Below are 111,979 nucleotides of genomic sequence, written 5' to 3' on the forward strand. Positions count from 1 at the left end.
CGGAATGGACAACGACTGCTTTCATACTGCGTCCTCCACGAGGGTCAGGTCGCGTCCCTTGGTTTCGGGGGCGAAGAAGGTGGCCACAAAGGCGACGGCGGAGTAGAGGACCATCATTCCGGCAACCGGCCACCAGGAGTTGGTGAAGAGGGCCAGCAGGCCTGCGGCGATGATGGGGGCCAGGCCGCCGGAGAGTACGCCGCCGATTTCCTTGGCCATGGCCAGCTGGGTGTAGCGGTTGCGGGAGCCGAAGAGTTCGTTGACGTAGGCGGACTGGACCGAGAACATGCCCAGCACGGAGACGGACAGGCCGATGATCAGGGCCAGCGAAACCAGGAACGGATCGCGGGACTGCATCATTAGCAGGGCCGGGATGGCGAAGCACATCTGGAAGCCGGACAGGGCGCGGTACATGGTGCGGCGGCCCACCGCGTCGGAGAGCCAGCCGGCCAGCGGAACCGTGGCGAAGCCGAGGAACGAGCCGATCAGCAGCGCGAAGGTGCCCACGCTCTTGTCCATGCTCAGACCGGTGACGATGTAGCCGATGAGGAAGGTCTGGATCATGGCCGAGTTGCCGGATTCGCCGATCCGCAGAGCCATGGCCAGGAAGAAGGCCTTGCCTTTGCGCTTGGCTTTGGTGGTCGGTGCGGAGGCCTGTGCGGACTGCCCGACGGCGGTGCCGGACGTCGCGGCGAAGGCGGCGGCAGCAGCGGCGTCGGCGATTTCCTGCTCACGGGTGGCCTCGAAAACGGGGCTTTCCTTCAGGTTGCGGCGCATCCAGAGGGCGTACAGCGTGATGCCGATGCTGGCGATGAACGGCAGGCGCCAGCCCCAGCTCATGAGGGCTTCTTCGGGCAGGAGGGTCAGCAGGACCCACAGGCCGGCGGCCAGCAGCGTGCCGGAGTTGGTGCCGAGGCAGACGAAGGAGGCGATCAGGCCGCGCTTCTTCGGCGGGGAGTATTCGGCCAGCATAACCGAAGCCCCGGAGAGTTCAGCGCCGGCGCCGAAGCCCTGGGCGAGGCGCAGCAACACCAGGATGACCGGCGCAGCGATGCCGATCTGGGCGTAGCCGGGCAGGAAGCCGATGAGCATGGTGGACACGCCCATCATCATGATGGTGATGACCAGGACCTTCTTGCGGCCCACACGGTCACCCATGCGTCCGAAGAACCAGGCGCCGACCGGACGGGCCAGGAAGCCCACGCCATAGGTGATGAACGCGACCAGCAGGCCCACTACGGGGTCGAAATTGGGGAAAAAGATTTTGGGGAAGATGATGGCGGCTGCCAGCGAGTAAAGCTGGAAGTCCATGTATTCCATGGCCGTGCCGAGCCAGCCGGATACTGCTGTTTTGATCAGGTCTTTGGATGAGCGCTGGGTGGCGCCGATCTGGATTGTTGCCGTCATGAACCCCTCTGTTCTACGGGTCTGGCCGGATGCACAGCTTCAATGATGCGGCATGGCCAGACGTCTTTTCTTGTCCCCGCATTGGAACAACGACTGCCATTCAAGCACTGCCATACCAGTCTGTCAACAGATGACCCGGCTCTTACCCCGCGCCCCGGGCTGACGGTGCCCGGACTGGGCGGCACAGCTACTGTGGAAGCATGGCCGTCCCCGATACCACCCCGCGCATCTCCGCCCGGATGATGGCGTATGCGCAGATCCGTGAGCGCATCATCTCCGGCGAGAACGCTCCCGGGACGCTCCTCTCCGAGAACGAACTCGCGCACCACCTGGGCACCAGCCGCCAGCCCATCCGGGAAGCCCTGATGCTCATCGCGCAGGAAGGCCTGGTGGAAATCCGCCCGCAGAGCGGCACCTACGTGACCTACCTGGACCCGGACATCGTGGCCCAGGCCCAGTTCATCCGCGAGGCCATCGAAGTCGCCTCGCTGGCTGACTGCGCCCGCAACATCACCCCTGAAGCCGCGGCCGCACTCTACGAACTCCTGGACCGGCAGGACGCCTGCACCACGCGCGAGGAGTTCTACCCGCTGGACGAGGACTTCCACCGGACCCTGCTCGCCATCGCCGGCCATGAAACAGCCTGGGCCACCGTTTCCAATGCCAAGGGCCACCTGGACCGCGCCCGTTACCTGGGGCTCAGCGGCTACCGCGGCATCACGGAATACGCGGCCGATCACCGGCACGTACTGGACGCGATCCTCGCCGGCGACCTTTCGGCTGCGGAAGACGGCCTGCGCAGCCACCTGCGCTTCATCCTGGACGACGTCACGAGCATGCGCGCGGCACGGCCGGACCTGTTCTCCGCCCCTTCCGGGCCGGAGCGACGCACCGGCCGGCCGGCCCGGGTCTAAGTCCGGGACTTCGCGGGCGCGTCCTTTCCGCTCCCCCACTGCGACCGGCACGGCCCAACGCGGCCGCGCCCCATACGCGGGAGTAATGTTGTCTCATCATGACGAGCACGTTCCGCACCCTCACAGTCCCCCTGGATGGCAACGCATCTGACGGCGGACTGCCGCAGTTCCTGGTCCGGGACGACGTCCTCTGCTGGACCCGCCGCGAAGCCGGCCTGGTGGGCTTCGGCGAGATCGCCCGCTTCACGGCCACCGGCCCTGAGCGTTTCCTCGAGGCCGACATCTGGTGGCGCCACCAGGTCCTCGAAGCGGACATCACAGACTCCGTGGAGCTGCCCGGCACCGGCCCGGTGGCTTTCGGCTCCTTCGCATTCTCCAAGAAGTCCACCCATGTATCGCGGCTGATCGTGCCGGAAATCGTGGTGGGCGTCCGGGACGGCCAGTACTGGCTCACCCAGTTAACGTTCGACGACGGCGAACTCACCGAAGTGGGCGCACTCGCCGCGCTGGACGGCTGGCTGAGCGGTGGCAGCGTGGGTGAGCCCGGCGTCGTGGGTGAGTCCGGCGCTGCCGGGGACGGCACGTCCGTCGCACTCACGTCGAAGGAGGACGGCGCTGTCGTGCGTCCTTTGCCTTCCGCCGACGGGGCCACCCTGCACACCGGCTCGCTCAGCGAGGAAGACTGGATGGCCGCAGTGGCCGCGGGTGTGGAGGAGATCCGGACCGGTGCGCTGGAGAAACTGGTGCTGGCACGGGACATTGTGGCCACGGTGCCATCGGGCGTGAACGCCGCGCAGGTGTTGCGCGAGCTGGCCGTGCGGTACCGCGAATGCTGGACTTATGGCGTGGACGGGCTGGTGGGCGCCACCCCGGAAATGCTGATCCAGGTGGAGGGGCGCACAGCCCAGGCGCGCGTTCTGGCCGGGACGCTGGACCGCCGCGATGCGCACGGCGAGGCCGGGATTCCCATGGACTATGCCGAGCGGGTGCTCGCCGGGTCCGAGAAGCAGCGGCACGAGCACGAGATCGCGATCCAATCGCTGACGTCACAGCTGGCACCATTTTCCGAGGCCATGAACGCCCACGACGAGCCTTTCATTTTGGAACTGCCGAACGTGTGGCACCTCGCGTCGGACGTAAAGGCGGAGCTCGCCGAAGTGGAGGGCCATGTGCCCACGTGCCTCGCGCTGATCAATGCACTGCACCCCACCGCGGCGGTCTGCGGCACACCCACGCTGGTAGCCGGCGCCCTGATCCGCAAGCTTGAACACCTGGACCGCGGCCCGTACGCGGGACCGGTCGGCTGGCTGGATGCGGCCGGGAACGGCGAGTGGGGCATCGCCCTGCGCGGAGCCGTGATCGAAGATCCTCATACCGTGCGGTTATATGCCGGTTGCGGCATAGTTGACGGCTCCCAGCCGGAAGCCGAGCTGGCGGAAACCTGGGCGAAGTTCCGGCCGATGCTGGAGTCGCTGGGCTTCGGCGGCACCTAATCCACTGCCCAGCCTCCCAACTGACTCGCAGATAACGTAGCGAAATCGCGTTTGCACAGCGTTAACTGCGACCTAGTTGGGCGGGCATCTAAAATTCCAGACACTCACCGTCAAAAAACCCTTGCGCTTTGGGGTACAAAGTTATCCAATAGTGAAACAAAGTTTTCTGTGACGCACATCTCGTTTTCGGCGGTACGCTATTAGCCGCTTAGGAAAAAATCCCTCCTGCAACAAAAGGTAAGAATATGCTGATTTCCCGCAAGCCTTTGGGCACCTCCAAACTCAAGGCCATGACGGTCCTCGCCATTGGCGCCATCGCGCTTTCCGCCTGCACCAACGCGTCGCAGAATGCCACGCCCGGCAGCACATCAACGGATTCCGACAGCGCCAAAGCCAGCTTCGATCCGTCCACCATCACCAAAGATGATTCGCTGGCCGCCATGGTTCCGGCGGCAATCAAGTCCAAAGGGACACTGACCATCGGTTCGGACACCTCTTACGCCCCGGCGGAATTCCTCGGCCCGGACGGACAGACGCCGGTGGGTTACGACGTCGACATCGCCAAGGCAATCGGCGCCACCCTGGGCCTCAAGGTTCAGGTGCAGACGGCCGAATTCACGGGTATTCTTCCCGCCCTCGGCCCGAAGTACGATCTGGGCATCTCCTCCTTCACGATCAACCCTGAGCGGCTTGGGGCCGTAAACTTCGTCAGCTACTTCAATGCCGGAACTGCTTGGGCCGTCCAGAAGGGCAACCCCAAAAAGTTCTCCATGGATGACGTGTGCGGCAAGTCAATCGGCGTCCAGACCGGAACCGTCCAGGAAGATCCGGACCTGGCCGCCCGTAACAAGAAGTGCACCGACGCCGGCATGAAGGCCATCGATATCATCACGCTGAAGAACCAGACCGACGTCACCACCCGTCTGGTCAACGGCAGCATTGACGCCATGGCAGCGGACTCCCCCATCATTGGATACGCCCTTTCCCAGACGAACGGCCAGCTTGAACGGCTTGGCGCCGTTTACGACGCCGCGCCGCAGGGCATCGCCGTAGCTAAGGCGGATACGGCCTTGGCGGACGTAATCCAGAAGACGGTCACCAAACTGATCGCGGACGGGTCCTACAAGAAGATCCTGGACGGCTGGGGCAACGCGGACGGCGCCATCACCAAGTCCGAAGTCAACCCGGCCGTCTCCTGAACGTGACCGCAACCGACCAAATAGCAGGTCCCCTAATGGAACACCACCCTCCCGAAGCACCGGTACTGAATAAAGCAGTACCGGTGCGGCATCCTGGCCGCTGGATCAGCGCCATCATCATCCTTGGCGCCCTGGTCCTCTTCCTGCAGAGCCTGGTGACCAACCCGAACTTCCGCTGGGACATCGTCGGGACCTACATCCTGGACACCAAGGTAGTCCAAGGCGTCGGCTGGACCCTGCTACTGACCGTTGCGTCAATGGTCCTGGCCATTGTGCTGGCGATCCTGCTGGCGTTCATGCGCCAGTCGGACAACCCCGTGTTCCGCTGGTCCAGCTGGGCGTGGGTCTGGTTCTTCCGGGGCACGCCTGTGTACACCCAGCTGATCTTCTGGGGCCTGGTATCCGTCCTGTACCCGAAGATCAGCGCGGGAGTCCCCTTTGGACCCGAGTTATTCAGCCTGGACACCAGCACCGTGGTCACGGCACTCGCGGCCGCGATCCTGGGACTGGGCCTAAACGAATCGGCCTATCTGGCCGAAATCTTCCGGGCAGGTCTGAAGTCCGTTGACCGCGGCCAGATGGAAGCCGCAGAGGCCTTGGGCATGGGCAAAACCAAGATCATGTGGCGGATCATCCTGCCGCAGGCCATGCGCGTCATTGTTCCACCCACCGGCAACGAGACCATCGGCATGCTCAAGACCACATCCCTGGTCCTGGCCGTACCGTTCACGCTGGATCTCACGTTCGCCTCCAATACGCTGGCCAACCGGACCTACCTGCCTGTTCCGCTGCTGATCGTGGCGGCCATCTGGTACCTGGTGATCACCAGCCTGCTGATGGTTGGCCAGCACTTCATCGAGGCCTACTACGGCAAAGGTGTGGACAACCTGGCCCCCGCAGCAATCAACCCGGCGGCCGCCAAGGCAGCTGCCGCAGCGGCTCCGAGCGCCACCGCCGAGCCCGCCCTGCGGATGGACTTCCCCGAGGAGGACCCAAAATGACCATCACCGCCGAGAAACCGCTGGTGAAGATCGAGGGCCTGCACAAGTACTACGGTCACCACCATGTGCTGCGCGGCATCGATCTGACCGTCAACCAGGGTGAGGTGTCCGTGGTGATCGGGCCGTCCGGTTCGGGCAAGTCCACCATGCTGCGCTGCGTGAACCTGCTGGAGACCATCAGTGCCGGGCGCATCTCCGTGGGTGGCAACCTGATCGGCTACCGCGAGGTCAACGGCCGGCTCCACGACCTGAAAACGAAGGAAATCGCGGCCCAGCGCCGGGAAATCGGCATGGTTTTCCAGCGGTTCAACCTGTTTCCGCATAAGACGGCCCTGTATAACGTCATGGAAGCGCCCATGCAGGTCAGGGGCCAGTCTCGGGTTGCCGCCAGGAAGCGGGCCCTGGAACTCCTGGACCGAGTTGGTTTGGCGGACCGTGCCGACCACTACCCGTCGCAGCTTTCAGGTGGCCAGCAGCAGCGCGTGGCCATTGCCCGGGCTCTGGCCATGGACCCGGAACTGATGCTCTTCGACGAACCCACATCCGCCCTGGACCCCGAGCTCGTGGGCGACGTCCTGAACGTGATGAAGGACCTCGCCAAGTCCGGCATGACCATGATCGTGGTGACCCATGAAATCGGCTTTGCCCGCGAAGTGGGCGACCGCTTGACGTTCATGGACGGCGGCGTTGTGGTCGAATCGGGCGATCCCCGGGAAGTTCTGGCCAACCCGCAGCACGCCCGCACCAAGGAGTTCCTGAGCCGGGTCCTCTGATCCAATCAACCTCTGACTCGAGCAACGCGGGGTCACTTACGGCCCATTATGCAGTACATGATGGGCCGTAAGTGACCCCGCGTTGCTTCTTATAGGCCGACGGCGGCGGCCACGGCGGCCTTGATGCGGGCGTGCAGGGCGCGGAGGCCAACGCGGTCCGTGCGGACTTCGATGATGCTGCGCCCCTTCAGCGGTGCGGCCAGCGCCTCGGCGAGTCCCGCCGTCGTACTTACCGAGCAATGCCCGACGCCGTACGCTGCGGCGAGTGCCGCGATGTCCACGGTGTGGGGGGTGCCGAAGAGCCGTTCGACGGCGTCGGAGTAGCGTCCGGATTCACGCACGGCCCCGTGCTCCAGCAGATCGAAGATGGCACCGCCGGCGTCGTTCAGCACCACGATCCGCAGCCCGGGTTCGGATTCGCCCGAACCGAGGAGCAGGCCGCCGGCGTCGTGCAGGAAAGTGACGTCACCCAACAGCAGCGTGGTGTCCTGGCGGCCGCCGAGGGCAACACCGGTGGCGGTGGAGATGGTGCCGTCGATCCCGGCGAGGCCGCGGTTGGCGTACACCGTCGCGGCTGGCTCGGCGGCGGGCAGGCCGGCCAGGTCAACGTCGCGGATGCCGTTGGAGGAGCCCAGCATCAACTGGCCGCGGGCATGCTGCCAGACCAGGGCGCCCACCGAGGGTCCGGTGGCGGCGGGCTCGGCGGCCAGGACGCCGTCGAGTGCGTGCTGCGCTCCGGCCCCGGCCAGCAGCCAGGTATCGAGCCAGTCGGACGGGCCGCGGCCGGCGAAATCCGCGAGGTCGGCCAGGTTCTCCAGCGGAAGTTCCGTGCGCCGGCCCGGCTGGTACCAGGCCACAGGAAGTGGCTGGTAGAGCGCGGACGGCACGTCGGCCCGCTCCAGCAACGCAGCTACCGGGCGAGATAAGGTGGGCCGGCCGAACATCACCACCCGTTCGATGGGCTGTGCCGCGGACGGTCCGAAGTGTTCCAGCAGCAGCCGGTATGGGCCCACAGCGTTGGGGCCGAACCGGGCGTTGGAGGACGGCTCCGCGAGCAGCGGCAGGCCGTGTGAGCGGGCGAACGCCTCGGCGACGGGCCCGGCGTCGTGCCCTGCCAGCACAACGGTGCGCCGTTCCTCCAGCGAGGCCGGCGCGGGCGGGAGGTTCATGGTGAGCGGGTCGGTGCCGATCCGGAACCTGGAGTGCCCGGCCGCCGCCGCAAGTTCCTCTTCCGGTGCTGGGACCAGCGGGTCGCGGAACGCCAGGTTCAGCTGGACCGGCCCTGGCGCGAACTCGGAAAACGCACCCGTGGCCGCGGCCAGTGCCGTTTCCACGGCGCGCTGCGGGCTGCTGCCGGCCGGGACGTCGGCGGCGAAGCGCACGTGCTCGCCGAACAGGTCCAGCTGGATGGTGGTCTGATTGGCGCCGGTCCCCTGCATTTCCTCTGGCCGGTCCGCGGACACCACCACCAGCGGAACGGCCGCGTGGTTGGCCTCCATCACGGCGGGCATAAGATTCCCGACGGCGGTGCCTGAGGTAGTGAGGACGGCCGCCGGGGAGCCGGTGGACAGCGCCAGGCCCAGGGCCGTGAAGCCGGCGGAACGTTCGTCGATCCGGACCAGGAGGTCCACGCGGCCGGCCGTTTCTGCCTCCGCCAGGGCGTAGGCCATGGGGGCGGAGCGCGAACCGGGCGAGACCACCACGAACTGGACACCGCCGTCGATCAGAGCGTCGACGGCGATCCGCGCGGCGGCGAGGGAGTTCAGGGAAGTCACCGAACCAGTTTGCCATCCTGCGGACGCCAGTATGTCCCGGCTCTCCCGTCTACCACCCGTTGCTCTATCACTTACAGTCCCTAAAAGGCCGGCAAAGGGACCAAAAGTGATAGAGCAACGGAAAGGAATCAGCCGCGGAACACCTGGACTACCGCCGGACGGGGCGCACGCACCTGGCCGCGGGCCGGCGTCGTGCCTTCTGCAACGTAGTCCGGGAAGAAGGAGTGCTGGTCCGCGAACGAGCCGTCTTCACCCGGGTGCTGCACGGACACGAACACGTTCCGCTCCTCGTCGTGGACGATCGGTCCGCAGGTTTCCGCTTCCCTCGGCACGGCCAGGAACTGCTCCACCTTGCCGCGCTCGGCTCCTTCGAGGGTGACCTTGAAGAGGCCGTCGGCCTTGCCGATACCGGCAGGGGCACCGTCCGTGGAGATCCACAGGTTGCCAACGGAGTCGAACGCGAGGTTGTCCGGGCAGGAGATCGGCGAGACCTTGTCCACCGGGAAGCCGGAGAAGTAGGTCACGTCACCGGTGGCGGGATCGCCGCAGACCATCAGCAGGTTCCAGGTGAACGCGGTGCCGATCTGCCCGGGAGCCTCGGTGATTTCCACGATGTGGCCGTCGCGGTTGGCGTTGCGCGGGTTGATCTCCGTGGCGCCTTCCTTGCCAACCTTGCCGCGGTCCGAGTTGTTGGTGCAGGCCACATAGACCTTTCCCGTGAGGAGGCTCGGTTCCACATCCTCGCAGCGGTCCATTTTGGTGGGGCCCACCTTGTCGGCGGCGAGGCGGGTGTAGACCAGGACCTCTTCCAATGTCATGCCGGGCACGGCGGAGGCGCCGTCCACCACCAGGGGCAGCCATTCGCCGGTGCCGTCGAAGGAACCGTCGGCGGGCACGTTGCCGGCTCCGGTAATCTCCTCCAACGGTGAGTTGCCCGTGAACCTGGCGACGTAGAGGTTGCCCGCGGAGAGCAGCGTCATGTTGTGCGTTCGGTCGCCCTCCCGGTACTTCCCGGCCGAGACGAACTTGTACAGGTAGTCGAAGCGTTCGTCGTCGCCCATGTAGGCCACCACATGCCCTGAATCGGCCACGATCACGTTGGCGCCCTCGTGCTTGAAGCGGCCCAGCGAGGAGTGCTTCTTCGGGGTGGACGTGGGATCGAACGGGTCAACTTCCACGATCCAGCCGAAGCGGTTGGTTTCGTTTTCGTAGCCGGCGTTGCGGGTGTCGAAGCGGGGATCGTCCAGTTCCCACTTGCGGGCCGTGGATTTGGAAGAGAGGCCGTACCGCTTGTCAGAAACGGACGTGCCCGGGGAGACGAAGTAGCCGTTGAAGTTTTCCTCGCCGGAGAGGATGGTGCCCCACGGCGTAGTGCCGCCGGAGCAGTTGCCCAGGGTGCCCTTGATCTTGCGGCCGCTCGGGTCCGCGACGGTCCTGACCAGCGGGGAGCCGGCAACCGGACCGGTGAGTTCGTAGACCGTATTGTTCAGGTACCGGCGGTTCAGCGGCGCGCCCTTGACGTAGGTCCACGGTTTGGTGGTGTTCTTGCGCTCCAGCTCGACGACGCTCAGCCCGTGCGCTGCGGCACCCACCGCGCGGACGTCGGCGGCAGGCATGGTGGCCGGGAACATGATGTTCTCGTTCGTGTATTCGTGGTTGGCGAACAGCAGGCCACGGCGGCCCTTGCTGTTCGGGATCTCCAGGATGTCCGTGTAGTCGTTGTTGTAGCCGAACTGCTTCTCCTGCGCGGCGGCCGTCTGGTTGTTCAGATCGAAGTCCGGCGTGCCGTTGAAGATCGGGTCGCCCCAGCGGATCACGGGCTGCCAGGTGAAGCCTTCAGGCACCGTGAAAGCGTCGACGGCGGCGTCCACCGGAGCGATCGGCGTGAACTTCAGCTTCGACTTCGCGAAGCCCTCCTTGGCGGCGGGCGCCAGTCCGGGACCGCCGGCAACGGCCGGTTCCGCGGAGGTAATGGCGCTGCCGAGTACGACGGCGAGCGCACCGGCGGCGCCGAAGCCCAGGGCGGCGCGGCGGGACATGCTGGCGGACGCGATGTCGCGGAAATAGCTGTTGGCGCTGGTGTTGCAGACATCGCCGGAACAGGCGTTGTCGCACTTCAAGGCGCAGGTGACGGCACTGCGCTTGCCCTTGGTGTGGCCGAGCATGGGCAGCAGGGTGAACTTGCGGGCTGTCGTTTCAGACAAGGGGTGCCTCCAAATTTACGATCGGGTCCCGGCCACCCTGTCAGCCGGTTCCGACGCTCAGCCGTCCGCCGGGTGAAGTTCCGGTGAACCGGCGATTACCTGCAGAGATATGCGAGAGCGTTCGTAAAAAGCCCACGTTAAGTGAGAGAGCGTCAGGAAGCCAGGAGGGCGTGGACGCGGCCGAGTCGGGCCAGCCACCAGTCGCGGCGTTCGGCGGAAGCCGCAAACCGCTCCAGCAGCCCGGCGTCGGCGGTGACGTCGCGGAGGCGGATGGCGCCGTCGTCGGCCACTAACGGATCCAGCGTGATATCCGAGGCGAACAGCGACACCGTCCCCAGCCCGCACGCGTACGGCAGCTCGGGCAGGGCGGCCGCCAACCCCAGCCCGGCGCGGATCCCCACGGAGGTGTCCAGCGCAGAACTGACGACGGCGGGGAGGCCGGCCTGCGCCACGATGTCCAGCGCGCGCCGCACTCCCCCGAGCGGCGCGACCTTAACAACCAGCAGGTCCGCCGCGCCAGCCCGCGCCACGCGTAGGGGGTCGGATTCCTTGCGCACGCTTTCGTCGGCCGCGATCAGCACCGGCGTTCCGGCGGCGCGCAGCCGGCGGCGCACCTCGGCGAGCCCCTCGATGGTGGGCACGGGCTGCTCGGCATATTCAAGCCCGGCGGCGGCGAGCAGGGTGAGTGCCGCCACGGCGGTAGGCACGTCCCAGCCACCGTTGGCGTCGACGCGGATGGCGGCGTCGGGCAGGGCGGCACGGACGGCGGCGACCCGGGCGGCGTCGTCATCGAGTGTCTGCCCGCGTTCGGCCACCTTGATCTTGACGGCATCCACCCGGCCGAAGCGGGCCAAGACGTCGGGCACGCGGTCCGCGGAAACGGCGGGCACGGTGGCGTTGACGGGGATCACCGAACGGACGGGTGACGGAAAGCCGGCCCAGCCTGCCTCGATGCTGGCGGCTAGCCAGCGGGAAGCCTCGGCATCGGCGTATTCGGGGAACGGGCAAAACTCGCCCCAGCCGTGCGGGCCGCGCAGCAACAGGGTTTCGCGTTCCATGATGCCGCGGAACTTCACCCGCATGGGCAGGCTCACCACGTGCGCAGCAGCGAGCAGTTCGTCCAGGGCGGGGAAGGCGGCAGGCGGCAGGGCGGCATCAGCGGGCATGCCCTTCACTGTACAAGCGCGGCAAGGTCCGCGCTGGTCTCTGCAGCGTTAGCTGAACCCGGCTTCAGGCGGAGTGCAGGCATCTCTGCAAGATATGGGTGGTCTGCCGGGCGCAGCGAATGATCTCCCGGAGGCGGTCCGCTGCCAGCCGGGGCAGGACCCTGGCAGGCTCAGCATCGACGGTCTCTTCGCGAAGGGACCGTTCAAGGTCCATGGCAAGTCCGGCCAGGCGTTCCGCGCCCACCATCTGGCTGGAAGTCTTGAGGCTCAGGACCGCATCCATCGCGCCGGCCAGGTCACCGGTGGTAAGGGTCAGCCGCATTTTTTCAGTCCGGAGGGGCAGGTGCTCGATGAAGTTCTGCACGAACACCTTCCACACGCCGTCATCGTCATCGAGCTCGGTGCGCAGCCTGTCCAGCACTGCCGGATCCAGGAGGGGCAGGGCGTTGCCGTCGTCCGGCGCCATGACTGTCCTTCCTGCCCCAAGAAGCGGTATACCGATGGACGTCCCGTGAGTCCCCCACTCGAAGCTATTCGCACGTGGAGGCCGAAAGCATCAGTAGTCGGTACTCGACTTTCATCTGAGTGGCACTGGGTGCAGACGAGCTATCCGACCCTTATCGGCGGTTGTTACGCTTTGCGGTGTGATTCACCTAAAACAGGCGCCCTGTCTCGAAGTGCACGCGTGAGCGCCCCGGCACCGGTGGTCAACGCCCGGGCGTCAACCCTCCCCCTGTACGCGGCCGGGTTCGTCACAGCGTTCGGCGCCCACAGCATCGCCGCCGGCATGGGCGCGCAAAGCGAGAACATCGGCCTGACGCTGCTCAACCTGGGTATCCTGCTGGCCCTGTACGACGTTTCCGAGGTCTTCCTCAAGCCGGTCTTCGGCGCCCTGAGCGACCGGATCGGAACCAAACCCGTCATAGTCGGCGGCCTCCTGGCCTTCGCGGTGCTGTCGCTGATCGGCCTCTGGGCGGCGGATCCCCTGATGCTTGGACTGGCGCGGCTAGGGCAGGGCGCTGCGGCTTCGGCCTTCTCGCCGGCATCGTCCGCGATGGTTGCGCGGCTGGCGGCGGGTAAGAAAGCCGGGACCTACTTCGGCCGGTACGGTTCCTGGAAGAGCCTGGGCTACGTCATCGGCCCCCTGCTGGGTGCCGGACTGATCCTCGCGGGCGGGTTTGCCCTGCTGTTCGGGGCCCTCTCGGTGCTGGCGGCGGGCACCGCCGTGTGGGTGCTGGTGTCCGTTCCCCACCTGCCGCCGCTCCCCCGGCAGCGCTACACCGTTCTGGACCTTGGCCGCCAGGTCACGGAGCGGCGCTTCCTCGTGCCGACGCTGGTACTGGCGGCCTCGACGGGAGCGCTCGGCGCGGCGATCGGATTCATCCCCGCCCTCGCTACCCGGCACGGCCTTGGCCCGGTTGCCGGCACAGCCGCGGTCACTGTCCTGGCCATCACCTCGGTGCTCACCCAGCCCTGGATCGGCAGGATGCGCGACGCGCACCGCATCAGCGACAACAAAGGGACGACGGCGGGGCTCCTCCTTACCGCCGCGGGCGTCGCCCTCATCGCCCTCACCCCGGGTCCGGTCACGCTGTTCATTGCCGCGGCGGCCATTGGCGCGGGAGTCGGCCTGGCCACCCCGCTCGGGTTCGCGCATCTGGCCGACACCACGCCGCCGGAGCGCATGGGCCGGACCATGGGTTCGGCGGAGCTCGGCCGTGAACTCGGCGACGCCGGCGGGCCGCTGCTGGTGGGCGGCATCGCCACCCTCACCGCCCTGCCGTTCGGTCTCGGGGCCCTGGCACTGCTGGTCGCGGCGGCCAGCATCCCGCGCCTCCCGAACGTAGCTACCCCGGGTCCGGGCGCACCTCACACGCGTTAGGTAGACTGCTGGAAATACCGCACGCGGGATGAAACCCAGCATGAACCGCAAAGCGCGTCAGGTAGCTTATGGCGCTGACCTAACACGTGTCAAGTGTCACATCCGTGCTGCTGGCGCGCTCGCGGTCCGGCCTGCGGAGAATGCCCAAAAGTTACGCAATTCGGCCAGTCTGGGGCCACGAAACAGCCCTGCGGGTCCTCCCAGTTTTCTGTGACACCCTTAACCGATGACCATTCCACGCCAGGCACCACCGCGGACCCCTGCCCGCCCCACCCCGGGCTCCGGCTTTATGTTCGCGTTCGCCTGGCTCGCCTGCATTGTGGGCCTGATCGCCACCTACTACTACTTCGTCCAGACCAGCACGGGCCAGTTCATCGATGAATCCGCGCTGGTTGAGGCTGTGGACATCTACGGACCCGCGGGCAAGGCAGCCACCGAGTTCCTGGACTGGCTGCCCACCATCTCACTGGTGGTGGCCGCCGTCGTGGTCCTGTTTGTCACGGTGATCCGACGGCGGTGGTCGGCTGCCGGGATTGCAGTCACCGCGTGCATCGGGGCGAATATCGCCACGCAGGTCCTGAAGGAAGTACTGCCCGCGCGTCCGGACAAGGGCGTGGTGACGCTGGAGCTGAATTCCCTGCCGTCCGGGCACACCACGCTGGCGGCGTCGGCTGCGGCGGCGGTTTTCCTGATGGCCTCGCCGCGGTGGCGTCCGATGGCCGGGTTTGTGGGCGGCACGTTCGCCATCGCCTCCGGCGTCTCCACGCTGATCAACCAGTGGCACCGCCCGGCCGACGTCGTCGCAGCGTTCCTCCTGGTGGGCGCCTTTATGATCCCCGCAGGCTGGCTGATAATCCGGAATGGCGCGGCGTGGAACGTATGGGACGGCCTTGGCACGCACGTGGGTTCGGCCAAGATCTGGCTCACACTGCCGGTGGTGATCGGGCTCGTGTCGGCGGGGGTTGCCGTGTATTCGTTGGCCAAGATCGCCCCGGGTCCGCTCCAGGAGGACAGCACCACCAACTACTTCTGGGCCGGCATCTCACTCATTGTGATTGCCGGATACCTGGCCACCGTGGCCACCACGTCGCTGTTCGCCTACTCCGCACGACGGCGGGACTCGCCGAGGCGCTGACGGCACCACTGCGGCCGCACAGGCCTTCGCAGGCTGGTTGCCTAGCAATAGACCTTCTGGTTTTTGGATTCCACCTTCAGGGTGTAGTTAGCAGAGGCCTGTGTCTGGTCTGTGGTGTATGTGGCAGTGACGCGCACTGTCAGTAGGGTGGCCGCGCCGCCGTCCACCACGATCTGCGAGCTTCCAGCAAGGGTAATGGTGCCTGGCGTCGTGGTGGAGTTGATGGTAGTGGCCACGGAATAGGTGGGCCCATAGCTCCCGTCGGCCTGGAGCGCGGCGTAGGTCAGTGTGGCTGGCGCCGAGGGCACGGTGACGCTGAGGGTGGCTTCCTTCTGCGAGGAGGTGTTTGAGCAGGTGATGGAGGTGATAGCGGGCCCGGGCCAACTGCCGTTCGCCGTCACGGTCATCGTGGCGGCGGCTGACTGTTGCCACAGCGCCGCCGCGGGGCCGCCGCCCAGGCCAAGCAGAACTGTGAGGGCGAAGGCTCCAACGGCCAAGGCCGGCACCTGGAGGCTGCGGAGTTCACTCACGCCGCCGGCTCCGCCCCGGTGCCCCACTTACGCATTTTGCGCACTGCTTTGAAGACCACCGTGGCGCCGTACCCAATAAGGCCGGCTGCGGCCAGCCTGGTCCAGAGGTCGCGGTCCACATTGCCCAGGGCATTGGCGGCGAATCCCGCGTATGGAACCGCATAGAACAGCTTGCCGGTGACCTGTGGTGCGGTGACCGGTTCGGCATCGTTGGCACCGTTGTTGTCGCCCCTGGTCACGAGGGTTCTGTCCCCCGACTGGGTGGCGCCAAAGCCCACGATCCGGTGCGTTTCGACGTCGGGCCGGCCTGAGTACATCTGGAAGGTGATGACGTCCCCGTAGGAGAGTTCGTCGAAGGCCGCGGGCTTCATCACCAGGAACGTGCCGGGCGGGAACTTGGGCGCCATGGAGTTAGTCAGAACGGTGTAGGTCTGGGACCCTGTGGCCCGGGGAACCACAACCAGCACCAATGCGGCGAACACGGCGACCATCATGACCACCAGGTTCAGCACCCGCCAGGCCGCGGCCCAGAAAACACTGCCGGCAGGCTTGGAGCCTTCACTGCCGGCGGAGTCCAATCGGGTGGAGCCGAAGCCTGAACCGCGGCCGCCTGCGAAGTACAGATCAGCAGCCACTGGGCACCCCGCAGAGCTGGCGGGCGGTGATCGGAAGGGTGATGTTCACGGCTTGGCCTTTCACGGTGGACGGGGCGGTGGAACTGAGGCTGACCTGGAAACAGAACACGGTGTTCGTGGACTTGGGGACGGACGCTGACGTCAGCCCGGCTGGTGTCAGCGCCGTGTATCCGGTGGTTGTGGCGCATTGTGCGGTCGAGGTGACATTCTTGGCGCTGACCGTGAGGTACTGGGCCAGGACGCCGCTGCTGACGTTGGCGAGGGTTGCCTGGCCAACGGTGAGCGTCGCGTTGAAGGTTCCGCCGGCGTTGCTGCCGTTGGTGATTGCAACGTTGGCATAGACCGAGTTTCCTGGCGAGACTGTAGCGGTTTGCGTGAGGTTCAGGCTTCCTGCCTGTCCTCCGGCGAGGGTCATGTTGGTCACCTGCCCCGAGGGGCTCGCGGTGAGGGCGACATCAAACGAAGCAGCGGAGACGATTCCCGGGGCAGCGGTGGTGCCGGCGTTCCACAAGGCGTAGGTGCCTTGGACTGTCAGCAGTCCGAGCACCACCGCTGCTGCGATGAGTAAACCGGTTCGCAGCATCCGCGGGATCCGCATTGTTCCTCCTGGTCCTGATCCTAATCTTTCCAGCCTGGCGGTTGGCCGATTGGCCAACCGCCAATCTCCGACTAGGACAGGCCGGACTGCGTGACCTGCGTCAGCTGGAAGGCAACGCTGTTGAAGTTGTACGAAACACCCACGTCGGCGCGGCCGGCGGTCGTGGAGAGGAATTCAAAGGTGATGGTGGCTGTCACCGTCTGGGCGGAGCCGGTGGGCTTCAGCGGGTTTGCTACAGCCGTACCGCCGACCGTCAGCACCGGAGCGGAAACGGAGACATTGGCAGGGGTGAAGCCGTTGGTGGCGGTGATGCCGGTGGTGGCGACGTTGGCGGCCATCTTGTCTCCCACGAGGGTGACGGGCAGGTCCTGCGTGAAGGTGAGCTTGTCGCCCGGCACTACCTTGTAGGTGGCGATAGTGACCGCGTCACCGTTGCGGTCCTTCCAGGTGCCTGCGGTGGAGTTCACCAGATTCAGGTTGCCGGAAACGATGGTGCCCGGGGTGGTTGTGGCTTCTGCGTTCCAGTTGGCCAGTGTGCCGCCGCCGCCCAGCAGCAGAGCCCCGCCCAGTGCGATGGCTGCGGATCCGGTGATCAGTGTCATGTTCTTCATGGTGTGTTCCCTAAGGCTTTGCTTGCGTGGTCTTCTTGCTGAAAACAACAATGCATGTCCTAAATCAGGACTTCAGGGGGGAACCCGTCAAGGTTTACTCAAGAAAACAGCCATCTGAGTTTACTCAAGAAAACAGCCATCTGACCTGCGGTTTCGTCAAATCAACTGTAAATCAAAGTTAGTAATTCCGCCGGTGCTTCAGCCGCGGCAGCACAACTGCGAACACACCAGCCGCCGCGAACCCCAACAGCCCTGTCGCCGAGACACCCGCGCCCAGCGTAAAAAGCGCCGTCACTCCGGAGAGGAGGACGGGCCCGCCGGTGGAGCCTGCGTCGGCGATGAACCGCCACAGCCCCAGGAACTGGCCGCGGCCGCGGTCGGGCGAGAAATCGGCGCCGAGGGTCATGATCAGGCCGGAGCTGATGCCGTTGCCGAACCCGATCAGCAGTGAGGCCAGCAGCAGCCCGGCAAAGGACGCAGTCAAGGGAATGAGCAGCATGGCGATGCCCATGATGATGGTGGACGGGATGGCCACGAAGAGCCTGCCGCGGCGGTCCATCACCTTGCCGGCCGGGTAGAACACCAGCATGTCGATCGCCCCGGACAGCCCGTAGATCACCGAAGCCTGGGCCGGATCCAGGCCCAGGTGGTCCGCCCACAGCGGGATGACCACTTGGCGGGACGCGCGCAGCGCACTCAGCAGCAGGACCCCCACACCCAGCGTCAGGAAGACGCGGGAATGCGACACGGCCACATTCCGCAGCGTCGGCTCCGGACCCTTGTGGCCGCCGTCGGGCGCTGGGGGGACGACGAGATCCGGGATGGTGACCGCCAAGACGGCGGCCGCGGCCATGCCCACCACCCCCACCCAGTACGCTCCGGCGATCCCGGCGAACTGCATCACGCCGGCACCAAGGAACGGGCCGAGGAAGATGCCGATCCTGCTGACCCCGCCCAGCGTCGACAGCGCCCGCGCCCGGAACTGAACAGGCACGGCCTCGGTAAGGTACTTCTGCCGAGCCAGGCTGAAGACGCTTGCGGCCATTCCGACGACGATCATCGCCACTGCGAGCAGCCACAGTCCGCTGGGGATCAGGGAGGACATCGCAGCGGCCACGAGCGCCAGGGCGCCCACTGCGGCGGCTCCGACGATGGACCAGCGTTCGCCGAACTTGAGCGTGATGAGGGACGCGGGCAGGTTGAAGAACCAGGAACCGAGCCCGATCAGTGTGACGATCAGCGCGGAGACTGCCACTGAGGCACCGAGGTCGCGGGCCGAGAGGACCACCACCGGGAGGACCGCTCCTTCGCCGGTGCAGAACAGCAGCGCCGGGCCGAAGGCGGGTATGGTGATGCTTCGGAGGTTGAACGGCTGCGGGGTCCCTGGCGAAGTCATCAGATTTATCCTATGCCGCCGAAAATTCGCCAGCCTTCAGGGGGTCACAAGCGGCCCTGCGAGGACTAACGTTTGCCTTGTGGGGCGCTCCCGCCTGCCCCTCACCGCCAAGGAGGTCTCATGGGTGAAGTGTGGATCCGCACCATCAACAACGGATTGGTCCGGGCCGACAAAGTCACGGAAATCGCGTCCACCCGGGGGTCCCTGCATGAGGACCAGGGTTTTGCGCTGAAGGTCATCGTGGACGGCAAGGCCCACGTCGTCATTGACGACGGCGGTCTTCCGGGCACGCTTCCCGAACGGCTGGAGCACGCGCAGCATCTGGAGGATGCCCTGCTGTTCGCCCTAGACGAGGCCCGCGAAGCCGACGCATCCATGGTGGTCTTCTTCGATCCGGAGAGCGACCGCTGGACCCTCGCCGCGGCGGCGGAACTGGCCGGCGGTCTTCCCGCCGTCGGATAACCCCCGACGGCGGCCCTCCGCTAAAGGGTGAGCGGGTCAGGCTGCGACGTGGCTGAACTCGGTGGCCTTCGCGGTGACGCGCCTGGGTGCCAGGATGCTGAGCGTGCAGTGGGTCTGCTGCGGGTCAATCCTGGCGGGCAGGTGATGAGTCTCGGAGCAGGCCTGCAGCTGCCGCAGGGCTTCGGGGTCGACGCGGGCGTCCCGCACGTCCAATTCCAGATCGAGGTTGTGCTTTAAAGCGTTGGCGCGCTTCACCACAACGTAGAGGGCCTGGATGCTGTGGATGGTGACGTGGCCCTTGGCGAGAACCTGGGCCTTCGCGTGGTCGAGATCTACACGGACAAGAATGCTGAGCTTTTCGGACAAGATAATCAAGCCTTCCTTGCGTGGCTGCGACGCTGCAGCCGGGGAGGCCGCGACGCTGCGGCCAATGGCCGCGCCTCTGCAGCCTCATTCAGGGTAGGCAACGAATGTGATCTGCGCAACACCAGGTTTCATTGTGTCGGAGCCGCCCGCGTCTGGCCAGCCAAACCCGGGCCATGCTCCAGGGCTCCTGCAAAGTCGTTCAGGCGATGGTGATGCCGGCGAGTTGTAGGTCTTGGCGGGGGTAGTTGCGTGCGCCTCGGGTTGCCTTGGCGATGTTGGGCTCGCCGTGGAGTCCAGGGTAGGAATCGTCTCCGGCATCGGTGAGGCCGTTGACGCCATCGCCGGCATACACCAATGTTTCTCATCCTGATCTTTGGCGTCTTGCGGCTGCCAGTCTCCTAACCATTCCGGTAATGGCCGCTCCACCAATCACGGCCATAAATGCCCCGGTCGTGATCGTCCTGACAGGGTTATCCGCTCCGGCGACGGCACGAATTTCCGAAGCGCCTTCGTATGTACCGCCAACAGGAGTCATGGAGGTGACACCACCTGGTGAGGCAGCAGAAGTCGCACTTATTGGCGGGGTCACCATCGCTGTTGACGACGGCGTTTCCGAGGGTGTCGTTTCAGCTTCTTTAGTGACTTCGTCCGCCATAGCCTCAGGTGAAATCACTTCAGGTTTTGCCGCCGCTGGTTCCTGGGCCGCATTGCCAGCAGCAGGCACAAGCCGGGCGAAAGTGGCTGCAAGCTCCTGAGATGGAGCATCAGTCCGCACAGGCGCCTGTTGTGCAGGTGCTGCGTCCGGAGCCGTAACGGGAGCCTCAGGAGCGGGAAGTTCAGGAGTAGTTACAGCGGAGGCGGGCCCCGGGGCGCCTTCAGTTATAGCGAGAGTAGAAGCTGCCGATCCCTGGAGCCCACAATGTGTACCTACCCCAGCCCAGGCATCCCCTGGCTGGAGATTCGAGCAGGAGGGAGGAACAGGAGGCGTGCCGGGGATGAAGAGCAACCTGTTAGGCGTTCCACCTTTGTTGGCACTAATTACACCTGTTGTAGCGTTATTGATCATTGACTGGTGAACCTGTGCGGGAGACAGTGCGGGGTCTCGGGAGAGCATAATAGCCGCCGCACCAGAAACGTGAGGGGCAGCCATTGAAGTGCCGCTCAAAGTGTTGTAGCCGGTAGAAGAATCGTTCCAAGCCGATCTGACGGATACTCCCGGCGCTTGAATGTCCACACATGAACCGTAGTTGGACCATGATGCCTGAGCGTCATTGATGTCTGTCGCCGCAACGGTAATGGCAGCCGGAATTCGGGCAGGAGAGGAATTGCAGGCATCCGCACCGTCGTTACCTGCGGCTGCGACTACCGTGATGCCGTCATTTACCGCGCTCTGAACAGCCTGGTCAAAGGAGGAACTGGTGAAACCACCAATGCTGAGGTTCATAACTGCTGGCTGTCGAGTTCCAGCCGCTACCATCGCATTCGACCACTCGGACGGGAATGATAGCGGCCTTTTTGGCAACACCGTAGGTTGTTCCGGCGACTGTTCCGGCGACGTGCGTCCCGTGTCCGTTACAGTCATTGACCCCATTGCCATCACTGATGCCCGTCCAGCTGGCAGGAACCCTGCCGGTAAATTCGGAGTGCGACATGTAGAGCCCGGTGTCCACAACGTAGACATTTACCCCGGCGCCTTCATTACCCATAGCGAATTGGCCGTCTCTTCCAGTTCGTTGATCTATTCGATCAAGCCCCCAGATGGACGTGGAGCCGGTGATTGAGACAGGGGTGTCCAGTTCAACCGATGCTACGTTTACTGATTTCTTCAGTGTCTCTATCTCATCGGAGGTCGCTACAACCACTGAAGCTTTCATCGTATGAGAGAGCGTCTCTTTGACTTCGATCCCTCTCTCTTGGAGAGACTTGGACTCCGCTTCTGCATTCACATCGATGCCATAGTGCACAATGTATCGCTGTTCCCCTTCGGGTAGAGCAGAGGAGGACGGATGAGAAGAGGGGACCGGTAAGGGTGGGCTGTCAGTGACAGCATCGGCTTGAGCAGGGGTCAAAGACAGTGCTAACAACGCAAGGAAAACGGATGCCACGGCTTTAAGGGCACGGGGCGGACTGCCATCGCATCTGGCCTCCGCCATGCAGGCACGGGCCTCGTCGGCTGTTTTAGCGAAGCCGGGCGAATTCGGGTTGGACACGGGCTGCGGGACAAGGGGCACAGCCCCCAAGCTTAGGGGCTGTTCAGACAACATGGAAGCTCTCGACGAGACTCATCCATAGTGATCGCGACGGCCAGCAGCAACGGCGGCCTGCGCACCTCTTCCACGGCTGCAGCCATGGTGTGGAGCCCGACGGCGTCCGTCACCGGCAGCGCGTGCGTCGCCTCCTCAGCGACGCCGGCCACCGAAACCGGGACGCTGGACCGGGACTTCTGACGGATCCGGCGGTAGCCCCGAACAGTGCCACTGTTGTTGGTTCTAAAAGCCGAACAGTTGAGCTGCCAGCGAATATATCCCCCATAACCCAGCCGCTAACAGGATGCCCAGGTAGGCCAGGACCAGCCTCGTATCGCGGAGGTAGCAGTTTGACCTCGTCAGGCCCCTCCGTCGCGCTTTCCAATATCCTGCGAATCCGATTGCAGCGAACACGGCCAGCGCCACGGGACCGGCCGCCCAGCCGAGGAGGGCAATGGTGGCGAAGACGCAGAGCCGCAGCGGATCGAAAGTCGGCGGTGACTCCGGATCCGTTTCAGAATCAGGACTGTGTCCGTGTTGGCCTGCGACCTTCGAGCGCACGAGCTTGGACGGCGATGGCCCGGCTGCAATACGCCGCGCATCAGAAGCGGAACTCATCATTCCTCCCTGTCGCTGACTCGGACCTGGCGGACCGGAAGAAGTTCGCGGCCCGTGGCTCTGCTCATTCGTTGCCTGGCCAGGGCCGGCCAGGCCTGAACAGCACAAAACGGGGCGCACTGGTGATCGCCGGCGTCGCTCTTGGTTCCCACGTGGACGCAGCATTGCGTGAGCCGTTCCTCGATCATGGTCGAGATGTCCATGAAGGGCTTGACCATGATGCGGGTGATCCGTTCGGCGAGGAGCCGGCGCAGACGCTGTTGTTGGCCCGGGAGCTTGCCGGCAGCCAGTGTGGTGAGTGTGCCGATGCCGAGGTCGCACTGGGTGCAGATGTTCTTCCAAAGATCCATTGTCCGCGGGTGGGACAGCGAGGACTGCTCGCTTAACAGGTCCAGCAGGGAGGACTTCATGAGGGTGCGCAGCTCGAGCGGGATCGCGCTGTCTGCGATACGGTTGGCGATGCTGTCAGGATTAAGTTCCAGCCAGGCGAGCAGCTGATCGTGCCCGATGAGGGCTGTCAGCGAACGCCAGACCCCCGAGTCGTCCTTCAGCATGTAGCCCACGGACGCGCAGTGCGGATGTGAGCAGGGGAGTGCTGTCAGGTCGTGCCATGAGACCACACCTCCGGTCTGCTCCGCGAGCCGTTCGAGTACCCCCGTATGGGTCAGTCTGTCCAGGGGGTCGATGCCGTGGCCGCGCCCTGAACCGAACACTGGCTGAAGCGCAACCCCACCCACGAACGGGGTTTCCAAGGCCCTCATGACGACGGCGCCGACCTCACCATCGTTGACGCCGAGTGTCGCTGTCATCGTCAGGGTAGTGAAAACACCTGCCTCGGACAGGCGTGCGATGGCCATGTCTTTGAAGCGGGTCAGGTCTCCCCCGCGGTGGTGGATGGATGCTTCTTTGGACGGTCCGTCGTATTGGAGGTACACCTCCACGCGGTCCCGGTGCCTGGCCAGCAGTGCAAGCAGTTCATCGTCGGTGGCCATCAGCATCCCGTTGCTGTTCACCATGATCCGGACGATCGGCCGGGCGACGAGCTCATCCAGAAGTTCGGACAGATGGGGATACAGTGTGGGCTCGCCGCCGGAGAGCATCAGCACGTCCAGCCGCCCGTTTTCGCGGGCAAGCCGGGTGTCGATATTCGCGAGCACCTCGCTGAGCGGCGCCACTCCCTGCAGCTGGGGGCCGGAGGCGGTGAAGCAGGTGGGGCAGCGCAGGTTGCAGTGCTCGATGATGTCCTGCAGGAGGATGCACGTGTGCTGCGTCTGCATGGCGGGCAGCCCGTAGGCGTAAGCCTCCGGTACCTGGCGGTAATTGCCGGCCTGGTCCGGGATGTGTTGTTTGGTCGGCGCCTGCCACTTCTCCAGGTAGCGCAGAATCTCCGGAGACTCGTCGTACAAGGTGCTGACGAGGCCGTGGTCCGGGCAGCCGCGTTCGAGCCAGACCCGGCCATCGCGGATCAGTAGCGCACCGGAGAGGCGCCGCACCTGCGCGAGCGGGGGGTTTGTCTCGTGGCAGTGGGGACAGAATGCTGTGACGTATCGGTGGATGCGGTCCCCGCGCAGCGGCTGGCCGGGGCCGGGCAGCGCGTGCCGGGAAGTAAATGGGGACGGATTCATATCCGGCTACTCATCTGAGAGAGGGCCATGACGCAGATCCCACCGCCGAGCAGGATGAAGATCCCCAGTCCAATCAACAGCCCCGCACCCCAGCGGGAGGTGCGTGGCCGGATTGCCAGGGCACCGGCTATCGCCAGGTACGCGCCGATTGGAATGAAGACTGCAGGCCCGGCGAGGAAGGTCTTGTACCCTTCATCCGGAGCGATACCAGCTGTTGTCCCGAAATAGAGGGCATAAAGGGCAACAGTCCCCAGCAGGATGCCGAGCACCATGGAGCCGCGTCTTGGTTCAGGGGGCGGCTCCTCTTCTCGGGGCGGTGGCAGCGGGCTCCAGGCTTCTTCGGGGTTGTCATCGCTCATGCCACTCTTCCTTCCAACTCGGGGCGGAGTGGTTTCCCAAATACCCGCAGCATCCGCCAGAACAGCAGGGGGAGAATCACCAGAAGGAACCACTGGGGACGGCTCATCCCCAGCCAGAGCACCTCGTTGCCCCGGACGAACTCGACTCCGAACCGGAACAAGGCGTAGGAGGTCACGTAACAGATGAAGAGGTCGCCAGGACGCGGCAAGCGGTCACGAAAGTGCCACATCACGGCAAATGCTGCAAGGTGGAACACGATTTCATAGGCAAAGGATGGGTGGAGCCCTACCCCGGGCGGTCCGCCCAACATCGCAGCCTGCCCAGGCGTGAGCGATATCCCCCACGCACCCCCAGTCGGGGTGCCGGGCAGTTCCGTAAGGAGACAGCCCACCCGACCGATGACCAGCGCCAAGGCGACCGCGGGCGCAAGCAAATCCCCGGTGGACTCGCGGTAACCTGTCAGCCGTTTACCCAAATGGACGCCGAACCACGCGCCCACCAGGCCTGCGAGGATACTGCGGTCCCCGTTGCCCCACCAGTCCGCCAAGGAGACCTGCCGGGAAACATCCCACGTGAGTACCCTTGAACCGATGGCCCCGAAGGCGATAGCGAAACCGGCAATGGGCCACAGCCGTGGGTCGGACAGGCCGCGCCGGCGCTTCTCATAGGCGTAGAACAGCAGGGCTGCGAGGATTCCCAGCCCTAACAGGCTAGCGTGCACCAGCCCGTCTCCCGCGAGGGGAAGCCCGATCATGAGCAGAGTGTAGCAGTGACCATTCCTGTCCCCTCCGGTCCTACATCTGGACGTAGTGCCGCGGGGGTCAGCAGGTGCCGTCGGCCACCTGCGGGATGCGCCATAGGATTTGAGCATGGATATTGCCGTTCCAGGAGGTACCGGGGCCGTTGGCCAACATGTGGTGGCCATTGCCAGGGACCGCGGACATCGGGTGACAAGCCTGACCCGATCAGAAGGCGTGGACCTGCTCACCGGCCGCGGGCTCAACGAAGCCCTGCGCGGTGTGGACACCGTTATTGATGTCTCCGGGATCCAGACGCTCTCCACCAAAAAGGCCGTGGACTTTTTCGCCGCTGCCACCAGGAACCTGCTCGCGGCTGAGAAAACAGCCCAAGTACGGCACCATGTTGCGCTCTCGATCGTAGGCATCGACAGGGCTGGGTCGGGCCTGTACGCCGGGAAGCTCGCGCAGGAGGATGCCGTCCGGCACGGAGAAGTGCCGTGGACCATCCTGCGGTCCACCCAGTTTCACGAGTTTGTGCCGATGGCCATCCACGCGGCCTCGATTGGCCCGGTGGTCCTGGTTCCACAGATGATCACCCAGCCGGTCGCGGCGCGGGAAGTGGCTGAGGCGCTGGTGATCGCGGCAGAACAGGGTCCCCGCGGGCGGGTTGCTGATCTTGGCGGTCCCCGCCGGGAGCTGCTCGCGGATCTGGTCCGCGAATACCTGCGCAAATCCGGGCAGCGGAAGCTGGTGGTGAAGGTCCGGGCTCCCGGCGCCATGGGTCTGGCCATGCGCCGTGGTGATCTGGTCCCGGCGGCGGACGCCGCCGTCGGACGCCAGACGTTCCACGAGTGGCTGCAGGCCAGGCCTCCGGCCGACTAGTGGCGTTGCCTGTGGCGCATGACCGCCGCCGCGAGCCCCATGGTGCCCATCAGGGATCCGAGGATGATTGCCAGGCCTGTGAGGTATTCAAGAATGGTCATCGTTGACGCACCTTTCATATGGCTGATGCGTTGACGCTAGTTATTGATGCTCAGGATCAGCCAAAGATGGCAGGGTGTATTCCTGCAAGATTCCGCCCTGTGCCACCGGCCGGTGCTGACCGAAACCGGCCCGCACCATCCCTAGACTAGGAACGTGCCCCCACTGCCCGAGCCCTCATCCGATGCCACTCCGATACCGCGCGGCTGGCTGGCCCGCAAGCTCTTGCCGGGTGGTACCGAACCGGACCCCCGTTTCACCCTGGCCAACGAGCGCACGTTCCTGGCCTGGATCAGGACGTCGCTGGCGTTCCTGGCCGGCGGTATCGCGATCGAGGCGTTTGCGGGCGGGCTGTTCAGCGGACCCGTCCGGGAGGGGCTGTCCGTCCTGTTGCTTGTCCTTGGCATGCTGATCAGCGCGGGCGCCGCCGCCCGGTGGCTCTCGGTGGAGCGAAGCATGCGGGCCGGAACGCCGCTGCCGTTGCCGCTGCTGGTTCCGCTGCTGGCCCTCGGCGGAGCGGTAGCCGCTGGCCTCATCATTTTCCTGATCCTGGCGGGCTGACCAGTGTCCGTGCATACGGACCCGGGGCTCCAGCCCGAACGAACCGTCATGGCCTGGGGACGCACACTGCTGGCCCTGCTCACCGTCAGCTCCATTTTCCTGCGCTGGTTCTCCACTCACGGGCCGCTGGTTCTAGCCCTGGTAGCCGCGGCAGTGGTCACGGCCGGTGGCATCTTCGCCACCCAACGGATCCGGTACCGGCGAAGCTCCCGGGGCATCAACGCCGAAAATCTCCACGCCGATGCGGGCGGCGTCTTCGCCTTGTCCGCAGGAGTTGTCCTGCTCGGCGCCGTCAGCCTCATCGCTGCGCTGACGTTCTAGCCCGCCCACCAAAAGGAGGCGGGAACGGACCTACCGGTACCCGTCCACGATCGACGCCGCGATTTCCTTGTACGCCCGCCGTGTCTCCGGCTTCAGCACGTCCAGGGTGACCAGGTCGCCGTCGGCCACTCCCCTGTCGTGCGGGACGGCGATGAGCTGGCGGCAGATCCCGGCGAGGTGTTCCTCGATGGCGTCCTTGTCCACGCGGGAGGAGACCTCCTCCTTGTCCGTGATGACCACGATCGCGTTCCGGGCCAGGTCCTCGTAGCCGTGGCTCGCCAGCCAGTGCAGGGTACTGCGGGCACGCTTGGCCCCGCTCACCGCATACCCGGCTGCGATGATGATGTTGTCCGCCGACTGCAGGATCCCGCTCATGGCATTGTGGGTCACGCCCGTGCCGCAGTCGGTCAGGGCCACGGAGTAGTAGCTGGAGATCAGCTTGCGGATCCGCAGGTACTCGGCGGCCGTGAGCGAGTCCGAGACCTCCGGGTCCTGCTCCCCCGCGATCAGGTGCAGCCGGCCGGCGTGGTGCATGTACCGGGCCAGCGCGGTGAGGGAGTCAACACCTTCGATGTTCGCCAGCAGGTCCGTGATGGTCCGCGGGCTGGCCTGCTGGTAGATGCCTTCGCCCAGTGCGCGTTCCACGAGGTCGCCCGAGTCCGGGTTGGCGTCGATGGCGCAGGGCGGGTCGCCACGGAATTCGGCCAGCGTCAGGCCCACGCCCACCGTGGTGGAGGTCTTGCCGATGCCGCCCTTGAGGCTGAGCACCGCGGTGTTGAAACTGCCCTGCAGCTGACGGGAGATACGGCGGCCCAGTTCGTCTTCCTCGCGCTGCTTGGCGCCGGGCCCCAGGTTCCAGGCCCCGCCCGTTAGCGCGTAGAGGGCGCCGCGGACGCCGCCCACCGGCCGCGGTTTCTGTTCGCGCACAAACAGGCCCGGGGAGCTGATGAAGTCAGGCATGGGGCTCTCGGCGATGACGTCCGCCGCGGTGGGGCGGACGCGGCGGAAGGCGGGCGTCGGTGCTTCCTCAGGAACGTACGACGACGGCGGCGCGGCTTCGTCGCGGTCGTACGCCACTGCGGAGGTGCCTGAGTCCGGCTCGGCAGGCTGCCCGGCCTGCGGTACCTGTGGCTGCGCGGTCACGGGCGGCCGCGCGGGCCGGCGGGTGGGCGCAGGAACAGAGGTGTTGGGGGCAGAAGACGCGGGACTGGCTTGGTCGGCGGCGGCCGCCGCCTCGGCCCAGGAACTGCGGCGCGGTACGGGGGTGCCGGCGTCGGGGGTGTTGGAGAGATCTGGCGTGAGGGCTGGCATGGTTCCTGTCTGGGCATCCGAAAGGGCGCCGTCGGCGCGACGGAGGTCACGGCGTCGTCGGGGCGGTTGCGGTAGCCCTGCATCTGCGATGGGGCGTGCGTTCTGATCCGCCGGATCGGGCATGTCTGTCCCCCCAGGACTTTCGGCACAAGGTTCTGCGGCACGTTACGGACTGATTCAGTCTGTAAGTCTAGGCGCTGGGGCGGGATGGTGAGGTCAGCCGCGGGTGAGCGCGGCCATTACCACCGCGGCGGTGAGGACCAGAAGGACGGCAAGGATGGCGTAGGCCTGCCATTTGGGGCGGCCCTTATGCGGGTTAATATCGATATAGGGCATGGCTAGCTGCGGTTACTCCTCGTGGCGGTCACCCGCACTGCGCGTCGCTTCCGGCGCAGCACGTGGTACATCGCATAGAAAGGAATCAACAGCGTACCCAACAGCGCGCACAGCGCCAGGACATAGTCAATGAGAGCCACAACGGTCTCCGAACGTTAGAGTGATCCCCCATGCGATCAGAGGTCACGTTATCCGTTGGTCACGTTGATGACAAGTCACGTCATGTGTGCCGTTGTCCGCAGCTACACGTCACCGGTTGAGCGCAAGCACCACCACTGCCGGGGTCAGGGACCAGGCCAACATGCCCGCAACGGTCAGTGCGAGGCTGGGCGCACGACGATGGCCGTGCCGGTCTGGTTGATGACTGTGCCCGAGCTTGAGGCCGCGGTAGCGGTTTTCGTTCCGGTGGCGGACGTATCGATCAGCGAGAGGGAGTCGACCTCGATGGCCGCGTTCGACTTGGACGCAATGCTTGACGTGACGTCGCCTTCCTCAGCCATCCCCGACGGCGGTGTGAATGTCGTGGTCGCCGAGTTGGTGCCGTTCCTCGCGCCGTGTGCGGTCAACAACAACGCCCCCGACGTCACCGGCGTGATCGACGGCGCCCGGACAACCGGGTAGAGCACTCCACTGTTGGTGTCAGTGGTGGGCGTAACGTCCAGCGGCGTGGTGGCGTCTGCGCCCTGCACGGCAACCGTCGCCCAGGCATATCGGGAGGCGGGTTCAGGCACGCTCGGCGCTGTATCGCCGGACTGCATGACCCGATACCAGACCGCCTGGTGCGCCGAGGTGGATCCGGCGCTGGTGAAGTCGGCGACTGCCCGCGTCCATCCCGTGGGGTTCGTGGCGTTCGCTGCCCCAGACACGGTCACCTGCGAGAACAGGAAGACTACGTCGCCGGGCTGCCAACCTGCTGGCAGGGTGGCCGCGTAGGAGCCCGAAGCGGTCAGCTCGCCGGATCCGGTTGCCGTCGACCGGACAGAGGCCGGAGTAGGAGTCGGCGTCGGCGTAGGCGTAGGCGTAGGAGTAGGCGTCGGTGTCGGCGTCGGCGTCGGCGTCGGTGTCGGTGTCGGCGTCGGTGTCGGAGTAGGTGTCGGCGAAGGCGCCGGCCGGGTGAGCGTGAAACGGTCGGTGTAGGTCCCGCCCGAGGCGCCGACGAACTGACCGGTCAGGGTCGTGGCGGTCACCGACACGTTCAGGAAGCCGTACGTCGGGTTGTTGTTGCTGCCCATGAAGGTCTGGAAGTAGGGCGCCGTCGTCGTGTTGCTCTCGCTGTTGAGCGACTTCCCGCCCGAACCCACGGTGGCCAGGATCGTCCCGGTGCCGGCGGTGTACTGGGCAGTGGGGTTCGTGTCGGCGACACAGTCGGGGTTGAAGGTGCCGACGGGGATTGCCGTACAGGTGCCCCGGAGCGCGAGAGGGTAGCTGCGCGCGTACGCGTGGTCGTGTGCCTGCAGGTAAAGGTCCACCTTCTTCGCCACCAGCAAGTTCATCAGGTCAGGGCTGGCGGCGCAGGGGTAGTTGACCATCGACAGGCAGTACATGTGCATCCCGACGACGACGAACGGGATCCCGGCAGCCCGCCCCGCGTCAATCGCCGACGACACGAACTGGTAGCCCTGTGTGCCGGCCTGGTAGGACCAGTTCAGGGTCGTGCCGCTGAAGGTCAGCTTCGGGGAGACCATTATCACGCGGACCAGCGGGTTGCCGGCCGGGTAGTCCGTGTAGTACTGCTGGCCATAGGATCCTGCGACGCCGAGCCTGTCCGGCAGGCACGCCGCGAACCTCGACCACAGCCCGTCAGGTCCGTCGTCCTCGTGGTTCCCGGACAGGAGTTCGTAGGGCATCGTCCCGGCGTGCTGCGTAACGAACGAACACCAGGACGACTCCGGGGTGGTCGAGGAGTAGGACATGTCGCCGAGGTGGAACATCGCAGCGGTCCCCGCGTTGCGTGCTGTGTCGATCACCTTCCCCGCCGCCGTGGTGGCGGCGGTGTCGCCGGCGAAACCCAGGCTCACCGAGGATGCGGCAGTGGCCCGGGACTCCCGCGATGTGGCGAAAATGTAGGCGCCGGCGAGAACGAGTGCGCCGCCGAGCAGGACGGCCAGCGCCCGCCGCAGTGGGCGGCGCACGCGCCGGTGGCCGCTCATCGACAGCTCCATTCAGTCGCGCGGCGCAGCCCGTTGGCTGCCGCGGAGAACCCTAAAACAACGGTGGTCGCGCCCTGCCGTGACACTGCGGTGGCCGTCCCGGACACTCCGGCGAACTGGTTGTCCGAACCCGGTGGCAGGATCTGCGCGCTCTTGCCCACCCATATCACCGCCTGCGGTCGCGACGCGCGGAAGTTGGGCGTGCTGCCCGATCCGACAGCGATCCCAGCAACGCCTGCCAGCGCGTTCGAGGTGGGGCCGGCGGCCGCTGCGCCCAGGTCGGTGATGAGGCCGGAGGCGTCCCAGCCGACCGCGTGGGTTCCCTCGGGGACGGCACTCTGGCCGAGCGCATGCCCGTCGGAGTCGATCGCGAGCACCACACCGCCGCGCCCGGCGAGGGACGGCAGGGCCTTCGGGGTGCCGTCCGGCGCCCACAGGACCGGCGTTCCGCCCTCGGCGAGGGCCACCCCGCCGATCGTACCGTCAGAGCCGATCGAGAACGCATGACCGGCCTGCGCACCGGAGGGCAGCATGAGCTCGCGGGGTGCCGCGGTCACCGTGGACCAGACAGCGGGGCGCTCGTTGTCGTCGGCGCCCGGCCCGTCGGAGTGCTCCCCGTCGGCGACCAGCGCCCCGACGACGACGCCGCTGTCCGACACCATCGACGGGAGCGCGATGTCACCGGGGCCAACGGGGAGCAGGTGGTACTGACCGCCCTGCCACCACCAGCCCACCAGCATTTGAAGGGTGTCGTCATACCCCGTGCCGACGACGACTCCGGCCTGGTTCACCGAGGTGGGGACCGCGGTCTGGAGTGGGATTGCCAGCGGGGTCGGCCGACCTTGCCGCCAGAGCACCGGCGCGGATCCGCCCGTGGCAGTGTCGGCGATGCCGACCACCAGCCCGTTGCTGCTCGCCGCGATCACGTTGCTGCCGCGGCCACCCAGGCCGGCGAGCAGGCTCACCGTGCAGTTTGTGGCAGCGCGCATGTCACCCCCAGCAGCCGACGCCGCAACGGGCACCACTGCCACCACCACCAGGCCGCCCTCCAGCGCAAGAAGCGTCGCTGTCAGCAGTGCCTGAAGCCGCTTCGCCCGCGCCGTGCGTAAATGAGGGCCAGAAGTCGTACGGCCTGTGCCACGCCCGCCCGTGTGAAAAAATCCATTGTCTAGCAATGTTGCTCCCAGGAGTTGAACTCCATATTCACGGCAGCATCTGCAGCACAATTGACCATAGCCGCCCTGTGATCACCAGCCTAGGATTCAGGTCAAGCGGGTGTCACGAGTAACAGGTACCTACTTTGAAGCATGGGAAAAGCGCTGTAGTACTTGGGAGGTACTCACCTCTGGTACTTGGGGGTACTTAGGGAGTACTCACCTTCGGTCCTTGGGGTCCTCAGTCCTCGCCAAGTGCTGGGAGACCGCAGCAGGAGACTTGCCCACCACCTCAGCCAGGGCGCCAACCGCCATGTCATATGGACCTGCGTTCATTCGCGGTCCGGACCGCAGTTGCGCGTCGGACGTATTCTGTGACCTGGGAATTAGTGCAGCGGCCGGGTCTCCTGCAGCCGCTTGATGAACCAGCGCGACTGCTCGGGCCCGTACGGCAGGATGGGGATGGCCTTGGTGGCGTCCGTGGGGGTTTCGCGGATGGACTGCTGGGCCTGGCGGACGGCCGTGGTCATGGTGTTGGCCATGGTTTTGACGAACTGATCGCTGCAGGGCTGGCCGTGGCCGGGGACCAGGAACTCGTAGCGGTGGCGAAGGGCGGAGACGTGGCGCAGGCAGCCGGCCCATTCCTCCGGGTAGGAGTCCTCGAAGGACGGGTGCGCGCCCTGCTCCACGAGGTCGCCCACAAAGAGCGTGGTGGGGGAACCTACCAGGAGGTCGCCGTCGGTATGGCCGCGGCCCAGGTGGAACAGGGTTGCGGTCACCCCGCCCAGGTCCACCAGCACGGGCTGGTCCTTGACGATGGCGTTGGGCACCACCAGTTCCACGTTCTCGCCCTCGCCGGTGGACATCTCCGGCTCCAGTGTTCCTACGAACCGGCGCTGCAGGTCCCCGTGGTCGTCGATCTCCCGGGCGCAGTTTTCGTGTGCCCAGAACTCTGTGGCGCCGTCGGACGCGAACACGGCGTTGCCGAAGAAGTGGTCGTAGTGGGCGTGCGTGTTGACGACCACGAGCGGCAGGTCGGTCTTCTCCCGCACGGCGTCCAGGATTTCGTGCCCCTGCCGCGGCCCGCAGCCGGTGTCGATCACCATGGCACGTTCCGAGCCCACAATCAGGCCGGTGTTCAACAGTGATCCTTCGGTGACCAGCACGTAGTTGTCCGCGCCGACGTCGAGCCATTCTGACATTGTTTCTCCGTACCTCCGGAAAGCGACTGCGTTCTTCTTGGCCCCGATTCTACCCTCGGGCCCTTGGAGTTCCCGGGATGCGGGACGCGGTCGGGGCCGCATGTGGAGATCCACATTACTGGCCGATTTCCCACCTTAAATCCATCGACCTGCGTAACATTTCGCTATGCAGACAAAACAACACACGTGCTTCTGCGAGGAATGCGGCAGGATCACGAACCACGTGACCCACTATGTAAAGGCCGACGGCGGTGGCCGGCTGATCGCGACGGTGCAGTGCGCTGAGCATGCAGAGGAAGCCATCTGACGCGGAGGTGCACAACTCGCCGAGATCCCCGAAATGGTCCGCGGTTTGGCGGCCATGATCACGGGACGCCCCGAATCCGACTTCGACGTCGAGGTCACCTTCGACACGCCTGAAGTCGCAGCCCATCTCCGCGAAGCCCGTGAGCTTGCTGCCAGGTCCGACGAGCTGAAGGCGGCATCAGCCAAGGAACGCCACGAGGCGGCCATGGTCCTGAAGCGGCAGGGTGTCACCGTCCGCGACATCGGCGCGGTACTTGGCGTCTCACACCAGCGAGCGCAACAGCTCGTCACCCAATGACCGCGCTACGACCGTTCCGCTCCGGACCATCAGCTCGGTGTCCTCCGCGGGCACGGGGGTAACCTGAGGAACGTACGACGGCGGTGAGACGGCGGATCTCCGCGTCCAGTTCACGGGCGCTGAGTTTGTCCGCGCCGCCCCAACCACCCTCCCCTACTGCGCCCCGCGCCTGAAATGCCCCTCGATGAATCGCCCGTTTCTGGTGTGGGGATTTACCCAGACTTCACCGGGAAGCCCTGTCTGGCCGCCCGTCGCCAGGTCGATGATGGTCGGGCTGCTGTCGCGCACGCCGGTGGCGCGATCCCGATGCGCCCCCTCGAAAGCCTGCGCCATGAAGTCCAGCGCGTCAGGGCGAACGCCGGATGAACGGGCGTCCTCTCGCCAGTGAGAGACGGCCTCATCCACAATCCGGATTCGCTGGACTGCTTGATTCTGGGTCAGCCTGAAGTCGTCGGCATGTTTGATGAGCAGCCTGATGTCCCGGTCCCCGGCATCATCCTCTGGTGTGAGGCGTACGTCGGAGCGGCCGGCCCTTGATGGGTTCACGTCGAACGATGGTGCCAGGCGCCAGCCATTTCCGATATGGAGCAGGCCATGGTTGCGCATATGATCGTCTATGTTGTTGACCATCACCGTGAACACTGCCCGTGAAAAGAGCTCGGCAGCATCGGCGGAAGGGCTCGCAGAGATCGAAGCGACCCTCTTGGCGAGCGTGGCGTAGTCGGGGTGCTCGTGCTGGGCCAGCGCGAAGGCACTGCGAAAGCTCATGTAGGGAATGCGGTGTCCGGCCTTCCGGTCGAACCTCCGGGTGAGAAACACAGAGCGGCCCTCGGTGAGGGGGACCGCCGAGGACTCCTGGACCTGGATACCGGCACGGCGTTGCAGTCTGATCGCGGTCAGCTCCCAGGCAGAGACATCAGTGACATCGGATGTGCGGGGGAACTTGGCCAGGTGCATCTCGCCGTCTTCGTCGCGCACCCAGACTTTTGGCCGGGCGCCTCCGGGCGAGGAGCCGACGCCGATGAGTTCGCTGACGTCGTCGTCGATTTCGCCGTTCTCGGCAAACCGCTGGGCTGCATCGACAAGCATGGGGATCTCGTGGATCCCGGCCCGCCAGTGCTGCTGAGCGAGGAAGGTCCCGTCCTTGCGGAAGCGCAGGGCGCCTTGGCGCGTCGCGTCGTCAACGGCGAGCAGGAGCTCAATCTCCGACGGCGAAGCGAACCTAACGCCGTCGTCGCGGGCTTTCTTCCGCAGCCGTGCGTCGATGAGATCGCGGCCCCAGCTGTCAGGGGCGGCGTCGTCAAAGGCGAGGAAGGTGGTTCTGTGCGCGGCAGGCGTGTGCGGCCCACGCTGCAGGGGCAGGTCCGGAGAGATGGCGAAGGCATCGGCGTTCGCAAGCCACCCGTCGAGGTAGGTGAAGGTCATCGAGGGCTTCTGGAAACCAGGGCGTACGTCCACTGAGAAGTCACCTACATGGACTTCGTCCACCCACACTTCGTGGCTCATTGGGTCCTCCTGGCGCGCTGGCGGTCAAGGAGGTGCGCGCGCATGCGCCCCAGATCGGTACTCAGTGGATCGGACACCTCGGTGAGCCGCTCGGTCAGATTGAGCACTTCCATCAGGGCCAGGACACTTCCCAGCCTGACGCCAGTGTCGCCCCGTTCAATGCGGCGCAGCGTGGGCATGGAGAGATTGGCCCGGTCCGCGGCCAGCTCCTGGCTGAGGCCAAGCAGGATTCTCCATTGCTTCAGGTGCTCGCCCAGCAGCTCTGCGGTGTCGTTAACCAAGAAACGCTCCCTTCCACCCCAATGGTACTCCCATGTTGTGTTAGCTGCGCTAAAGGAACGTTTGAGTTTGTTTACCGACACGGCGGCACTCGAGCGCTGGCCTTCACGGCGTGAACGCAATGAGCCAAGGCTTGGCGGTAACCGTCTCGCCGCAGAGCCGCACACTGACAACACAGGAGGCAGCGGACCTTCTCGGAATCAGCCGGCCAACGCTCGTGAAGTTACTAAACGCCGACGATACATCAGTGGCCATTAACTCAGAAGACGAGATATGGACGAAACTCTCGCTGATCTTCGGGAAGCCCGGCGAGCAGTCGCGGCGCGCCGCCGTGCGGCTAAATCTGTTTGACATGATTGGGCTGTGTTTACCTCAGGGCGCGGGTGAGCCCCGCAACGATGCGGGTAGGAGTGCTGGTGGGCAGCTCCCGGGTTCTCCATGCCATCAGCAACAAACCGGAGGAACCCGGCAGCCGTTCCGCCGTCGCACACGCGGGGATCGAAGGTGAGCGTCAGTTCGGTGACCTGCGGACCGCAAGTTCCCCGTCCACCACCCACGGCTTGTCGATGATCCGGCCAACTCCGAGGATGGCCACCTCGGGGTGGTTGATGATGACCGCAGATCCGTCAACCCCAAAAACACCGTAGTTATTCAGGGTGAACGTGCCGCTGCCCAGCTGCTCCGGCGTCGCCTTGCCCTCGCGTACGACGGCGGTGAGCCGGCGGATCTCCGCGTCCAGTTCGCGGGCACTGAGTTTGTCCGCGTTGCGGATCGAGGGGACCATCAGTCCGCGGTCCGCCTGGGCCGCGAAACCCAGGTTGCTGCCGCGAAGCCCAAGATCTCCACCGGATTTTTAAACGCTTTTCACATTGTCCAGGCGTCGGAACCGAACTTCGTCCTGGCTCCAAGGGACAACGAGGCCAGGTAGCAAATGGGAATATGGGCAAATCCCCGAGCAGGGCGTATGATCATCAAAGAATTCATGCAGGAACCATGTGGGAGGAAACCGTGGACAGCACTGCCAAATTTGTGCCGGTCGGGGAAGTCAGCGCCGACGAACGCTCAAGGATCGCCGTCGGCAAGGCCGGGGTGCGCAGGGACGATCGCTACGCCGTTGCGGTAAACGACGACGGCGAAATCCTCTTAACCCCGCTCGTCTCCATCCCGAAACGGGAACTGCTGATCTGGGAGAACGCTCAAATCCGCGAGGCCGTCAGCCTCGGCCTCCTCCAGTCCGCTGCCAACGAGACCACGAGCCTGGGTGACTTCAGCCAGTACGCAGACGATCAGGACGACGAGTGACCGAACCATTCGATCTGCGCTTTACACGCGTAGCGGCAGAGCAGATGGAAGCATTGGCTGGTGATGGCCACGCGAAAAAGAAGCTGAAGAAGGTCCGCAGGGCACTTGGCCGGCTCCAAACCAATCCGTCCCATCCAGGACTGAATTCACACAAGTATTCATCCATGTCCGGTACTAACGGCGAAGAAGTTTGGGACTCATACGTGGAGAACAACACTCCTTCTGCATCGCGTATTTTCTGGCATTACGGCCCGGGAACCCGCGTGATCACCATTGTGACCATTACTCCCCATCCCTGAGTCGATGCTTCTTGAATCGTCACTCATATCGAGAGACGCCTCTGCGCTAAGTGAGTGCTGCGCCCGGAGATCCTCCAGGTCCACCAGGTCCTAAACAGGCCCCCAACCTGAAGGCGCCAGCCCCTAACCCCTAAGCCTGTCCCCCTCCTGGGGCAAAATCCCTTGCCACGTTTGTTGGTGAAGCCTAGGCTCGTCCTACCCACACCCTGGCAGCATGGTCTCAGCCGCCGGTTACTTCAATCAGCGCCATGGAGAGCCGTCATGAAATCAGATACCAAGCGATTCCTGGGCCAGATCCTCGCCTTCTGCCTTGCCGTTACCGGACTGATGGTTGCCTCGGCCCCGGCCGCGCAGGCGGCCACCACATACGGCTACCAGAGCATCGCCTATTCAGGGGTGGCCAACCCGCCAACCTCGGATAAGCCCCAGAGCAAGCTTTGGTTCAACGACGGTTCCTGGTGGGCGGACATGTGGACCACAGGAAGTGGATGGCACATCTTTCGCTTGGACCGCAGCACACACAAGTGGGTCGACACCGGCGTGCTGAACGACAGCCGGTCTAGCACACTCGCCGATACCCTCTGGGACGGCTCCCACCTTTACATCGCTTCCCACGTGGTGACGATAAGCAGCGATGGAACCACCAAAGCCTCGATTTCCGGCCAGCCTGCCAAGTTGTACCGCTACAGCTACACGGCCGGCAAATACACCCGCGATGCCGGATTCCCGACCACTATCACCAACAACAGCAGCGAATCGATGACCATCGACAGGGACTCCACCGGTGCCATCTGGGCCACCTGGACCCAGGTCGCCGGAAACTCCACCTCCGGATTCACGAATACCGTGTACGTCAATGCGTCCGCACCCGGCGGCACGAGCTGGCCAGCACCCTTTGTCCTTCCCGTGTCCAACCCGCGCCCTGCGCCCGACGATATTTCTGCTGTGGTTTCCTACGCAAAGAACAAGATCGGCGTGATGTGGAGCGACCAACGCACCGGAAGCATGTGGTGGGCAACCCGAACCGACGGCACCTCGCCAACGGCTACTTCGTCCTGGAATATGCAGCCGGCCATTCAGGGCAAAGGGCAGGCTGATGACCACCTGAACCTCAAGGCGCTTCTCGCGGACCCGTCCGGAAGGGTTTACGCAGCAGCCAAGACCAGCCTGGACACCACGTCCTCGGATAAGTCGCTGCCGCAGTTACAGCTGCTCGTTTTCAAACCCGGTACCGGCTCGTTCACCAAATCCACCATTGCTACGGTCGGCGACTGCGTCACGCGACCCCAGCTTCTTCTGGACACGCAGAATAACAAGGTTCATGTATTCCTCACCGCCCCGTCCGCGAGTGGCTGCGCCTACATCGGCGCGACGGGCAGCATCTACGAGAAGACGGCCTCAATGGACAGCCCGGTGTTCGGCACGGGCCGCGGAACGCCGGTGATCCAAGACGGCGCCTCGGACCACGTTAATGACGTCACCACTACAAAGCAGGCCGTGAACCGCTCGACCGGGATCGTGGTGATGGCTACGAACAGCGTCACCAAGCGCTACTGGTACTCCGACCGGCCGCTCTGAAGCCGCAGGGGTCCCTTTCACGGCAGCGCCAGCAGTGGTGCCCCCAACTGGGTAACAGCAGATTTCGTTTTGGAGGCTCATAACGACATCTGCTGTTACCTAGTGGGGTGGGTGTGGGGGGGGTCAGAGGTCCGCGAGCACCGACCCCGGGTTCTCGATCGCATCAGCCACGAACCGGAGGAATCCGGCTGCCGTGCCGCCGTCGCAGACACGGTGGTCGAACGTGAGCGTCAGCTCGGTGACCTTGCGGACCGCGAGTTCCCCGTTCACCACCCATGGCTTGTCCATGATGCGCCCCACGCCCAGGATGGCCACCTCGGGGTGGTTGATGATGGCAGCCGAGCCGTCCACGCCGAAGACGCCGTAGTTGTTCAGGGTGAAGGTGCCGCTGCCCAGTTGCTCCGGCATCGCTTTGCCTTCGCGTACGACGGCGGTGAGCCGGCGGATCTCCGCGTCCAGTTCGCGGGCACTGAGTTTGTCCGCGTTGCGAATCGAGGGGACCATCAGTCCGCGGTCCGTCTGGGCCGCGAAGCCCAGGTTGATGCCGGCGAAGCCAACGATCTCCTGGGAGCCGTCGGCAGCAGTTTCGAAGCGGGTGTTCAGGTCCGGGAATCGTTTTAACCCAGCAGTGACAAAACGCGCGATGAACGCCAGGAGTCCCGGCGTATTGTGCGGATCGGACTTCTTAAGGCCTGCCCGGAGTTCCACCAGCGCGGTGGCATCCACGTCCACCCAGACAGTGGCTTCGGGGATCTCCGAGCGGCTGCGCGACATGTTGGCGGCCACGGCTTTCCGGACACCTTTGACGGGCGTCCGGGAAGAGATGCCCAGCCCTGTGCGACTGTCGACAGCCCCCTGGGTTTCGACAGGCTCAACCACCGGGCTCGCCTCAACCACCGGGCTGCTGATCACGGCTTCAACGTCCTTGCGCATAATCAGCCCGCTGTCCCCCGACCCGTGAATGTTGCCCAGGTCCACGCCGTGTTCACGGGCCATACGCCGGACGAGCGGTGAAATGACGGCTCCGAGTTTCCCAGGGACCCTCGTGCGGAGCAGCAGCAGGTCATCGGCCGCCTTCTGGGCGTCAGGCTCAACCGTGGTCCGGGGAGCCCTGGTCCGCCGGGCAGTGCCACCGCCGCCGGGCGTCCCGTAGCCGATCAGTACGTTTCCGGACCCGGCCTTTTCCTCCTCGCGGTACGTCTCAGCGGCGGTCGACGCGGATGATGCCGCCCGGGGAGTGGCATCGGGCCTGTCTGAGCCGGACGGCATGCTGCTTGCAGCAATGCCGTCCGGCGAAGGGGCGGGGGCGGCATCATCTGCGGCGGAACCACCCCCCACCGGAAGCACCGAGATGAGCGGTTTGCCGACATCCAGCGTCTGGCCGGGCTCGCCGTGCAGCACCGTGACAGTGCCGGCGTACGGAGACGGGACTTCCACCATGGACTTGGCTGTCTCCACTTCGGCGATGGGCTGATCCACCCGGATCACATCGCCCACGGAAACGAGCCAGTTGACCAGTTCGGCTTCGGTCAGGCCTTCGCCGAGGTCGGGCAGCAGGAATACTTTCGTTTCACTCATGGTCAGTTCTCCCACTGGAGGTCGTCTACGGCGTCGAGGATGCGGTCCACGCCGGGCAGGTAGTAGTGCTCGAGCTTCGGCGCTGGGTACGGGACGTCAAATCCCGTCACGCGGCGGATGGGGGCGGCGAGGTAGTGGAAGCAGCGTTCCTGGACGCGCGCCACGATCTCGGAGGATACGGACGCGAAGCCGTGCGCTTCTGCGATCACCACGGCCCGGCCGGTCTTGCGGACGGACGCGCACACGGTCTCATCGTCAAAGGGAACAATGGAGCGGACGTCGATCACTTCCAGCGAGCGCCCCTCCTCCGCAGCAGCTGCGGCAGCCGCCAGCGCCGTGGGCACCGACGGTCCGTAGGCGATGAGCGTTGCGTCCGTCCCGGAACGGGCGACGGCGGCACGGCCTTCCGAGGACACCCCGGCTTTCGTGTTGGAAACGTGTTCCTCCCGCAGTCCCGAAAGGTCCACCAGGTCCTTGGACCAGTAGAGCTTCTTGGGCTCCATAAACATGACGGGATCGTCCGAATCGATGGCCTCCCGCAGCATCCGGTACGAGTCGGCCACTGTGGCGGGTGTGAAGACTTTCAGGCCGGCCGTGTGGGCGTAGTAGGACTCGGAGGAGTCGCAGTGGTGCTCCACTCCCCCGATGCCGCCGGCATAGGGAACCCGGATCACCATGGGAAGTTTCACGGTTCCCTTGGTGCGGTTGTGCATCTTGGCCACGTGGCTGACGATCTGCTGGAACGCCGGGTAGGCAAACGCGTCGAACTGCATCTCCACCACCGGCCGCATCCCGTTCATGGCCATCCCCACGGCCATGCCCACAATGCCGGACTCGGCCAGCGGCGTATCGAAGCAGCGCTGCTCCCCGAACGTCCTGGTGAGGCCGTCCGTGATGCGGAAAACCCCGCCCAGCAGGCCCACGTCCTCGCCGAAGACCAGGACGGACGGATCGGCGTGCATGGCATCCGCCAAGGCCGTGTTGAGGGCCTTAGCCATGGTGACGGCCTGCGGCCCGGAAGCTTCAGCCACAGAAGCGGCGGAAGCAGCCGCCCGGGCAGTTGCTGCGCTGACGTTGCCGTTCGCCTCGGACGAGGTGGTGATGGTCGGACTCATTTCGCCGCCTCCTGGCTTGACGCATCGCGGGCAAGTTCGTCGGCCAGCATGGCTGACTGCTCCTTCAGCTGTGGTGTGGGCACCGAGAACACGTGCCGGAAGAGTTCCTGCGGGTCCACCGGAACGTCCTCGCCCAGGCCGTCCCGCAACTGGGTGGCAACTGCTTCCGCTTTTTCCGAGATCCGCGCGGCGCCGTCGTCGTCCAGCAGTCCACGCCCGGTGAGGTAGGTCTTCATCCGGCTGATGGGATCCTTGGCCAGCCATTCGGCCACCTCGCTGTCCTGCCGGTAGCGGGTGGCATCATCGGCGTTGGTGTGCGCCTGCATCCGGTACGTGTGTGCCTCCACCAGGAGCGGCCCGGAACCTTCGCGGGCGAGCTTCACTGCCCGGTCAAGGACTGCGAGGAGGGCCACAACGTCGTTGCCGTCCACCCGTTCGCCGGCCATGCCGTAACCCACTGCCTTGTGGGCGAGCGATGGCGCCACGGACTGGTGCGCCAGCGGAACAGAGATGGCGTACTTGTTGTTCTGGACGAAGAAGACCACGGGCAGGTGGAAGACGGCGGCGAAGTTCAGGGCCTCGTGGAAGTCACCTTCGCTGGTGGCGCCGTCCCCGCACATTGCCAGGACCACGGTGTCCTCGCCGCGGAGCTTGGCCGCGTGCGCAACGCCCACGCCGTGCAGCAGCTGGGTGGTGAGCGGCGTGCACTGGATGCCCACCTTGTGCCGGGCCGGATCGTAGCCGCTGTGCCAGTCACCCCGGAAAATAGTCATGGTCTCCACGGGATCAACCCCCCGGGCCATGACCGCCACAGCGTCCCGGTAGGTGGGGAACAGCCAGTCGCCGTCGGAGAGGCAGAGTGCGGCTGCCACCTGGCAGGCTTCCTGACCGTGGCTGGACGGATACACGGCCATGCGTCCCTGGCGAACCAGCGCGGAGTTCTGGTCGTTGACGCGGCGGCCGACGACGAGCTGCTCGTAGGCAGCCAACAATTCGTCGTCGGAGGGCAACGGGTACTCGTGGCCGGGTTCGGTGCCCTGCTCGCCTTCTGCTTTGAGCCGCCCGTCCGGGTCCACCATCTGGATCTGGTGGCGGGCGGGCAGCATGTAGTCCTCCACCGTGATGCCGAACTTGCGCACCGCTTCGGATACTGCATCTTCAGCCGGCAAACGCTGGGCCTGGTCCTGGGCAGGGTGGTCCGCGGAGATCGTCATTGGTCCGTCCTTCTGTAGCCACTAGTCGGTTCCAGTATGTCCCTCAGAGAAGTTTCGTATCCAGTACCTGAGCGAATCGTGGAGAAGACAGGTGCATAAGGTCATTTTGAGAGACGAATCGCAACCAGCGGTGGCGCTGCAGCAGGGAGCCGTGGACGTATTGGCGCGCATATCGGTCCGGGCGGTGTCGGCATCGCCCAGGGATAAAAAATCGCCCCAGCCTTAATGGCGGAGGCGACAATTTCACTCGACTTGTTCGTCAGAGTTCACGGTCCACCCATCGGGCTGGTGGCAGCGACTTTTGCGGGCTTTCACCTGAATAACAAGCTCTGCGTCCACGGAGCGAGCGTATCGCTGGAGCGTGAACAGCGTCGGGTTGCCTCCGAGTCGCTCAAACTCGGAGACCGTCGACTGGGACGTTCCCATAATTTTGGCTAGTTGGCTCTGCTTTATTTTCAGGTGCTTCCGGCGCTCCACCAGCTGAAGGATGGTTTCCGTCAGCGTACGGGCATCCTCCTTCGCATGAACTACCGACGAGTCTTCAGCGTCAATGCCGAGCTCGTCAAAGAGTTTGCTCATTACCGTCTCCCTTCGCGGTCATCTAACTATCGGCTACAACCGATATTCGCGTCAATTCATTTCACGTTGTCCGGTGCGGCGGACGGCGGCTCGGCAGTGAGCGACGCGCTGGGAGTCGGCGGCGGCGTGGACTTGGGGAAGGTGCCCGCGCGTTGCCGCCAGCACGCCGGCGAGAATGATCGTGGCGACGACTCCGGCGAGGAGCAGGCCACCGCCGTCGAACCTCCGGCGGCAAGCCGGTGACCGGCTCGGGGGCAGCGCGGCCGGAGCCGCTCCCCCGCCCGGTATTTGGGGTTACCAACAATGGGGTCGAAGCGTATTATTTATGTATGACAAAAATACGGGAAACCATCGACGGCCTGCCGGTCACGGAAGAGATGATTCAGGCCTGGGCAAATGAAGCTGAGGCAGGCTATGAAGTCGAGAAGCTGCATCCTCCTCGGCGAGGCCGCCCGTCGTTGGGGCAAAGTCCCGGCGTGCAGCTGTCCGTGCGCCTGGAACCGGAGTTGGCGGAGCTATTGTCGCAGAGCGCTGCCGAAAGGCATATCAGTAAATCCGTTCTGATTCGCGACGCGGTTCGGCACTACTTGCACGCTTCGTGAAACGAACTGTCCACATTTCGGCCAGAAAACATGGAGTAAGTGAGGAAGACGCTCTACACGCAGTTGCTAACGGCATCCATGAAAGCTACCTCGACGATGGAAGCCCTGCACGCCGGCTCATCTTGGGCTTCGACATTCAAGGGACGCTGCTGGAGCTAGTCGTCTTACGGTTCGACAGCGGAAACGAAATGGTCATTCATGCCATGCCCGCCCGCAAGCAATACCTGAAGCTCCTGTCCGAACAGTGAGCGCTACGCCCCATGTGCCGCGCCCGGCGCAAAAGCTAATGCAGCGGCCGAGTCTCCTGCATGCTCCCCGAATTCAGCAGTCAGCCCGTCGGTGATGTGGAAATCCCCTCCCAGGCGGCCCACGTCCTCGCCGAAGACTAGGACGGACGGATCGGCCCGTCCGGGGTCCACCATCTGGATCTGACGACGGGCCCCAAGGGAAGTTTCGTATCCAGTACTTCGCGGAATCATGGAAGGTTCCGCCGGATGGACCTAGTCTGGAAGACGAATTGAAATGTGAGCTGGACAACGGACGGGAGCGGTGGACGAATTGGCACGACTTGAAGGAGAGTCCGGGGAGGTGCCCCTGGACGACGTTGATCGCCGGATCATCGCCGAACTCACCCGGGACGGGAGGATGTCCGTGACCCAGGTGGCTGAGAACGTCCACATCTCCCGGGCCCACGCGTACACCCGCATCGCCAGGCTGACCGGCGAAGGTGTACTGACCAAATTCACGGCCTTGGTGGACCCCATCAAGGCCGGACTGAAGTCCTCCGCCTACGTGACGCTCAAGGTGAGCCAGCACTCCTGGCGCGAACTGCGCGAGCAGCTCAAGGCCATTCCGGAGGTCCACCACGTCGCCCTCGTGGGCGGCGATTTCGATGTGATCCTGCTGGTGCGCGCCATCGACAACACCGACTTGCGACGGGTGATCTTCGACCAGCTGCAGGCCATGCCCGGCGTCCAGGACACGCAGACTTTTCTGGTGTTCGAGGATGTGGATACGCGGTAGTAGATGGTGTCCTAGAGGCATCGCCGCGTCCGCAGAAGGCGGCTCACTGAATCAGCGTGGCCCAGGACTCCAGGAACTTCTCAGCAAGATGGGCGTGGCCGGCGGTGTTCGGGTGCGCACCGTCAAAGTCGAATCCCGGGCTGTTGGCACCCGTGAACCAGCCGGCCTCGTAGGCGTCGATGAAGGGAGCACCGGCGGCTGCGGCCCCGGCGCGGACGGCACTGTTCACACGTTGCAGTTCCTCCGCTAGCGGCTGGGGGGCCGAGGGTCCAAGAACAATTGTCTGGACGCCGGGCCACAACCTGCGGGCCGTCTCGATTGTCTGCGCCGTGGCGGTTTGAATTTCATCGGGGCTGGTGATCAGGGCGTCGTTCTGGCCGCCTTGCAGGATGAGGACGTTGGGGACGAAGCGCGGATCCTCAGCGATTTCCCGCAACCGGACTTCGTACTCACGTGCCTGGTTGTCCTGCGGACCACCGCCCCACGCGAAGCCGGTTCCGCCTACGCCGTCGATGTTGGCGGGGTATCCGAGTGAGTCGGCAACAAGGTACGCCCACCCCTCGCCTGGCTGGTCCGCGCCCACACCGGCAGTGTACGAATCGCCAAGAATCAGGAGGACAGGCTGGGTGGGAAGCTGGATTTTCAGCTGTTGGACAGTGGCTGTGGGTGCCGGGGTCGCCATAGTCGGCGTGGCCGCCGGCGAGCTTGCCGGCATGGGGCTTACGGCATCGCCTGGACCACGCGGATTCGTCAGGGCGATACCCGCTACCCCGAACGCGGCTACGGCCAGCAGAAAAAGTGCACCGTATTTGATCCACTCCCGCCTGGTCATGCTGGGCTGCTACCGTTGCTCGTCACCCGGCACATCATACTGGCCCGAAATGGCCGACGGCGGCGGGCGGGCTAATTGCGACGGTCCGGTGTTCCGAGCAGCCGGGGCAGTCCGGACCAGCTACGTTCTCAGCTGTCCGCGATTCTGCGGTTCGACGGACTCTCCCTGCGTCGCCGAAGCGGAGCAGTCGTCACCACGGCCCACAAACTGGTGCGGGCAATTCATAAGTTCCAAGCCGTCCCCGGAAGTCACTCTGATTCGCATGGGATCCTGCGTTTTCCGTCCACTCCGCCATCGACGGGGGCTCTAGTCGTTTCAGATGATGGCGCCGGCGGCGACCCTGTGGGCACCACCCCTGGAAGCCGCCGGCACAATAAGTAAACCGAATGTGCCGTTGCCGTACACGAGTAGCCGGTACCCGATCTTTTCTCCACCACTACGGGCTCGGCGACCAAATCCCTTCCATCGCCCAAGTCAGGTGTCGTTAGCCGGGGTCAGATATCGGCCAGAACCGTGGCGGGCTTTTCGATGGCATCCGCAACGAACCGCAGGAATCCGGCTGCGGTGCCGCCGTCGCAGACACGGTGATCGAACGTGAGCGTCAGTTCGGTGACCTTGCGGACCGCGAGCTCGCCGTCCACCACCCACGGTTTGTCGATGATGCGTCCCACCCCGAGGATCGCCACCTCGGGGTGGTTGATGATGGCCGCGGAGCCATCCACGCCGAAGACACCGTAGTTGTTCAGCGTGAAGGTGCCGCTGCCCAGTTCCTCCGGCGTCGCTTTGCCCTCGCGTACGACGCCGGTGAGCCGGCGGATCTCCACGTCCAGTTCGCGGGCACTGAGTTTGTCCGCGTTGCGTACCGAGGGGACCATCAGTCCGCGGTCCGTCTGCGCCGCGAAGCCCAGGTTGATGCCGGCGAAGCCAACGATCTCCTGGGAGCCGTCGGCGGCAGTACTTCGCCGAATCATGGAAGGCACCGCCGGATGGACCTATTTTGGAAGACGAATTGAAATGTGATCCGGACAACGAGCGGGAGCGGTGGACGAATTGGCACGACTATCGGTCCGGCGGAGTGGGCATCCCCCAGGGATTAGAGATCGCCCCCGTCCTTTTGGCCGGGGGCGATAATTTCGTATGCCTTGTTCGTCGGAGTCCGTACGGATACCGGCATCCGCAGAGGCTAAGTTCGGCGCTCTCAATTGCAGACCGGGCCAATGATCCCTCAGCCATAAACTGCTCCGTGAACACCGCGCCTCTGAGACCAGATTGAAAAGGGTAAAACCGTCTTGGCCCCACGCCTGCCTCACGCGGAGCTGCCCGAACAAACAAACGACCGCTTTCGTGGCAGCCTCTTCAGCCGGTAAACGCTGGGCCTGGGCTGGCGCCTTTCCGAGGAGCTAGCGGCTAGAACTCCCCTTTCCCACAATCATTAGCAATGGCATAGACTGTGGAGGTCGTTAGGAGACGTCATCGCTGTCAAGGACCGCCGCACCAGAATGAAGCTTGGCCACGGGGCCGGCACCCTCAATGCATGGATCAGCTCTGCCCGTCCCTCGTTTTCTGAACAGGACCTGGTCTCAGCCCTGGTAGACATGACCCGCAGCACGACGGCAGCCGACCTGTCTGCACGCGACCGGGACTTCTGGGACAAGAACTCGGGAATCGCAGCCGACCATGCCGCCGTCGCTATCGCCTCCGCGGCGAACGCCGCCGCCCGGCTCGTTCTTGACGCTTCTGCCCTCACGGCCGCCGAGGTCGCCGAGCGCATGCGCATGTCCGCGTCCACCATCCGACACTACAAATCGGCACGGAAGCTCTACTCGTACCTGGTCAACGGCAAGTTAGCCTTCCCGCAATGGCAGTTTAACGATACGGGTGACAAGTCGATCCCCTCCTTGGAGGACGTTCTTGGTGCGTTGCCCGACGACCTGCACCCGCAGGCGGTGGCCGGGTTCTTCCTGACGCCCCAACCCGACCTGGTCCTGAACGGAATGCACGTCTCGGCCAAGTCATGGCTGGAGGCCGGCGGCAGCAAGAAGGTCGTCGTCGACCTTGCCGAGGGACTGGCGGCCGGCTACTGATGCCGGACCAGTACCCGCCGGACACGGCTACCCTGCGGGCTCTGGGGTACGAAGCAAAGACGATACCGGCTGGCTCCGTGCTGTGGCGGATCCACTTCACCGCCTCGTGGCATGTGGTGCCGTGGAACCGCCTGCGCACCTGGGGGCCCGTGCCGGGCTCACGCTGGGAACCTCACCCGCTGCCGCCAGGTGATGCCGCGCCGTTGGGTGCCGCCTACCTCGGTGAGGACGTGCTGACGTGCTTGGCGGAGGTATTCCAGCTGACCCGTTTCGTCGACGTCGACCGCGACGACCCTTACGTCACTGCGTTTAGTACCACGCGTGACCTGGTACTGGCCGACCTCACGGGAGACTGGCTGCTGCCGGCCGGCGGTTCGGCGCAGATCGCTTTCGGCGAGAGGGAGCGAACCCGAGCCTGGGCCCGTGCTATCCATGAGACGTGGCCGGACGTTGATGGCGTGTACTCCCTCTCGGCCATGGCCCTGAGCCGCAAGGTGGTGACACTGTGGACCGAGGACGCCATACCGGCCGCCCCAGAGTTCTCCTCACCCCTGAACGCGCCGGGCATCGTCTCCGATGTGATGGCAGCTGCTGCGAAGATCCGTTACACCAGCAACATCGTCCTCTGAACACGCCCACCACCACTAACCGTCCCTGAGGCAAGTTTCGTATCCAGCACTTCGCCGAATCGTGGAAGGTACCGCCGGTTGCACCTACTCTGGAAGACGAATTGAAATGTGATCCGGACAACGAGCGGGAGCGGTGGACGAATTGGCACGACTTGAAGGCGAGCCCGGCGAGGTGCCGCTGGACGACGTCGACCGCAGGATCATCGCCGAACTCACCCGGGACGGCAGGATGTCCGTGACGCAGGTGGCGCAGAACGTCCACATCTCCCGCGCCCACGCCTATACCCGGATCGCCAGGCTGACCGGCGAAGGGGTGCTGACCAAATTCACGGCCCTGGTGGACCCCATCAAGGCCGGACTGAAGTCCTCCGCCTACGTGACGCTCAAGGTGAGCCAGCACTCGTGGCGTGAGCTTCGCGAGCAGCTGCGCGCCATACCGGAGGTCCACCACATCGCCCTCGTGGGAGGCGACTTCGACGTGATCCTGCTGGTGCGCGCCATCGACAACACCGACCTCCGTCGGGTGATCTTCGACCAACTGCAGGCCATGCCGGGCGTCCAGGACACGCAGACTTTTCTGGTGTTTGAGGATGTGGATACGCGCTGATCACGGCCAACGGGCATGGCCGGGCCGGCAGAACGCGGCCCATCCGATCCCGCCACGCGAAGCCGCGCCCGTACCTGTACACCGAATTGAGAAAACATTTATTCTTTAAAAGTCTCGACTATATGAATTCTTCGGCGTAACTTTGCATCTGGAACAAGCGTCCGTGATCTGTATCACATCAGTGGGGCTCGGATTAGAGCAGGACTGGTGGGGCAGACTGAAAGGAGAAAGCCATGATTCTTAGGGAAATTTCGTTCGACCGGTTTATATTCACCTGCACTGGGTGCGACCATGCCTGGGGTGCCGACTATGACGTCCAGCATGTTGAGGACGGCCACGGACACGAACGGGACTACTTCTTTCGCAACGGACTGCACTGCACCGATCCCACCGGTCTCGGCGAAACGACGTGTCCCCACTGCGGCCGGACCGCGGTCATTGCCCACCACAGCGCCCGGCAGCCCGGTCCCCCTGCCACGGACGAGGCCCCTGAGGTGCCGGTCGAAACACCCGCCCCGGCTCCGGAGCTGCCGGCGGACATACCCGCCCCTGCCCGTAGCATCGATTGGGATACGGCGCCGCTGCTCTCAGGCACTCGGTAGGCCCTACCGGCTAGGGACACGGCTCCGACCGCGGCGAACACAGAGCCCCGGCTTCGCGTTGCCTTACCGCGTCCCGGCCGGCTCCAGTTCCCGGACGGGCTCCGGGGCGGAACGGACGACGTCGGGCTCCAGCCTTTTGGAGGCCCAGCGGCGGATGGGCCTCTCCACAAAGCGGAACGACAGGTAGGCCATCAGCACGGTCAGCGCCGCAGCCGCCGGGACGCGGAGCCAGAGTGACGGGACCAGCGGTATCAGCAGGAGATAGACGGGCAGGTGCCAGAGGTGAGGTGTGTCAAGGATGTGAGACAGTCGCGTAGTTTCTTTTTGGTCAGGCAGCCGCTGGAAGCGGTTGCGCGGTGGGTGTGAAAGCCGCCATTGCTGTGGCCGGCGGGAGGCCGTCATTGTTGCTGTGGGGCCGCCAGCGGTTGTAGAACACTTCGATGTACTTCATCACTCCGCGCCGGGCTTCCTGGCGGGTTGTGAAGCTGTGGTGGTGGTAGAACTCGTTTTTCAGGGATGAGAACGCCGACTCGGCCACTGCATTATCCCAGCACACCCCGGTGGCTCCCATGGACTGTCGGATGCCGTTACCGGTGCACCAGACACTCATTTCCCGGGATGTGTACTGCGTTCCGCGGTCGCTGTGAAAAATGGCACCAGGCTGCAGATGACCGCGGTCCCTGGCCATCTTCAGCGCCCCGGTAGTCAGAGAGGCACGCATGTGGTCAGCCATCGCCCAGCCGACGACCATGCGCGTGCACAGATCGATGACAGTAGCCAGATACAGCCAGCCCTCGCCGGTGCGCAAGTATGTGATGTCCCCGACCAGACGGGTTCCCGGGGCGGCGGAGGTGAAATCCCGCCCGATGAGGTCCGCGAAGACCTTGTCCGGATCCGAGGGAATCGTCGTGCGCTTGAACGCCCGCATCCGCTTCGCGGCCCAGCCGTTCTCCGCCATGATGACCGCCACCGTTCCCACCGACACCTCGATGCCAGCGGCGGCAAGTTTCGTATGGACCATGCGGTGCCCGAATATCCCGTCGGAAGAATCGAACATGACCTTTACGTGTTCTGTCAGCTCCCGGTGCCGGGCCGCCGTCGGGGACTCTTCCGCGGCCAGCCACCGGTAATACGAGGCCCTGGAAATGCCCAGCCGCCCGCACATCCATTGGATGGGGAACTGCGCGTTCTTCGCCTGAACAAGGCGGTAGAGATCCTCTACCGTTGTTCTCTGGCGAAGAACGCTGAAACTTTTTTTAGGAAGTCATTTTCCCTCTCGACTTCACGCAGCCGGGCTTCCAATGCCCTGTATTTCGCCGGATCCACCGGATCATCGGGTTTGCCCCCGCCCTCCGATTGGCCCTCATGATGCAGCCGCACCCAACGCTTCAGAGCGGTTACGGAAATCCCCAGCTCCGGCGCAACCGAAGCCGGCGAACGTCCCGAGGAAATCACCAGCGCAACGGCATCAGCTTTGAACTCATCGGAATAGGTTGGTCGAGCAGACATGGGCACAATCCTTTCAAACTGTGTCTCACATCAGTAGTACACCTCAAGGTAGGCGGCGTAGGACAGGTCGCGGCCGGGGTTTGCCAGCCAGGGGTGGCTCAGGACCCGTGAGGCCAGGCCAGCCGGCCGGAGGACGAGCGATCCGATCACCAGCCCGGCCAGGAGCGCCAACACCGCAGGGCCAAAGGTCCAGAAGACATCAAACCAGGCCCCGGGTGTGGTGGGTTCCTTGAGTACGAACACGGCGGCCACCAGGGCGAGTGCCGCGAACGGACCGCCGCGGCGCACACCGGCGTGCAGCGAGCCATGGAACCGGGAGCCCGGGCGGATGGAGGACAACACCAGGGCCAAAGCGCACCCCAAAAGCAGCTCGTCAGCCCGCGTGTCGGGGCCGTTGTAAATGCGGGCCAGCGATGCCCCGCCGGAGACCAGGACGAACCGCGAGACCAGGAACCCGGCCGCCAGGACGGCCGTGGCCCATGCAACCGTGCGGACCCGCCAGAAGCGCAGCATCAGCAGCAGGAGCACCGGCCAGATCAGGTAGAACTGCTCCTCGACAGCGAGCGTCCAGGTGGGGCTCAGCGCGCCGCCGCCGGTCGAGGAACCAAAGGCTCCGAAGTTGGACAGGTTCATCACGTAGCCGGCGGCCGGAATGGCGTCGGCTGCCTGACCGCCCCACCCGGACGACGGAAAGATCAGGCCGCCCGTAACAACAACAGCACAAAGAACCAGCAGCGCCGGCCAGAGCCGGGCGAGCCGCTTGGCGTAGAAGACGCGCAAGCGCAGCCGGCCCGTGGCCCGGTACTCCTTCATGATCAGCAAAGTGATAACAAAGCCACTAAGCGTAAAGAAGACGTCCACACCAATGGATCCGCCGGGGGCGAACCCGGTGACGGTGTGGAAGAGGAAGACTCCCGCTACCGCGACGGTGCGCAGGCCATCGAGTGCGTGCTGCCGCCCGGACAGCAGCCCGGATGCGGGCGCCGCCAGGCTTGCCGTTTCTGCCGGGGTTTCCCGGGTTACCAAAAAATTCACTAAGCAAGCATATATAACGTTTTGATAACCCCGCTGGGTGGAGGCTGGGCGCCAGCTGGATGCGATGGATCTTCGGGCCGGCGCCCAGCAGCAACTAAATATCAGCCAGTACCGACCCAGGCTTCTCAATCGCATCGGCAACGAACCGCAGGAATCCGGCTGCGGTGCCGCCGTCGCACACGCGATGATCGAACGTGAGCGTCAGTTCCGTGACCTTGCGGACCGCGAGTTCGCCGTCCACCACCCACGGCCTGTCGATGATGCGTCCCACCCCGAGGATTGCCACCTCGGGGTGGTTGATGATGGCGGCGGATCCGTCCACCCCGAAGACGCCGTAGTTGTTCAGCGTGAAGGTGCCGCTGCCCAGTTCCTCCGGCGTCGCTTTGCCCTCGCGTACGACGCCGGTGAGCCGGCGGATCTCCACGTCCAGTTCGCGGGCACTGAGTTTGTCCGCGTTGCGTACCGAGGGGACCATCAGTCCGCGGTCCGTCTGCGCCGCGAAGCCCAGGTTGATACCGGCGAAGCCAACAATCTCCTGGGCACCGTCGGCAGCAGTTTCGATGCGCGTGTTCAGGTCCGGGAATCGTTTTAACCCAGCAGTGACAAAACGCGCGATGAACGCCAGAAGTCCCGGCGTAGTGTGCGGATCGGACTTCTTCAAGCCCGCCCGGAGTTCCACCAGCGCGGTGGCATCAACATCCACCCAGACGGTGGCCTCGGGGATCTCCGCACGGCTGCGCGACATGTTGGCGGCCACGGCCTTCCGGACACCCTTGACGGGCGTCCGGGAGGAAATGCCAAGCCCTGTGCGGGAATCGGCATCCTCCTGGGTTTCGCTCACCACGCGCTCCGGCTCAACCACCGGAGTGCTGATGACCGCTTCAACGTCCCGTCGCAGGATCAGTCCGCTGTCGCCCGAGCCGTGAACGTTGCCCAGGTCCACGCCGTGTTCCCGGGCCATCCGCCGGACGAGCGGTGAAATGACGGCTCCCAGTTTCCCGGGGACCCTTGTGCGGAGCAGCAGCAGGTCATCGGCAGCCTTTTGGGCGTCAGGCTCAACCGCCGCCCGGGGGGCCCTGGTCCGCCGGGCAGTGCCACTGCCGCCGGGAGTCCCGTAGCCGATCAGCACATTCCCGGACCCGGCCTTCTCCTCCTCGCGGTAGGTTTCGACAGGCGAGGTCTCGACCGGCTCGGACAATGGACTTTCGTTGGTTGAGCCTGTCGAAACCACAGCACCAATCGGAGCCACCGAAATCAGCGGCTTGCCCACGTCCAGCGTCTGGCCGGGCTCGCCGTGGAGCACCATCACAGTGCCGGCGTACGGAGATGGGACTTCCACCATGGACTTTGCTGTCTCCACTTCGGCGATCGGCTGGTCCACGCGGATCTCATCGCCCACGGATACCAGCCAGTTGACCAGTTCGGCTTCCGTCAGGCCTTCGCCGAGGTCCGGAAGCATAAATACTTGCAGTTCTGCGGTCATGGTCAGTTCTCCCACTGGAGGTCGTCAACGGCGTCGAGGATGCGGTCCACGCCGGGCAGGTAGTAGTGCTCGAGCTTCGGGGCCGGGTACGGGACGTCAAATCCCGTCACGCGGCGGATGGGGGCGGCGAGGTAGTGGAAGCAGCGTTCCTGGACCCGCGCCACGATCTCGGAGGACACCGAAGCGAAGCCGTGCGCTTCGGCGATCACCACGGCCCGGCCGGTCTTCCGGACGGACGCGCACACGGTCTCATCGTCAAAGGGAACGATGGAGCGGACATCGATGACCTCCAGCGAGCGCCCCTCTTCCGCAGCGGCCGCGGCAGCCGCCAGTGCGGTGGGCACGGACGGTCCGTAGGCGATCAGCGTTGCGTCGGTGCCGGAACGGGCGACGGCGGCCCGGCCTTCCGAGGACGTGCCAGCCTCGACGTTAAGAAAGTGCTGCGCCCGGAGATCCTCGAGGTCCACCAGGTCCTTGGACCAGTAGAGCTTCTTGGGCTCCATAAACATCACGGGGTCATCCGAATCGATGGCCTCCCGCAGCATCCTGTACGAATCGGCAACAGTTGCCGGGGTGAACACCTTCAGGCCGGCGGTGTGGGCGTAGTAGGACTCGGAGGAGTCGCAGTGGTGCTCCACTCCCCCGATCCCGCCGGCATAGGGCACGCGGATCACCATGGGAAGTTTCACGGTTCCCTTGGTGCGGTTGTGCATCTTGGCCACGTGGCTGACGATCTGCTGGAACGCCGGATACGCAAACGCGTCGAACTGCATCTCCACCACCGGCCGCATCCCGTTCATGGCCATCCCCACGGCCATGCCCACAATGCCGGACTCGGCCAGCGGGGTGTCGAAGCAGCGCTGCTCCCCGAACGTCCTGGTGAGTCCGTCCGTGATGCGGAAAACCCCGCCCAGCAGGCCCACGTCCTCGCCGAAGACCAGGACGGACGGATCGGCGTGCATGGCATCCGCCAAGGCCGTGTTGAGGGCCTTAGCCATGGTGACGGCCTGCGGTCCGGAAGCTTCAGCCACAGAAGCGGCGGAAGCCGCAGCCCGGGCAGTTGCTGCGCTGACGTTGCCGTTCGCCTCGGACGATGTGGTGATGGTCGGACTCATTTCGCCGCCTCCTGGGTTGACGCTTCGCGGGCAAGTTCGTCGGCCAGCATGGCCGACTGCTCCTTCAGCTGTGGTGTGGGCACCGAGAACACGTGCCGGAAGAGTTCCTGGGGGTCCACCGGGACGTCCTCGCCCAGGCCGTCCCGCAACTGGGTGGCAACTGCTTCCGCCTTTTCCGCGATCCGTGCGGCGCCGTCGTCGTCCAGCAGTCCGCGCCCGGTGAGGTAGGTCTTCATCCGGCTGATGGGATCCTTGGCCAGCCACTCGGCAACTTCGCTGTCCTGGCGGTAGCGGGTGGCGTCGTCGGCGTTGGTGTGTGCCTGCATCCGGTAGGTGTGCGCCTCCACCATGAGCGGCCCGGAGCCTTCCCGCGCGAGCTTCACCGCGCGGTCCAGTACGGCGAGGAGGGCCACCACGTCGTTGCCGTCCACGCGTTCGCCGGCCATGCCGTAGCCCACGGCCTTGTGGGCGAGCGACGGCGCCACGGACTGGTGCGCCAGCGGAACAGAGATCGCGTACTTGTTGTTCTGGACGAAGAAGACCACAGGCAGGTGGAAGACGGCGGCGAAGTTCAGGGCCTCATGGAAGTCGCCTTCGCTGGTGGCGCCGTCCCCGCACATCGCCAGGACCACGGTGTCCTCGCCGCGGAGCTTGGCCGCGTGCGCTACGCCCACGCCGTGCAGCAGCTGGGTGGTGAGCGGCGTGCACTGGATGCCCACCTTGTGCCGGGCCGGATCGTAGCCGCTGTGCCAGTCACCCCGGAAGATGGTCATGGTCTCCACGGGATCAACTCCCCGGGCCATGACCGCCACGGCGTCCCGGTAGGTGGGGAACAGCCAGTCGCCGTCGGAGAGGCAGAGTGCGGCTGCCACCTGGCAGGCTTCCTGGCCATGGCTGGACGGGTACACGGCCATGCGGCCCTGGCGGACCAGGGCTGAGTTCTGGTCGTTGACGCGGCGGCCGACGACGAGCTGCTCGTAGGCGGCCATCAGTTCCTCATCGCCGGGCAACGGGTATTCGTGGCCGGGTTCGGTGCCCTGCTCGCTTTCGGCTTTGAGCCGTCCGTCCGGGTCCACCATCTGGATCTGGTGACGGGCGGGCAGCATGTAGTCCTCTACTGTGATGCCGAACTTGCGCACCGCCTCGGATACGGCATCTTCAGCCGGCAATCGCTGGGCCTGGTCCTGCGCAGAGTGGTCCGCGGAGATCGTCATTGGTCCGTCCTTCTATAGCCACTAGTCACCCCCAGTATCACCCCAAGGGAAGATTCGTATCCAGTACTTCGCAGAATCATGGAAGGTTCCGCCGGATGGACCTAGTCTGGAAGACGAATTGAAATGTGATCTGGACAACGAGCAGGAGCGGTGGACGAATTGGCACGACTTGAAGGAGAGTCCGGGGAGGTGCCCCTGGACGACGTTGATCGCCGGATCATCGCCGAACTCACCCGGGACGGGAGGATGTCCGTGACCCAGGTGGCTGAGAACGTCCACATCTCCCGGGCCCACGCGTACACCCGCATTGCGCGGCTGACTGGCGAAGGTGTACTGACCAAATTCACGGCCTTGGTGGACCCCATCAAGGCCGGACTGAAGTCCTCCGCCTACGTGACGCTCAAGGTGAGCCAACACTCCTGGCGCGAACTGCGCGAGCAGCTCAAGGCCATTCCGGAGGTCCACCACGTCGCCCTCGTGGGCGGCGATTTCGATGTGATCCTGCTGGTGCGCGCCATCGACAACACCGACTTGCGACGGGTGATCTTCGACCAGCTGCAGGCCATGCCCGGCGTCCAGGACACGCAGACTTTTCTGGTGTTCGAGGATGTTGATACGCGGTAGTAGATGGTGTCCTAGAGGCATCGCCGCGTCCGCAGAAGGCGGCTCACTCAATCAGCGTGGCCCAGGACTCCAGGAACTTCTCAGCAAGATGCGCGTGCCCGGCGGTGTTCGGGTGCGCACCGTCAAAGTCGAATTCCGGGCTGTTGGCACCCGTGAACCAGCCGGCCTCGTAGGCGTCGATGAACGGAGCACCGGCGGCTGCGGCCCCGGCGCGGACGCCGCTGTTCACACCTTGCACTTCCTCCGCTAACGGCTGGGGGGGCCGAGGGCCCAAGAACCACTACCTGGACGCCGGGCCAGAACCCGCGGGCCGCCTCGATGGTCTGCGCCGTGGCGGTTTGGATTTCATCAGGACTGGTGATCAGGGCGTCGTTCTGGCCGCCTTGCAGAATGAGGACGTTGGGGACGAAGCGCGGATCCGCAGCGATTTCCCGCAACCGGACGTCGTACTCAGGGGCCTGGTTGTCCTGCGGACCACCGCCCCACGCGAAGCCGGTTCCGCCCGCACCGTCGACGATGGTGGGGTATCCGAGCGAGTCGGCAACAACGTACGCCCACCCCTGGCCTGGCTGGTCCGCGCCCACACCGGCAGTGTACGAATCGCCAAGAATCAGGAGGACGGGCTGGGCGGGAAGCTGGATTTTCAGCTGTTGGCAACGATGACCTGGTGATCTTTATCAACGACGCCCTGCCCGTTGTAGCAGTAGTGGTAGGAACCGTCCGCGGTCTTCATGATCCTCGCGTCCGGGTCCGTGAAGTTCCGTTGGGCCGTGGGCTTGGGGACCGCCGCGGCCGCGGCGGCATCTCCCTTCCCGGAAACATCCTCATCATCGTCCCCGCGGGCGCGGGCCTTCTCCTCGGCTTCACGGCGTGCCTTCTGGGCGGCTTCGGCTTCGATGGAGGCCCTGGCGGTGGCCATCGCCTGGGCGCGCCGGGCCCGGTTGGCCAGCTCGGCGGGCAGTTCATCGCCGCGTTTGCCCGGCCCGAAACGGGCGTCCTCGGCCGCGTCCACGGTCTTCGCCTCCGCCATCAGGTCGCTGATCTCATCGGCCAACACCTTCTGCTTCTCCGTCAACCGGGCATAACTCATGGCCTTGTGCCGCGAGGCGTCGGCCCGGACCTTCGTCCCGTCCAGTGCCACATGGCCCAGCGAGACCATGCCCGCGGCCCGGCAGAGCTCCAGCGCCTGCAGGAACACATTGGCCAACGCCGCGAGGTGGCGTTCGCGGAACCGTCCGATCGACCGGAAATCCGGGGCCTGCTGGGCACACAACCAACGGAACGCGACCACATCCGTGCAGGCCCGCTCCAGTTCCCGCGAAGACCGCACCCCCACGCAATACCCGTACAGCAGGATCCGCAGCATCAGCCGCGGATCATACGGCGGCTGGCCCTTCGCCCTGGCGTAGGAAGCATAGAACTGGGTCAGATCCAGCTCCCCGTCGACGAGTTCGCCAATGAACCGGGCCAGATGGCCCTGGGGCAACCACTCCTCCAGCGACGGCGGGACCAGCATCACCGCATCGGGCTCGAACGCCTTGAAGCGTTTGTTGATCCCGCCGTTGGCATCCATCGGGACATCGGTGGGCTGCTCGACCCGCTCGACCAGAGACTCGTCGAACAAACCATCCTGCGCGGAAGAACCAGTAACCATGCCCACGATTCTCCCAGCCGCCCCTACCAGGACATGGTTATTCTGTCGGCGTTTTAAGAATTACGGCCTGTCATTTCTGACCCACGCACCTAGGGACCAGTATGATTCGTTAGGCCTTCTGAGCGGCCAGGGCCGTACTGAGCAAGGTGCCACAGCGGTCTACGCAAGCCGACAGGATCGGCTCCCTTTGCTTCGAGCATCTTGGAGCGGACAATTACGGCATCATTATTAGTCATCGGCTTGGCCACCTCGAACGCCACCCACGCCAGCAGGGCCACCGCCACATTCGAGGTTACAAGGTAGTTGTTCGCCAAGTTGGAGACCAGAACAACCGTCAGCACACCGAGCAGAGGGCTGTGGAGCTTCACGGCACGCACCGTTGTGACGAGCAGACCGAGTCCAATAATTGCCGCACCGACGTACCCAAGTTCCAACAGTAACTGAATGTAGCCGTTGTGAGCGTGGGCGCTAAAACCGAGGTACAGTGCCAAGTCAGGGCTACCTCCGATCCCATACCCAAAAGCTGGTTGGTCGGCAGCGAGGTCAAGCGCAATCTGCCAAATCGCTGAGCGCCCGCTTAGGGTCGGCGACCGGCCAAGGAGACCCAGGACATATGTCTGAATCGCGTCGATGCCACCCGAAATCCAAAGTAGGCCTGCGGCCACCAGCAAGAAGCAGATAATCGCTCGGAACCTCGGCATGCAGGCCCAGATGGTTGCGACCAGGCCGGCGCCCATGGCGAGCAGACCTGTGGCGGAGTCAGATATTACAGTCACCCCACCCATCAGGGCCGCTTGCACGAGATACCGAATAGATGATCTCTTTGTCAGCCAGAAGGACACCGCGAGGACAGTACCAACGCCCGATGCGAATCCCAGCTCGCTATTCCAGGCGAAAACACCGACAGCCATTTGCTCTATGACTCCATCTGGACGTCGCGCTGCAGCCCTGCCAATTGAGGGCGCCACCAGAATCAGAACGAGCGACACCACAGACGTCCAAAGCATGACGTTCAGAACGAGTTTTGAGGCTTTCTCGAGGCTATGGGTGGCGGCCAACAGAGCCCCGATCAGGACGACGCAGACCCATCCGGAGTAGGTCATGAAGGAGCTGGTCACGTTCGGCACCCATGCTAGCGAGATCAGCGCGAAGAAGAACATGGCGAGCCACCAGAACTCACGAGCCAGAAGCGGAAGAATTTTTGTGAGCAGGCCTAAGGAGAGCACAATCGCGATCGCACTGGTGGCATACCGCAGATCCGAATAGTTCAGGACTGTAGGCGAGTCGGAAATGAATCGGATTCCGGTGCCCGCAGCAGCGGCGATGCCTATCGTTAGGCCGAGACCTACGAACCGTGCTGAGTTGGTCCGAACATAGAGGCCGACCCCTACCGCAGCCACAATCACGAGGGCCAGGAGCGGCCACAGGACCGACAGGATCACGGCGCCAGCAACCACAATTAAACCGCCAACGTACCAGCCTGCCCCCTGAATATTCACACAGGTCAGGATACAGCCCAGGAGTGTCCGAAAGAGCTCTGAGCCAAAGGTCGTTACTTTTCCAGACGACGGAATTGGCAAAGCGCTGCGCGGTCGTGAACAGGCGTGCGCACAGACGATTCCGCGGTCCGCACCGCGCTCCCGAGCAGTGCGCCGGACGAGTCGCCCTACAAACAGCCGCCATCGGCCGGACGGAGATCAATGACCTACACACGTCCACGTCTGACCCCGCTCCCGTGAAGCACAGCTACGGTCCAAGCGAACGACCTTCAACTAGCTTCTAACGCCGGCGTGGTGGATGCCCAGACCTTTCCGGTCTTTGAGGACGTCGAGCCAGAGCGACGGGCAAGTATGACGCCGCGGATTGCAGACTACGAAGCTATTTCACGCCCCATTTCCAGCAGAAATCTCATTCCAGACACGCAAGGAGCTATGAACAACTCCAATTACATCGAAACATCCATCGACGGTAACATGGCAGACGAACAAGTATTCAGGAGTTGTCATAGGCGAAGTCACGCACGCCTGCCGGGGGGCCGAACTTTCCATACAGGTGCCAGTCCTTAGTGTCCTGCTCGACGGACCATCAGGAGTTCCTAGGTCGTCCCATCACGCCGGGTGTCATTGATACCGTACGAGCCGCCGTAGTGACCGCCAAGATAAAGCCAACTTTGAGTGTTCCATCAGACGCACGCCAACGCTCACCAAGCCTTGTTCGTGTTTCCGGACTCCAGCAGCTGCTCCAGAAATCACGTCGCCTGTCCGCGCACAAGAATTCCATTGAATAGAAAGGGTCCTAATGACCTCGCTCGATGCAGGGCGCCTAGATTACGTTGCCCTAACGGAACACATCCGAGTAGCCGACTCCGACCAATCGGGAATAGTCCGAGATGCAGCATTGGCGTACGTTGAAGCCCGCGATTCTGGGACCGCAACAATCGCCACAGCGCTCCATGTGGGTGGTCTAAATGCGATCAAGACAGCCTTCTTCCCCGAGGCCCTGCAGCGTGCCCGTCTCGTGTATGCAGATGGAGTTGCAGTTGTCTTACTCGCCAAGCTCGCGGGCGCAGCGAACATTCGGCGCGCCGCAACCACTGACATCGGCATCCCGGTAGTTGAGGCGATCGCCAAAATCGAAAATCGCCCAGCGCGTGTCGCCCTAGTCGGAGGTAGGGCTGACCTAGCAGAAATTGCCGGCGCAAAATTGGGGACCATGACGAACGTTGAGCTAGTGTTCGCGACAGATGGCTACAAGGATCACGTAGAGTGGCAAGCCGCAATTGCTGATCTAAGGAATAGCAACCCGGACATAATCCTGCTGGGCATCGGATCGCCTCAGGAATTGATATTTGCTGATCGTTATCTCGCAGACATGCCGCCCGCCCTGATAATGACCTGCGGTGGTTGGTTCGGATTTCTCGCAGGCGACGAACGCCGAGCACCCGCCCTGCTTCGCGCGACGGGATTCGAGTGGCTGGGTCGCCTCGCCCAAGATCCTCGCCGCTTGGCAGTTCGTTATGGCCTGGGGGCCTTTACCTTTGCCTCCATGGGCATCAAAATCGTCACGCGAAGAATGGGGATATGGCGATGATACACAGAGTAATTTTTGTGGTTGGCAATACAGTGCAGCAGGAAAATGCCGTCCAAGTTGCAAAGCATATGTCCAGCATTCATGTGTCATTTCTGAATCTCTGGACGGGAAAACTTCACGACAAAGCTTTCAGCTTCGATGGCCACTCTCCTAGTGTCTCAATCCGGAGGATTACCCAGATCCTCTTCCGGTCGCCCATCACGGCACAGGACATAACTGTCATTCCACAGGACGTCGGTCTCCTGCAACGACTACTGGTCCGCCGGGCAAAACGCGCCGGCAGCCTTACGGTCCTCATGCCTGACGGCGTGGCGGCCGCTGGTGCGAATACCAATGGTTCGAGGGCGCGACTTGCCCTTCGGACACTTGTCGACACGGCCGTGAAGTCCATGGGCTTGGTTGAAGGCAAGGCTGGGAGCATGGGGAGTTCCAAACCCCATATCGTAGCAAGCTGGGGTGCTGGCTGGGACTCCGCCTTCGCCGCTGGTGAAGCCACAGAGTTCCGTCATCTTGGCTGCCCACGCATGGACGCCTACGCATTTATTCCCCCGCCCACCGAATCAACAAACCTGCTTGTATGCAGTCAACCCCTCGGCATCCCATCCTGGTCACGGCCTTACGCGCGTGAATGGTACGCCTTCTTGGGCGAACTACTCGACCAACCGATTCCGAACTATCACATACGCGTCCGCCTCCATCCCGCCGAGCAAAACGATCCGGCAGTTCCGGAACGACTGCGAGCAGCCCACCTGAGGCAACCTCTAGTCACGGATATCGAATGGGCTTCTCAGGTTGCTTCGCCGTTTTCAACGGTACTAGTAGAAGCCCTCGCCGCAGACCGCCCATTTCTTGCTCTCGGGCGCGATAAGGCCTTTGAGGCTCAGGCGAATAGGACACCGTTCTTTGCAGACAAGCGCATAACGGTCGCTCCGTGGACCGCAAAGGGCGTTCAGAGTGCGCTTCATGAATTGCGTAATCCAGCGGGGCTCAGAGAGGACTACTTAAGTTTCATAGGGACCTCTGCTCGAATAACGGGTGAGCTATTCGAAACTTTGGCTGCCCAGCAATTGCAATTAAATGGCAAATAATAGGCGTTCAAACTTTGCTTTAGCAACTATTTCATTTGTCATCAGCCTAGCGGCTCAACGCGGCTTACCATTTTTTGCCCTTCCAATTGTTGCCAGGGCAACATCTCAATTCGAGTACGGCGCGGCAACTTTGGCAATTTCAATTGCTTCCGTCCTTAGCGTCATCATGACTCTTGGAATAAACGCTGCAATGCCCCGTCTTTATGCGCAAGAGGGCTCCACTGCAAAGTCAGCCTCTTGGGTCGCCTTAGCCTTAGTCCAAGTTGCGTTTGCAGTCGTTCTAGTTGTCGCCGTGGGCGGCGCCGCTACAGTGATTGGCCCAGCCTTCCTCGGCGCTGACACCCAAAATTTTGTGCTGCCAGCACTAATCCTGGCTTTTGCTTCCTCCATCCAGATGACCTATCAGGGGATATCGATCGCCCGCGGGGCCAGCTCTCGCCTTCTCATTGCCACGCTCTTGCAGCTGGCTGTTGGCCTTACGCTGGCTCAAATCCTATCAACGGCATTCGGTGGCGCGGGCTATATCTATGCTCTGGCCTTTTCATCGATATTGGCAACAAGCCTCCTAGCTGCATTCGCTCACCCCAAGCCAGATTGGCGAAAGATGGCAGTTCGGGCGGGACTGAAGTTATCGATGCCCTTCATCGGGCAGGGACTATCGACTTGGCTGTTGGCACTGTTTGACAGAATTGTGATTGGAGTGTTGCTAGGCGCCACCCAAGTTGGTGGCTACCAAGTGGCTTACATGGCTGGAAGCGTGCTCGGAATGGTTCTCGAAGGGTTCCAGGCCGCTTGGGGTCCGCGATACCATAAATCCCGATATACGCACAAGAAGTTGCTTCTCGCCCGATTACTGAATCCAAGCATTTGGCTTGCGGCAGTTATGATACTACTTCTGTGCAGTGCGGCGCCACTTCTTTTGCCTCTGATCGCACCTTCTTACGACGTTAGTTATGCACTCGTGACACTTGTGGCTCTGTCGTCCTTGCCACGTGGAATCTACTTCGTTTGCATTGCGGCGCTTCTCAACGAAGGACGATCCACATCAGTAATGACCTCGACACTAATCAGTGCAGTTTTTACCGTTGTCGCTGCACTCATGCTTATTCCTCAAGTCGGTGCAATCGGCGGCGGCGTCGTGACCTTGGCCGCATTCATAATACAGTCGCTAATTGTGCTACATCGTGCATTCAAATGGCCGCTTCGTCGGACGGTTGCACTTGTGGTCGGGCCAGTCCTAGGCCTAGGGGTCTTACTTGTGCTAGGTGGACAAATTGCTCAACTCCACCCAGCCATGAACCTAGTTCTTCCGATCTTACTGGTCATACCAACTGCCGTTGTGGGCTGGAAGTCCTTTAAGTCATTCGGATCCGTTCTGGCCGGCTGGCAAAAGGACGACGGCTAGGTGCATCCTGTCACCGCTATTCAAATTGTCCTGAGTCTATTTCCCTCTGCGTAGGCGATTAGGATAAGCCTGGAAAATCGCCGCTTCAAAGTTCCCCGAGAAATAGGTCCGCTTTCTATCTCGCAAAGGACTCCCAGTCCCAGGACTCTGGACGGTGAGCTATTGGGTGTGGGGTCAGGGGTTTTTGATTTCGTAGCGCAGGATGAGCCCGGTGCCGGGGTAGCGGGTTTGGGTTGTGGTGAGGTGCTGGCAGAGATCGCTGATTGCTGCCGTGGCCCGCGGCGTGGTGAGTGGGTCCAGCCGGATCGTGAGGTAGCCGGGGGTGGTGGTGTCGATGTCGCCGCTGCCGGTGAGAGCCTGGCGTGCCAGTGTGTGGGCTTCTTCGGCGGCGCGGGCGTAGCCGGTGTTGGTCAGGATTTCCCGGGCGAGGGTGGTGGCGGTGTTGAATGCGGCCATCCTGATCGCGTGGGTGATGAGTTTGGTCTCGGTGTCGAGGACTTGTTGGCCGGGTGAGAGTTCTCCAACGGGACTCTGACGGGGATCTTCTGGTGGGCAGCTTCTGCCTGGCCCAGGGCGGTTTCCGCGTCCCAGAGGGGTGCGGTGACCTGGTTGTGCATGGCGTTGGTGATGGTGACTTCGTTGGTGCCTGGGGCTGGTGTGCGCAGCGCGAGCATGGCGGCGTCTGTTCGGGCCAGGACCTGGTCGTAGTGGGCGCGGGCGGCGACGACCTTTTGGTAGGCCTTTTTCTTGTCCGGGTTCGGTACTGACCTTTCGGGGTCATCATCGGTGGAGGGGTAGGCGTCGTGGGAGTCCAGGTCGAAATGGATGCGGGCGTAGCGGAAGTAGTTTTCCTGCCGCCAGCGGGAGCCCATCCGGTAGATCACTTCACCGGCGGGCATCCCCTGATCGGTGGTGAGGATGTGGATCTGCCGGGTTGTCCCGCCCCGGGCCGGGACGATGCGGCTGATCTGTCGCATCCGGAACGCTTCCCCGGTGGCGGCCATGGCCAGGTCAACGGCCGTGTCCGCCGCGTTCCAGGTCCTGGGTTCCCCGTGGGCGTCAACATGGGCGACCTCGGTGAAGCGGTTCTCGGGGATGTCCGTTGTGGTGCCTTTGCGCCAGGTCAGGACGTCGAAGCCGGCCTCGTCCATGTGCTTGAAGAGCGACGGTGACCAGCCTCCCCGGTCAAAACGGCTCTTCAAGGTTCCCGGGGAAATAGGTTCGTGTTGTAGTCAGCAAAGGACTCGTGGTCCTGCTGGGATGAGTGTTACTACGCATTCAACCTGAACAGGAACCACGAGCCTTGATAGAGCCTACTTGGGCTGGCCATGATGCTGCCAGCATGATCTTCAACCTGCATGATTATCGTGTCTTGGCTACTGCCGTGCTCCCTGACGGGGTTCGTCATGTCACCGTGGAGTCCACCTTCCCGCCGGGCTGCCCGAGCTGCGGGGTCATCGCTTCCCGGGTCAAGGAACGCCGCTGCCAGAAGCTCCGCGACATCCCGGTTGCCGGCTCCGTAGTGCTCCTCTGGGACCAGGGCTCCTGACACAGGAGGATGCTGGGGAGTGACTTCCGCGTGGTTCCGCTGATCTTGTCTGCGGGCTGGCTGTTAATTTTTCCCTGTTTGCGATAAAATCTAGACAAGATAATTGATCGTGATGAGCGGGGTGGGAAGATGGGTGCGATGACTGCTCAGCTGCCTCTTCCTGCCTCGATGGACGCCGGAGCCGTCCCGATAGGCGCCGCCGCGTCGCTGGTCGAAGACGAGGAAGGCGGCCGGGTTTTCGTCCATGGCGAGCTCTCCTACGGTTGGGATGCCGGGGATTCGGTGTCCCGTCGGTTCGCGGCGGCGAAACTGGCGGACATCAAAGCCGGTTCGGTCGCCGAGGTAGCTGCCGTGTTCGGAGTGGATCCGGGCACGTTATGGCGGTGGCGCCAGGACCCAGGACTCTGGACGTAGCGATTTAGTTTTTGAGTGACGTTTCTTTGTTTTTGATTTCGAATCGTAGGATCCGGTCCGTGCCCGGGTAACGGGTTTCGGTGGTGGTGAGGTGGGTGCAGAGCTCGCTGATCGCGGTGGTTGCCCGTTGGGTGGGGAGCGGATCGAGACGGATGGTGAGGTAGCCGTCGATGCGGGGGTCGATGTCGCCGCTGCCGGTGAGGGCCTGCCGGATCAGGGCGTGGCCTTCGTCCTCGCCGCGGGCGTAGCGGGTGTTGGTCCGGATTTCGCGGGCCAGGGTGGACGCGGTGTTGAACGCGGCCATCCGGATGGCGTGGGTGAGTTGTTTCGTCTCGGTTTCCAGGACCTGCTGGCCGGCGGCGATCTCGCCGAGGGGTACCCGGGCGGGGATGTCCCGGTGCGCTGCCTGCGCGGTCTCGAGAGCGGTTTCAGCGCTGAGCAGGTCCGCGGTGATCTTGTTGTGGATGGTGTTGGTGATCAGGATTGTGGTGGTTCCGGGCGGCGGGGTGCGGGCGGCGAGCATCGCGGCGTCGGTCTCGGCCAGGGTTTTCTCGTACCGGGTCCTGGCGGCGAGGACCTGCTGGTAGGCGAGGCGTTTGGCCGGGTTCGGCACTGACCGTTCCGGATCATCATCGGTGGATGTGTAGGCGTCGTGGGAGTCCAGGGCGAAGCGGATCTTGGCGTAGCGGAAGTAGTTTTCCTGCCGCCACCTGGCGCCCATCCGGTAGATGATCTCTCCGGCGGGCATGCCGGTGGTGGTGAGGATGTGGATCTGCCGTGACCCGCCGCCGGGGGTGTTGACCTGGCGGGACAGCTGGCGCATCGGAAAGACTTCACCGGTCGTCCCGACGGGCACCTCCACGGCGGTGTCGGCGGCTTCCCAGGTCCGGGTTTGTCCGTGTTCGTCGGTGTGGGCGACCTCGGTGAACAGGGATGACGGAATGTCTTCGGTGGTGCCTTTGCGCCACGTCAACACATCGAAGTTGTTCTCTGCCATGTGTTTGAAGAGTGCCGGGGACCAGCCGCCCCGGTCGAACCCGACCAGCACCCGGCGGTCATCCCCGATGATGGTGCGCAGTCTCGGCAGGAGACGGCGCAGTTCCCCGGTCAGCGCGGCCCCGGGCTCGGCCATGACCACCAGCACGGGGGCGCCGGCAGCGTCGGCGACCCAGGTTTCCTCGGTCGCCGGGACCGGGAACTTCAACCTCGTTGAATGGACTTTCCCGATCTTCCGCGTGCCCTGGTAGGCGCGGACATGCCCATCAACATAGAGCACAGCAGCCAGATCCCCGCCCTCGTCGTGACTGCCATTGAGGTGTCTGGCAGCCATGGCGGTCAGCAGCTCTCCGGCCTTGCCTTTCGTGGCCAGGGCGGCGGTTTTACGGCGGAGGGTTTTCACTTCCGGGGCGCGGTCCAGGCCCAGGACCCTGCCGAGCGCTGCCGGGTCGATCCGGGTGATCCCCTCGGCGCGTGGTTCCCCCGCCAGGGCCTGGAACACGGCGCCGGTCAGGATGGTCTCCAACCCGTAGAACCCGTTCGGCAACGCCCCGAAGACCTCCTTCGCGCACTCCAAAAGCCCGGTGCGCTCGAGGGCGGGCAGGGCCAGGAACAGTCCGGCCAGCGGCACCCTTGCTGCGGGTGCGAACACCGGTGCCGCGCACTGGACCAACCCGGTCCGGGCCCACGCCCGTTCGCCGGACCGGTCCACCGGTGCAGGGAGCACCGGCAACTCCTCTTGGACCGGCTCCGTTACCGGAGGACCCGGGTGCGCAGCAGCCGGCTCTTCCGGGGCCGGGGTTTCCATGGCCAGGGTGCGGCGGACACTGAATTCGGAGACGCCCACAGCCGCTCCAACGGCGCGCAGGGATAATCCCGTCGCACGAAGGGAACGGATCCGGGACATCACGGCGTCCGTCAGCCGGCTGGGCCCTTTCGGGCCGGACTTTTCCGGGGACAGGCCCAGCACACCGGCCGCGGCCAGGTCCTGGCGCCACCGCCATAACGTGCCCGGATCCACTCCGAACACGGCAGCTACCTCGGCGACCGAACCGGCTTTGATGTCCGCCAGTTTCGCCGCCGCGAACCGACGGGACACCGAATCCCCGGCATCCCAACCGTAGGAGAGCTCGCCATGGACGAAAACCCGGCCGCCTTCCTCGTCTTCGACCAGCGACGCGGCGGCGCCTATCGGGACGGCTCCGGCGTCCATCGAGGCAGGAAGAGGCAGCTGAGCAGTCATCGCACCCATCTTCCCACCCCGCTCATCACGATCAATTATCTTGTCTAGATTTTATCGCAAACAGGGAAAAATTAACAGCCAGCCCGCAGACAAGATCAGCGGAACCACGCGGAAGTCACTCCCCAGCATCCTCCTGTGTCAGGAGCCCTGGGACCTGGCCGCGGCCGGTGTGCTGGGCCTGTCCCCGGAAAAGTCCGGCCCGAAAGGGCCCAGCCGGCTGACGGACGCCGTGATGTCCCGGATCCGTTCCCTTCGTGCGACGGGATTATCCCTGCGCGCCGTTGGAGCGGCTGTGGGCGTCTCCGAATTCAGTGTCCGCCGCACCCTGGCCATGGAAACCCCGGCCCCGGAAGAGCCGGCTGCTGCGCACCCGGGTCCTCCGGTAACGGAGCCGGTCCAAGAGGAGTTGCCGGTGCTCCCTGCACCGGTGGACCGGTCCGGCGAACGGGCGTGGGCCCGGACCGGGTTGGTCCAGTGCGCGGCACCGGTGTTCGCACCCGCAGCAAGGGTGCCGCTGGCCGGACTGTTCCTGGCCCTGCCCGCCCTCGAGCGCACCGGGCTTTTGGAGTGCGCGAAGGAGGTCTTCGGGGCGTTGCCGAACGGGTTCTACGGGTTGGAGACCATCCTGACCGGCGCCGTGTTCCAGGCCCTGGCGGGGGAACCACGCGCCGAGGGGATCACCCGGATCGACCCGGCAGCGCTCGGCAGGGTCCTGGGCCTGGACCGCGCCCCGGAAGTGAAAACCCTCCGCCGTAAAACCGCCGCCCTGGCCACGAAAGGCAAGGCCGGAGAGCTGCTGACCGCCATGGCTGCCAGACACCTCAATGGCAGTCACGACGAGGGCGGGGATCTGGCTGCTGTGCTCTATGTTGATGGGCATGTCCGCGCCTACCAGGGCACGCGGAAGATCGGGAAAGTCCATTCAACGAGGTTGAAGTTCCCGGTCCCGGCGACCGAGGAAACCTGGGTCGCCGACGCTGCCGGCGCCCCCGTGCTGGTGGTCATGGCCGAGCCCGGGGCCGCGCTGACCGGGGAACTGCGCCGTCTCCTGCCGAGACTGCGCACCATCATCGGGGATGACCGCCGGGTGCTGGTCGGGTTCGACCGGGGCGGCTGGTCCCCGGCACTCTTCAAACACATGGCAGAGAACAACTTCGATGTGTTGACGTGGCGCAAAGGCACCACCGAAGACATTCCGTCATCCCTGTTCACCGAGGTCGCCCACACCGACGAACACGGACAAACCCGGACCTGGGAAGCCGCCGACACCGCCGTGGAGGTGCCCGTCGGGACGACCGGTGAAGTCTTTCCGATGCGCCAGCTGTCCCGCCAGGTCAACACCCCCGGCGGCGGGTCACGGCAGATCCACATCCTCACCACCACCGGCATGCCCGCCGGAGAGATCATCTACCGGATGGGCGCCAGGTGGCGGCAGGAAAACTACTTCCGCTACGCCAAGATCCGCTTCGCCCTGGACTCCCACGACGCCTACACATCCACCGATGATGATCCGGAACGGTCAGTGCCGAACCCGGCCAAACGCCTCGCCTACCAGCAGGTCCTCGCCGCCAGGACCCGGTACGAGAAAACCCTGGCCGAGACCGACGCCGCGATGCTCGCCGCCCGCACCCCGCCGCCCGGAACCACCACAATCCTGATCACCAACACCATCCACAACAAGATCACCGCGGACCTGCTCAGCGCTGAAACCGCTCTCGAGACCGCGCAGGCAGCGCACCGGGACATCCCCGCCCGGGTACCCCTCGGCGAGATCGCCGCCGGCCAGCAGGTCCTGGAAACCGAGACGAAACAACTCACCCACGCCATCCGGATGGCCGCGTTCAACACCGCGTCCACCCTGGCCCGCGAAATCCGGACCAACACCCGCTACGCCCGCGGCGAGGACGAAGGCCACGCCCTGATCCGGCAGGCCCTCACCGGCAGCGGCGACATCGACCCCCGCATCGACGGCTACCTCACCATCCGTCTCGATCCGCTCCCCACCCAACGGGCAACCACCGCGATCAGCGAGCTCTGCACCCACCTCACCACCACCGAAACCCGTTACCCGGGCACGGACCGGATCCTACGATTCGAAATCAAAAACAAAGAAACGTCACTCAAAAACTAAATCGCTACGTCCAGAGTCCTCAGGACTCGGGACATGGTGAGATTTCGGGTGTGGGGTTTCAGGCCTTCATGAACCGCGCTGGGTTTGATGGAGACTTCGTTTATGCAGTCTGCGTTGACAGAATACACGTTTGTTGATGGGTGGTTTCAAATTCCGTTGGCGGAATGTCCCCGATGCTTGTGTGCAGCCGTTCGGTGTTGTACCAATGGACCCAGCGGGCCGTTTCGGACTCGACGTGCTGGCGTGATTTCCAGGTGGTGAAGCGGTCGAAATCGATCAGTTCGGTCTTGTACAGTCCGATGGTCGATTCCATCAGGGCATTGTCGTACGCGTCCCCCACGGTACCGATTGAGCCCTCCATGCCCGCAGCGACCAGATGCTCGGTGAGCATGACGGAGGTGTACTGTGACCCGGCGTCGCTGTGGTGTATCAGCCCGGTCGCGGTGAACTCGCTGTCGGTACGCCGGCGCACCGACAGGGCCTGATGGAGGGCATCAGTGACGAGGGGCGTCTCTTTGCTCATCGAGGCCTTCCAGCCCAGGATCCGCCGTGACGCCGCGTCCGTGACGAAAGACACATAGCAGAACCCCGCGTACGTCCAGACATACGTAAAATCTGCGACCCAGATCCTGTCCTGGACGCCGGTATTCCACTGGCGTTTCACCCGGTCCGGGAACCTTGCCGCCAGGTCATCACGGCGGGTGGTGAAGGTCTTGTGTCCGCCGCGCAGCACACCCCGCAGCCCTGCGGCACGCATCAGCCGTCCGACCCGGTCCCGGCCGATCTCGTGGCCTTCACGCAGGAGCTTCTTCCACATTTTACGGACACCGTAGACGCTGAAATTGGCTTTATGGATGGTCTTGATGATGTCGATCATTTTCCTGTCTGAGAGTTCGCGTTTGGACACGCCGCGCTTGATGGCGGCGTAGTAAGTCGACGGGGCAATCCTGGTCCCGTGCTCGGTGAGCACGGCGCAGATCGGTTCGACGCCCCATCGCAGGCCTTTGGCGTCTTTACGGTCCTTGTGGGCCGTAATGAAGGCAACTATCTGGTGTGTGGCCGGTCGATCTCGGCCGCGAAGAAAGCCGAGGCCGCCTTCAGGATCGCGTTGGCCCGGCGCAGCTCGGCGTTCTCGCGCCGCAGCTTCTTCACTTCGTCGTTCTCCGCCACCGTCGCCCCGGGCCTGGAACCGGTCTCGATCTCGTGCTGGACGATCCAGGGCCGCATCGTGTCCGCGCTGACGCCCAACAGGGCACCTACGTGCTTCCGGGCGGCCGTTTCCGACTCGCCGGCAACTTCACCCCGGCGCTCGAGATACATCCGCACCACGCGGGCCTTGGTTTCCTCATCAAATTTTCTACCACTTGCCATGACTCTATTCTCCGTGTGAGGTTAGAGTCTCCATCAAACCCAGGGTGGTTCATCATCTTGATTTTGTAGTGCAGGGTGAGGTCGGTGCCGGGGTAGCGGGTTTCGGTGCTGCTGAGGTGTTCGCAGAGTTCGGCGAGGGCGTTGGTTTTGGCTTTTGTGGGCAGCGGGTCCAGGGTGATCGTCAAGTGGCCGGGGACGGTGGGGTCGATGTCTCCCGATTGGCTAAAGGCTTGGCGTATGAGGGCGTGGGCTTCGTCGGCACCCCGTTTGTAGCCGGTGTTGGTGCGGATCTCCCGGGCGAGGGTCATCATCGTGTTGTAGGCGGCCATGCGGATGCCGTGATGGATGAGTTTCGTCTCGGTGTCGAGTACTTGCTGGCCGGGGGCGAGTTCACCGAGCCGAACCCGTGCCGGTAACGCCTCGTGGGCGGCTTCGGCTTGGGTGAGTGCTGTTTCGGCCGTCCAGAGTGGTGCTTTGAGGTGGTTGATCATGTCATTGGTGATCAGGAAGTCCCGGGTGCCGGCAGGTGGGGTTTTCAGGGCAAGTTCGCCGGCATCTACCTTGGCGGTGACGTCCGCGTAGTGTTTCCTGGCGGCGAGGACTGCTTGGTAGGCCTTCTTTTTGGCAGGGTTGGGGACCATCCGCTCCGGATCGTCATTGGTGCTGGTGTAGGAATCGTGGGAGTCCAGGTCGAAGTGCATTCGGGCGTAGCGGAACTGGTTTTCCTGTCGCCACCGGTTCCCCATCCGGTGGATCGCCTCCCCGGTGGCCAAATGGTCCTCGGTGGTGAGGATGTGGATTTGCCGGGTTCCGCCCCCGGTCGCGGCCACGATCCGGCTGATCTGTCGGAGCGCAAACACTTCCCCGCTGGTTTTCGTCGTTGTTGCCAGGGGCAGGTCAACGAGCGTGTTCGCCGCCAACCAGGCCCTCGTTTCGCCGTGCTCGTCAACATGGGTGACCTCGGTGAACAGGGAGGGGTCAATGTCCTCGGTCTTGCCTTTGCGCCAGGTCAGCACGTCAAAACCATTCCCGGCCATGTGTTTGAACAATGCTGGTGACCAGCCGCCGCGGTCAAAGCCGACCAACACCCGCCGGGAGTCTCCCACCGCGGTACGGAGTTCGGGCAGGAGCCGGCGCAGTTCCCCGGCCAGGGACGCGCCTGGTTCGGCCATGACCACAAACACCGGGGCGCCGTGGGCGTCACTGACCCAGGTTTCCTCGGTCGCCGGGACCGGGAACTTCAACCTCGTCGAGTACAACTTCCCGATTTTCTTTCTGCCTTGGTAGGCGCGCACGTGCCCGTCAACGTAGAGGATCGCTGCCAGGTTCTCCCCGCCCGGGCCAAGGTTGCCCAGATGATGGGATGCCAGGGCCGCGATCAGCTCCTGCGCCTTGCCGGCTTCGGCGAGCTGGCTGATCCGACGGCGGATCGTTTTGACCTCCGGGGCCCGATCCAAACCCAGGACCCGCCCGAGGTCATCCGGGCTGAAACGGGACGCGCCCTCGGCGCGTGTTTCCCCAGCCAGGGCCCGCAACACCGCATCAGCCAGGATCGTTTCCAGCCCGTAAAACCCGTTCGGCAACGCACGATAAGTGGCTTTCGCGCACTCGAGCAGACCGGAGCGTTCCAGGGCGGGGAAAGCCAGGAACAACCCGGCATGCGGGATACGGGCGGCCGGGAAGAACGCCGGGACCGCGCACTCCACTACGCCCGCGGCGGCACGCTCCACGGAACGGGCAACGGGTGCCGGCAGGACCGGAAGCTCCTCCTGGACCGGCTCTGAGAGCATCAGGGCGGGCGCTGCGTCGTCACTGGGTGCGGCATCCTGGCTGCCAGCCATCGTCACGGCACGCCGGACGGTGTCGGTGGAGACCCCGGTTGCAGCGGCCGTGGCACGCAGGCTTGCCCCGGTGGCACGGTAGGCGCGGATCTCTTCAGCTTTCGTCTCCGTCAACACCGAGGCACGCTTGGGGCCCTTCTTTTCCGGCACCAGGGCCACCAGCCCCTCGCTGGTGAGCAGCTTGCGCCAGCGACGCAAGGATTCCGGTGTCACCCCGAACCCGGCAGCTACTTCATTGACCTGGGCCGCACCGACCTGTACCAGCTGGGCAGCAGCCAAACGTCGCAAGTCTTCCCGGCCAGCCGGCCATTCAAAAGACTTGAATCCATTAATGAAAACCGTTCCACCAGAGGCCTTGCCATCGAAGAACGCCACCGCGTCCCCAATGAGCGCGGCACCGACTTCTTCCAAGACGGGCAGGGCAGGTTGAATCGTCATTGAAGTCATTGTTTCACCCACCCACACAAGAAAATCATCACAAATCTATTTTCTCACAGAACGGATTGAATTAACAGCCCCCAGCAACCAAAAACACCGCAAATCCAAGGAAGCACAAAAACTACCTACCGACCATGTCCAGAGTCCTGGATCTACACGCAGGCTCCGGGAGACGCTGGTGGACGCGGTCATCGATTCTGGCCGTGCCGTATCCGAGACGGCCACGGCGTTCGGGATCTCGTGGTGGCTGGTCCAACAGGTCATCGGTGAGGCCGCGCTCCGCCTGCCCGACGTGGACCTCCTTTCGCCGCGGATGCTGGGCATCGACGAGCACCGGTACCGGTCGGTGCGGTTCTTCCAGGACTCCGGCACGAAGGCCTGGACCCGGTATGAACCGTGGATGACAACGATCGTGGATCTGGACACCGGGCAGGTCCTGGGCATCGTGGACGGACGCGACCACAAGGGTGTCGGCGACTGGCTCTTCGCCCGGCCGCTGGACTGGCGGCTGGGGGTGCAGGTCGTCGCGATTGACCCGTCCGCGGCGTTCCGGAAGGCGCTGCGGATGTGGTTGCCGCGCACGGCGGTGTCGGTGGATCTTTTCCACGTGACGATGCTGGCCAACGACATGCTCACCACGGTCCGTCAGGGCCTGTCCCAGCAGGTAAGGGGCCGGCGGGGCAGGGGCCACGGACCCGGCGTGGGCGAACCGGATGCTGCTGCTGAAAGCAAACGAAAACCTTTCAGAACGCGCCCGCCACCGACTCGCCGGGGTGTTCGCCGCTGATGACCCGACGGGCAGCCTCGAGGTCGCCTGGCAGGTGAAGGAGCAGCTCCGCACCCTACTGAACACAAGTTCCCTGGAGGACGCGGGTGCGGCGAAGAACGCGCTTGCTGACCTCGTGGAACGGGCAGCAATGCCCGAGACCAACAGGCTCTACCGCACCGTCTGCCGCTGGTGGAATGAGATCGAAGTCCTCATTGTCACCGGCGCGACAACAGCCAAAGTCGAGGCGAATAACACAGCGATAAAGCACATCAAACGCACGGCGCGAGGCTACCGGAACCCGGACAACTACAAATCGCGTATCCTCTTGAGAAGTGCAGCCCGGATGGCAGCATAAGCGTTCATCTCAGCAGACCATTCCCCGGGAACCTTGAAGAGCCGTCAAAACCGACCAGCACCCGCCGGGAGTCTCCGATGATGGTGCGCAGTTGGGGCAGCAGGGCCCGCAGTTGACCGGTCAGGGCGGTGCCGGGTTTGGCCATGACGACCAGCACCGGGGACCCGTGCGCGTCGGAGACCCAGGTTTCCTCGGTCGCCGGGACCGGGAACTTCAGCCTCGTGGAGTGGACTTTCCCGATCTTCTTCCCGCCTTGGTAGGCGCGGACGTGCCCGTCAACATAGAGCACAGCAGCCAGATCCCAGGACTGTAAAACACGTGTCCAGCTCTGCTATGCCGCCAAACCGTCGGCATGAACATTCCCAGCAGCAGTCCATTTACCACGAACCGCGAACAGCCCAGATGCGGCTCGCGTGCCCGCCATACTCTGACTACTAACCCGGGGTTTTCATGAGGGTGGTGCCCGCAGGGTGTGTTTAAGCGACGAAAGGTGCTTCTGAGCTGGGAAAATAGTGTTGTTGACGCACTTTTCTACCGGCTGAAAGAAGCACCTTTCTGATGTCCAAGATTACCGGAGTTTTCCCGTCCCTTCCTGTCGCCACGACGGGGCAGCAACTGGTCTCCCACGCCGGGCTGAATGTGGTGACGTCCCTTGTTGACGCGCTCGGATTCCGGGGCTTGTGCGAGGACCGTTTGGGCCAGTTCGTCCCCTCCGGGGCCCGCCATCGGCCCGGCACGATCCTGGGCTCGTTGGCGGTCATGCTCGCCGGCGGCGGGGAGCACGTGTCCGATCTGGATATTCTGCGGATAGGTGCGGGGGTCTTCGGGAAGGTTGCTTCGAACGCGACGATCTCGCGGTTCTTTGAGCGGACCGTGACCAACCCGGATCTCTTCAGCTACGGGTTCGCCACGTTGACGCGGGAGTTGCGTTCACGGGTGTGGGAGGCTGCCGGGGACCGGAACCCGGGCCTGAAGGCCACAGCGCTGGATCCGCTCATCGTGGACTTGGATGCCACCCTCGTCACCTCCCACAGCGACAAGGAACAAGCCGTCGGCACATACAAGGGCGGGTACGGGTTCGCTCCCTTCATCGCCAGCGTCGATTACGGCACACTCAACGGGACCGGGGAGATCCTGGCGGCACTCCTACGCCCTGGTAATGCCGGGGCAAACAGCGCGGATGACCACATCAAGGTCTTCACCCAGGCCATCGCCCAACTCCCCGACGACTTCTACGACCAGCACGGAAAACTCATGGGTGAGAAAATCCTCGTGCGCACCGACAGCGCCGGGGCATCCCGGAAATTCCTGCACTACCTCGCATCGTTAGGGGTCCAGTTCAGTGTCTCCTACCCGGTCCCGGTGATGAAGACCCGCATGGTCGCGTGGATCAACGACAAGCAGTACTGGCAACCGGCACTGGACCAGACCGGCGACGAACGCAAGGACGCGTGGGTCGTCAACGCCACCGACGTCCTCGGGCTCACCGACTACCCGGACTACCCGGCAGGGACAAACCTGTATCTGCGTGCCGAGCCGCTGCATCCCGGGGCGCAGGCGACGCTGCTGGATGTGGACGGGCACCGGGACAGCGTTCCTGACCAACTCGCCGTCCTGGCACGGGCCCAGCCTTGATGCCCGGCACCGGGCCCGCGGACGGTGTGAAAACCGGATCAAAACCCTGAAGAACACCGGGCTCGGGAAGCTTCCGTTCTTTGACTTCCACGCCAATCAGGCCTGGGCAAACATCGCAGCATTGGCCATGAATCTGGTGTCCTGGCTGCAACTGACCGCGTTACCAACGGGCCACAGAGCCCGGGGATGGGACATGAAACGGTGGCGCTACCGGCTCTTCGCCACCGCCGGGAAACTCATCACCCGGGCACGGCGGACCCGGCTACTCATCCCCGACAAAGCCCCCGAAGCCGGCACAATCACCATGCTCCTGACCGCCGTTGCAGAGTTGAAAACCGGTCTCCGACAACGGGGCCGGCTCCTGGCCTGAAAGCCACCCGGCCACCCCAACAACGACCAGCGCGACCCATCGGAGACGTGGAACCCGACGCCCAACCAGCGACACCCGGCCCCACCAGCGCGCCCGAAACCAAAGAATCAACCCGGACGAGAATCAAACCGGGACCCGGAGGCCAGCCCGACCTTCATGAAAAATTCGGGCTAATGCAGCCCACCCCCTGGCCGACGTATCCGCCTGCGACCGACAGCCGGACTGGAATCGAGTCTGTGGCGTGTTGGAGAGATAAACAACATTGTCAACAACCAAATGTTCCCTCGCTATGAGGACCCTGGCATTCTCACAACAAATCATTCACCAGCCGGTAGTTCTACGAATTCGAGTGCCCCGGGAGAGGAGCCAGTCCGGCCTTCACTACTGCTTCGACTAATTGGAACTCCTCAACTTCATCAATGCTGAACGAATGCAATTCAGGAATTTCCACATAGCCGTGGCGGCCTTCATCGAACCAACTACGCTCGACTCGCCGAATAAATTCAGCTCGCCAGACGTAGAAGTTTCCATTGATGCGCATGTACTGCGACAGATCTTGGCGCCGAACCACGCCGGCTCCTTGCTCAAAATACCTTGACAATGCTGTTCCGGCAGCTTCTGGCTTGACGCCTACCCATATCGGATTGAAGAACGGTTCAGAGACGGCAATTACTCCATCCAGGTCCGGCGCCTCGCATAATGCGTCAATTGCCTGTTGAACTGTCTCCGGGGTACGAGTAGGACTAGTCGGTTCAAGGAGCAACACCATATCGAATTTCACCGAGAAGATGCGCTCCGCCTCCTCGAGGGCGTGCCTCAAAACGGCGCTTGTGGGGGCAGTGTCCGAGGCTAGCTCCGAGGGGCGAATAAAGGGGACTTCCGCACCGGCTGTTCGGGCGATTTCTGCAATGTTCAGATCGTCTGTTGATGCTATGCATCTTACGTCGGCCTTGAGGAGGTGCGCCAAAGCGACTGAATATGAAAGGAGAGGTTTACCCAATAACGGCCGGATATTCTTGCCAGGAAGCCCTTTAGAACCGCCGCGAGCAGGAATGACGGCGAGTACACGCGGGCCAAAAGAGCTGTCAGTCATTTCGGCATTGACCTCAGTTTCGTATTTACCGGGTCCAGAGTTAGACACCTAGGCACGAACTAAGGGTACCTTCATTGCCTTGACACTCTAAACGGCGCCAACGTGCGCCCAGTCAACGATTCGCCAAGCAGTCCACAATGACGTGTCAGTGTGGGAGCTGACACGAGTAGTCCCACCATCCGACAGATGCAAAAAGACGAATCATTACGGGCGCCATACATCAACGCAGGACAACCCTATCAATTCCCGATATTTTGCCGATCATTCAGACAGACAGTGCATACTCATTGGCTCGAAGAAGGAAACGCGTCATTTGAGCGGCGGGTGACGAGTATGATGTAGACGTCATCTGGCCGCACGATCTCGAGGCAACCCTACTTTCATGTATATCAAGACGCTGGGCAGCATTCTGCCGAAAATGCATGGTCGGCCACGGCCACGAAGCGCCTCCACGACGACTACGGCTCCGAATCCCGAGCAGCTGCAACAGATTGACCCGTATACGTGACCAGCTGGCTAATTATTGGGGGGTCTGGCCACGCCAAGAGCGTTGCAGCCATAATTCGCAACCGCGGCGACCGCGTAGTAGGAATCTCGGATCCTAACCTGGCGGAGGCCATGCAATCCGGAGCCGGTTTCGATCGGCTCGTGGAACCCTTCAAGTCTGACAGCGGCGATTCGCCGCGGATTTTTCGCCGTGACAAGGACGCTCTTGAGTGGGCCGCCGCAACAGCGACTTCCATTGCCGTCGCAATTGGTGACAACGCCATTCGCAAGCGAGTATCGGAACTAATCGCCACGACCGAGCCGTGGGCCCGGCTTACCGCGCCGCTGATTGCGAAGTCGGCCACCGTAGATAGCACGGCAAAAATTGGATCGCTTACCCAGGTCTTCGAGCACGCTCACATTGGCCCAAGCGCCGATATTGGATCGGGAGTTATAGTCAACACGTCCGCGGTGGTCGAGCACGACGCTGTGGTCGGAAGTGGGAGCCATCTGGCTCCGGGCTCTGTCATTTTGGGGGCAGTAAGCGTCGGCCTCGGTGTGTTCATTGGATCTGGGGCTCGGGTTCTACCGGGCCTGAGAATCGGCCAATTTTCCATCATAGGTGCAGGTGCAGTGGTCACTGGTGACGCGTTAGCTGGGGAAACATACGCGGGAATTCCCGCACGCATCTTGCAATCCAAGGAAGGTTCAACACTGTGACTCATGAATCCAAGACAACGGCAGTCAGCTTCGGCCCACACAAAATTGGCCACGGTGAGGATATCTTCATCATCGCTGAGGCCGGCGTAAATCACGACGGCGATGTTGACGTGGCACACGAACTCATCGATATGGCTGCCGAAACGGGCGCCAACGCGGTGAAGTTCCAGACGTTCAACCCTCATACACTAGTTACTGCGGGGGCTGCCACAACGCCATACCAACGCAAGGCTGGCTTTTCGGAGTCGCAGTCAGAAATGCTCGGTAAACTCACGCTGCCGGAGGCAGCTTGGTTTGAGCTCCGAGATCACTGCAATGAACGTCACATCACTTTCCTGTCGACTCCGTTTGATCTGGCCAGCGCAGTCATCTTGGCTGATATCGGGGTGCCTGGTTTCAAGATTGGGTCAGGTGAACTGACCAACACACCGTTCCTAAGAGAGATCGCTCAGTTCGGCATTCCCATAATCGTCTCAACTGGAATGGGATCAAACGATGAAATCGCTGATGCGCTAGTCGCTACGGCCGCAGCCCCGGCCACTGTCCTGCTCCACTGTGTGTCGGCCTACCCAGCACCAGTGGACGACGCCAATCTTCTCGCCATACCAGCAATGCGCAGAGACTTCGGCGTGGAAGTTGGATGGTCTGATCACACAACAGGATCAATGACTGCAATTGCCGCAACGGCTCTAGGCTCCACCCTTCTCGAGAAGCACATTACAACCGACAAGACAAGGAACGGCCCCGATCATGCCGCTTCCCTGGAAAAATTCGAGTTCGCGCGTTACGTAGCGGATGTTCGAGACGCTCAGACGGCCTTGGGAGATGGAAAAAAGCAGCGGATGCCCAGCGAGGAGGCCAATGCCCCGCTTGTACGTCGTTCATTCCATGCGGCACGCGATATCCCCGCCGGGTTCAAACTGACGGCTGACGATGTCGTAATTCTTCGCCCCGAGGGAGGTCTCGCTCCCTCGGCTCACGTCGTCGGACGTATGTCCAAACGCTTCGTGGCAGCTGGCCAGCAGCTACTCAGTGGGGATCTTGTCTGACATGAAGGTGTTGGCATTTATCGGAAGTCGTGCCGACTTGTTTCCTCTCGGCCCAGTACTCGAACGCCTTGCAAATGGTCCATTGGTGGAACTCCACATCGTTTCGGCCGTGGGTTTCGAAGATGGTGACGCGGAAATCCAGCTTCATGAAGCAGGCCTTCGGCCGGGCTCTTTCCTGCACCATTCAACAGCACTTCACCTTGGCCAAGCATCACCTCAGAGCCAAACTACGCTCGGGCCAATGCTCTCCGCTAAAATCGCCGACCTTATACTGACCGTAAAACCGGAGGCACTTGTTGTCCTCGGGGACCGCTGGGAGCTTCTTTATGTAGTCCCACCAGCAGTGCTCCACGGACTTCGTGTCATACACCTACATGGTGGCGAGGTTACAGAAGGCGCCATGGACGAACGAGTCCGGCACGCGGTGACGAAGTTGGCAGATCAACATTGTGTTAGCACAGAAGGAGCCGCTCGCCGCGTATCGCAACTTGGTGAACCGCCCCACCGCATCCACCAAACCGGCGCACCGGGCCTAGACCGGTTGGCGAAACCTCTGCCTCTTTCCGCACAGGAATTTTCGTCCGCGTTCGGTCGATCGTTGATCCGTCCGCTGCTTCTTGTCACATACCACCCAGAAACTGCTCGCGAGACCGGCGCGTTTGGGAGTGCTGCGCGTGTGGTCTACGAAGAGTCTGTGGCAGCCGCCGGGACGGCAATCCTGACATATCCGGGGTACGACGCCGGTCGTGACGAAATTGTCCAAGCCCTCTTGAAAATAGATACAGGTCCCGGGTCAGGCGTCATCGTCACCGAGAGCCTAGGCGCTCTCTATCCTCGTGTATTGGCCACAGTTGATGCTGTCGTTGGTAACTCTTCCTCTGGAATTATCGAAGCGGCTAGCTTTGCAGTACCGGTTGTGAACGTTGGCGATCGACAAAAGGGACGGGAACACGGTGTGAACGTAATTCATTCCACTCATGATTCACTCCGCATTCGATCTAGTATTGAAATGGCCTTGAGCCGTGAATTTAAGAGAACCTGCTCCCATATCGTTAATCCGTACGGAGATTCGATGGCAGCGGAGCGAATAGAGACAGTTATCGCTTCCAGCGGGGCGGCTTCACTAGCTAAATCCTTCATTGACATCAGCGCGGGAGAATCGAATCATGAATAACCATGGGTCTTTGGAAAACGTCTGCATCAGTCCGGACGCTACGGTAAGACAGGCACTTCAGACTATAGACCGCGGAGCATCCGCCATAGCACTGGTCACCGACGAGTTTGGACAACTCCGGGGAGTTGTCACAGATGGAGATGTCCGCCGAGGTCTGCTAGGCGGGATCCAACTTGAAGGCCGCATTCAAGAGCTAACGACTACCACGCCTCACGTGGTGACTCCCGAAGCGACGAGAGCGTCGGTACTCGATCTGATGCGCAGCTTGCGCATCACTGAGATCCCTGTGGTGGATGATTCTGGCCGCCTGATTGGATTGCACACGCTTACTGACATAGTTGGGAGGCAGCCGCTGAACAATATTGCCCTCATCATGGCCGGCGGCCGTGGCACACGGCTCGGCCAACTGACGAAGGACACACCCAAACCATTGATGACGGTGGCGGACCGCACGATCATCGAGTGGATCATTCTCGGACTTGTAGACTCTGGCCTAACCAACATCTATGTATCCGTGGCTTACCTCGCCGACAAGATCATAGATCATCTTGGCGACGGGTCCTCTCTTGGCTGCACCATACGGTACCTCCACGAGGACCCTGCAAAACCTCTCAATACCGCCGGGGCCCTTGGTATTCTGAATCACGAGGTACCAGGGATCTCCGATCCTGTGATCGTCACGAACGCAGACCTGATGGTGCGTTACTCGGCCGCCGACCTGCTTGCCTTTCATGGGTCAAAAAACGCCAGTGTCACTGTCGCCGCGAGACCCTATACGCACCAAGTCCCGTTCGGCGTTCTGGATGTGAGTGAGAGTGGGGTCATTTCCGGAGTCACAGAGAAGCCTAGCGTCGAGTTTGAAATTAGCACGGGCATCTATGCCGTATCACCTGACGCATTGGCAATGGTCCCGTACATGGAACCTTTCTCGATGCCGGACCTGGTTCAGGCCTGCATTGATCAATCCAAGACTGTGGCGGCATGGCCGATTGAATCCGACTGGATAGATGTCGGAACCCCCAAAGACCTAGCAACAGCGAAAGGCCAGTGATCTCCTTGATCCACCAGAACCTTCAGGGCAAGACTGTAGTTGTCACGGGTGCCGACGGCTTCATCGGCAGTCACCTTACACAGCGGCTGATCGCAGAAGGCGCCACAGTCCGCGCGCTCTGCGTCTACAATTCCAACGGCTCCTATGGCTGGCTCGATGACCTTAGTCCCGCCGAACGGGATTCGGTGGACCTCCAGCTGGGCGACATACGCGACGCCGAGTTCGTCTCGGACCTGGTTGCCGGCTCCGACGTTGTGCTGCACCTCGCGGCCCTTATCGCCATCCCGTACTCCTACCAGGCGCCGCGCTCCTACGTGGAAACAAACGTAATCGGTACCTTGAACGTCTTGGAAGCAGTCCGACGCCACGACGTTCCGCGCCTTGTCAACACCTCGACATCCGAGGTCTACGGCACACCAAAAACCGTTCCGATCACCGTGGACAATGAACTGCGCGGCCAGTCGCCGTACAGCGCCACGAAAATCGCAGCAGACAAACTGTGCGAGGCATGGGCCAGCTCGTTTCAGACGCCAGTCGTTGTTCTACGCCCGTTCAACACTTATGGGCCACGTCAGTCAGCTCGAGCGGTCATTCCCACCGTCCTGCAGCAAATGGTCGCGGGGGCGGAGGCGATCCATTTGGGTTCGCTGTCACCTCGCCGCGACTTCACCTTCGTTACCGACACGGCCGACGGCTTCGTTAAGGCCGCGACCGCCGACATCTCGTTGGAGGGACAGGTCATCCAGCTCGGCACCGGGCACGACGTCAGTATCGGCGAACTTGTAGAAATGTCGCGGAAAGTGACCGGATCCACCGCGAAAATCATCACACAGGAGGAACGTGTCCGGCCCGAGTCGAGCGAAGTCATGCATCTGCTCTCCGATCCTTCTCAAGCTCTAACCGAAATCGGATGGGCTCCACAGGTCAGCCTCGAAGAGGGCCTGAAGGCCTCGGCGGAATGGATCAGTAAACGCGGCGTCGATCTATCAGCTGCCGCCCGATACTCCCGCTAGTCAACTGTTTTGAGAGAGGCAACTGTGGCAAGCCGCATCCCCCTAGCTGTACCCAACATCGGCGTCCGTGAGGCCGAACTCGTCAACGAGGCCGTAGCCAGCGGGTATGTCTCCTCCGTGGGGCAGTTTGTCTCCGAGTTCGAACAAAAATTCGCTGACTACGTCGGCGCCAAGTATGCGGTGGCCTGCGCCTCCGGCACTGCGGCGCTGCACATCGCTATGCGTCTGGCGGATGTACAACCTGGTGACCTCGTAGCCGTTTCCGATTTCACGTTCATGGCAAGCTCGAATGCCGCCTCTTATCAGTTCGCCGAACTGCTGCTGGTGGACTCACTTCCGGAATCTTGGTGCATGGACGTTGCGGCCCTCCGTACCGAGATTGAGCGGCGGGCCGCAACAGGGGAGAAGCTGCCCAAGGCTATCGAGCTTGTCCACATCCTTGGGCAGCCTGCCGACGCCTTGGCGGCCAGGGAATTAGCCGATGAGTATGGAATATTCCTCATCGAGGACGCCGCGGAGGCACTCGGCGCCGTTTGGACAGACGGACCACTCGATGGACGACATGTAGGCACTATTGGCCATATGGGTGCCTTCTCCTTTAACGGCAACAAGATCATGACGACCGGCGGCGGCGGCATGTTTACTACGAATGACGCCAGCCTTGCCGCCCAGGCGAAACACCTTTCCACCCAGGCAAGACTTGCGGATCGCGGATACCTCCACGATCAAATCGGATTTAACTACAGACTGACGAATATCGCTGCGGCCCTCGGAGTTGCTCAGTTAGAGCGGCTTGACTCTTTCATCGCAAGGAAGCGTGACATAGCAGAACGCTACGCAGCTGCTTTTACAGGCACCGAGATCCAGACACCGCCAAAACTCCACGGGCAAGAGTCTACGTACTGGTTGTACTCAGTGCTCGTACCAAAATCCCGAGGTACAGGCGCGCGGGACGAACTTCAGGACTTCCTCGCTGAGACAGGCATTGAGTCTCGTTCCCTGTGGCGACCGCTGCACATGCAACCACCGCTAGTCGGAGAAGCAACGCTGGGCGGTGCTGTCGGCGAGGATCTCTTCTCTCGAGGACTGTCACTGCCGTGCTCTACCGATCTTGGCGAAGCCGAACAAGACCGCGTCATAGGCCGCGTTCTTGATTGGCTTCGGCTGGAATCGGTCGACGTCTAATGTCGACGTACTAAGTCGACAGATTCCTGCGCAGGGACCATTCTGACGACAAGAAGAGCACAACCATCAATCCGAGTTTTGAATGCGCTTCAAAGTCAACACGATAGGCTAACTCCAAGGGCCCGGACAGTCCCAAAGCTCGTCCTCATGTCACCCCCAACTTCAACTTCAGGGAGATCTCGCTTTGGATTTACGCGCGTACAGTAAGACACTTCGCCAAAACTGGGTGCTGTTAGTGTCCCTGACTCTAGTCGGGCTTCTGGCAAGCGGTGTCATGTCCGTTCTGATGAAGCCGACTTACACCGCCAACGCCGAGTTGTTCGTTGCGATTCAGAATTCAGGGAGCGTGCAGGAACTCCAGCAGGGCAACACATTTAGTCAAGCGCGCGTCCAATCCTATATTCGAACCGTTGAAACGCCCGTTGTGTTGCAGCCAGTTATCGACTCGCTGGGCCTCGAAGTGTCTTCTCAGCAACTGTCCGAAAGAGTCACAGCATCCGCAGATCTCAACACTGTATTGATCAGTATTGCAGTGGTGGACGGCTCGCCCGCGAGGGCCGCTGCTATAGCTCAAGGAGTCGCGACGAGCCTAATATCCGCCGTGGATCGACTTGAAAGTCCCAAGTCCGGGGGAACGTCTCCTGTCTCACTCTCCATAATTCGCCCGGCAGAAGTCCCAGTATCTGCGACTGGACCCAATGTTCGCCTGAACCTTCTTCTCGGGACCCTCGTTGGTCTCGGTCTGGGCTTCGGATCAGTAATGCTTCGGACGACTCTCGACAATCGAATCCGCGGCGAGGCTGACATGCGAAAGGTAACGGACGCCCCCCTCCTCGGCGCCATATCCTTCGACGAATCAGCGTCCAAGTCCCCGCTCATGACACAGGCAACGCAGCAGAGTCCAAGAGCCGAGTCCTTCCGCCAGCTTCGGACAAACCTACAATTTTCTAATGTCAATGGCGGGTCGCGCGCCGTAGTCGTTACTTCTTCTCTGCCCGGCGAAGGAAAAAGCACGACTGCCGCAAATCTTGCAGTCGCCATGGCCCAATCTGGGGCTTCGGTTTGCCTGGTGGACGCAGACCTTCGGAGACCGATGATCGGCTCGTACCTCGGGCTTGAAGGCGAAGTTGGTCTAACGACCGTTCTCATTGGTTCCGCGGAGCTCGATGACGTCATTCAACCTTGGGGTGAAGATAATCTGTTCGTCGTCACTTCTGGACGCATTCCTCCCAATCCAAGCGAACTTTTAGGTTCCACCGCTATGCGTGAGCTTGTTCAAAGGCTTGAGCAGTCCTTTGATACGGTAATAATCGATGCGCCCCCGCTGTTACCGGTGACCGATGCAGCCGTACTAAGCAGCTATGTTTCTGGTGTGGTAGTTGTAGTTGGCTGCAAGAGCGTGCGGCAGAACGAATTAGAAAAGGCATTAACCGCACTACGCTTGGTCGGCGCCCGGACTTTGGGCGTGGTACTAAATCTACTGCCCAGCAAGGGGACAGACGCTTACTCGTATGGCTATTACAGCTCGTCACCCGAAGCTGACCGAGAGCGTGACCAACTGCGTCCGTCTTCAATCGACGTCCCAAAATCGTCTGAGGACATCAAAATTCCAACTTCACCACCACATTCAACAGAAGAACTTCTTCTGGACGAAGCGGAGCTAGAGTCCTTGCCTCGACGCTTACGAAATGCGCGCACCAATCTCAACTGACTTACCGCTTTTGTGAATGCGCCGTTCCGCCGAGGGCCGGCATAGTTATTGTGAACTAATCCAAGAATTCCAACGCATCTTCTTGATGCTCTGAATTGTGTCTTTAGATGGGGGCCCGCTTGATTCGGGATGATGACTGGCAGGTTCGAACTTCCCGATTAATTGGGGTCGTCGACGCATTTGTCGTTACCTGGGCGGTCATAGGAGCCTTCGTTGTCAGGTTCGGGTTCGAACCCAGGACAGCAAGTGGTGAGGAATCACCATATCTTCTATTGTCCGTATTTTTGGCCGTTGTCTGGTGGTGCATGCTCGGCGCCTGGAACTCCAGACAGAGTCGCATCCTTGGGGCAGGCCCTGACGAATACAAGCGAGTCGTGGCTGCATCTCTGTGGCTCTTCGGACTTGTGGCCATTGTTTCGTATGTGCTCCGGGTTGATACTGCGCGGGGCTACGTTGGCATTGCCCTTCCCGCAGGAGTTCTTGGCTTGGTTCTTGGACGGTGGCTCCTCAGGCAACATCTAAGCGTTCGCCGTGCAAGCGGCCGTAGTATGTCCAAGTTGATGCTGGTCGGTGGACCCAGCGCTGTTGCCCACCTCGCGTCTTCGTTGATACGTGAGAAGCATGCAGGCTACCTGCCCGTCGCCGCCTACGTTCCAGGAGTGCACTCCGGTCTCTCAACCGAGCCAGAATCAGGGCTTCCAGTGCTAGGCCATGACCACAGCACAGCGTCGATTTTGGCCGCCATCGACCAGTGTGGAGCCGATGCGGTTGCGATCTCGGCTGGAGTTCAACTCCACCCTCAGACCATCCGGCACCTAGGGTGGGAACTCGCGGCTCGCAATGTGGGATTGATAATGGCCCCAGCACTGACAGACATCGCCGGGCCGCGAATTCACACGCAACAAGTAGCCGGTCTCCCGCTGATACACGTGACTACGCCGACGCTAGAGGGCGGCCAACGCGTCGCCAAGCGGCTTTTCGACGTTTGTACCGCCGGGTTTTTGATTGTTGCTACGCTCCCGATCATGATCGTCCTGGCGGTGTTGGTTAAGACCGGCAGTACAGGTCCTGTCCTATTTAGTCAGGAACGCGTCGGGATGGAAGGGCAGCACTTTCGAATGCTTAAATTCCGCTCAATGGTCGTCGATGCTGAAGATAGACTTGCAGATTTGGCCGATAAAAATCAAGGAAATGGTGTGCTCTTCAAGATCAAGGATGATCCAAGAGTCACCTTGGTAGGTAAATTCCTAAGAAAATATAGTCTCGACGAACTGCCGCAACTTTACAACATATTAGTGGGGTCAATGAGCCTAGTTGGACCGCGACCACCGCTGCCAAAAGAAGTCGCCGTGTATGAACACGACGTACGCCGGCGCCTACTTGTGAAGCCCGGACTGACCGGACTCTGGCAGGTTAGCGGGCGGTCGAACCTTTCATGGCAGGATTCTGTGCGCTTGGACCTTTATTACGTAGAGAACTGGTCGTTGGCAGGCGATCTTGTCATCATGTTGCGCACTATTCGGGCCGTATTCCGGAGCACAGGCGCCTACTAATGGATGGCTCATCTCGTTATGAAAGGAACACCCGCACCTATGGCGCGTAACAACGAGGTTCGTTTCCACGTCGACCCTAAATCGACTTCGTCACAACGAAAGTGGAGCGTTCGCAGGAGAATTCTCGTCAGCACACTGTCGTTGGCAGGCATTTTAATTGCGGGCGGAGGCTGTGCCGCTTGGCTGGGACAGAAGGCGAACACCCTGAATACCGAACTCACTTCGGCCAGCCAACTGCTACCAATGCTCAAAGATCAGATCATTCGAAGCGACGCGGCACCCGCGGCGGATACGCTCGAATCACTCATAGCTCATACATCCAAAGCACGGGAAGCCAGCAACGATCCGCTGTGGATTGCCGCCGGAGAACTTCCATGGTTAGGAGAAAACTTCTCTGCCACACGCACGGTTGCCACCACTGCGGATGATGTGGCAAATCTTGGTCTAAAACCGCTCGTCAACGTATCCGGCTCTCTTCATTGGGAAACTCTGCTTCCGAATAGCGCCGGCAGTAATCTGGACTCCCTGGTAGCCGCGTCCCCAAGCATTTCAACTGCAGCCCAAGCAGTCCGCCTATCGGCCGACAGACTTAATCAGCTCGATGCGAGTTCATTGTTGCCTCAAGTCGCGGACCCGCTGACGCGAGCACGGACCCAATTAAACGAGATGTCCGGTGCCTTAGACGCAGCAGCCAACGCCTCGAACCTCGCGCCCCGAATGCTCGGCTCGCAAACACCACGCAATTACCTCCTCATCATCCAAAACAATGCCGAGTCTCGAGCTTCAGGCGGCATACCTGGTGCGCTTGCCATTCTCAACCTGGACAACGGCAGTCTGACGCTCGGCTCGCAAAGCAGCGCGAGTGATATAGGGGTCATGACCCCTATAGTGCCCTTGGACCCCGAACAACAACAGATCTACTCCGGGCGCGCGGGCAAGTTCATTCAGGATGTGAACCTAACGCCCGACTTTCCAACAGCGGCCAACACTGCTCAGGCCATGTGGGAGAGAAAGTCCGGACAACGTGTTGACGGTGTGATCTCCATCGACCCAGTGGCATTAAGCTACGTTCTGGATGCCACTGGCCCTGTCAAGCTCACCCATCCAGAGCTCTTGGCCCTGGCATCTGTAGGCTTGCCCACAGAGCTGACCGGGAAGAACGTCGTCCAGACCTTGCTCTCCGACGTATATGCGAAGATCGAGCAGCCCGCTCTTCAAGATGCCTACTTCGCCGGCGTCGCTCAAGAGATCTTCGCAGCATTGTCCGACGGCAAGGGAGATGCGAAGCGCCTCATTGAAGGGCTTACACGCGGCACCGAAGAGAGTCGTGTTCTTGTCTGGTCGGGACTGCCCACGGAACAGTCCGTCATAGCCAAGTACGCCTTGAGTGGATCCATTACGGGACCCAGCATTGCCCCCGCCCAGTTTGGTGTTTACTTCAACGACGGAACCGGCGCCAAGATGGATTACTACGTCAAACGAACTGTCCAGCTCGTGAAGGAGTGCTCGCAGAACGGGTACGAACAAACAACTGTTCGCGTCACGAGCATAAATACCGCACCGGCGGACGCGGCGACTTCCTTGCCGGCCTACGTCACCGGTGGCGGCGCCTTCGGCGTACCTGCCGGATCAGTTCAGACGAACATCGTGGCGTACGGTCCCGTTCAGGCGAACATGGAAACGGCTAAATTGGACGGGCAAAGGACCGATTTCGCTGCCCACCGGCACGCCAACAGGCCAGTCGGAGTACTAGCCGTCAAGCTCGCGCCTGGTGAAAGCAAAACCGTGGAATTTACCTTCGGGAAGATTGTCCAGCACACGGAGCCTAATCTGGTTGTCACACCCACGGTTCAAGCTGTAAAGGACGTGATCCTGCCGACACAAACCTTGCCGTGCGGCTAGCGAGCGTGGCGGGCGCGTTTACACTATGTAAACCGTCCTGATTGACATTGCTCACAGCTCAACACAAGTGGTAACGTCTTTTTGGGATATATATCCGGGATTTTCGCACAGGTCTCGTGCGGAGAGGAACCTCCTCAATCGGGTACACCAATAACTTTACGTCTCCGGGGGGACACTAATGAAAAAAATACTCGCAGCACTCGCACTTGCTGGCTCCGTCGCCTTGATCGGCTCAGCACCCGCCATGGCAACCACCTATCCGGCCCTTCCGCCGCAGGCCGCCGTTTCTGACGGCACCGTTGGCCCGGGCGAGCAGTTCGTCTTCCGCGGCCAGGGAATGTTCGCCGGCGAATCACTCACCATCACCGTGACACCGGGCAACCCGCCCGCAGCCGGCGGTGCCACCATCGGTGCCACCTCGGTTTCGGCAAAGATCCCGGTGTTCTTGGCCCCCCAGACCTTCCCTGCCACTGCTGACGCGCAGGGCGCGTTCGCGTTCCCGCTCACCATCGCCACGTCCGGAACCTACTCCGTCACGGCAACGGGTAACACCTCTGGCATCACTGTTGGCCCCGTCACGGTTGTAGTGGACCCGAGCTTCGCCAGCAATGGTGCAGCACTCGCCAACACCGGCGGCGGTGCAGCACTCGCCAACACCGGCGCCGACTCCGGCCTGATCCTGTGGACCCTGGTGGGCGCAGGCGCACTGGCCGCGGGCGCAGCATCGGTAGTTGTAGTTCGCCGCCGCGCCAAGACCGAGGCAGCAGCGTAACCTCAGTACTTCACAAGCACCAAAGAGGGTGGGTGGTTCTCCGGGAAACCGGAGAACCACCCACCCTCTGCCTTTAAGGTTTCGACAGGCTCAACCACCGAATCGACGGACGCAGGCACCATGCCTGTGGTATTTATGACCTATGGGGAGACATTGGCGCAAGACACCGTGGCAGTTCGACTTCTCCGTCCCCCTCCCCCAACGTCAGGCGCTCCCCTACATACTCTTGGGGATATTGGCCGCAGCATCGTTAGGAACGGCAGCCCTGTCCCTGCTAAGGACCTGAGGGCCTTTTGAGAGACGCTGATAATCCGAGGCTCTGGCGCGCCGCCCTGGTAGCCATGCTGATCCCGCTGGCGCTGATCGCGTTCTGGCCCAGCCCCGTCGATCAACCCGTGCAGGGCGAGCTCGCCCGAGTCCTTAAATTCCTCCACGCCCACGGGATTCCCGCCTGGCTCAATTACAAATTCGTCGAAGCAACTGCCAATGTAGTGCTCTTTATTCCGCTTGGCGGAGTGGCGGCGCTGGCATATCCGAAAAACCCTTGGTGGGAGATCGGAATTTTTGGGCTACTTGTCTCTGGGTGCATCGAACTGGGCCAGCTGCTGTTTCTTCACAATCGGTTCGCAAGTGCGCTGGATCTTGTCACAAACACTGGAGGGGCCGTAATTGGCGCTCTTCTGGTCGCTACGGCCCTTAATCGCCTACAGGCCGGCCGCTAGTCAGCGGCAGGCCTGTAGGCGCTTACAGGGGCTTCAGGAGTTAGCCGATAAAGGCCTTCAGCCAGGTCTTCAAGTCCTCGCCGAACTCCACGCGCTCGGAAGCCAGCGTGATGACCGCCTTGAGGTAGCTCAGCTTGTCACCGGTATCGAAGCGCCGGCCCTTGAAGACCACCCCGTACACGCCCCATCCTTCGCTTTCGCCGGCGGCCAGGGTCTGGTCTGGAGCGCGTCGGTCAGCTGGATTTCTCCGCCGCGGCCGGGCTTCGTGTTCTCCAGAACGCCGAACACCGAGGGGTGCAGCACGTACCGGCCAATGACAGCCAGGTTGGACGGCGCCTCGGCGATGGCCGGCTTCTCGACCAATTCGTTGACGCGGACGTAGTCTTCGCCTTCGATGGCCGTGATGTCCGCGCAGCCGTATGCACTGATCTGCGAGGGGTCCACCTCGATGAGGGCAACAACGGAACCACCGGTCTTCTGCTGCACCTCGATCATGGTGGTCAGGAGGGTCTCGGCCTCGTCGATGAGGTCGTCGCCCAGCAGTACAGCGAAGGGCTCGTTGCCCACGTGCTGACGCGCACAGAGCACGGCATGGCCCAAGCCCTTGGCTTCGCCCTGGCGGACGTAGTGGATGGGGCCCAAGTCGGACGCCTCATGCACCAGGTCCAGGCGACCCTGATCGCCCTTGAGCTCCAGCGCGCGCTCCAAGCCGGGTTCGCGGTCGAAGTGGTCCTCGAGGGCACGTTTGCTGCGCCCAGTGATCATCAAAATGTCGTTGAGGCCGGCCTTGACGGCCTCCTCCACAACGTACTGGATGGCCGGGCGGTCAACCACCGGCAACATTTCCTTCGGCATCGCCTTCGTTGCAGGCAGGAAGCGCGTCCCCAGGCCGGCAGCAGGAATGACGGCTTTAGTAATAGATTTCCCCATAGTAATAGGTGCACTTTACAAATCAGTGGTGGAAATTCGCAATTGATTTCGACAGGCTCAATCACCGGCCTTCGAAGACCGGCGTTCGCTTCTCTTGGAACGCCCGGAAGCCTTCGGCATAGTCCGCACTCTTACAGAGGCGGGCCTGCTCGGCGTTCTCCTCGGCCATGGCGTCCCACAGACCCAGCCGCTGGTCGCGGATGTGCGCCACCAGCTCCTTGCTCGCCGTGAACGCGCCCGTGGCACCCAGCGCCACCCTGCCGACGATCTCACGCGTCTGGTCCAGCAGCTCGTCGGCGGGCATGGCGCGGCTGAACATGCCCTGCGCCACTGCCTCAGCCCCGGTCATGAGCTCGGCCGTGTAGATCAGATCCAGGGTCCGGTGCATGCCCAGCCGTTCGGTGAAGTACCAGTGCCCGCCCGAATCCAGCGTTGCCCCCAGCTTGGCGAACGGCGAGCCGAACTTCGCGTTCTCCGCCACGTACACCACGTCCGTGGCCAGCAGCAGGCCCAGCCCCACACCCAGGCACGCACCGTGCGCGGCGGCGAACGTCGGCGCCGGGAACTCGCTCATTTTCCTGAGCAGCGGCTGCACCAGCCCGCCCAGGTACGCCTCGGCGTCGTCCGTCTTCGGCGTCACGCCCGAAATGTCCCGGCCGGCGCAGAAGGCGCGGCCCTCTCCCCTGAGCAGCAGCGCCCGGACTTCACCGCGTGAGGCGGCGGCAGCGGCGTCGTCGTTCGCCTGTGCTAAATCCGTGAGCGCCTGCTCATCAAGGGAGTTCAGCTTGTACGGCGCGTCCAGGACGATTTCGGCCACGTTATTGGCGATGGAGAGGGAGATCATGGGTTCCTTAGACGTCGAAGTCGACGGTGACGTCTTTGCTGGTCGGGTGGCTCTGGAAGGTCAGCACGTAGCCTTTGTCCAGTTCATCCTGCTCGAGGGCGTAGTTTTCGTCCATGGTCACAGTGCCGGTGACCAGTTTGGCGCGGCATGTCCCGCACACTCCCCCGGCGCACGCGAACGGCACGTCCGGGCGGACCCGCAGCGCGGCGTTCAGGATGGACTCGCGGGCGTGCGTGGGGCTGGCCACCTCGCCCTGCAGGCCGTCCAGCTTAAACGTGATCTTGTACGTCTCCTTGGACTCGTCCACCAGCACGGGACGGCCGGCGTTCCCCTCCGGGCGGTCCGGCTTCCCGCTCGTGAACAGTTCGAACCGGACCTGCTCCGGCTTCACCCCGCGCTCGGCCAGGGTGTCCCGGCACAGCTGCACCAGATCGAACGGCCCGCACAGGAACCATTCGTCCACATCGTCCGCGTGGATGGCGGTGCCGAGGAGCTGCTGGAGCTTCTCGGCGTCGATCCGGCCGGACAGCAGCGGCGCGATCCGCTGCTCGCGGGAGAGCACGTGGTGGATGGCGAGGCGCTGCGGGTACCTGTCCTTCAGGTCCGCCAGGTCCTCCAGGAACATCACGTCCATGGCGGCCTTGTTGGCGTAGATCAGGTCGAACCGGGTCTCCGGGTTGGCGGCCAGCAGCGTCCGGGCGATCGCGATCACCGGGGTGATGCCGCTCCCCGCCGCGATGGCCACGAAACTGCCTCCCCCAATTGAGGCAGTTTCACCCGCCAGGTCTTCCGGGTGGTTCATGGAGTTCATGACGTTCTGCTCCACAGCCTTGCCGTCCCGGCCGTGCTTGGACACAAACGCGCCCATGGGGCTCATAACGTCCAGGGTGTACACGGCCTTCAGCTCCGCGTTGGCCCACGTGGAGAACAGCCCGCCCAGGTCCTGCTTCACCGCCACCCGGATCTCGCTGCTGCCGTCCGGGAACGATGCGTCCAACCTGATCGCTCAGGAACAGACGACCGCGTTTCCGGCCAGCCCGGGCCCTCCCCGAGGAGAGGCCTCCGGGACGTGCAGGCCGGGGCGATCGTTGTCTGGTTCGAAATCACTGTCGCCCCCACCACCATGACCGGCAAAGGAGATCACTACCCAAAATGAGCGGGTCTCCTACACGATGGTCTGCCGCACCCAAGCAAGCCAATCCAAGCATCAGCCACGCCCTCACTGCGCTGAGTCCACGCTGAGACTTGTCACGGACCCAGGATTCAATACAGGAATGCTGCAACCCGGGTTCGGGCGTCGCGTCAGATTTGTAGGTAGCTGTGCTGTGGCATGTTTCTGGGGTCGCGTGCGGTGGTTAGGCGGCTGTGGTCTGGTTGTGGTGGGTGCACACGTGATTGCCTACGTAGCTCCTTGGCCGCCTGGCGCGTCGGACGCTGACCCGCCTGAATCAGCCGAGCGCTGAAACTAGCGCATGTCAGTCCTCGGTCTGGCGCCCGATGAAGGCAGCCATTCCGGGCACCGTGAACTGAATAGAGCCATATTCGGGTGCATACACAACACCCTTGTCGATGAGTCGTGAGCGGATGACGGCAAGTTTGCTGGTCGACTTCCCAAGGCGTTCGGCGATTTCTCCAGTCGAGGAAGGGGTATCGCTGTCCTGGGCCATGGCCCTGAGGTAGAGGCGTTCTGCATTGGTGGCACGCTGCCATCTGGCCTCGAAGAAGCCATGGTCCAGGTCGTTGGTGCCGTGGCGGACTGCCACGTGCGCGTCGTCAGCGCTGATGATCTTCTCCGATGATGCTTCCCAGGCGGCACGTCCGTAGACCTGAAGGAAGAAGGGGTAGCCGTTCGCGGCAGAGAGCAGGAGTGACAGCGCATCTGGGTATGGCACTCTGAAATGGCCCCACTTAGGGGACTTTTAGCCGTTTGAAATGGCCCCACCCTCGACCCGCCCGTAGCGTTCTTTTTGTCCGCCAAGACATAAGAGAACGGAACGGGATTGAAAGAGAGATCGAGAGTGAAGCAATTCGAGCGTATCCGCCTTGATGCGAGGGATAAAGATATGTCGATCAGAGAGCTGGCACGGGTGCACGGCGTTCACCGCCGCACCGTGCGGGCCGCGTTGGCAGAGGCCACGCCGCCGGCACGGAAGACGCCCGAGCGGAAGGCTCCGAAGCTGGGGCCTTGGGAGGACACCATCCGGGCCTGGTTGACCGCTGACCAGAAAGCGCCGCGCAAACAGCGCCACACGGCCCGGCGGATCTGGCAGCGTCTGGTCGATGAACACGGCGCCGTAGTTGCCGAGTCCACGGTCGCCCACGCCGTGGCCAGGATCCGCCGCGGGCTTGTGAGCACTCCGGCTGATGTTGCCGTCCCGCAGACCCACGCCCCGGGCGGGGAAGCCGAGGTCGACTTCGGCGAGTTCCAGGCCGTGATCGGCGGCACGCAGGTGAAGCTGTTCATGTTCGTGATGCGGCTCTCCTACTCCGGACGCGCCGCGCATGTGGCCTACGCGAACCAGTCGCAGGAATCCTTCCTGGACGGGCACAACACCGCGTTCGAACGCCTCGGCGGGATCCCGGCCAAAATGATCCGCTACGACAACCTCAAACCCGCGGTCACCACCGTGATCCTGGGCCGTGAACGGCTGGAAAACGAACGCTTTATCGCCCTGCGCTCCCATTACGGGTTCGACTCGTTCTTCTGCCTGCCCGGCATCGACGGCGCCCACGAAAAGGGCGGCGTCGAAGGTGAAGTCGGCAGGTTCCGGCGCCGCTGGCTGACCCCGGTCCCGGAGTTCGATACCCTCGCGGGGCTGAACGCGTATATGGCCGGCTGCGATGTCAAAGACGACCACCGCGTCATCACCGGCCGACCCGTCACCGTCGGTGCCGCGGCAGCGGAGGAAGCCGGCATGCTCCGGCCGTTGCCGGCGGACACGTTCGAGGCCGCCTCGACGTTCTCGTTCAAGGCCGACCATAAGTCCCAGGTCTGCGTCCGCCAGTCCTACTACTCGGTCCCGGCCCGCTATGCCGGGCGGCGGGTCAGCGTCAGGCTCGGTGCGCACACCATCGAGATGTTCGCCGAAGGCGCCCGGATCGCGTCCCACGTGCGGGCCATCCACAAGTATTCCTACGTGCTGGAACTGGACCACTACCTTGAGGTCCTCACCCGCAAACCCGGCGCCCTGGCCGGGGCAACAGCGCTGATGACAGCCCGCGCCTCCGGGGCCTTCACCGCAGCCCACCAGAAATTCTGGGACAGGGCCCGGGCCGGGCTCGGCGACAAAGCCGGCACCAAAGCCCTGATCGAGGTGCTGCTGCTGGCCCGGACCCTGCCGGCCGCCGCGGTCACCGGCGCGATGGAGAACGCCGTGAGGACCGGGGACTTCGACCCCGATCATCTGGCCATCCACGCCCGTGCCAGCCAGAGCTTCCACCACGTCCCGGCGGCGCTACCAGACGAAGTTGCCGGACGGATCAGGCACCTGCCCGACCGCTGGGAGCCCTCGCTGGCCGGCTACGACCGGCTGCTGGCCGCGGCAGGCAGCCGATGAGCGCCGGGCAGAGACCGTCCATGGGCCAGCTCAGTGAGCCGGCCGCCGCCGCGGCGATCGGCGCAGCCTGCAAAACCCTGTATCTGACCGGCGCCGCGCAGGTCGCCGGGTCCATGGCCGCCGAAGCCGCCCGGCAGCGCCTCAGCCACCAGGGATACCTCGCCGAAGTCCTGACCTATGAATGCGAGGAACGCGATAACCGGTCCCGGGCCCGGCGGATCAAGGAAGCCAAGTTCCCTCGCAGCAAACGCCTCGAAGACCTGGACCTGGCCCAGATCCCAGACCTGCCGCCGGCGACCCTGACGCACCTGGCCACCGGCGCGTGGATCGATGCCGGGGAACCGCTGGTACTCCTGGGCAATTCAGGGACCGGGAAAACACACCTGCTCATCGGTCTGGGCATGGCCGCCGCCGAGCAAGGACGGCGGGTCCGCTACATCACCACGGCCGCCCTGGTCAACGAACTCGTCGAAGCCGCCGACAACAAGGAACTATCGAGACTGGTCGCCAAATACGCGCGCCTGGATCTCCTTTGCCTTGACGAGGTCGGCTACGTCAAGCTCGATACCCACGGCGCCGAGCTTTTGTTCCAAATCATCACAGCCAGGGAAGAACGTGCGTCCATAGCCTGCGCAAGCAATGCCCCGTTCAGCGAGTGGGGCCAGACGTTCACCGACCCCCGCCTCGCAGCGGCAGTCGTGGACCGACTGACCTTCCGCGGCCACATCATCAACACCGGCACCGATTCCTACCGACTGAAAACAACCCAACAAACCATCAACAACAAGTCCCGGCAAAACTGACCGGAACACCAACAGGGTGGGGCCAAAACAAACGGCGAACCCGGGGCCAAATCAACTTGCTATTCCCACGCATCAGGCGCCAAGGAGGCGCCGAGCCTGTTGATGGGCAAGGCGAGGGCTTCCGAGGCGGCCTCTTCGTTGACTTGGCCTATGGTCCTGTAGAGAAACAGCCGCTCACCATAGGTCCTGGCCTCCGAGATCTTGCCGGGCAGGTTGGGTAGGCCCGCACCGATGATGTAAAAAGGCCATCCGCGCTGGCCCGCAAGGTGCTGAACGGACAACAGTATGGTCAGGAGCTCTTCGTCCAGGTCTTGCATTTCGTCAATGAACAAGCCGAACCCGACCCTGGCTTTTCGCATCGCGAGTGATACATCCTCGACAAGTTCCTCGAGGTCGATGTCCAGGTTGCCTGAATCGGCGCGCCCTTGTTTGGTCGTCACCGACGCGGAGACGCCGGCAACCCCCAAACTCGCTGAGATGTTGCCGATGCTGTTCAAGGCATTCTGCAGAAAGCTCCAGGCTGGCTTTCCGCGGAGTCTGCGCGCACCTACTTCAAGCTCACGTGCAAGCTTCGCCCGGGTGGCCTTTTTGCCGGCGTTCCCTGGTTGGGCTTCAAGCTGGATTACCAGCAAGTCGTTCCGTCGCGCGTGCTCTGCGAAAGACGTTCAGCAGAACGGTTTGCCCACTCCGCGAAGGCCGGACAGAACCATGCCGCGGTCCCCCACGGTGTTGGACTTGGCGCGTGCGACCAACAGATCGAAGGCATCGATCTCTCCATCACGGCCGACAAGCTCCGGAGGCCGGACGCCGGAGCCGGGGTTAAAGGGGTTCAGTGCTGGATCCATGCCCCAGTGATACTCACTTATAACGAGATATAACGCTTCTTGTTATAAGACCATATATTTCGTTACCAGCGGCGTGAGAACACCACGGCGTGAGCGTGTGCACTTCCGATGCCGAGAATACCGCGCGGCCCGATGCGCCGCCCTTCGTGCCCTGGACCATGTTCCTGGATTCGCATGCCGCAACGCGCATTGAGCAACACCTAGCTAGGGAAGCGCCTCAAACGGGGCCTGGGCCGACTTCGACGACGTTGCACCGGTGGCAGTGACGGTGGTCGGGAAACCGGGGGGAGGTGCACTCTTCGGTACGCCGATTGTGGTGCTGAATGCTCCTTGACCGTCAGCTTTCTGCTGCTTGACAAGCGTGGCGTGAAGGTATATCGCGACCGTCTCGTCCGGGTAGAAATTCCGGCCACTGACACTCAGGGTCTCCCCGACCCGTGCCTGAGTCGGGGCAATTTCGATGTTCGCCGTTTCCTGGACCTGCTGCCTGATCATGTCGGCGCGGTTCCGGGATTCCTCGGCCGCAGACTTATCCACCGCCGAATCGGCCTCAGTCTGGGCAATCTTCAGGCAGTCGGAAACGACCTGAAGGGCAACTACCGTATTTTCCTGTTTCTGCTCCTCGTACGCCGCCTCGACGGATGCGTCGGCAACCACTTTGAAGGTTCCTCCGAGTTTTCCGCCCAGTTTTGTTGTCAGATCGAACCCTCGCCCTTTAGTGCATTCGATGTACGTGATGGCCACTCCGCCCAGGCACTGGCCGTTGTACTCTCTCGTGTTGCCGGTACAGGCCGGTCCCCCGCACGTGACCAGCATGGCGCTGACGGCAAACTGGACCAACAAGAGCGCAACCAGGCGGGAAGGCCTGCGCGTCTGTATCTTCGGCGCATCGTCACGGGTATCCATGGTTAACTCCGTCCCGACTGAAGCTTCTACAGCATGCAGCCGCCAGCCTGAGCTGAGTAGACGTGACTGCCCGTTACCGGTGCGTTACTGCCTCCGTGGCCTCCCGACGAAGTTCGCGGCGCTAGAGCCAGCGTTCGACGTCGGCACGCATGTGGGCAAGCTGGTTCCTGAGTTCCGGCAGACTGCGCGCTGCCGTTTGCCACACGGTGTCGTTACGAATGGCCGCGTAGTCGTGTGAGAGCACATTCCGGAGTCCGCGCATCTGGCGCCAGGGTATGGCGGGGTACTGTTCACGAATTGGCTCCGGGATCCGGTCCGCGGCAGTATTCAGGTCGATAAAGATGGACTTCATGGCCTCGCGCGACCGCCAATTGTCAGGATCGTTGAAGGCAAACTCGCCCTCGTCCACGATCTGCTGTGCCCAGCCCAGCCGTTCCTCCATGTCTCCGATCAGCTGCAGGACCCGGTCCTTCGGAGCCGCCGTGAGGGAGAAAGTCGGATCCTTCTGCTCTCGAGGCACGAACTGGCCGCCCACGGGAATCTCTTCGGGGTGCCGGCTCACAGGGGGACTGCTTCGCTGAGGATGCGCTCCATGATCGGGCCCCCTGAACCCGACGGGACGATGTCCACCTCCACGCCGAGCAGGTCAATCATGTCCAGGCGGAAACCGGACAGGTCGAAAAGCGTTGCGTCCGGCTCGAGGTCAACCAAGAGATCGACGTCGGACTCCGGCGTGTCCTCGCCCCTTGCCAAAGATCCGAAAACGCGGATGTTGTGTGCTTTGTACCTGTGGGCGATCTCCAGTGTCTCGCTGCGGTGTTCAGCGAGGATCTCCGATGGCCGGCGCCGCAATACTTTCATGATCCGGCCAAGGGTTTCGGGCCGCGGGATGCGCTTCCCGGATTCATAGGCTGAGAGATTCGGCTGGCTGACGTGCGAGAGTTCCGCGAGCCGCTTCTGGCTAAGCCCGGCACGAACCCTTTTCTCGGCTATCTCGCTGGTCATAGGTCAAGTATATCGGGGCGATATACGTCTGGGGCTGGCCTCGGCACACTGGGGCCGTCTACAGCGGTGCGCCAGATCTGTCACAACCGCCAATAAAGGGTGAATGGGCAATATCTGGCACAAACGGGGTCTGGCCGAGTATGGTCAATATATGTCACAAACTCCGTTTTACCGGGCCGTGGACGCCGTCTCACTCGGGCGGGCCATCAGTGATGCCCGCAAGGAGGCCTCGCTGACCCAGCAGGACCTGGCCGACCGGCTCGGCACCGCCCGCCGGACCATCGTCCGGCTCGAGCATGGCGAAGCTGTCTCCGTCGTCGTCGCCATGAACGCCATCCGGGCGCTCGGCCGCGACGTCGCCCTGATCCCCCGGTTCGCGAAGCTGCAGGTGAAGCCATGAGCCCGAGGAACAAGAGCCTGGAGGTGTTCCTGCACGGGGAACACGTCGGGGTCCTGACCGGATCCGGCCTGAAGATGTCCTTCCGGTACGACCAGAACATCCTCGCAGAGTACGGTGCCTCCTCCATCCTGCTGTCCTTGTCGCTGCCGGTAAACCGGAAGAAGATCGACGGCGCCGCGGTGTACAACTACTTTGACGGGCTTCTGCCCGAGGGCCAGGCCCGTTCGCACATCGCCGCAGAGAACGGCCTCTCGACCCCGGATGCCCTGGGGCTGCTGGCCGTCCTGGGCGCCGACTGCGCCGGCGCCGTCCAGGCCCTGCCCGCGGACACGTCCCCGGACGGCCCAGCCGGCTCCCGGCCCATGAGCGTTGACGAGGTCGCCGGCGTCGTCGAGGCGCTGCCTAGCTGGGACCTGCCCGATGACTTCGCGATCACCGCCTCGCTGGGCGGCATCCAGTCCAAGGTGCTGCTGAGCCGGCACGGGGACGGGTGGGCATGGCCGGGCCGTGGGGCAGTGTCCACACACATCATCAAGCCGGAGCCCCCGGACTCGCCGGTCCCGCACCTGCTCGCCTCCGAAGACTGGGCGCTCAAGGTGGCTGCGGCCGCCGGCCTGCCCGCCGCGGAAGCCCGTCTGGAGACGTTCGGGTCCCGCCAAGCGATCGTGGTGACCCGGTACGACCGGACTCCGGACGGCGGCCGGCTGCACCAGGAGGACTTCACCCAGGCCCTGGCACTGGCCAGCACCTCCAAGTACGAAACCTCCACGGTCCCGCCGTCCCGGCTGACCCAGCTCGCAAAAGCCGCGGCACCGCACACCAGGGACGACCGGGAATTCCGGCGCGCGCTGCTGCGGGCTATCACCTTCAACCTCGTGATCGGTAACGGGGACGCGCACTCGAAAAACTACTCGATGCTGCTTCGGGACGGCGGCGAAGTGATGCTCGCCCCGCTCTACGACGTCGCCCCCACCGTGCTGCTCTACGCACTGAGCAACAACGCAGGCCATCTGGTGGGCGGCCAATCAAGCCTGAACTACCTCACCCTGGACCACGTCACCCGGGAAGGTGCCGCGTGGGGCATGGACGCCGGGGATGCACGGGCGACCGCGGCTACCGTGCTGGAAGCGGTGGCCGCGGCGGCGGCCGCGGTTCCCGCGCCGGAGGAGATTGGCTTCCTGAACGAACTCGTCGCCGCGCGGGCCGCCGAACTGCTCGAGGGCAGGACGGCCAGCCGTGCACTTGCCGGTCAGGCGCCGTCGGGCACCTGAGGTTTCGGACCAAGCAGGAATAGATTTCCCTAGGTCATAGGTGAACCTTACAAAATCGTTGGTAAAAAATTCATTTGATTTCGATGGCTCAATCATCGGGGGCTTGGTCTCGACAAGCTCGACCACCGGGGGATTTCGACAGGCTCCATCACCGACCTTTGAACGCCGGTGTCCGTTTCTCTTGGAACGCCCGGAAGCCTTCGGCATAGTCCGCACTCTTACAGAGGCGGGCCTGCTCGGTGTTTTCCTCTGCCATGGCGTTCCACAGGCCCAGCCGCTGGTCGCGGATGTGCGCCACCAGCTCCTTGCTCGCGTTGAACGCTCCCGTGGCACCCAGCGCCACCCTGCCGACGATCTCACGCGTCTGGTCCAGCAGCTCGTCGGCGGGCATGGCACGGCTGAACATTCCCCGGGAAACGGCCTCGGCACCGCTCATGAGCTCTGCGGTGTAGATCAGGTCCAGGGTCCGGTGCATGCCCAGCCGCTCGGTGAAGTACCAGTGCCCGCCCGAATCCAGCGTTGCCCCCAGCTTGGCGAACGGCGAGCCGAACTTCGCGTTCTCCGCCACGTACACCACGTCCGTGGCCAGCAGCAGGCCCAGCCCCACACCCAGGCACGCACCATGCGCCGCGGCGAACGTCGGCGCCGGGAACTCGCTCATTTTCCTGAGCAGCGGCTGCACCAGCCCGCCCAGGTACGCCTCGGCGTCGTCCGTCTTCGGCGTCACGCCCGAAATGTCCCGGCCGGCGCAGAAGGCGCGGCCCTCTCCCCTGAGCAGCAGCGCCCGGACTTCACCGCGTGAGGCGGCGGCAGCGGCGTCGTCGTACGCCTGTGCTAAATCCGTGAGCGCCTGCTCATCAAGGGAGTTCAGCTTGTACGGCGCGTCCAGGACGATTTCGGCCACGTTATTGGCGATGGAGAGGGAGATCATGGGTTCCTTAGACGTCGAAGTCGACGGTGACGTCTTTGCTGGTCGGGTGGCTCTGGAAGGTCAGCACGTAGCCTTTGTCCAGTTCATCCTGCTCGAGGGCGTAGTTTTCGTCCATGGTCACAGTGCCGGTGACCAGTTTGGCGCGGCATGTCCCGCACACTCCCCGGCGCACGCGAACGGCACGTCCGGGCGGACCCGCAGCGCGGCGTTCAGGATGGACTCGCGGGCGTGCGTGGGGCTGGCCACCTCGCCCTGCAGGCCGTCCAGCTTAAACGTGATCTTGTACGTCTCCTTGGACTCGTCCACCAGCACGGGACGGCCGGCGTTCCCCTCCGGGCGGTCCGGCTTCCCGCTCGTGAACAGTTCGAACCGGACCTGCTCCGGCTTCACCCCGCGCTCGGCCAGGGTGTCCCGGCACAGCTGCACCAGATCGAACGGCCCGCACAGGAACCATTCGTCCACATCGTCCGCGTGGATGGCGGTGCCGAGGAGCTGCTGGAGCTTCTCGGCGTCGATCCGGCCGGACAGCAGCGGCGCGATCCGCTGCTCGCGGGAGAGCACGTGATGGATGGCCAGGCGCTGCGGGTACCTGTCCTTCAGGTCCGCCAAGTCCTCCAGGAACATCACGTCCATGGCGGCCTTGTTGGCGTAGATCAGGTCGAACCGGGTCTCCGGGTTGGCGGCCAGCAACGTCCGGGCGATCGCGATCACCGGGGTGATGCCGCTCCCCGCCGCGATGGCCACAAACGTGCCCGGCTCCCCCGCCAGCTCGCCTGCGATATCCTGCGGCCGGTTCATGGAGTTCATCACGTTCTGCTCCACGGCCTTCCCGTCCCGGCCGTGCTTGGACACAAACGCACCCATGGGGCTCATGACCTCCAAGGTGTCCCCCGCCTTCGGCTCCGCATTGGCCCACGTGGAAAACAGCCCGCCCAGGTCCTGCTTCACGGCCACCCGGATCTCGCTGGACCCGTCCGGGAAGCTGCGCGGCTCGGCACAGATGGAATAGCTGCGGCGCACCTCATGCGGCTCGCCATTCTCATCCGCCAGCATGGTGCGCAGGGCAACGTACTGGCCCGGGCGATCGTTGCCTGGTTCGAAATCACGGGCGCCCCACCACCATGACCGGCGAAGGAAATCACCGCCCAAAATGAAGTCAAGAAGGACCGTGATCTGCAGCCTCGATGCCTCGCATGCCTTCCGAGCGCCAGCAATTCACTGCGCTCAGCTTCCGAGCCAGTCCGACAGGATGCAGTCCGACTGAGATTAAAGCTTGTAGCTATGCCATCGAGTGATGGGCATGCTCATCCGGCCTGATGCGCATGCCCATCACGTCATGCGCATGCTCACTGATCCGGACCGTCAGGACGCGCGTCAAACTCACAGGAATCTAAAGGGCCAAGTAAGTGCAAACAGAAGAATTGAAGGACATTGTCCGGAAACTGCCGTCCTGGTTCAAGATCCCAACACCTTTGACCTCTACATTGACCATGGGGTCAGCGGCGCCAGGGCAGCGCGGCCGCAATTCGACAAAGCTCTTGATGCACTGCATAAGGGCGACACCCTGGTGATCACCACACTGGACCGGTTGGGACGTTCCACCGCCAATATGCTGGAGCTGGCCACCGTGCTGCGAAAGCGAGGGACCGGTCTTCATGTGCTGAATCTTGGCGGCGGGGACGTGGACACCGGCACCCCGATGGGCGGCATGGTCTTCACTGTCATGGCAGCCCTGGCGCAGATGGAACTGGAGATTAAACGGGAACGGATCACCGATTCAGTGTCCAAGCGCCGGGCCGCCGGCAGGGACCTGGGCGGGCGCCGGGAACGGTTCACTGACAGCCAGATCAAATGCCCGCCGCCTGATCGAGGCCGGCCAGCCGGCCACCCAGGTTTCCCGGGACCTCGGCATGTCCCGGGCGACCCTGTACCGACGCATGGGCAACCCTGTTCACTTTTTATGAAAATTCAATTATAGTGAATGTTCAATCAAGGTGAACAGAGGAGGGAGATGCTGGAAAGCCGTATCAACATCATTGTTCAGCATCTGACCCAGTACGGCATCGACGTACGCGTGGAAGACTCCGGTTGGACCCGCCCCGCGTTCGAGTACCCGCTTCTCACGCTGCAGCGGGAGGCCGAACGCCAGAAGTTTGTGATCCTGGATGATGCTCTGGCGCAACGAGTCATTCCCTTCGAGGATCAGGCCAAGCCCCTGATTGCCCAGGGCTACATCGACGAAAAGCAGGCCAGAGGATACCGGGCACAGAATCTGAATTTCGTGGATGAGGCCGGTAATGCCTTCATTGCGTTCGGGAACGTCTATGTCGACGTACGAGGCCGCCGTGTGAGCCGCCGAACCCCCGAGAGGAAGGACGCAGGGGCCGGCGTTTCCGCTTCGGGAGTGAATCTGTTCAGCGCACGCAGGTCGCGTCTGCTGTTCGTTCTGCTGACCTGGCCATACGTGCCGCGCCTGACGATCAGGGAGATCAGCACGCTGTCCGGGGTTTCAGTGGGTCTTGCCCAGGAGACTCTAAAACTCTTACAACGAGAGGAATATCTCTCAGTCGGGCCCGGCCCCCAGCTGTTGAGGCAACGCGAGCTCTTCGAGCAATGGGTCATGACCTATCCTCATCAATTGGCCCCTCGGCTGTCGCTGGAGGCCTTCAGATCATCTGAACCGGGTCTTCACGGACCATTGGCGCCAGGGATGGAAGTCAGCGGAGAAAGCGCCCTTCCCGAACTGCTGAATCCATCAAGCCTGACCGTCTACGTCGAAGAGTTCACACCCCGCATGGCCGTCGTCAATAAGTGGCGCAGGGATGAGCATCCGAATGTCTTCGTCAGACACAAGTTCTGGACGGATCCGAGCAGCCTCGACATCGAAGCCCCGACAATGGCCGGGAACCTGCCGACCGTTCCCAGCACACTCGTATACGCCGATCTGCTCGCCAGCGGAGAACCCCGACAGCGCGATGCCGCCCTAATACTGAAGGAGCACGATGAGCGACTTCTCCGCATATTCCGCTCATGAGTTCGGCCCCTTATGCACTGTCCTGCGGAGCGTTATGGACATCACCGCCAAACCGGGAGAGCCGATCATGCTTGTCGGCGCTTCGGCACGTGACCTTATCCACCGGGGTTTGGGATTTGACTCGGAGCTAGCCAGCACCACGGACATAGACATTGCCATCGCCGTTGCGGACCGTTTCGCCTACCAATCGGTCGTAACGAACCTTGAACCCGAGGGAAGACACCCGGATCCGCTTTCGCATCGACAAGTGTTCCGTGGACCTCATACCCTTTGGAGGGATCGAGAACCCCTCGGGAACAGCCGTTCCCCACCCTGACGGACAGACCGTGGATGTCTTCGCATTTCAGGAAGTCCTTGACGGAGCCGAACTGTACCGGTTGCCTGAGGGCATTGAAGTTCGGGTGCCGACGGCCGCCGGATATGCCGCCTTGAAAATCAAGGCCTGGGTGGACAAGGGAGCCCTGGGATGGACGAAGCATGCCCGGGACCTCAGCTACGTATGTATGTGGTACCAGAACAGTCCTGGCCTCAACGACTCCCTCTACGACTACGAAAAGGACGCCGACCTTTTCGAGCTGGCCAACTTCGACCAGGATCTGGCCTCCACATATCTGTTGGGCAGACACATCCGCGCCACCATCGGGGACGACCTTGCCGACCAGCTGGGGACCCTCTGGAACCCCGCCAGCCGGAAACTCATGGCATCATCTGAACGAAACGACAGATTCCTCCCCTCGGCGAAGGCCCGGGACTATGACACCAGACTTCAGTATTTCGACGCGATCCACGCCACACTCTCAGCTGTCCAAAGCCCCGGACACGACGATTGACCTGACAGTTCGGATTCCTTGATCTGCCTGGTTTCAGTCCCTGTAACCATCACCAGCGAAAGTCGTCTTGCGCGGTTCGAGGGTCATAAAAGGCCGAAGTCCCTTTTCCTGAGAAAAACCCAGGGTGAGACGCATTGGTGAGATGAGCCTGGGTTTTGGAACCGCCGCGAATGCTGGGCTTCGGCCGGGCCCCGCTTGGCCGGCCCTCCGGTCCTGATAAGGGATCCTTTTGACAGGACTTGGACTCTTGGGCGTAGAAACCTGGCGGCTTGATCGCTCCGAGGCGGCTTCCTGTGGCGAGCTCTAGCGGTCAATGCAACCCACCGAAGACGGGGGAGTGATGCAACGACCGCTAGAACTCGCCTAAGGGATGAAGGCTACGTTGAGCTGGTGGGCAAATTTCACCGACCTTTGAAGACTGGCGCCCGCTTCTGTTGGAATGCCCGAAAGCCCTCCGCGTAGTCATCGGTCTTACAGAGCCTTGCCTGCTCGGCGTTCTCCTCGGCCATGGCGTCCCACAGGCCCAGCCGCTGATCGCGGATGTGCGCCACCAGCTCCTTGCTTGCTGTGAATGCGCCCGTGGCCCCGGTGGCAACCTTCGTCACAATTTCCCGGGTGTTGGCCAACAGTTCATCCGCCGGCATCGCCCGGCTGAACATTCCCCGGGAAACGGCCTCGGCACCGCTCATCAGCTCTGCCGTGTAGATCAGATCCAGCGTCCGGTGCATGCCCAGCCGTTCCGTGAAGTACCAGTGCCCGCCCGAATCCAGCGTGGCGCCCAGCTTGGCGAACGGCGAGCCGAACTTCGCATTCCCCGCCACGTACACCACGTCCGTGGCCAGCAGCAGGCCCAGACCCACGCCCAGACAGGCACCCTGCCCGGCGGCAAACGTCGGCGCCGGGAACGCACTCATCTTCTTCAGCAGAGGCTGCACCAGCCCGCCCAGGTACGCCTCGGCGTCGTCCGTCTCCGGCGTCACGCCCGAAATGTCCCGGCCGGCACAGAAGGCGCGGCCCTCTCCCCTCAGCAGCAGCGCCCGCACCTCACCACGCGAGGCGGCGGCGGCGGCGTCGTCGTACGCCAGAGTTAAATCAGCAAGCGCCTGCTCGTCCAGGGAGTTCAGCTTGTACGGCGCGTCCAGGACGATTTCGGCGACGTTATTGGCGATGGAGAGGGAGATCATGGGTTCCTTAGACGTCGAAGTCGACTGTTACGTCTTTGCTGGTGGGGTGGCTCTGGCAGGTCAGGACGTACCCCTTGTCCAGTTCATCCTGCTCGAGGGCGTAGTTTTCGTCCATGGTCACGGTGCCGGTGACCAGCTTGGCCCGGCACGTGCCGCACACTCCCCCGGCGCACGCGAACGGCACATCCGGGCGGACCCGCAGGGCGGCGTTCAGGATGGACTCGCGGGCGTGCGTGGGGCTGGCCACCTCGCCCTGCAGGCCGTCCAGCTTAAACGCGATCCTGTACGTCTCCTTTGACTCGTCCACCACCACGGGACGGCCGGCGTTCCCTTCCGGGCGGTCCGGCTTGCCCGACGTGAACAGCTCGAACCGCACGTGCTCCGGCTTCACCCCGCGCTCGGCCAGGGTGTCCCGGCACAGCTGCACCAGCTCGAACGGCCCGCACAGGAACCACTCGTCCACATCGTCGGCATGGATGGCGGTACCCAGCAGCTGCCGGAGCTTCCCGGCGTCGATCCGGCCGCTGAGCAGCGGCGCGATCCGCTGCTCACGGGACAGCACGTGGTGGATGGCCAGCCGCTGCGGGTACTTGTCCTTCAGGTCCGCCAGCTCCTCCAAGAACATCACGTCCATGGCGGCCTTGTTGGCGTAGATCAGGTCAAAGCGCGTCGCCGGGTTGGCGGCCAGCAGCGTGCGGGCGATCGCGATCACCGGGGTGATGCCCGAGCCCGCCGCGATGGCCACAAAGGTGCCCGGCTCCCCCGCGAGCTCGCCTGCCATTTCCTGCGGCCGGTTCATGGAGTTCATGACGTTCTGGTCCACGGCCTTGCCGTCCCGGCCGTGCTTGGACACAAACGCGCCCATGGGGCTCATGACGTCCAGGGTGTCCCCCGCCTTCAGCTCCGCATTGGCCCACGTGGAGAACATCCCGCCCAGGTCCTGCTTCACGGCCACCCGGATCTCGCTGGACCCGTCCGGGAACGTGCGCGGCTCGGCGCAGATGGAATAGCTGCGGCGCACCTCATGCGGCTCGCCGTTCTCATCCGCCAGCGTGGTGCGCAGGGCCACGTACTGGCCGGGCAGGTAGTCGAACTGTCCGGCGAGCTCCTGGGGCACTCCGAAGGTCACCTCGATGGCGTCCTCGGTCAGCCTTCTTACCTCGGTGACGGTCAGCGTGTGGAAGGACGGACGACCTCGGCCGCTGGCTAGCGCCGATTCGGCGGCGGTCTGGCGCACAACAGGCATGGGATTCCTTACAGGACTTTGAAGTAGTCGAACGGTTCCAGGCAGTCCTTGCAGACGTACAGCGCCTTGCAGGACGTGGAGCCGAACCGGGTGAGCTCCTTGGTGTTCAGGCTGGAGCACTGCGGGCACTTGACGGCCATTTGGAGGCGGATGGGGCCGTGGTGGCCGCCGGCTGCTGCCATGCCCGACGGCGGTGCGATGCCGTACTCCTGCAGCTTCGCCTTCCCTGCCTCCGTCATCCAGTCGGTGGTCCAGGCCGGCGCGAGCACCAGGTCCACCTCTGCTGTGTAGCCTTCCTTGGCGAACGCTGTCTTCAGGTCGTCACGGATGGCGTCCATGGCCGGGCAGCCCGAGTAGGTGGGCGTGATGGTGACGCGCACTCCTTGGTCCTCCGTCACGTGCACGTCGCGAAGGATCCCCAGGTCCTCAATGGTGAGCACCGGGATCTCGGGATCGCAGACGGTGGCCGCGATGTCCCACGCCTGCTGCTGTTGTGTCCGCTCCTGCGCCTGCTCCGGCGCGGCGGTGGCCACGGCGGTCACCAGCTTGCTCCGGGGTACTCGCGCGCCAGCACCTGCATCTCCGCGAGGAGGTAGCCCAAGTGCTCGGAGTGCCGGCCATGCCGCCCGCCGCCGGGGGCAGCCGGGACGTCCGGGACCTCCAACTCGGCTTCCTTGAGCACTTCGCCGGTCAGGCGGTCAAAGTCCGCTTTCAGCGTTGAAGGCACGACGGCGGCGCCCGCTTCAGCCAGGCGCGCGGTCAGCTCGTCGTCCTCGAAGAGCTCGGCAACGTAGGGCCACATCTGCTTCAAACCCTGGATCATCCTGGTCCGGGATTCCTCGGTGCCGCCGGCAAGGCGCAGGACCCACTGGGCGCTGTGGTCCCGGTGGTAGTCCACTTCCTTCACGGCCTTGGCGGCGATGGCGGCAAGCGTGGCGTCTGTGGATTGCGTGAGCCTGCGGTACAGCTCGAACTGGTAGTAGCTCACGATGAACTGCCGGGCGATGGTGGCCGCGAAGTCGCCGTTGGGCTGCTCAAAGATGGCGGCCGACCTGAACTCATGCTCGCGACGGAAGTAGGCCAGCTCGTCTTCGGTCTTGTCCCAGGCGCCACCGGCGTAGGTTAGGAAGCTCCGGGCGTGGCCCAGCTGGTCCAGGGCGATGTTGCCCAGGGCTACGTCCTCCTCCAACTCGGGACCGCGGGAGATCCAGTGGCCCAGGCGCTGCGCGAGGACCAGGCCGTCGTCCCCCAGGCGCAGCGCGTACTCGGCCACGTCCTCGGTGGGTTTGGCCAGGCCGGTGCGGACCTCCAGTGCGATGTCCTCCGGGCGCAGCGCGTTGCCGGGCGTGATGCGCGTGGCGGATGCTGGGCCCACGCCGACGAGGGCCCCGCTGCGAGCTTGCGAGCTGTGGGAGTCGGTGGGGATCACAGGTGCTTGACCCCTTCGCTCTTGGTGTAATACGTGGCGTGCCGGTAGTCCTTGCCCTGCGGGGACTCGAAGAAGGAGCCCTTGGCGTCGGGATCGCTGGCGGCGATGGCGTCGGCCGGGACCACCCAAATGGACACGCCCTCGTTGCGGCGGGTGTAGAGGTCGCGGGCGTTGCGCAGGGCCATGGCGGCATCCGGTGCGTGAAGGGATCCGGCATGGACGTGGGACAGCCCGCGGCTGGACCGGACAAAGACCTCCCACAGGCCCCAGGCGCTGCCGTCGGTGGTTGACGTCACCTCTGGGCCCACGCCGACCGGGGTCCCCGGCCGAGCTTGCGAGGTTGGGGAGTCGGTGGGGATCATGCTGCTTGTTCCTTCGTCTTCATTGACTGTTTTGCTGCGTAAGCCGCGGCTGCTTCGCGGACCCAGGCGCCGTCGTCGTGCGCTTCCCTCCGGCGCTCCAGGCGCTGGGCGTTGCAGGGGCCGCGGCCGGCGAGGACTTCGTGGAATTCATTCCAGTCCAGCGGGCCGTGTTCCCACTTGTTGGTGTCCTCGTTGAAGCGGATCTCGCTGTCCGGGAGGGTGAGGCCCAGTACGCGGACCTGCTCCACCATCATGCCCACGAAGCGGCTGCGGAGTTCGTCGTTGCTGAAGCGCTTGATGTTCCAGGCCATGGACTGCTTGGAATTGGGCGAATCGTCGTCCGGCGGGCCGAACATCATCAGCGCCGGGGCGTACCAGCGGTCCACGGCGTCCTGGGCCATCTGCTTCTGCTCCGGGGTGCCGTGGGCGAGTTCCAGCAGGATCTCGAAGCCCTGGCGCTGGTGGAACGATTCCTCCTTGCAGACGCGCACCATGGCGCGGCCGTAGGGGCCGTAGGAGGCGCGGCACAGCGGCACCTGGTTGCAGATGGCGGCGCCGTCCACCAGCCAGCCGATGGCACCCATGTCCGCCCAGGTCCGGGCCGGGTAGTTGAAGATGGACGAGTAGCGGGCCTTGCCGGCGATGAGATCGGCCATCATCTTGTCCCTGCTCTGGCCGAGCGTCTCGGCAGCGGAGTACAAGTAGAGCCCGTGGCCGGCCTCGTCCTGGACCTTCGCCATCAGGATGGCCTTGCGCTTCAGGCTCGGGGCGCGGGAGATCCAGTTGGCTTCCGGCTGCATCCCGATGATCTCCGAGTGGGCGTGCTGGGAGATCTGGCGCAGGAGGGTCTTGCGGTAGGCGTCCGGCATCCAGTCTTTTGGTTCAATGCGGGAATCCTCGGCCATCACGCGGTCGAAGTTGGCCCGACCGTCTGCTTCTTGGCTGTCCGCGTTGCGCTGGGCGTTGGCTTCCATGGTTGCTCCTATGCACCTGCCTGGATTTGGTCCGACTTATTTACCGACCGTTCGTTCAGGATATGCGGCGAGTGCGGAGGGCG

Annotated in this window: 106 protein-coding genes and 13 pseudogenes (1 of these 119 cut by a window edge); 52 read left to right on the forward strand and 67 right to left on the reverse strand. The window is 63.3% G+C overall.

From position 1 onward, the window contains the following. Together ACQCS0_RS16325 and ACQCS0_RS16330 are read right to left on the reverse strand one after the other, a co-directional pair. Nucleotides 1–25 carry the 5' end (the start) of an L-idonate 5-dehydrogenase gene (locus tag ACQCS0_RS16325; protein ID WP_354153199.1) on the reverse strand. It extends 992 nt beyond the left edge of the window, so 25 of the gene's 1,017 nt are visible here — the first part of the coding sequence; its start codon is at nt 23–25; the stop codon falls past the left edge of the window. Then, nucleotides 22–1,407 carry an MFS transporter gene (locus ACQCS0_RS16330; RefSeq protein ID WP_354153198.1) on the reverse strand — a complete coding sequence of 462 codons (1,386 nt, stop codon included), beginning with the start codon at nt 1,405–1,407 and terminating at the stop codon, nt 22–24. Before ACQCS0_RS16330 ends, ACQCS0_RS16325 begins: the two co-directional genes overlap by 4 nt. A 200-nt stretch (nt 1,408–1,607) precedes the next feature. Here ACQCS0_RS16330 and ACQCS0_RS16335 point away from each other — a divergent pair, with 200 nt between their 5' ends. The 5 genes from ACQCS0_RS16335 (at nt 1,608) to ACQCS0_RS16355 (ending at nt 6,787) form a co-directional block, all read left to right on the forward strand. Next, a complete protein-coding gene (locus ACQCS0_RS16335) occupies nt 1,608–2,321 on the forward strand; it encodes a GntR family transcriptional regulator (RefSeq protein ID WP_354153197.1) in 714 nt (237 codons plus the stop codon). Nucleotides 2,322–2,419: 98 nt separating this feature from the next. Then, on the forward strand, nt 2,420–3,814 hold the full coding sequence (locus ACQCS0_RS16340; protein ID WP_354153196.1) for an isochorismate synthase: 1,395 nt from the start codon (nt 2,420–2,422) through the stop codon (nt 3,812–3,814). 245 nt (nt 3,815–4,059) lie between these two features. Beyond that, the gene (locus ACQCS0_RS16345) at nt 4,060–5,013 is read left to right on the forward strand and encodes an ABC transporter substrate-binding protein (protein WP_354153195.1); all 954 of its coding nucleotides are present in this window, start codon (nt 4,060–4,062) and stop codon (nt 5,011–5,013) included. A gap of 35 nt (nt 5,014–5,048) precedes the next feature. Next, nucleotides 5,049–6,014, forward strand: coding sequence for an amino acid ABC transporter permease (locus ACQCS0_RS16350; RefSeq protein WP_354153194.1), 966 nt, complete (start codon nt 5,049–5,051; stop codon nt 6,012–6,014). Further along, complete coding sequence (locus ACQCS0_RS16355) at nt 6,011–6,787, forward strand: amino acid ABC transporter ATP-binding protein (protein ID WP_354153193.1); 777 nt, start codon at nt 6,011–6,013, stop codon at nt 6,785–6,787. Before ACQCS0_RS16350 ends, ACQCS0_RS16355 begins: the two co-directional genes overlap by 4 nt. Before the next feature lie 89 nt (nt 6,788–6,876). On the opposite strand, the gene menD is transcribed toward ACQCS0_RS16355, so the two are convergent. The 4 genes from menD to ACQCS0_RS16375 form a co-directional block, all read right to left on the reverse strand. Beyond that, the gene (gene menD / locus ACQCS0_RS16360; protein WP_354153192.1) at nt 6,877–8,562 is read right to left on the reverse strand and encodes a 2-succinyl-5-enolpyruvyl-6-hydroxy-3-cyclohexene-1-carboxylic-acid synthase; all 1,686 of its coding nucleotides are present in this window, start codon (nt 8,560–8,562) and stop codon (nt 6,877–6,879) included. Between the two features lie 128 nt (nt 8,563–8,690). After that, nucleotides 8,691–10,766 (reverse strand): PhoX family phosphatase, encoded by a 2,076-nt coding sequence (locus ACQCS0_RS16365; RefSeq protein ID WP_354153191.1) that lies wholly within the window; start codon nt 10,764–10,766, stop codon nt 8,691–8,693. Nucleotides 10,767–10,918: 152 nt separating this feature from the next. Then, nucleotides 10,919–11,932 (reverse strand): o-succinylbenzoate synthase, encoded by a 1,014-nt coding sequence (locus ACQCS0_RS16370; RefSeq protein WP_426939854.1) that lies wholly within the window; start codon nt 11,930–11,932, stop codon nt 10,919–10,921. 64 nt (nt 11,933–11,996) lie between these two features. Continuing rightward, nucleotides 11,997–12,398: an Hpt domain-containing protein gene (locus ACQCS0_RS16375; protein WP_354153189.1), complete on the reverse strand. Its 402-nt coding sequence runs from the start codon at nt 12,396–12,398 to the stop codon at nt 11,997–11,999. A gap of 219 nt (nt 12,399–12,617) precedes the next feature. Here ACQCS0_RS16375 and ACQCS0_RS16380 point away from each other — a divergent pair, with 219 nt between their 5' ends. Together ACQCS0_RS16380 and ACQCS0_RS16385 are read left to right on the forward strand one after the other, a co-directional pair. Next, the gene (locus ACQCS0_RS16380; protein WP_426939855.1) at nt 12,618–13,814 is read left to right on the forward strand and encodes an MFS transporter; all 1,197 of its coding nucleotides are present in this window, start codon (nt 12,618–12,620) and stop codon (nt 13,812–13,814) included. Between the two features lie 226 nt (nt 13,815–14,040). Further along, nucleotides 14,041–14,949 carry a phosphatase PAP2 family protein gene (locus ACQCS0_RS16385; RefSeq protein WP_354153187.1) on the forward strand — a complete coding sequence of 303 codons (909 nt, stop codon included), beginning with the start codon at nt 14,041–14,043 and terminating at the stop codon, nt 14,947–14,949. A gap of 41 nt (nt 14,950–14,990) precedes the next feature. On the opposite strand, the gene ACQCS0_RS16390 is transcribed toward ACQCS0_RS16385, so the two are convergent. From ACQCS0_RS16390 to ACQCS0_RS16410, 5 genes are all read right to left on the reverse strand, one after another. Further along, the gene (locus ACQCS0_RS16390; protein ID WP_354153186.1) at nt 14,991–15,479 is read right to left on the reverse strand and encodes a hypothetical protein; all 489 of its coding nucleotides are present in this window, start codon (nt 15,477–15,479) and stop codon (nt 14,991–14,993) included. Beyond that, nucleotides 15,476–16,114 (reverse strand): signal peptidase I, encoded by a 639-nt coding sequence (locus tag ACQCS0_RS16395; protein ID WP_354222758.1) that lies wholly within the window; start codon nt 16,112–16,114, stop codon nt 15,476–15,478. The genes ACQCS0_RS16390 and ACQCS0_RS16395 overlap by 4 nt, the downstream gene beginning before the upstream one ends. After that, the gene (locus ACQCS0_RS16400; RefSeq protein ID WP_426939856.1) at nt 16,104–16,712 is read right to left on the reverse strand and encodes a hypothetical protein; all 609 of its coding nucleotides are present in this window, start codon (nt 16,710–16,712) and stop codon (nt 16,104–16,106) included. The genes ACQCS0_RS16395 and ACQCS0_RS16400 overlap by 11 nt, the downstream gene beginning before the upstream one ends. Before the next feature lie 71 nt (nt 16,713–16,783). Continuing rightward, nucleotides 16,784–17,323, reverse strand: a complete 540-nt coding sequence (locus ACQCS0_RS16405) for an alternate-type signal peptide domain-containing protein (RefSeq protein ID WP_354153183.1) — start codon at nt 17,321–17,323, stop codon at nt 16,784–16,786. A gap of 178 nt (nt 17,324–17,501) precedes the next feature. Then, nucleotides 17,502–18,719: an MFS transporter gene (locus ACQCS0_RS16410; RefSeq protein ID WP_426939857.1), complete on the reverse strand. Its 1,218-nt coding sequence runs from the start codon at nt 18,717–18,719 to the stop codon at nt 17,502–17,504. 120 nt (nt 18,720–18,839) lie between these two features. Here ACQCS0_RS16410 and ACQCS0_RS16415 point away from each other — a divergent pair, with 120 nt between their 5' ends. After that, nucleotides 18,840–19,181 carry a hypothetical protein gene (locus tag ACQCS0_RS16415; protein WP_354153181.1) on the forward strand — a complete coding sequence of 114 codons (342 nt, stop codon included), beginning with the start codon at nt 18,840–18,842 and terminating at the stop codon, nt 19,179–19,181. Nucleotides 19,182–19,217: 36 nt separating this feature from the next. Here ACQCS0_RS16415 and ACQCS0_RS16420 read toward each other — a convergent pair whose 3' ends face one another. Together ACQCS0_RS16420 and ACQCS0_RS16425 are read right to left on the reverse strand one after the other, a co-directional pair. After that, nucleotides 19,218–19,556, reverse strand: coding sequence for a hypothetical protein (locus ACQCS0_RS16420; RefSeq protein WP_426938774.1), 339 nt, complete (start codon nt 19,554–19,556; stop codon nt 19,218–19,220). A 190-nt stretch (nt 19,557–19,746) separates the two neighbouring features. After that, nucleotides 19,747–19,902, reverse strand: coding sequence for a hypothetical protein (locus ACQCS0_RS16425; protein ID WP_426939858.1), 156 nt, complete (start codon nt 19,900–19,902; stop codon nt 19,747–19,749). A gap of 58 nt (nt 19,903–19,960) precedes the next feature. Between ACQCS0_RS16425 and ACQCS0_RS16430 the strand changes: the two genes are divergently transcribed. Next, entirely contained in the window at nt 19,961–20,302 is a 342-nt protein-coding gene (locus tag ACQCS0_RS16430) for a hypothetical protein (RefSeq protein WP_426940237.1), read from the forward strand. A gap of 347 nt (nt 20,303–20,649) precedes the next feature. Here ACQCS0_RS16430 and ACQCS0_RS16435 read toward each other — a convergent pair. Next, nucleotides 20,650–21,811, reverse strand: a pseudogene (locus tag ACQCS0_RS16435) (S8 family serine peptidase); the annotation flags it as partial. 27 nt (nt 21,812–21,838) lie between these two features. Here ACQCS0_RS16435 and ACQCS0_RS16440 point away from each other — a divergent pair. Beyond that, the gene (locus ACQCS0_RS16440; RefSeq protein WP_354156360.1) at nt 21,839–21,994 is read left to right on the forward strand and encodes a hypothetical protein; all 156 of its coding nucleotides are present in this window, start codon (nt 21,839–21,841) and stop codon (nt 21,992–21,994) included. 42 nt (nt 21,995–22,036) lie between these two features. Here ACQCS0_RS16440 and ACQCS0_RS16445 read toward each other — a convergent pair whose 3' ends face one another. From ACQCS0_RS16445 to ACQCS0_RS16460, 4 genes are read right to left on the reverse strand one after another with little or no spacing between them, the layout of a single operon-like run. Then, on the reverse strand, nt 22,037–22,411 hold the full coding sequence (locus ACQCS0_RS16445) for a hypothetical protein (protein WP_426939859.1): 375 nt from the start codon (nt 22,409–22,411) through the stop codon (nt 22,037–22,039). Further along, complete coding sequence (locus tag ACQCS0_RS16450; RefSeq protein WP_354156359.1) at nt 22,411–24,036, reverse strand: radical SAM protein; 1,626 nt, start codon at nt 24,034–24,036, stop codon at nt 22,411–22,413. Before ACQCS0_RS16450 ends, ACQCS0_RS16445 begins: the two co-directional genes overlap by 1 nt. After that, nucleotides 24,033–24,395, reverse strand: coding sequence for a hypothetical protein (locus ACQCS0_RS16455; protein ID WP_354156358.1), 363 nt, complete (start codon nt 24,393–24,395; stop codon nt 24,033–24,035). The genes ACQCS0_RS16450 and ACQCS0_RS16455 overlap by 4 nt, the downstream gene beginning before the upstream one ends. After that, entirely contained in the window at nt 24,392–25,150 is a 759-nt protein-coding gene (locus ACQCS0_RS16460) for a prolipoprotein diacylglyceryl transferase (protein WP_426939860.1), read from the reverse strand. Before ACQCS0_RS16460 ends, ACQCS0_RS16455 begins: the two co-directional genes overlap by 4 nt. Before the next feature lie 115 nt (nt 25,151–25,265). On the opposite strand from ACQCS0_RS16460, the gene ACQCS0_RS16465 reads away from it, so the two are divergent. From ACQCS0_RS16465 to ACQCS0_RS16475, 3 genes are all read left to right on the forward strand, one after another. Further along, nucleotides 25,266–26,018: an SDR family oxidoreductase gene (locus ACQCS0_RS16465; RefSeq protein ID WP_426939861.1), complete on the forward strand. Its 753-nt coding sequence runs from the start codon at nt 25,266–25,268 to the stop codon at nt 26,016–26,018. A gap of 255 nt (nt 26,019–26,273) precedes the next feature. Next, the gene (locus ACQCS0_RS16470) at nt 26,274–26,678 is read left to right on the forward strand and encodes a DUF202 domain-containing protein (protein WP_354156355.1); all 405 of its coding nucleotides are present in this window, start codon (nt 26,274–26,276) and stop codon (nt 26,676–26,678) included. Nucleotides 26,679–26,681: 3 nt separating this feature from the next. Further along, nucleotides 26,682–26,999, forward strand: coding sequence for a DUF202 domain-containing protein (locus ACQCS0_RS16475; protein ID WP_426939862.1), 318 nt, complete (start codon nt 26,682–26,684; stop codon nt 26,997–26,999). A 30-nt stretch (nt 27,000–27,029) separates the two neighbouring features. Here ACQCS0_RS16475 and ACQCS0_RS16480 read toward each other — a convergent pair whose 3' ends face one another. From ACQCS0_RS16480 to ACQCS0_RS16495, 4 genes are all read right to left on the reverse strand, one after another. Beyond that, nucleotides 27,030–28,310: a MinD/ParA family ATP-binding protein gene (locus ACQCS0_RS16480; RefSeq protein ID WP_426939863.1), complete on the reverse strand. Its 1,281-nt coding sequence runs from the start codon at nt 28,308–28,310 to the stop codon at nt 27,030–27,032. Nucleotides 28,311–28,960: 650 nt separating this feature from the next. After that, a complete protein-coding gene (locus ACQCS0_RS16485) occupies nt 28,961–30,796 on the reverse strand; it encodes a hypothetical protein (RefSeq protein ID WP_426939864.1) in 1,836 nt (611 codons plus the stop codon). Further along, nucleotides 30,793–31,971: a hypothetical protein gene (locus tag ACQCS0_RS16490; protein WP_426939865.1), complete on the reverse strand. Its 1,179-nt coding sequence runs from the start codon at nt 31,969–31,971 to the stop codon at nt 30,793–30,795. Before ACQCS0_RS16490 ends, ACQCS0_RS16485 begins: the two co-directional genes overlap by 4 nt. Before the next feature lie 365 nt (nt 31,972–32,336). Next, nucleotides 32,337–33,152, reverse strand: coding sequence for an MBL fold metallo-hydrolase (locus tag ACQCS0_RS16495; RefSeq protein ID WP_426938781.1), 816 nt, complete (start codon nt 33,150–33,152; stop codon nt 32,337–32,339). A gap of 166 nt (nt 33,153–33,318) precedes the next feature. Between ACQCS0_RS16495 and ACQCS0_RS16500 the strand changes: the two genes are divergently transcribed. Together ACQCS0_RS16500 and ACQCS0_RS16505 are read left to right on the forward strand one after the other, a co-directional pair. After that, the gene (locus ACQCS0_RS16500) at nt 33,319–33,459 is read left to right on the forward strand and encodes a hypothetical protein (RefSeq protein WP_354156349.1); all 141 of its coding nucleotides are present in this window, start codon (nt 33,319–33,321) and stop codon (nt 33,457–33,459) included. Between the two features lie 33 nt (nt 33,460–33,492). Next, on the forward strand, nt 33,493–33,756 hold the full coding sequence (locus ACQCS0_RS16505; protein WP_426938782.1) for a hypothetical protein: 264 nt from the start codon (nt 33,493–33,495) through the stop codon (nt 33,754–33,756). Nucleotides 33,757–33,909: 153 nt separating this feature from the next. Here the strand turns inward: ACQCS0_RS16505 and ACQCS0_RS16510 are convergent, their stop codons facing one another. From ACQCS0_RS16510 to ACQCS0_RS16520, 3 genes and pseudogenes are all read right to left on the reverse strand, one after another. Then, nucleotides 33,910–35,262, reverse strand: coding sequence for a type II toxin-antitoxin system HipA family toxin (locus tag ACQCS0_RS16510; protein ID WP_426938783.1), 1,353 nt, complete (start codon nt 35,260–35,262; stop codon nt 33,910–33,912). Then, on the reverse strand, nt 35,259–35,543 hold the full coding sequence (locus tag ACQCS0_RS16515; RefSeq protein ID WP_354156346.1) for a helix-turn-helix transcriptional regulator: 285 nt from the start codon (nt 35,541–35,543) through the stop codon (nt 35,259–35,261). The genes ACQCS0_RS16510 and ACQCS0_RS16515 overlap by 4 nt, the downstream gene beginning before the upstream one ends. Nucleotides 35,544–35,963: 420 nt before the next feature. Continuing rightward, nucleotides 35,964–36,367 (reverse strand): annotated as a pseudogene (locus ACQCS0_RS16520) (2-oxo acid dehydrogenase subunit E2); the annotation flags it as partial. A gap of 182 nt (nt 36,368–36,549) precedes the next feature. Between ACQCS0_RS16520 and ACQCS0_RS16525 the strand changes: the two are divergent. From ACQCS0_RS16525 to ACQCS0_RS16535, 3 genes are all read left to right on the forward strand, one after another. Continuing rightward, nucleotides 36,550–36,843 (forward strand): hypothetical protein, encoded by a 294-nt coding sequence (locus ACQCS0_RS16525; RefSeq protein ID WP_426939866.1) that lies wholly within the window; start codon nt 36,550–36,552, stop codon nt 36,841–36,843. Continuing rightward, entirely contained in the window at nt 36,840–37,142 is a 303-nt protein-coding gene (locus ACQCS0_RS16530) for a hypothetical protein (protein ID WP_426939867.1), read from the forward strand. Before ACQCS0_RS16525 ends, ACQCS0_RS16530 begins: the two co-directional genes overlap by 4 nt. Nucleotides 37,143–37,403: 261 nt before the next feature. After that, nucleotides 37,404–38,720, forward strand: a complete 1,317-nt coding sequence (locus tag ACQCS0_RS16535; RefSeq protein WP_354156344.1) for a hypothetical protein — start codon at nt 37,404–37,406, stop codon at nt 38,718–38,720. Between the two features lie 123 nt (nt 38,721–38,843). Here the strand turns inward: ACQCS0_RS16535 and ACQCS0_RS16540 are convergent, their stop codons facing one another. The 4 genes from ACQCS0_RS16540 to ACQCS0_RS16555 all read right to left on the reverse strand — a co-directional run bounded on the left by ACQCS0_RS16540 (nt 38,844) and on the right by ACQCS0_RS16555 (nt 43,206). Then, on the reverse strand, nt 38,844–40,298 hold the full coding sequence (locus tag ACQCS0_RS16540) for a dihydrolipoamide acetyltransferase family protein (RefSeq protein WP_426939868.1): 1,455 nt from the start codon (nt 40,296–40,298) through the stop codon (nt 38,844–38,846). Between the two features lie 2 nt (nt 40,299–40,300). After that, nucleotides 40,301–41,413, reverse strand: a complete 1,113-nt coding sequence (locus ACQCS0_RS16545) for an alpha-ketoacid dehydrogenase subunit beta (RefSeq protein ID WP_426939869.1) — start codon at nt 41,411–41,413, stop codon at nt 40,301–40,303. Next, complete coding sequence (locus tag ACQCS0_RS16550; RefSeq protein WP_426939870.1) at nt 41,410–42,627, reverse strand: thiamine pyrophosphate-dependent dehydrogenase E1 component subunit alpha; 1,218 nt, start codon at nt 42,625–42,627, stop codon at nt 41,410–41,412. Before ACQCS0_RS16550 ends, ACQCS0_RS16545 begins: the two co-directional genes overlap by 4 nt. A 243-nt stretch (nt 42,628–42,870) precedes the next feature. Further along, nucleotides 42,871–43,206: a helix-turn-helix transcriptional regulator gene (locus tag ACQCS0_RS16555; protein ID WP_354222728.1), complete on the reverse strand. Its 336-nt coding sequence runs from the start codon at nt 43,204–43,206 to the stop codon at nt 42,871–42,873. A gap of 329 nt (nt 43,207–43,535) precedes the next feature. Here ACQCS0_RS16555 and ACQCS0_RS16560 point away from each other — a divergent pair, with 329 nt between their 5' ends. Next, the gene (locus ACQCS0_RS16560) at nt 43,536–43,808 is read left to right on the forward strand and encodes a ribbon-helix-helix domain-containing protein (RefSeq protein ID WP_354222726.1); all 273 of its coding nucleotides are present in this window, start codon (nt 43,536–43,538) and stop codon (nt 43,806–43,808) included. Then, nucleotides 43,805–44,056: a toxin gene (locus tag ACQCS0_RS16565; RefSeq protein WP_354222724.1), complete on the forward strand. Its 252-nt coding sequence runs from the start codon at nt 43,805–43,807 to the stop codon at nt 44,054–44,056. Before ACQCS0_RS16560 ends, ACQCS0_RS16565 begins: the two co-directional genes overlap by 4 nt. Before the next feature lie 63 nt (nt 44,057–44,119). Here the strand turns inward: ACQCS0_RS16565 and ACQCS0_RS16570 are convergent. Further along, nucleotides 44,120–44,230: pseudogene (locus tag ACQCS0_RS16570) on the reverse strand (alpha-ketoacid dehydrogenase subunit beta); the annotation flags it as partial. A gap of 136 nt (nt 44,231–44,366) precedes the next feature. Between ACQCS0_RS16570 and ACQCS0_RS16575 the strand changes: the two are divergent. Further along, nucleotides 44,367–44,831 carry an Lrp/AsnC family transcriptional regulator gene (locus tag ACQCS0_RS16575; protein ID WP_426939871.1) on the forward strand — a complete coding sequence of 155 codons (465 nt, stop codon included), beginning with the start codon at nt 44,367–44,369 and terminating at the stop codon, nt 44,829–44,831. A 43-nt stretch (nt 44,832–44,874) separates the two neighbouring features. On the opposite strand, the gene ACQCS0_RS16580 is transcribed toward ACQCS0_RS16575, so the two are convergent. Both ACQCS0_RS16580 and ACQCS0_RS16585 read right to left on the reverse strand, forming a co-directional pair. Continuing rightward, nucleotides 44,875–45,663: an SGNH/GDSL hydrolase family protein gene (locus ACQCS0_RS16580; protein ID WP_354222722.1), complete on the reverse strand. Its 789-nt coding sequence runs from the start codon at nt 45,661–45,663 to the stop codon at nt 44,875–44,877. A gap of 494 nt (nt 45,664–46,157) precedes the next feature. Then, a pseudogene (locus ACQCS0_RS16585) lies at nt 46,158–46,628 on the reverse strand (2-oxo acid dehydrogenase subunit E2); the annotation flags it as partial. Nucleotides 46,629–47,162: 534 nt separating this feature from the next. Here ACQCS0_RS16585 and ACQCS0_RS16590 point away from each other — a divergent pair. From ACQCS0_RS16590 to ACQCS0_RS16605, 4 genes are all read left to right on the forward strand, one after another. Continuing rightward, the gene (locus ACQCS0_RS16590; RefSeq protein WP_354156343.1) at nt 47,163–47,747 is read left to right on the forward strand and encodes a hypothetical protein; all 585 of its coding nucleotides are present in this window, start codon (nt 47,163–47,165) and stop codon (nt 47,745–47,747) included. Continuing rightward, nucleotides 47,747–48,376, forward strand: coding sequence for an RES family NAD+ phosphorylase (locus tag ACQCS0_RS16595; protein WP_426939872.1), 630 nt, complete (start codon nt 47,747–47,749; stop codon nt 48,374–48,376). Before ACQCS0_RS16590 ends, ACQCS0_RS16595 begins: the two co-directional genes overlap by 1 nt. Nucleotides 48,377–48,518: 142 nt before the next feature. Then, a complete protein-coding gene (locus ACQCS0_RS16600) occupies nt 48,519–48,983 on the forward strand; it encodes an Lrp/AsnC family transcriptional regulator (protein ID WP_426938787.1) in 465 nt (154 codons plus the stop codon). Between the two features lie 233 nt (nt 48,984–49,216). Beyond that, complete coding sequence (locus ACQCS0_RS16605; protein WP_354156341.1) at nt 49,217–49,585, forward strand: hypothetical protein; 369 nt, start codon at nt 49,217–49,219, stop codon at nt 49,583–49,585. Between the two features lie 63 nt (nt 49,586–49,648). Here ACQCS0_RS16605 and ACQCS0_RS16610 read toward each other — a convergent pair whose 3' ends face one another. The 7 genes and pseudogenes from ACQCS0_RS16610 to ACQCS0_RS16640 all read right to left on the reverse strand — a co-directional run bounded on the left by ACQCS0_RS16610 (nt 49,649) and on the right by ACQCS0_RS16640 (nt 55,941). After that, complete coding sequence (locus ACQCS0_RS16610; RefSeq protein WP_426939873.1) at nt 49,649–49,777, reverse strand: hypothetical protein; 129 nt, start codon at nt 49,775–49,777, stop codon at nt 49,649–49,651. Nucleotides 49,778–49,913: 136 nt separating this feature from the next. Next, nucleotides 49,914–50,783 (reverse strand): annotated as a pseudogene (locus ACQCS0_RS16615) (IS3 family transposase); the annotation flags it as partial. Nucleotides 50,784–50,803: 20 nt separating this feature from the next. Continuing rightward, nucleotides 50,804–51,094, reverse strand: coding sequence for a transposase (locus tag ACQCS0_RS16620; protein ID WP_426939106.1), 291 nt, complete (start codon nt 51,092–51,094; stop codon nt 50,804–50,806). A gap of 30 nt (nt 51,095–51,124) precedes the next feature. Further along, complete coding sequence (locus ACQCS0_RS16625) at nt 51,125–52,129, reverse strand: acyltransferase family protein (protein WP_426939874.1); 1,005 nt, start codon at nt 52,127–52,129, stop codon at nt 51,125–51,127. A 94-nt stretch (nt 52,130–52,223) separates the two neighbouring features. Beyond that, the gene (locus ACQCS0_RS16630; protein ID WP_426939875.1) at nt 52,224–53,612 is read right to left on the reverse strand and encodes a dihydrolipoamide acetyltransferase family protein; all 1,389 of its coding nucleotides are present in this window, start codon (nt 53,610–53,612) and stop codon (nt 52,224–52,226) included. Nucleotides 53,613–53,614: 2 nt separating this feature from the next. Next, entirely contained in the window at nt 53,615–54,727 is a 1,113-nt protein-coding gene (locus tag ACQCS0_RS16635) for an alpha-ketoacid dehydrogenase subunit beta (RefSeq protein WP_426939876.1), read from the reverse strand. After that, on the reverse strand, nt 54,724–55,941 hold the full coding sequence (locus ACQCS0_RS16640; RefSeq protein WP_426939877.1) for a thiamine pyrophosphate-dependent dehydrogenase E1 component subunit alpha: 1,218 nt from the start codon (nt 55,939–55,941) through the stop codon (nt 54,724–54,726). The genes ACQCS0_RS16635 and ACQCS0_RS16640 overlap by 4 nt, the downstream gene beginning before the upstream one ends. Before the next feature lie 159 nt (nt 55,942–56,100). On the opposite strand from ACQCS0_RS16640, the gene ACQCS0_RS16645 reads away from it, so the two are divergent. Next, nucleotides 56,101–56,565 (forward strand): Lrp/AsnC family transcriptional regulator, encoded by a 465-nt coding sequence (locus ACQCS0_RS16645; protein WP_426939871.1) that lies wholly within the window; start codon nt 56,101–56,103, stop codon nt 56,563–56,565. A 43-nt stretch (nt 56,566–56,608) separates the two neighbouring features. Here the strand turns inward: ACQCS0_RS16645 and ACQCS0_RS16650 are convergent, their stop codons facing one another. From ACQCS0_RS16650 to ACQCS0_RS16665, 4 genes and pseudogenes are all read right to left on the reverse strand, one after another. Beyond that, the gene (locus tag ACQCS0_RS16650; protein WP_426940238.1) at nt 56,609–56,794 is read right to left on the reverse strand and encodes a hypothetical protein; all 186 of its coding nucleotides are present in this window, start codon (nt 56,792–56,794) and stop codon (nt 56,609–56,611) included. 61 nt (nt 56,795–56,855) lie between these two features. Further along, nucleotides 56,856–57,149: pseudogene (locus ACQCS0_RS16655) on the reverse strand (SGNH/GDSL hydrolase family protein); the annotation flags it as partial. A gap of 68 nt (nt 57,150–57,217) precedes the next feature. Then, a pseudogene (locus tag ACQCS0_RS16660) lies at nt 57,218–58,120 on the reverse strand (transposase); the annotation flags it as partial. Between the two features lie 188 nt (nt 58,121–58,308). Further along, complete coding sequence (locus tag ACQCS0_RS16665) at nt 58,309–59,718, reverse strand: O-antigen ligase family protein (protein ID WP_426939878.1); 1,410 nt, start codon at nt 59,716–59,718, stop codon at nt 58,309–58,311. Between the two features lie 799 nt (nt 59,719–60,517). Between ACQCS0_RS16665 and ACQCS0_RS16670 the strand changes: the two genes are divergently transcribed. From ACQCS0_RS16670 to ACQCS0_RS16680, 3 genes are read left to right on the forward strand one after another with little or no spacing between them, the layout of a single operon-like run. Further along, nucleotides 60,518–61,309, forward strand: coding sequence for a WecB/TagA/CpsF family glycosyltransferase (locus ACQCS0_RS16670; protein WP_426939879.1), 792 nt, complete (start codon nt 60,518–60,520; stop codon nt 61,307–61,309). Then, a complete protein-coding gene (locus ACQCS0_RS16675) occupies nt 61,300–62,397 on the forward strand; it encodes a hypothetical protein (RefSeq protein ID WP_426939880.1) in 1,098 nt (365 codons plus the stop codon). The genes ACQCS0_RS16670 and ACQCS0_RS16675 overlap by 10 nt, the downstream gene beginning before the upstream one ends. Beyond that, entirely contained in the window at nt 62,387–63,802 is a 1,416-nt protein-coding gene (locus ACQCS0_RS16680) for a lipopolysaccharide biosynthesis protein (protein WP_426939881.1), read from the forward strand. Before ACQCS0_RS16675 ends, ACQCS0_RS16680 begins: the two co-directional genes overlap by 11 nt. Nucleotides 63,803–63,976: 174 nt before the next feature. Here ACQCS0_RS16680 and ACQCS0_RS16685 read toward each other — a convergent pair whose 3' ends face one another. Continuing rightward, entirely contained in the window at nt 63,977–64,258 is a 282-nt protein-coding gene (locus ACQCS0_RS16685; protein ID WP_426939882.1) for a putative transposase, read from the reverse strand. Continuing rightward, nucleotides 64,213–65,004, reverse strand: coding sequence for a putative transposase (locus ACQCS0_RS16690; protein ID WP_426939883.1), 792 nt, complete (start codon nt 65,002–65,004; stop codon nt 64,213–64,215). The genes ACQCS0_RS16685 and ACQCS0_RS16690 overlap by 46 nt, the downstream gene beginning before the upstream one ends. A 140-nt stretch (nt 65,005–65,144) precedes the next feature. Here ACQCS0_RS16690 and ACQCS0_RS16695 point away from each other — a divergent pair, with 140 nt between their 5' ends. Together ACQCS0_RS16695 and ACQCS0_RS16700 are read left to right on the forward strand one after the other, a co-directional pair. Next, complete coding sequence (locus ACQCS0_RS16695) at nt 65,145–65,351, forward strand: hypothetical protein (RefSeq protein WP_426939884.1); 207 nt, start codon at nt 65,145–65,147, stop codon at nt 65,349–65,351. 138 nt (nt 65,352–65,489) lie between these two features. Further along, nucleotides 65,490–65,765 (forward strand): helix-turn-helix domain-containing protein, encoded by a 276-nt coding sequence (locus ACQCS0_RS16700; RefSeq protein WP_426939885.1) that lies wholly within the window; start codon nt 65,490–65,492, stop codon nt 65,763–65,765. Between the two features lie 4 nt (nt 65,766–65,769). On the opposite strand, the gene ACQCS0_RS16705 is transcribed toward ACQCS0_RS16700, so the two are convergent. Then, the gene (locus tag ACQCS0_RS16705) at nt 65,770–68,004 is read right to left on the reverse strand and encodes a putative transposase (RefSeq protein WP_426939886.1); all 2,235 of its coding nucleotides are present in this window, start codon (nt 68,002–68,004) and stop codon (nt 65,770–65,772) included. Between the two features lie 40 nt (nt 68,005–68,044). Here ACQCS0_RS16705 and ACQCS0_RS16710 point away from each other — a divergent pair, with 40 nt between their 5' ends. Further along, entirely contained in the window at nt 68,045–70,135 is a 2,091-nt protein-coding gene (locus ACQCS0_RS16710; protein WP_426939887.1) for a putative transposase, read from the forward strand. A gap of 100 nt (nt 70,136–70,235) precedes the next feature. Here ACQCS0_RS16710 and ACQCS0_RS16715 read toward each other — a convergent pair. Together ACQCS0_RS16715 and ACQCS0_RS16720 are read right to left on the reverse strand one after the other, a co-directional pair. After that, a protein-coding gene (locus ACQCS0_RS16715) for an IS3 family transposase (protein WP_426939888.1) occupies nt 70,236–71,506 on the reverse strand; the annotation gives its coding sequence in 2 pieces (ribosomal slippage) (nt 70,236–71,221 and nt 71,221–71,506; 1,272 coding nt in all). After that, nucleotides 71,392–73,785 carry a putative transposase gene (locus ACQCS0_RS16720; RefSeq protein WP_426939889.1) on the reverse strand — a complete coding sequence of 798 codons (2,394 nt, stop codon included), beginning with the start codon at nt 73,783–73,785 and terminating at the stop codon, nt 71,392–71,394. The genes ACQCS0_RS16715 and ACQCS0_RS16720 overlap by 115 nt, the downstream gene beginning before the upstream one ends. 151 nt (nt 73,786–73,936) lie before the next feature. Between ACQCS0_RS16720 and ACQCS0_RS16725 the strand changes: the two are divergent. Next, nucleotides 73,937–74,909, forward strand: a pseudogene (locus ACQCS0_RS16725) (ISL3 family transposase); the annotation flags it as partial. A 4-nt stretch (nt 74,910–74,913) separates the two neighbouring features. Here the strand turns inward: ACQCS0_RS16725 and ACQCS0_RS16730 are convergent. Next, a complete protein-coding gene (locus ACQCS0_RS16730) occupies nt 74,914–75,207 on the reverse strand; it encodes a putative transposase (RefSeq protein WP_426940234.1) in 294 nt (97 codons plus the stop codon). 260 nt (nt 75,208–75,467) lie between these two features. On the opposite strand from ACQCS0_RS16730, the pseudogene ACQCS0_RS16735 reads away from it, so the two are divergent. Continuing rightward, nucleotides 75,468–76,914: pseudogene (locus ACQCS0_RS16735) on the forward strand (IS1380 family transposase). 337 nt (nt 76,915–77,251) lie between these two features. Here the strand turns inward: ACQCS0_RS16735 and ACQCS0_RS16740 are convergent. Further along, on the reverse strand, nt 77,252–78,007 hold the full coding sequence (locus ACQCS0_RS16740; protein ID WP_426939890.1) for a cytidylyltransferase domain-containing protein: 756 nt from the start codon (nt 78,005–78,007) through the stop codon (nt 77,252–77,254). Nucleotides 78,008–78,511: 504 nt separating this feature from the next. On the opposite strand from ACQCS0_RS16740, the gene ACQCS0_RS16745 reads away from it, so the two are divergent. The 11 genes from ACQCS0_RS16745 (at nt 78,512) to ACQCS0_RS16795 (ending at nt 91,345) form a co-directional block, all read left to right on the forward strand. Beyond that, complete coding sequence (locus tag ACQCS0_RS16745) at nt 78,512–79,213, forward strand: transferase (RefSeq protein ID WP_426939891.1); 702 nt, start codon at nt 78,512–78,514, stop codon at nt 79,211–79,213. Beyond that, nucleotides 79,210–80,262: an N-acetylneuraminate synthase family protein gene (locus ACQCS0_RS16750; protein WP_426939892.1), complete on the forward strand. Its 1,053-nt coding sequence runs from the start codon at nt 79,210–79,212 to the stop codon at nt 80,260–80,262. Before ACQCS0_RS16745 ends, ACQCS0_RS16750 begins: the two co-directional genes overlap by 4 nt. 1 nt (nt 80,263) lies before the next feature. Beyond that, entirely contained in the window at nt 80,264–81,436 is a 1,173-nt protein-coding gene (neuC, locus tag ACQCS0_RS16755) for a UDP-N-acetylglucosamine 2-epimerase (protein ID WP_426939893.1), read from the forward strand. Further along, nucleotides 81,429–82,487 carry a sugar phosphate nucleotidyltransferase gene (locus tag ACQCS0_RS16760; protein ID WP_426939894.1) on the forward strand — a complete coding sequence of 353 codons (1,059 nt, stop codon included), beginning with the start codon at nt 81,429–81,431 and terminating at the stop codon, nt 82,485–82,487. Before neuC ends, ACQCS0_RS16760 begins: the two co-directional genes overlap by 8 nt. Then, entirely contained in the window at nt 82,484–83,500 is a 1,017-nt protein-coding gene (locus tag ACQCS0_RS16765) for an SDR family NAD(P)-dependent oxidoreductase (RefSeq protein WP_426939895.1), read from the forward strand. The genes ACQCS0_RS16760 and ACQCS0_RS16765 overlap by 4 nt, the downstream gene beginning before the upstream one ends. 24 nt (nt 83,501–83,524) lie before the next feature. Then, on the forward strand, nt 83,525–84,685 hold the full coding sequence (locus tag ACQCS0_RS16770; protein WP_426939896.1) for an aminotransferase class I/II-fold pyridoxal phosphate-dependent enzyme: 1,161 nt from the start codon (nt 83,525–83,527) through the stop codon (nt 84,683–84,685). A gap of 184 nt (nt 84,686–84,869) precedes the next feature. After that, a complete protein-coding gene (locus ACQCS0_RS16775) occupies nt 84,870–86,396 on the forward strand; it encodes a polysaccharide biosynthesis tyrosine autokinase (protein WP_426939897.1) in 1,527 nt (508 codons plus the stop codon). Between the two features lie 107 nt (nt 86,397–86,503). Next, nucleotides 86,504–87,949, forward strand: coding sequence for a sugar transferase (locus ACQCS0_RS16780; RefSeq protein ID WP_426939898.1), 1,446 nt, complete (start codon nt 86,504–86,506; stop codon nt 87,947–87,949). Between the two features lie 39 nt (nt 87,950–87,988). After that, nucleotides 87,989–89,851, forward strand: a complete 1,863-nt coding sequence (locus ACQCS0_RS16785) for a DUF4012 domain-containing protein (RefSeq protein WP_426939899.1) — start codon at nt 87,989–87,991, stop codon at nt 89,849–89,851. 178 nt (nt 89,852–90,029) lie between these two features. After that, nucleotides 90,030–90,623, forward strand: a complete 594-nt coding sequence (locus ACQCS0_RS16790; protein ID WP_426939900.1) for an LPXTG cell wall anchor domain-containing protein — start codon at nt 90,030–90,032, stop codon at nt 90,621–90,623. A gap of 341 nt (nt 90,624–90,964) precedes the next feature. Next, entirely contained in the window at nt 90,965–91,345 is a 381-nt protein-coding gene (locus ACQCS0_RS16795) for a VanZ family protein (RefSeq protein WP_426939901.1), read from the forward strand. A gap of 40 nt (nt 91,346–91,385) precedes the next feature. Here the strand turns inward: ACQCS0_RS16795 and galU are convergent. From galU to ACQCS0_RS16815, 4 genes and pseudogenes are all read right to left on the reverse strand, one after another. Beyond that, nucleotides 91,386–92,275 (reverse strand): annotated as a pseudogene (gene galU / locus ACQCS0_RS16800) (UTP--glucose-1-phosphate uridylyltransferase GalU). A 61-nt stretch (nt 92,276–92,336) separates the two neighbouring features. After that, entirely contained in the window at nt 92,337–93,119 is a 783-nt protein-coding gene (locus ACQCS0_RS16805) for an enoyl-CoA hydratase/isomerase family protein (protein WP_426939902.1), read from the reverse strand. A gap of 7 nt (nt 93,120–93,126) precedes the next feature. After that, nucleotides 93,127–94,107 (reverse strand): annotated as a pseudogene (locus ACQCS0_RS16810) (2Fe-2S iron-sulfur cluster-binding protein); the annotation flags it as partial. A gap of 487 nt (nt 94,108–94,594) precedes the next feature. Beyond that, nucleotides 94,595–95,011, reverse strand: coding sequence for a winged helix-turn-helix domain-containing protein (locus ACQCS0_RS16815; protein WP_426939903.1), 417 nt, complete (start codon nt 95,009–95,011; stop codon nt 94,595–94,597). Nucleotides 95,012–95,137: 126 nt separating this feature from the next. Between ACQCS0_RS16815 and istA the strand changes: the two genes are divergently transcribed. Together istA and istB are read left to right on the forward strand one after the other, a co-directional pair. After that, nucleotides 95,138–96,676 (forward strand): IS21 family transposase, encoded by a 1,539-nt coding sequence (istA, locus tag ACQCS0_RS16820; protein ID WP_426939904.1) that lies wholly within the window; start codon nt 95,138–95,140, stop codon nt 96,674–96,676. Continuing rightward, complete coding sequence (gene istB, locus ACQCS0_RS16825) at nt 96,673–97,479, forward strand: IS21-like element helper ATPase IstB (RefSeq protein WP_426939905.1); 807 nt, start codon at nt 96,673–96,675, stop codon at nt 97,477–97,479. The genes istA and istB overlap by 4 nt, the downstream gene beginning before the upstream one ends. 59 nt (nt 97,480–97,538) lie before the next feature. On the opposite strand, the gene ACQCS0_RS16830 is transcribed toward istB, so the two are convergent. From ACQCS0_RS16830 to ACQCS0_RS16850, 5 genes are all read right to left on the reverse strand, one after another. Beyond that, nucleotides 97,539–97,976 (reverse strand): hypothetical protein, encoded by a 438-nt coding sequence (locus ACQCS0_RS16830; protein ID WP_426939906.1) that lies wholly within the window; start codon nt 97,974–97,976, stop codon nt 97,539–97,541. A gap of 168 nt (nt 97,977–98,144) precedes the next feature. Then, the gene (locus ACQCS0_RS16835; protein WP_426939907.1) at nt 98,145–98,324 is read right to left on the reverse strand and encodes a hypothetical protein; all 180 of its coding nucleotides are present in this window, start codon (nt 98,322–98,324) and stop codon (nt 98,145–98,147) included. 204 nt (nt 98,325–98,528) lie between these two features. Beyond that, nucleotides 98,529–99,230, reverse strand: coding sequence for a hypothetical protein (locus tag ACQCS0_RS16840; RefSeq protein WP_354223013.1), 702 nt, complete (start codon nt 99,228–99,230; stop codon nt 98,529–98,531). A gap of 121 nt (nt 99,231–99,351) precedes the next feature. Further along, on the reverse strand, nt 99,352–99,792 hold the full coding sequence (locus tag ACQCS0_RS16845) for a HepT-like ribonuclease domain-containing protein (RefSeq protein ID WP_354223011.1): 441 nt from the start codon (nt 99,790–99,792) through the stop codon (nt 99,352–99,354). Then, the gene (locus ACQCS0_RS16850; RefSeq protein ID WP_354223009.1) at nt 99,789–100,235 is read right to left on the reverse strand and encodes a helix-turn-helix domain-containing protein; all 447 of its coding nucleotides are present in this window, start codon (nt 100,233–100,235) and stop codon (nt 99,789–99,791) included. The genes ACQCS0_RS16845 and ACQCS0_RS16850 overlap by 4 nt, the downstream gene beginning before the upstream one ends. 151 nt (nt 100,236–100,386) lie before the next feature. Here ACQCS0_RS16850 and ACQCS0_RS16855 point away from each other — a divergent pair, with 151 nt between their 5' ends. Next, nucleotides 100,387–100,635 (forward strand): helix-turn-helix transcriptional regulator, encoded by a 249-nt coding sequence (locus ACQCS0_RS16855; protein ID WP_354155297.1) that lies wholly within the window; start codon nt 100,387–100,389, stop codon nt 100,633–100,635. Next, nucleotides 100,632–101,906 (forward strand): type II toxin-antitoxin system HipA family toxin, encoded by a 1,275-nt coding sequence (locus ACQCS0_RS16860; protein WP_426939908.1) that lies wholly within the window; start codon nt 100,632–100,634, stop codon nt 101,904–101,906. The genes ACQCS0_RS16855 and ACQCS0_RS16860 overlap by 4 nt, the downstream gene beginning before the upstream one ends. A gap of 148 nt (nt 101,907–102,054) precedes the next feature. On the opposite strand, the gene ACQCS0_RS16865 is transcribed toward ACQCS0_RS16860, so the two are convergent. Next, on the reverse strand, nt 102,055–102,837 hold the full coding sequence (locus ACQCS0_RS16865) for an enoyl-CoA hydratase/isomerase family protein (RefSeq protein WP_426939909.1): 783 nt from the start codon (nt 102,835–102,837) through the stop codon (nt 102,055–102,057). A gap of 7 nt (nt 102,838–102,844) precedes the next feature. Further along, a pseudogene (locus ACQCS0_RS16870) lies at nt 102,845–103,986 on the reverse strand (2Fe-2S iron-sulfur cluster-binding protein). A gap of 325 nt (nt 103,987–104,311) precedes the next feature. Between ACQCS0_RS16870 and ACQCS0_RS16875 the strand changes: the two are divergent. From ACQCS0_RS16875 to ACQCS0_RS16885, 3 genes and pseudogenes are all read left to right on the forward strand, one after another. Then, nucleotides 104,312–104,801, forward strand: a pseudogene (locus tag ACQCS0_RS16875) (recombinase family protein); the annotation flags it as partial. Between the two features lie 47 nt (nt 104,802–104,848). Continuing rightward, entirely contained in the window at nt 104,849–105,871 is a 1,023-nt protein-coding gene (locus ACQCS0_RS16880; RefSeq protein ID WP_354224828.1) for a type IV toxin-antitoxin system AbiEi family antitoxin, read from the forward strand. 326 nt (nt 105,872–106,197) lie between these two features. Beyond that, nucleotides 106,198–106,701: a hypothetical protein gene (locus ACQCS0_RS16885; RefSeq protein WP_426939910.1), complete on the forward strand. Its 504-nt coding sequence runs from the start codon at nt 106,198–106,200 to the stop codon at nt 106,699–106,701. A 401-nt stretch (nt 106,702–107,102) separates the two neighbouring features. Here ACQCS0_RS16885 and ACQCS0_RS16890 read toward each other — a convergent pair whose 3' ends face one another. From ACQCS0_RS16890 to paaA, 6 genes are read right to left on the reverse strand one after another with little or no spacing between them, the layout of a single operon-like run. Next, entirely contained in the window at nt 107,103–107,885 is a 783-nt protein-coding gene (locus ACQCS0_RS16890; protein WP_426939911.1) for an enoyl-CoA hydratase/isomerase family protein, read from the reverse strand. A gap of 7 nt (nt 107,886–107,892) precedes the next feature. Next, nucleotides 107,893–109,131 (reverse strand): 1,2-phenylacetyl-CoA epoxidase subunit PaaE, encoded by a 1,239-nt coding sequence (gene paaE, locus ACQCS0_RS16895; RefSeq protein ID WP_426939912.1) that lies wholly within the window; start codon nt 109,129–109,131, stop codon nt 107,893–107,895. Between the two features lie 8 nt (nt 109,132–109,139). After that, nucleotides 109,140–109,673: a 1,2-phenylacetyl-CoA epoxidase subunit PaaD gene (paaD, locus tag ACQCS0_RS16900; protein ID WP_426939913.1), complete on the reverse strand. Its 534-nt coding sequence runs from the start codon at nt 109,671–109,673 to the stop codon at nt 109,140–109,142. Further along, the gene (gene paaC, locus ACQCS0_RS16905; protein ID WP_426939914.1) at nt 109,670–110,560 is read right to left on the reverse strand and encodes a 1,2-phenylacetyl-CoA epoxidase subunit PaaC; all 891 of its coding nucleotides are present in this window, start codon (nt 110,558–110,560) and stop codon (nt 109,670–109,672) included. The genes paaD and paaC overlap by 4 nt, the downstream gene beginning before the upstream one ends. Beyond that, on the reverse strand, nt 110,557–110,922 hold the full coding sequence (gene paaB, locus ACQCS0_RS16910; protein WP_426939915.1) for a 1,2-phenylacetyl-CoA epoxidase subunit PaaB: 366 nt from the start codon (nt 110,920–110,922) through the stop codon (nt 110,557–110,559). Before paaB ends, paaC begins: the two co-directional genes overlap by 4 nt. Then, the gene (gene paaA / locus ACQCS0_RS16915) at nt 110,919–111,896 is read right to left on the reverse strand and encodes a 1,2-phenylacetyl-CoA epoxidase subunit PaaA (RefSeq protein ID WP_426939916.1); all 978 of its coding nucleotides are present in this window, start codon (nt 111,894–111,896) and stop codon (nt 110,919–110,921) included. Before paaA ends, paaB begins: the two co-directional genes overlap by 4 nt. Nucleotides 111,897–111,979: the final 83 nt, after the last annotated feature.

Origin of the sequence: Pseudarthrobacter sp. S6, assembly GCF_050156575.1 — a bacterium.
Lineage (GTDB): Bacteria > Actinomycetota > Actinomycetes > Actinomycetales > Micrococcaceae > Arthrobacter.

Excerpts from the sequence above, each read along its gene's own strand:
- ACQCS0_RS16805 (WP_426939902.1), bottom strand. The coding sequence starts at position 93,119 with ATGATCTCCCTCTCCATCGCCAATAACGTGGCCGAAATCGTCCTGGAC.
- ACQCS0_RS16700 (WP_426939885.1), top strand. The coding sequence starts at position 65,490 with ATGACTGCTCAGCTGCCTCTTCCTGCCTCGATGGACGCCGGAGCCGTC.
- ACQCS0_RS16580 (WP_354222722.1), bottom strand. The coding sequence starts at position 45,663 with ATGACCAGGCGGGAGTGGATCAAATACGGTGCACTTTTTCTGCTGGCC.
- ACQCS0_RS16595 (WP_426939872.1), top strand. The coding sequence starts at position 47,747 with ATGCCGGACCAGTACCCGCCGGACACGGCTACCCTGCGGGCTCTGGGG.
- ACQCS0_RS16550 (WP_426939870.1), bottom strand. The coding sequence starts at position 42,627 with ATGACGATCTCCGCGGACCACCCTGCCCAGGACCAGGCCCAGCGTTTG.
- ACQCS0_RS16685 (WP_426939882.1), bottom strand. The coding sequence starts at position 64,258 with ATGGCCGCATTCAACACCGCCACCACCCTCGCCCGGGAAATCCTGACC.
- ACQCS0_RS16465 (WP_426939861.1), top strand. The coding sequence starts at position 25,266 with ATGGATATTGCCGTTCCAGGAGGTACCGGGGCCGTTGGCCAACATGTG.
- paaA (WP_426939916.1), bottom strand. The coding sequence starts at position 111,896 with ATGGAAGCCAACGCCCAGCGCAACGCGGACAGCCAAGAAGCAGACGGT.
- ACQCS0_RS16510 (WP_426938783.1), bottom strand. The coding sequence starts at position 35,262 with ATGAGCCACGAAGTGTGGGTGGACGAAGTCCATGTAGGTGACTTCTCA.
- istB (WP_426939905.1), top strand. The coding sequence starts at position 96,673 with ATGAGCGCCGGGCAGAGACCGTCCATGGGCCAGCTCAGTGAGCCGGCC.
- ACQCS0_RS16345 (WP_354153195.1), top strand. The coding sequence starts at position 4,060 with ATGCTGATTTCCCGCAAGCCTTTGGGCACCTCCAAACTCAAGGCCATG.
- ACQCS0_RS16350 (WP_354153194.1), top strand. The coding sequence starts at position 5,049 with ATGGAACACCACCCTCCCGAAGCACCGGTACTGAATAAAGCAGTACCG.
- ACQCS0_RS16860 (WP_426939908.1), top strand. The coding sequence starts at position 100,632 with ATGAGCCCGAGGAACAAGAGCCTGGAGGTGTTCCTGCACGGGGAACAC.
- ACQCS0_RS16410 (WP_426939857.1), bottom strand. The coding sequence starts at position 18,719 with ATGACTTCGCCAGGGACCCCGCAGCCGTTCAACCTCCGAAGCATCACC.
- ACQCS0_RS16620 (WP_426939106.1), bottom strand. The coding sequence starts at position 51,094 with ATGTCTGCTCGACCAACCTATTCCGATGAGTTCAAAGCTGATGCCGTT.
- ACQCS0_RS16555 (WP_354222728.1), bottom strand. The coding sequence starts at position 43,206 with ATGAGCAAACTCTTTGACGAGCTCGGCATTGACGCTGAAGACTCGTCG.
- ACQCS0_RS16335 (WP_354153197.1), top strand. The coding sequence starts at position 1,608 with ATGGCCGTCCCCGATACCACCCCGCGCATCTCCGCCCGGATGATGGCG.
- ACQCS0_RS16680 (WP_426939881.1), top strand. The coding sequence starts at position 62,387 with ATGGCAAATAATAGGCGTTCAAACTTTGCTTTAGCAACTATTTCATTT.
- ACQCS0_RS16590 (WP_354156343.1), top strand. The coding sequence starts at position 47,163 with ATGAAGCTTGGCCACGGGGCCGGCACCCTCAATGCATGGATCAGCTCT.
- ACQCS0_RS16840 (WP_354223013.1), bottom strand. The coding sequence starts at position 99,230 with ATGGATACCCGTGACGATGCGCCGAAGATACAGACGCGCAGGCCTTCC.
- ACQCS0_RS16415 (WP_354153181.1), top strand. The coding sequence starts at position 18,840 with ATGGGTGAAGTGTGGATCCGCACCATCAACAACGGATTGGTCCGGGCC.
- ACQCS0_RS16480 (WP_426939863.1), bottom strand. The coding sequence starts at position 28,310 with ATGCCAGCCCTCACGCCAGATCTCTCCAACACCCCCGACGCCGGCACC.
- ACQCS0_RS16370 (WP_426939854.1), bottom strand. The coding sequence starts at position 11,932 with ATGCCCGCTGATGCCGCCCTGCCGCCTGCCGCCTTCCCCGCCCTGGAC.
- neuC (WP_426939893.1), top strand. The coding sequence starts at position 80,264 with ATGAAGGTGTTGGCATTTATCGGAAGTCGTGCCGACTTGTTTCCTCTC.
- ACQCS0_RS16890 (WP_426939911.1), bottom strand. The coding sequence starts at position 107,885 with ATGATCTCCCTCTCCATCGCCAATAACGTCGCCGAAATCGTCCTGGAC.
- ACQCS0_RS16540 (WP_426939868.1), bottom strand. The coding sequence starts at position 40,298 with ATGAGTGAAACGAAAGTATTCCTGCTGCCCGACCTCGGCGAAGGCCTG.
- ACQCS0_RS16385 (WP_354153187.1), top strand. The coding sequence starts at position 14,041 with ATGACCATTCCACGCCAGGCACCACCGCGGACCCCTGCCCGCCCCACC.
- ACQCS0_RS16675 (WP_426939880.1), top strand. The coding sequence starts at position 61,300 with ATGGCGATGATACACAGAGTAATTTTTGTGGTTGGCAATACAGTGCAG.
- ACQCS0_RS16535 (WP_354156344.1), top strand. The coding sequence starts at position 37,404 with ATGAAATCAGATACCAAGCGATTCCTGGGCCAGATCCTCGCCTTCTGC.
- ACQCS0_RS16785 (WP_426939899.1), top strand. The coding sequence starts at position 87,989 with ATGGCGCGTAACAACGAGGTTCGTTTCCACGTCGACCCTAAATCGACT.
- paaB (WP_426939915.1), bottom strand. The coding sequence starts at position 110,922 with ATGATCCCCACCGACTCCCCAACCTCGCAAGCTCGGCCGGGGACCCCG.
- ACQCS0_RS16865 (WP_426939909.1), bottom strand. The coding sequence starts at position 102,837 with ATGATCTCCCTCTCCATCGCCAATAACGTGGCCGAAATCGTCCTGGAC.
- ACQCS0_RS16460 (WP_426939860.1), bottom strand. The coding sequence starts at position 25,150 with ATGATCGGGCTTCCCCTCGCGGGAGACGGGCTGGTGCACGCTAGCCTG.
- ACQCS0_RS16760 (WP_426939894.1), top strand. The coding sequence starts at position 81,429 with ATGAATAACCATGGGTCTTTGGAAAACGTCTGCATCAGTCCGGACGCT.
- ACQCS0_RS16790 (WP_426939900.1), top strand. The coding sequence starts at position 90,030 with ATGAAAAAAATACTCGCAGCACTCGCACTTGCTGGCTCCGTCGCCTTG.
- ACQCS0_RS16455 (WP_354156358.1), bottom strand. The coding sequence starts at position 24,395 with ATGAGCGATGACAACCCCGAAGAAGCCTGGAGCCCGCTGCCACCGCCC.
- ACQCS0_RS16850 (WP_354223009.1), bottom strand. The coding sequence starts at position 100,235 with ATGACCAGCGAGATAGCCGAGAAAAGGGTTCGTGCCGGGCTTAGCCAG.
- ACQCS0_RS16400 (WP_426939856.1), bottom strand. The coding sequence starts at position 16,712 with ATGCGGATCCCGCGGATGCTGCGAACCGGTTTACTCATCGCAGCAGCG.
- ACQCS0_RS16795 (WP_426939901.1), top strand. The coding sequence starts at position 90,965 with ATGCTGATCCCGCTGGCGCTGATCGCGTTCTGGCCCAGCCCCGTCGAT.
- ACQCS0_RS16375 (WP_354153189.1), bottom strand. The coding sequence starts at position 12,398 with ATGGCGCCGGACGACGGCAACGCCCTGCCCCTCCTGGATCCGGCAGTG.
- ACQCS0_RS16330 (WP_354153198.1), bottom strand. The coding sequence starts at position 1,407 with ATGACGGCAACAATCCAGATCGGCGCCACCCAGCGCTCATCCAAAGAC.
- ACQCS0_RS16445 (WP_426939859.1), bottom strand. The coding sequence starts at position 22,411 with ATGAGTTCCGCTTCTGATGCGCGGCGTATTGCAGCCGGGCCATCGCCG.
- ACQCS0_RS16720 (WP_426939889.1), bottom strand. The coding sequence starts at position 73,785 with ATGACGATTCAACCTGCCCTGCCCGTCTTGGAAGAAGTCGGTGCCGCG.
- ACQCS0_RS16880 (WP_354224828.1), top strand. The coding sequence starts at position 104,849 with ATGCTGGAAAGCCGTATCAACATCATTGTTCAGCATCTGACCCAGTAC.
- ACQCS0_RS16695 (WP_426939884.1), top strand. The coding sequence starts at position 65,145 with ATGATCTTCAACCTGCATGATTATCGTGTCTTGGCTACTGCCGTGCTC.
- ACQCS0_RS16505 (WP_426938782.1), top strand. The coding sequence starts at position 33,493 with ATGGTCCGCGGTTTGGCGGCCATGATCACGGGACGCCCCGAATCCGAC.
- ACQCS0_RS16500 (WP_354156349.1), top strand. The coding sequence starts at position 33,319 with ATGCAGACAAAACAACACACGTGCTTCTGCGAGGAATGCGGCAGGATC.
- ACQCS0_RS16835 (WP_426939907.1), bottom strand. The coding sequence starts at position 98,324 with ATGGATCCAGCACTGAACCCCTTTAACCCCGGCTCCGGCGTCCGGCCT.
- ACQCS0_RS16560 (WP_354222726.1), top strand. The coding sequence starts at position 43,536 with ATGACAAAAATACGGGAAACCATCGACGGCCTGCCGGTCACGGAAGAG.
- ACQCS0_RS16605 (WP_354156341.1), top strand. The coding sequence starts at position 49,217 with ATGATTCTTAGGGAAATTTCGTTCGACCGGTTTATATTCACCTGCACT.
- ACQCS0_RS16495 (WP_426938781.1), bottom strand. The coding sequence starts at position 33,152 with ATGTCAGAATGGCTCGACGTCGGCGCGGACAACTACGTGCTGGTCACC.
- ACQCS0_RS16545 (WP_426939869.1), bottom strand. The coding sequence starts at position 41,413 with ATGAGTCCGACCATCACCACCTCGTCCGAGGCGAACGGCAACGTCAGC.
- ACQCS0_RS16740 (WP_426939890.1), bottom strand. The coding sequence starts at position 78,007 with ATGACTGACAGCTCTTTTGGCCCGCGTGTACTCGCCGTCATTCCTGCT.
- ACQCS0_RS16355 (WP_354153193.1), top strand. The coding sequence starts at position 6,011 with ATGACCATCACCGCCGAGAAACCGCTGGTGAAGATCGAGGGCCTGCAC.
- ACQCS0_RS16340 (WP_354153196.1), top strand. The coding sequence starts at position 2,420 with ATGACGAGCACGTTCCGCACCCTCACAGTCCCCCTGGATGGCAACGCA.
- ACQCS0_RS16405 (WP_354153183.1), bottom strand. The coding sequence starts at position 17,323 with ATGAAGAACATGACACTGATCACCGGATCCGCAGCCATCGCACTGGGC.
- ACQCS0_RS16610 (WP_426939873.1), bottom strand. The coding sequence starts at position 49,777 with ATGGCCTACCTGTCGTTCCGCTTTGTGGAGAGGCCCATCCGCCGCTGG.
- ACQCS0_RS16855 (WP_354155297.1), top strand. The coding sequence starts at position 100,387 with ATGTCACAAACTCCGTTTTACCGGGCCGTGGACGCCGTCTCACTCGGG.
- ACQCS0_RS16430 (WP_426940237.1), top strand. The coding sequence starts at position 19,961 with ATGGCCGCTCCACCAATCACGGCCATAAATGCCCCGGTCGTGATCGTC.
- ACQCS0_RS16670 (WP_426939879.1), top strand. The coding sequence starts at position 60,518 with ATGACCTCGCTCGATGCAGGGCGCCTAGATTACGTTGCCCTAACGGAA.
- ACQCS0_RS16780 (WP_426939898.1), top strand. The coding sequence starts at position 86,504 with ATGGGGGCCCGCTTGATTCGGGATGATGACTGGCAGGTTCGAACTTCC.
- ACQCS0_RS16485 (WP_426939864.1), bottom strand. The coding sequence starts at position 30,796 with ATGAGCGGCCACCGGCGCGTGCGCCGCCCACTGCGGCGGGCGCTGGCC.
- ACQCS0_RS16640 (WP_426939877.1), bottom strand. The coding sequence starts at position 55,941 with ATGACGATCTCCGCGGACCACTCTGCGCAGGACCAGGCCCAGCGATTG.
- paaE (WP_426939912.1), bottom strand. The coding sequence starts at position 109,131 with ATGCCTGTTGTGCGCCAGACCGCCGCCGAATCGGCGCTAGCCAGCGGC.
- ACQCS0_RS16705 (WP_426939886.1), bottom strand. The coding sequence starts at position 68,004 with ATGACTGCTCAGCTGCCTCTTCCTGCCTCGATGGACGCCGGAGCCGTC.
- ACQCS0_RS16450 (WP_354156359.1), bottom strand. The coding sequence starts at position 24,036 with ATGAATCCGTCCCCATTTACTTCCCGGCACGCGCTGCCCGGCCCCGGC.
- ACQCS0_RS16630 (WP_426939875.1), bottom strand. The coding sequence starts at position 53,612 with ATGACCGCAGAACTGCAAGTATTTATGCTTCCGGACCTCGGCGAAGGC.
- ACQCS0_RS16635 (WP_426939876.1), bottom strand. The coding sequence starts at position 54,727 with ATGAGTCCGACCATCACCACATCGTCCGAGGCGAACGGCAACGTCAGC.